The following is a 107,319-nucleotide window of genomic DNA, read 5'->3' on the forward strand; positions in this document are numbered from 1 at the left end:
TTGCCCAGCAGACACAGGCGCAGCTCGCCTTCGACCGGCAGCAGAACCTCTTCAGGACGCAGGTTGCGACCCGCGCCGCACTCGATCAGGCCCAGGAAACGCTGCTGACCGCTCAGGGCAGCGTGAAACTGGCGCAGGCGCAATTGGATACGGCGCAGGACGCCCTTTCCTACACGGAACTGCGCGCCGATGCCGACGGCGTCATCACCGCCAGAAACGCCGAAGTCGGCCAGGTCGCCCAGGCGGCGCAGCTCATCTTCACGCTTGCGCATGACGGGCCGCGTGACGCCGTCTTCAACGTCTTCGAGTCGCTTTATCTCGGCCGCAACCTCGAAAACACCGTCGCCGTCAGCCCACTTTCGGCGCCGTCCCGCAAGATAGAAGCTTCCGTGCGCGAAATCTCCCCGACGATCGATCCGTCGACCGGAACGATCAGGGTCAAGGTGGGTCTCCAAGCAACGCCGGACATGCAGCTCGGCGCTCCCGTCGTCGGCTCTTTCCGCTCCACGGCGCAGGACGCGATCGAGCTGCCGTGGTCGGCCATGGCCTCCAAGAGCGGCCAGCCGGCCGTCTGGATCGTCGACCCCGCCTCATCGAGCGTGTCCCTCCGTCAGGTCGATGTCTCCGATTATGAAACCGGCCGTTTTGCAGTGCGCGCGGGCGTCTCTCCCGGAGACATCGTCGTCGTCGACGGCACGAAGTTCCTGCGACCGGGCGAGGTCGTCACCTATGACAAGGAAGCCGCAGAATGAATATCCGTATCACAGCCGGCCTTGCGATCCTCGGATCATTGCTGCTGACCTCCTGCCAGAAGCAGGCGGAAGCCCATAACGAGCCGCCGCGTCCCGTCCTTTCCGTCGTCGTCAAATCGACCGCGGCCTCCGCGCTGACCCTGCCGGGCACGGTCGAGGCCAGGATCGAGACGCAGCTTGCCTTCCGCGTCCTCGGACGGGTCATCGCGCGCAAGGTCAGCGTCGGCGATGTCGTCAAGAAGGGCGATGTCGTTGCCGCCATCGATCCGCTGGCGCTGGAGCTTGCAGTCAAGAGTTCGCAGTCCGAGCTTTCGAACGCCCAGGCGCAGCTGACGAATGCCGCCTCCACCGAAGAACGTCAGCGATCCCTGCTCGAGAGCCGGTCGGGAACCGAAGCGGCCTACGAAGAGGCCGAGCTCGGGCGCAAGAGCGCCGTCGCCGCGGTCGCCAAGGCCCAGGCCAATCTCGACAAGGCCGAGGAGCAGCTCGGATATGCCCAGCTCCGGGCGGAATTCGACGGCGTCGTGACGGCAACCTCGGCCGAAGTGGGCCAGGTCGTGGCCGCCGGCCAGAACATCGTCACCATCGCCCGCCCCGAACAGAGCGATGCGGTGATCGACATACCCGTCGCAAGCTTCGACGGCCTCAAGGTGGGCTCGCCCTTCGAAATCGCCCTGCAGCTCGACCCGACCATCCGCACGAGCGGTACGGTCAGGGAAATCGCGCCCGAAGCCGAGGCGACGACCCGCACGCGGCGCACGAAGATAGCGCTCATCGATCCGCCTGCCGCCTTTCGCCTGGGCTCGGTCGTAACGGCAACCGCAACCGTCAACGCGCAGCCGACGATCCTGCTCCCCTCCTCCTCCATCCTGACGAAGGACGGAAAGCCCAATGTCTGGGTGGTCGACACCGCCGCCGCCAAGGTTTCCATCCGCCCGATCAGGATCGACGGAGAGATCGTCGAGGGAGGCTCCGTTCGCATCGCCGAGGGCGTCAGCCCGGGCGATCGGATCGTCGTTGCCGGCGTTCACAAACTCGTCGATGGCCAGGCCGTCAGAATAGACTGAGGAATAGTCTCCGTGAAAAAATTCAACCTGTCCGACTGGGCACTCGAACACCGTTCGCTCGTCTGGTACTTCATGATCGTCTTCATTCTGGCCGGCGCCTTTTCCTATATCAGCCTCGGCCGCGAGGAAGATCCGAACTTCACCATCAAGACCATGATCATCCAGGTGCAGTGGCCTGGTGCGTCGGCCGAGGAAGTGACGAAACAGGTCACCGACCGCGTCGAAAAGAAACTCGAAGAGCTTGAATCGCTCGATTACACGAAGAGCGAGACGGTTGCCGGGCAGACGACGATCTTCGTCGAACTGCTGCCGACGACCAAGGCCAAGGATGTCAACGCCATCTGGATGCGCGTGCGCAACATGATCGGCGACATCAAGGGCGATTTCCCGAGCGGCGTCGTCGGGCCGTTCTTCAACGATCGCTTCGGCGATGTCTTCGGCAATATCTACGCCTTCACCAGCGACGGGCTGACGCAGCGCCAGCTCCGCGATCTCGTCGAGGACGCGCGCGCCAAAGTGCTGACGGTTCCCAATGTCGGCAAGGTGGACATAATCGGCGCACAGGACGAAGCCATCTATCTTGAAATCTCGACGCGCAAGGTTGCCGCCCTCGGCCTCAACCAGCAATCCGTGATCGACACGCTGCAGGCGCAGAATGCCGTCACGCAGTCGGGCTTCGTCGATGCCGGTCCCGAGCGCATCGCCCTGCGCGTCAGCGGCCAGTTCACCTCCGAGGAGAGCCTGAAATCGATCAACCTTCGCGTCAACGACCGCTTCTTCCCGCTGACCGATGTCGCCACGATCAAGCGCGCCTATGTCGATCCGCCCTCCGCGCTGTTCCGCTATAACGGCCAGCCGGCGATCGGGCTCGCGATCGGCATGAAGACGGGCGCCAACCTGCTCGAATTCGGCGAAGCGCTCGACAAGGAGATCGAGCAGGTCACCGCAGACCTCCCCATCGGCGTCGACGTCGAGCGCGTCTCCGATCAGCCCGCCGTCGTGGATGAGGCCGTGTCGGGCTTCACGCGTGCGCTCTTCGAGGCGATCGTCATCGTGCTGGCGATCAGCTTCATCAGCCTCGGCGTGCGCGCAGGGCTCGTGGTTGCCATCTCCATTCCGCTGGTGCTGGCGATCACCTTCCTCGTCATGGCCTATACCGGCATTTCAATGCAGCGTATTTCGCTGGGCGCACTGATCATCGCCCTTGGCCTTCTGGTCGACGACGCGATGATTGCCGTGGAAATGATGGTGGCCCGCCTGGAGGTCGGCGACGATCTCCGGAAGGCCGCGACCTATGTCTACACCTCGACCGCCTTCCCGATGCTGACGGGTACGCTGGTGACGGTCGCGGGCTTCATCCCCGTCGGCCTCAACTCCAGCGCCGCCGGCGAGTTCACCTTCACCCTTTTCGTGGTCATTGCCGTCTCGCTACTGGTCTCATGGGTGGTGGCGGTGCTGTTCACGCCGCTGCTCGGCGTGACCATCCTTCCGAAGACCATGAAATCGCATCATGAGCAGAAGGGTCGCTTTGCACGGATCTTCGTGTGGCTGCTCGGCCTCGCCCTGCGCTGGCGCTGGATAACCATCGGCGCGACGGTGGCGGTGTTTGCCGTCTCGATCGGCGGCATGAGCCTTGTGCAGCAACAGTTCTTCCCCTCCTCCGACCGGCCGGAACTGATCGTCGACTGGAACCTGCCGCAGAACAGCTCGATTTCGGAAACGAACAAGCAGATGGCGAAGTTCGAAAGCGAGATGCTGGCGGGCAACAAGGATATCGACCACTGGACGAGCTATGTCGGCCAGGGCGCTCCCCGCTTCATCCTGTCCTTTGATGTGCAGACACCCGATGTCTCCTTTGGCCAGACCGTGATCGTCACCAAGGGGCTTGACGTCCGCGACAAGGTCAAGGAGGAGCTGCAGGCCTATCTGACGAAAACCTTCCCGGGCACCGACGCCTTCGTAAAGCTTCTCGACATCGGCCCGCCGGTCGGCAAGCCCGTGCAGTATCGCGTCAGCGGGCCTGACATTCAGAAGGTCCGTGATCTCTCCCACCAGCTTGCCGGTATCGTCGGCCAGCATCCGCTGCTCTCCAACATGACCTACGACTGGAACGAACCATCCCGCGTGGTCAAGGTCGATGTTCTCCAGGACAAGGCACGGCAGCTCGGCGTCTCCTCCCAGGATATCGCAACGGCGCTCAACAGCATCGTCGAGGGATCGGCGGCCACGCAGATCCGCGACGACATCTATCTCGTCGACGTGATCGGCCGGGCCGAGACCTCCGAGCGAGGCTCGATCGAGACGGTGCAGAACCTTCAGCTTGCCGGCTCCAACGGCAACTCGGTTCCTCTGTCGGCGGTTGCGAACTTCCACTACGAACTGGAGCAGCCGACGATCTGGCGGCGCACCCGCATACCGACCGTCACCCTCAAGGCGGCGGTGGTGGGACCGACACAGCCGGCGACGATCGTCACCGAACTGGCGCCGAAAGTCGACGAGTTCCGCAAGGGCCTACCCACCGGCTACAAGATCGTCGATGGCGGTTCGGTCGAGGAAAGCGCCAAGGCGCAGGGGCCGATCGTGGCAGTCGCACCGCTGATGCTGTTTACCATGGCGACGATCCTGATGATCCAGCTGCAGAGTTTCAGCAGGCTCTTCCTGGTCTTCGCCGTCGCCCCCACCGCGCTGATCGGCGTTGTCGCGGCGCTGCTCTTCAGCAATTCGCCCATGGGCTTCGTCGCGATCCTCGGCGTCCTGGCGCTGATCGGCATCCTGATCCGCAACTCGGTGATCCTCATCGTGCAGATCGAACACCTCCGAAGCGAGGGCATGCCACCGTGGCAGGCCGTCATCGAAGCGACGGAACACCGAATGCGCCCGATCATGCTGACGGCTGCGGCAGCGACACTCGCGCTGATCCCGATCTCCAGGGAAATCTTCTGGGGACCCATGGCCTACGCGATGATGGGCGGCATTGTCGTCGGCACGGTCCTGACGCTGCTCTTCCTGCCGGCTCTCTATGTTGCCTGGTTTCGAATACCCCGCGAGGCCTGACAACATCGGGCCCGCCCGGATCATTCCGGGCGGGCCGCGCCCCACTGACTGGAGCAATTCCAGTAGGACGGAATGCCCTAGCAGCCGACGGCAGCAGCGAGGCTTTCAAGTGCCTCGCGCACCCGCCCGCGCGCCTGCTCCGGAAGACCGAGCACCGGGCGCGGCGGCGCAAACCGGCCGAGGCCGATGAGATCGGCAATCGTGTACATGACGCGGAAACTGCCGAATTCCTTGAACAGCGCCCAGAGCGGCGCGAAGGCATCGTTGATGCGTCCCACCTCCTTGGTGTCACCCGCCTGCGCCGCCCTCGTCAGCTTCAACGCTTCGGCGGGCAGCAAGCCCGCAACCACGCTGTACCAGCCATCGGCACCTGCCGTGAGCGCATCCGCAGCACCCCAGTCGCCGCTGTAGCCGACAGCAAAACCGTCAGGCGTCACTGCCCGGAGACTTGCGATTTCCTCGGCGAAATCGCCATTGGAGGGCAACGGCATCTTCACCGCTTTCACCGTACCGAGCTTCGCAAGCCGGGCGATCAGCTCGACGCTGAAGGTGAATTTCGTCGTGCCCGGATTGTTGTAGATGCAGAGCGGCAACTGACCGGCATCAGCCACGGCGGCGAAATGCTCATAGACCTCGCCATCGGTGAGCGGCGTGTAGGAGACCGGCGCTAGAAGAAGACCGTCCGCCCCGAGTTCCCGCGCATCCCTGGCGAGCGCCTGCGCCTCATCCGTCCTGAGTGCGCCGACGCCGACGATGACGGGGATCTTGCCGCCGACAGCAGACATCGCCGCTTCCACCGCCCGGCGCCGCTCTCTGCGCGACAGGAAAGCGTAAGCGCCGGTGCTACCGAGCAGGCCGATGGAATCGGCGCCGGCGGCCTGGATGCGGGCAAGCACCCTGGCGAACGCACCGGTATCGACGTTGCCGGAGGCGTCGGCCGGCGTGATCGGAAAGGCGGAAAGGCCATGAAAAAGCGGCATCGGGAATTTCCTTCTATGCACGTGACAGCAGGAGCTTCATGCCGGCCGCCCCGAAGACGAGGGCCAGCGTGCCCTCGATCCAGCGCCGCGCATGGCGATACATGCGGATCATCGGCGCAGTGGAGAAGACCAAGGCATAACCGCAGAAGATGGTGATGCTCAGAATAGCGCAGCCCGCAAGGATGACGGCGACTGTCGCCGGCGTCGCGCCCGGACCGAGGCCGAGCGTCATGGTCGCGATCCAGCCGAGCAGCGCCTTCGGGTTCGTCAGATGCATGAGCAACCCGCGCCGATAGAGGCTGAAGCCCGAGGCCGGCCTGATGGCATCGATCGCCCTGCCCTGCTTCTCGTCGGAGGTCATGGCGGATTTGCCGGCCTTGTAGGCCAGGAACATGAGGTATAGACCGCCTGCTATCTTCAGAACGATGAGCGCCTGGGCATATTGCGCCAGAATGGCGGAAACGCCGGTCGCCGCCATCGAGCCCCAGAAGAGCGAGCCGCTGACGACACCGGCCGCAATCATCAGCGCCGACTGGCGACCCTGATGCATGGCGACGCCCATGATGCGCATATTGCTGGGACCGGGGCTGGCTGCAGCGATGATATAGGCGGTGAAGACGAGGGCAAGGTGATGCGGATCGAATGACATTCCGATTTCCCTAGAAGCGTGCGCAGACCTCACATGCCGTTCAGGAGCCTGAACGAGATCAGCCACATGACACAGGCGATGATCGTTTCGAGAATGCGCCAGGACGCCGGCCGTGAAAAGATGGGGCGGAGCCAGGCCGCACCATATCCCAATGAAAAAAAGAACAGGAAGGAACCGGTCGCAGCGCCTGCGGCAAACGCCGCCTGATGGCCGGCAAAACGCGTCGAGATCGTGCCGAGCAGGATGACCGTGTCGAGATAGACATGCGGGTTGAGCCAGGTGAGCGCCAGGCACATGGCCATCGTCTTGCCGAAGTTCGCCCCCGCCCCGTTGGCAACCTGCAGCGCGCCTGACGACCGCACCGCCGAATAGAGGCTCTTCGCCCCATACCAGATGAGGAATGCCGCCCCGCCATAGCGCATGACCGGATCGAGCCAAGGCATGAGGTTTACCACCTGCTGCAGGCTGGTGACGCCGACGACAATCAGGATCGCATCCGAGAGTGCGCAGGCCAGGCAGACGGCAAACACATATTCGTTGCGCAGCCCCTGGCGCAGGATGAAAGCATTCTGTGCACCGATCGCGACGATCAGGCTGAGCCCGGCGGCCAAGCCGGTGAAATAGGTCGTAAAGTCCATAATATCAGAGGCTTCCGTCGCGTTGTTGAAACGCTCCGTAGACGGATCGAGTGGATTAGACTAGTTAATCTTCCTAACGTCAATTAAGCATAACTTACCCATGATCGATTATCCCGCCCTCCGCGTGCTGCTTGCCGTGGTCCAGACCGGCAGCTTCGAAAAGGCCGCCGCCATCCTGAACGTCACGCCATCGGCCGTCTCGCAGCGCATCAAGCAGTTGGAAGAGCGCCTGGGCACCGCCCTCGTCGTGCGTGGCACGCCGTGCACGGCAACGGAAAAGGGCGACTGGCTCTGCCGGCACATGGAAAATGTCGGCATGCTGGAAAGCGAATTGCTGGAGCACCTGCCTGATCTCAGCGACCGCGACAGTCCCGAACAGCACGTCACGCTGCGGATCGCCACCAGCGCCGACAGCCTCGGCACCTGGTTTCTGGAGGCGATGGCGGATTTCTCGAAAACCTCCAACTATCTCCTGAACATTTCCGTCGACGATCAGGATCACACGGCCGAATGGCTGGAGCGCGGCCGCGTCATCGCCGCCGTCACCAGCATGGAAAAGCCGGTCGCCGGCTGCCGCCGCTACTCGCTCGGCGCGCTGCGTTACCACGCGACCGCAAGCCCCGAATTCGTCCGCCGCCATTTCCCTGACGGCGTCACGCCGGAAGCGCTCGCCCGCGCCCCATCCCTCACCTTCAACCAGAAGGACCGTCTGCAGGCAGACTGGATCCGCCGCACGTTCGCGACTGATGTCAACGCACCGACGCATTGGCTGCCGGCCACACAGGGCTTTCTCGATGCCGCCCTGCTCGGCATGGGCTGGGGCATGAACCCGATCCACCTGACCGACCACCACATCAAGGCCGGCCGCCTCGTCGAGCTGATCCCAGGCACGCCTCTCGATGTCGTCCTCTACTGGCAGATCAGCCGGCTTGCCGCCGACCGGCTGACGGGCCTGACGCAAAAGGTGATCGAGGTGGCGAGGCGGTCGCTGGTGTGAGGGTGATCTGGGTTCGAAGTCCCGAAAACGGACCCTCCTTCTGATGGCGCCCTCCTTCCATTGGAGCGCGACAAACCTTTGCAGTGACCGCTTCGCGGATTCCATTCCTGTTGAAGGCGGCACTCTCGTGAAGCGTCGCCACATGACCGTCTCAGTGGTATCATGAACCAGCACGGTCCGGTGTCGGGCGGATGAAGCATATCGCGTCAATCGCTGGGGTTTCATCCGGCGGATCTCCTGAGGGAGAGACAGCCATGGCAACTGCAAGAGCGGAGCGGCGGCTGGCCGCGATCCTGGCCGCCGATGTCGTCGGCTATTCCCGCCTCGTCGAACATGACGAGGCTGGGACTTTGTCGGCCCTGAAGGTTCTGCGCCGGGAGGTGATCGATCCGCTGCTGGCCGAGTATCAGGGCCGTATCGTCAAGCTGATGGGCGACGGTGCGCTCGTGGAGTTCGGCTCGGTCGTCGATGCCGTCGCGTGCGCGGTCGCCGTCCAGAAGGGCGTTGCCGAGCACCAGGCCGATATCCCGACGGAGCAACGCATCATCTTCCGGATCGGCGTCAATCTCGGCGATGTGATCCACGAGGTAGATGGGGATCTCTACGGCGATGGCGTCAATATCGCTGCCCGCCTCCAGACCCTGGCGGATCCAGGCGGCATCTGCATTTCCGGCACGGCATACGATCACCTCCAGGGCAAGCTTGACTGCGACTACGAGTACCTCGGCGAACGCGCGCTCAAGAACATGGAGCGGCCGGTGCGATTGTACCGCCTCCTTCTGGAAGGGACGACGGCCCGAACGGCATCGCCCAGGCCCGCACTTCCGGACCGACCATCCATTGCCGTGCTGCCGTTCAACGCCATGAGCGCCGACCCGGAGCAGGACTTCTTCAGCGATGGGCTCACCGAAGACATCACCACCGCGCTATCCAAGCTCAGGGGTTTCTTCGTGATCGCCCGCAACACGATGTTCACCTACAAGGGAAAGCCCGTGGATGTGCGCGCCATCGGGCGCGAACTCGGGATCCGCTATGTTCTCGAGGGCAGTGTCCGCAAGTCCGGCAACCGCGTGAGGGTGACCGCGCAGCTCATCGATGCGGCCTCCGAAGCCCATCTCTGGGCCGAGAGGTACGACGGAGACCTCGGCGACATCTTCGTCATTCAGGACGAAATCACCGCAAGCGTCGTCGGCCGCATCGGGCCGGAACTCCTGGCGGCAGAGCATGCCCGCGAAAGCCCCAAGCCGCATCATGGCCTTGATGCCTGGGAATGTGTCGTGCGGGCAGTGTTCCTGTGTTCCCAGTTATCTGAGGAGAGCAGCCGGAAGATGCTCCCCCTGCTTGATCGGGCAATCGGACTGGCTCCCGATTATGCCCAGGCGCTCGCCATGAAAGGTTGGATTATGATGTGGCGCGCGTTCCAGGGATGGGAGGACATGGGATACGCCGTGGCCCTTGCCAGGGATATCGTCCAAAAAGCCATTGCCGCGGACGATAAGGAACCGTGGGCTTACCTTGCGCAGGCGATGATAGCCTTTGCGACGCGTGACAATGTCCTGGCCATGGCAGCGATCAGCCAGGCTGTCGCGATCAACCCCAACTCCGCGTTCGCACACGGCCAGTTGGGACTTGCGCATGCCAACGCGGGCCGCGCGGCGGACGCCATTCCTTGCATCGACTACGCCCTCAGACTGAGCCCGCGCGAGGCCTTTCTCGGCGACTTTCAGTTCTACTACGCCATGGCCTACTTCCAGGGCGCGAATTATGAGCTTGGATTGAGTTATGCACGGGAGGCGCATCGCCTGCGGTCCGGCCATGCGCTTCCGCTGATCATCGGAACGGCCTGTGCCGGACTTCTGGACAACCGGGAGGCTGCCACGGACTTGCTCGGACGGCTCAAGTCCCTCGTTCCTGACATCTCACGGGGCGCGGTCGCAGCAACATCGTCTTTCGTCCGCGCCGAGGATCGGGAGCGCCTGATCGAGGGACTTGCCCGTGCCGGCCTGAATTGACGGGCTGGATTGACCTCGAGAACCGATCGCTTACTGGTGAGGAGCGTTCCTGGCAATATGTCGCGCCCATCTCGCGGCCACCGCAACAAAGCTACCAACACGAAGATCGCTTCAGCTATCGCCGAAACGTCCCGTGATTGGCTCATCGCGAGTAAGGGCGTCCAGACGCTGGAAGGCGTGGCTCAAGTCCGGTGGCGTTTGTTTTTGAGCCAATGGAGGTATTGCGGTCGCTCACAGGGCTATTATCATCTGCAGATGCGCGGACAGTAATCGGAGTTTTCGGCGTGTGCATTGCAAAGAAAAGTCTGCAACTCGCCATTTCCGGCGTTACGTCCGCCGATCTGCCCGATGACTATTGGGTCATCGATCTCGACAGTCCAGATGGGTACGAAGCACAAAACCGGCATGATGTCATTTTCCAGGTTTCCTTCGACGTTGGACCGGTAAGCTCACTCGGCCGTGACTTGTTTGAATGTGTAGTTTTAACGCCGAACCATCTGCATCGATTTGCACACCCACGCCATGGCCTAATCGTTCTTGAGGAATACACTTACGGTGCATTCAGAGACCGCCTGAAGGGTGTTATTAGAGCGTGCGAGGCTCCCTCTTGGTATGAATGCCTGAAAAACTTGCGGAGGCATTTTCGCTGGGAGTACGAAGGTATGTATTCCGAAGCAGAGTTGGAGGCATTGAACTCTTGAGGGGACGGCATGAGATCGGCCGTTGAAAGCCTTTGTGATATCAGGGAGAGCTGGAGAAGACTCTCTCGGTGAACGGTTGAATTCACATGGATCAGCCGAAACCTCGTGAATGCCCGGGCGAACTCCGGGGGAGCTTGCTTCCCGATCTACCGCTTGGCGCAGCGCATAAACAATGCCATACCGAAGGCCACAACGGAGCCATCGATGACCGGGAACGCTTCTCTGCACACATTCGCCATCGGCGATGTCCACGGGCGCGCCGACCTGCTGGAGGAGCTGCTGTCAGGCATTGACGGCAAGGCGCGTAACGAGACGATCGACTACCGGATCGTCTTCCTCGGCGACATCATGGACCGTGGGCCGGAGAGCAGGAAGGCGATGGATCTCGTCATTCGCACGCTGCGCGACAGACCGGGCTCGAAACTGATACGCGGCAACCATGACGCCATCCCTCTTCTGATCCTCGACGAGACGGAGCCTGCCGATCGGGCAGATCTTGTCAACCACTGGCGAGACCTCGGAGGCAGCGAGACGATGCTCTCCTACGGCCTGCCCCTTGAGGCAGCCATTACCGCAGACGAGATCCGCCGCAGGTTTGGAGACGAGCACCTGCAATGCCTGCGCGCTGCCGAGCGCTATGTCGAACTCGACCACCACATCCTCGTCCATGCTGGCCTGAAACCCGGCATTCCCCTGGCCGAGCAGGATGCGCAGGCGCTGATGTGGATTCGCGGCGAGTTCCTGAATTCCAGCGCCTCGTTCGGCAAGATCGTCGTCCATGGGCACACGATCACCGCCAGCGAACGCGTCGAGATCTTCCCGAACCGGATTGCCATCGATACCGGCGCCTTCGCGACGAATATCCTCTCGGCGCTTCACATCAGCCCGTCAGGCGATGTCGCGGTGCTGCAGGCAACGGCAGCCGGCCCCGGTCCGTGCCGTTTCCTGGAAGGCCGGCCCCTCAAACGGTCTCATGACGATGCGGCGATGCTATTCTAGGATTGGGGGTAAACCGCAGGTCGGTCTCGTCGACCATCGCCTCGGCCGGCCGCTGCAGCCGGCCATCAGCAGGCATCGTCAGATGGATCGGCTCGAGCGGCGCTGTCACGATCGGAAGCAAACAGCACCGCCCCTTGCCGGTTCAGTTGCCGGTCGGCATCGGGATGCTGAATCCCTCTTTGCTCAGCTCATCCCGCAGCCACTGGAACTGCTGATATCTCGAAATCTCGACCGGACCGGTGTAGGTCGCACTCTGAAGTTTGCGCGGCGGGTGCTGGATGTAGGTTTTCATCAATTCCTCTATAGAGGCGCTGATCGTCACCATCGTCCACGTGCGCTCGGTGTAGTTGTTCATGAAGATGTCGTAGCGCTCCTGCGGGTCCTGCCAAAGGTCAAAAACTTGAGGGACCGTTGCGACATACTTATTCGGACCCTTCCAGCCCAGATTGCTGTCGACCGCCAGGCCGCCGGTCGGCTGTCCATCGTCACCACGCAGATTGAACACAGCCTTGTAGTTGCCGACGCGTGCAGCGCCCGGAGAGAGTTCGTTCTCGGTGAAATAGAACCATGAGGTCCGCTCCGACTTGCCGGTTCCGAGAAGGATTGGCGACATGTCGAAGCTATCGAAGATGATCGGCTGTCCTTCGCGGTCCTTGTCGGGGAGCGCAACGCCTGCTACCGACGCAAATGTCGCCATCAGATCGAGGCCGCCAACGACATCATGACTCCTTGAGCCGGGTTTGATCTTGCCCGGCCAGACGGCGATGGCGGGAACGCGGTTGCCGCCCTCGCGGACCGTGCCCTTGGTGCCCCGAAATGGCGTATAGCCGGCGTCGGGATAGACATCCTGCCAGGCGCCATTGTCGGTCGTGTAGAAGACGAGCGTATTCCTGTCGAGGCCGGTCTCGCGAAGCTTGTCCATGATGCGGCCGATGCGGGTATCCAGCTCGACGATGCTGTCGGCATATTTCGACTTGGACATCGACTTATGCTCGAATTCCGGTGCCGGCATGTTCGGCTGGTGCACCTTCATGAAGTTGACATCGATGAAGAACGGCTTGTCGGATTTTGCCGCGTCATCAAGAAACTCCAGTGCCGCCTTTTCGACATAACTGTCAAAGAAGGGAATGCCGACGACCCCTGCCGTACCATTCACAGTGGGCGTATCGACGTACTGACCATTGATCTTGAAGTCCTCGACTGCCTTTTCGCCCGCCTTGCCCGACAGCGAGCCCTTTGTGACCTTCTGGAACATCGCCCGGAGCTTCGGGTCCATGTCCGGGAACCAGGTCGGATCGGCGTAGGTGTAGGCATTGAGGTGGTAGAGACCGCAATATTTCATCACGTCGAACCCGTGCGCATTCGGCAACGCATAGTCCGCTTCGCCAAGATGCCATTTTCCCGTGAAATAGGTTTGGTAACCACCGAGTTTCAAAACGGAAGCCAGCGTCCACTCGGCCGCGGGAAGACCGCCACCTTCGCCCTGGAATGCGACCGTCGTCATGCCGCTCCGATTGGGAATACGCCCCGTGATCATGGCGGCGCGCCCCGGCGTACAGCTTGGCTGGGCGTAGAAATCGTAGAACAGCATTCCCTGATCGGCCATTTTGTCGATATTGGGCGTCGGCATCCCCCGTCCTTCGCCGCCGCCATAGGGGCCGAGATCGCCATAGCCGGTGTCGTCGGACACGATGAGAAGGATATTCGGCTTTGCCGGCGTCTGCTGTGCACTTGCCGGGACTGCGAGCGCTGCGGCAAAGCTCAATGCCGCAAAGCACGACCCCAGAAGTTTCCTTGGAAAAGCCTTCGACACGGTGCGTGACGAATTTGATCGATCGGCATCCTCTGTCATTTTCAGGTTCCTTCCTGCGACGAGCCGTCGCGCAAAAGATTGATCTGAGAAGAAGCGCGCGCCTGCATTGAGAGCGGGCACGCAATGCCATGCCGGATTATTCGGCTGCCAAAAAAGGCAAAGTCCAAACAGGAGGTTGAAGCGTTAAGCCCTGCCAGCTGCACGGGAAACCTGCGCTGCGGCACAGGGCAAGGCAAGTACGTTACGGTAAATGCTCACCGTAAACGCGTTGCAAGATCGGTGACGCACCGACTGCTTTGGGCCGGCAGGGGCCGATTATGATCCTGTCTGCCCACCCGGAAAGGGTACGCCTATCGACAAGGCAAATCAGGCGGCGGATCGTCAAGAGAGCCGGGAAAAGCAGGTGGGCGAGGTCAATTCGGTTCTCGCCTGAACGGCACCAGATTGGACGCCGAACCCTTCGCATGATCAGGGCCATCATCGCCCGGCTCCGCACGCCAATCCGCCGTGATCTCCAGCCTGTGCGGGCTTGCCAGAATCTGGTCGCTGAAATAGCGCGTCGGCGTCGTTCCGAGCATGCGGCGGAACATGGCGATGAAGGCGCTGACGCTCTCATAGCCGAGATCGCCGGCAATGACGGTGACGAGCTGCCCCGCAGCCAGCCGCTGCAGCGCGACGCCGATATGCAGCTGCTGTCGCCAGCGCACGAAGGACATGCCCGTCTCCCGCTGGAACAGGCGGCTGAGCGTCCGGTTGCTCGCGCCGACCCGCGCACCCCATTCGTCTATCGTGAAGCGCAGGCCGGGTTCGGCGACCATCGCCTCGGTGAGCCGCTGCAGCCTGCGATCGGTGGGCATCGGCAGGTGGATCGGCTCGAGCGGTGCTGCGCTGAGCTCATCCAAGAGCACGCCGACGAGACGGTGAAGCCGTTCGGGCACCATGTCAGGACTGTCGTGACGCGGCTCCAGACGGAAGATCAGCTCGCGCAGGAAGGGCTGGACGAAGAGAATGCCGCATTCGTCCGTCAGGCCACCGGTCAGTTTCGCGTCGATATAGAGATTGCCGATCTTGATATGGCCGGCCACGCGACCGCTATGGGGAACACCGCCCGGAATCCACAGCGCGCAATTCGGCGGCACCGTCCAGACACCGCCGGCCGCCCTCATCGTCAGCACGCCGCTCATCACGTAAAGCAGCTGCGCCTTGCCATGGCGATGCGGTTCGGACTCGCCGATAAAACTCGTCTCGGTGATGAAACTGAAAGCCGGGCGCGACACCTCGTCGATCACGGAGGGGTCAAATCTATCCTGAATATTCATTGCCGATCCTCGCAGGCAAACTCAACCGACGGCGTATTGCTCTATCACAGAAGCCGGAGGTCAGAGTAACCACGCATCGTCCCTGCTGCCGATGAGGCTCCGCCCCTTTCGCTCCGCCTCCTCCTCATCTGCCGCAAATACGATCGCGAAGCCAAACGCCTTTCCGACCGCGACAGCCGCGAGCTTGGCCGCGGGCGACATCGGCCTGCCGCCGTCGATGACGATCATGCCCCGGCAATAGGCCCTCATCCGATCCCTGATCTTCTTGAAAAACAGCGCCCGCTCCTTGCGCTCCTCCTGCGTCTCGTCCCCGTGATCGTCAGGCGCGTGATCGGTGACCAGCACGAAGGGCCGCCGCTCCTCCAGCAGCGCCTCGATCTGGTCGTTGATGGAGGTCTCTTCATCGGCATCGGTGCGGATGAAGACGACGGGGAGATGGGAACGATCCAGAAGCATGGCAGCGGCCTTTCGAAATGGAAGCAAGCGGAGCGAGACTAGCATTCCGGGCGGAAGGCGGATTTCGCGAAGCTGCCAACAAATGCCGGGGATCGGCCAAGTTTTGCGGGTATTGCGGCTGGCGACGACATCGCTCATGAGACAGCAGCGGAGACTGCAACCTCCCTGGTCCAGCGGTCAGCACCACCACCTCTCTCACCAAGTCAGTTCATGTGGAAAGGGAGCGAGCACCCTGCCCGCCCCTTTTCCAGTTTCATTTGCCTGATACCGCGTCCCTGAACTCTGCCAGGTCGCCGTTGAAGCGCGGTGCTTCTTCCAGGAATGGCGCGTGCCCCGACTTCGCATAGATCTTCGTCTGAATTGCCGGATTGAGCGCCCGAGCGCGCGCAACGCTCGGCTCGACTTTCACCAGATCGTCCCTGCCGCCATAAAGAAGCAGAACCGGCACGCGCGCCCTGGGCAATCCCTGAACGGCGGAAACAGTCATCGACGGGACGGTCCGCGTCATGATCCACGAGGCCATTGCGGCATTGGACAGCAAGCGTTCGAAGGTTGCCGTGTCGGGCTTCCTCTCAAAACACAGAGCCAGGAAGGTTTTCACCGCGTCGAGGTGCGCCCGCAGGTCATCCGAGGCCATGCCCGCATAGACTTGGGGATGCGAGGTGATCAGCGCAGCATTGAGTTCGATGACGCCGTCGACATAGACGACGCCGCCAAGGCCGTCGTCTCCATAGGCTGCAAGATAGTTTGATAGAACGACGCCGCCGAGTGACCAGCCGACCAGAACGGGATTCTTCGCGCCTGTCGCCTTGAGGACCGCCGAGAGATCGTCGGCCCAGCGGCGCCCGTCATGATAGGCTTCGGCATCATCAGGCTTGCCGGACAGACCGTGGCCGCGCAGGTCATAGGTGATCAGCCGATAGTGATGCAGTTTTGGGCTGCTGACCTGCCTGTCCCAGTTCAGATGGCTGCCAAGCAGGCCATGGATGAAGACGATCGCCGGCCCGCCGGGATCACCCGATTCCTGCACCGCGATGTCGACGCCATCAGGCGCCTTCACCACATAGTTCTTCTCTGCGGCCATCGCCGTGAAAGACAGGCCCATCAGCAGGACCAACATCCAAATTCCACGCATTATTCTCATCACGCCAAGATCCTTATATTTAGTGATCACTACAAACTATCCGCTTGCCTTTTGCTGTCAAGCAGTCTTTAGTGATCGCTATGGATAAGGCTGTGAGAAGACGGCGCGGCGGCCCGCGCACATTTGACAGGGATCAGGCGGTGGATATCGCCATGCGGCTCTTCTGGAGGCATGGATATGAAGGCGTCTCGCTGAACGATCTGACGGCAGCGATCGGTGTTGCGCCCCCGAGCCTCTACGCGGCTTTCGGCAGCAAGGCTGGCCTGTACCGCGAGGCACTCGATCGCTATTTCGGCCTTCCCGGCGCATTGAAGGATCTCGGCTCGGCGGCGACCCTTCAGGAGACGATCGAGACCCTGCTTCACAAGGCCATCGATGCCGTGATCGATCCGCAGGGAGAACGCGGCTGCATGATTTCGAGCGGCATGATCCAATCGGGCGCAGATCATGCGGATCTCGCGCGCGAACTCGCCGAGCGCCGAAACGCGATACGCGAGATGATCGCGGAAACGCTGGGGCGGTGGCTCGATCCGGACCGCGCCGTGTCGCTCGCCCGCTATCTTGTCGCCGTCCTGCAGGGACTGTCCATCCAGGCGCGTGACGGCGCCTCGCGGCAGGAATTGCAGCAGGTTTCGGCCGAAGTCATTGCCGGCGTGAAGGCAAGAGACTTCGGCTAGGTCGGACAGCAGCGATTGCAGGTCGAACAGGTGCAGGACCGCCGAGCAGGCTCTTCTGCGGAAGAACAGGGCTGTCCGTCGATCCGGCCCCATGCGGGACGCCGCCGATGGCGATAGGCCACGTCGACTAGGCCAGATGCTGACCGAAGAACTCTGCGATCCGATCGAACGGAATGATGTCCACGCGGTCGTAGAGATCGACATGGCTGGCGCCGGGAATGATCATCAGTTCCTTCGGCTCCGCCGCGGCGGCGAAGGCGGTTTCGCTGAAGTAGCGCGAATGGGCTTTTTCGCCGTGGATGAACAGGACCGGACGCGGCGAGATCTCGGCGATGTAGGTCAGGATCGGCATGTTCATGAAAGACAGCGGTGTCGTCTGCGACCATGCGTTGCCGGAGTTGACCGCGCGCTTATGGTAGCCGCGCGGCGTCATGTAATAGTCGTGATAATCGACCAGGAACTGCGCTTCGCCACCCTTGAGTTCATTATAGGGCGGCTGGTAGGCGGGGCTTCCGTTTTCCGCATCCGTCCAGCGCTGGCGGCTCAGTTTTTCGAGCGTCTGCGCGCGCTGCTCGGGCGTCACGCTGTCGTTGTAGCCCTTGGACATGACGCGGGTCATATCGTACATGGTGCTGGCGACGACCGCCTTGACGCGCTTGTCGACGGCGACCGCATTCAGCGCCATGCCGCCCCAGCCGCAGATGCCGATGCCACCGATCCGCTCGCGGTCGACTTCGGGCCGCAGACCGATGAAATCCACAGCCGCACTGAAGTCTTCCGTGTTGATGTCAGGCGAAGCGATATTGCGCGGCTCACCGCCGCTTTCGCCCGTATAGGACGGATCGAAGGCCAGTGTCGCGAAGCCGCGCTCCGCCATCGTCTGCGCATAGAGGCCCGCAGACTGCTCCTTCACGGCGCCGAAGGGGCCGCTGACGACGAGAGCCGCCAATGGCTCGCCGCCGCGGTTTTTCGGCAGGTAGAGGTCGCCAATCAAGGTGATGCCATAGCGGTTCTTGAACGATACCGTTTGGTGATCGACCTTGTCGCTCCTGGGGAAGGTCTTGTCCCAGGTGGCGGTCTGCGCCAGCGCCGGGGTTGCGGCCGCAGCCGGCAGCATGCTGATTGCCGCCACGGCGGCGCCTGTCGCCTTCATCAGGCTCCGTCTGGTGGGGGTGAAGGTCTCGGCGGTATCGATTTGCTTGCTCATGGCAGGATCTCCTGTGTCATTGACGTTGTGATTCACTGGATGCGTTCGATGCGCAGCGGAAATTGCCCGGGAACATGAAGCGCCTCGTAGCCTTCGTCGAAGCGTCCGAGGCGCACGAGCCCCGGGTGCTTGTAGCCGGAATAAAACATCGCGAGGTTGCCCCAGGGCATGTAGTAACAGAGGTCGTAAGCCCGCTCGTTGCTGAACGGGCCGTGGCCTTCGACGGTGAGTTTGCGAGGCAGGTAGGCAATCTTCTCGTTGGACCCGTAGTCGTCGATCTCGATATCGAGCGGCAGCATTGACGCAAAGTCGCGGGCCGATGGATTGTCGTAGAGTGTCGCCGTCATCATGTGTCCGGCAAATGTCAGCTTGATCCGCATGTCGGTCTTCTCCTGATCGTTGGGGCCGCCCTGGCCGAAGCCGCGACCGGGGAGCATGAAGGCAGCCACCGCCGCCGTCAGCAGGCGACGTCTGCATGCATCCGGAAGCCCCGCGCTCATGACGGTCTCCGCGTCACACGCCATGCCGCAAAGGCTGCCAGTGAGGAGCCGCAGAGAAGCGTGGCGCTGAGCGTGAAGGTGGACCACCAGCCGAGAGCATCGAAAAGCAGTCCGCCGAGCGCGGCTCCCGCCGTGATGGCGAGCTGGATCACGGCGACCTGAAGTCCGCCGCCTGCCTCGGCCTCATCGGCAAGAACACGGCTGAGCCAGGTACCCCAGCCGACGGGCGCGGCCGTGCCGAGAAAGCCCCAGCCGACGAGAGCCGAAAAGACCGGACCTTCCATGTCCCCCAATGCGACCATGGAGAGAGCAAGGCAGGCCATGAGGAACGGGATCGCGATCAGAATGCTGAACAGGCGATGCTCCAGCAGCCGGCCGATGAACCAGGTCCCCACTGCCCCGGCGAGCCCCATGACAAGAAGGACGAAGGAAAGCGTGCCGATGCCGACATGGGTCACCTGCTCCAGGAACGGCCTGATATAGGTGAAGAGCGCGAACTGTCCCATGAAGAGCAGCAGGATCGCGGCCATGCCCATGGCGACCGGCGGACGCCCCAGCAGCCGGAAAACGTTCTGGGATTTCAGGCGGTTCCGCGATGGAAGCGCAGGCAGGCTGATCCACTGCCAGAGGAATGCGAGCAGTCCCACGGGAACGACGAGGAAGAAGGCGCCGCGCCACCCGATATAGGCGCCGAGCAGGCTTCCGAGCGGAGCCGAGACGGTGGCTGCGATCGCGTTTCCCGCATTCAGCAGCGCCAGCGCCTTCGGCACCTCATCGCGAGAGACCAGACGCATCACGATCGCTGTCGACATCGACCAGAATCCGCCGATGGAGATGCCGAGCAGCGCGCGCCCAAGCATCAGGATGGGATAGGAAGGCGCAAGGGTGACTGCGAGGCCCGAAACCATCAGAAGCATGGTCAGGCCGAGCACGACCACACGCCGATCCAGCCGGCGTGTGAGCGTGGTGATGAACAGGCTGGTCACAACAGCTGATATGCCCGAGATCGAAATTGCCTGCCCCGTATGTCCTTCGGAAACGCCGAGATCGGCGGCGATCGGCGTCAGCAGGCTCACGGGCATGAACTCCGAGGCGATCAGCGCGAAGACGCACAGGGTCATGGAGAAGACGGCGCCCCACGCCGCGCGGCTGCCGTCGATATCATCGTCGTAGGTCAGGGCCATGGGCGTCAATCCCGATCGGTGCTTCGGTTTCTGCTTGTTGCGACGGAAGATATTGCTAGGGGACTTTTCGGACAATCCATGCTAATCCGCATGGACTTATCTAAATTCAATATCAATAGAGGTGCTGACAATGCAGCGCGAAGACATGAAGGATCTGCTCTGGTTCCTGGAGGTGGCGAAGGAGCAAAGCTTCACCAAGGCGGCCGCGACGCTCGGCACCTCCCAGTCGACCCTGAGCTACACGATCAAGCAATTGGAGGCCCGGCTCGGTGTGCGGCTTCTGACAAGAACCACGCGCAGTGTCTCGACGACGGAGGCAGGCGAACGCCTGTTTCAATCCCTTGCACCGCGCTTTCAGGAGATCGAGGCGGATCTGGCAGATCTGGTCGCATTCCGCGACAAACCGTCCGGCACCGTGCGCCTGACACTATCCGACCACGCCCTGCGGACGACGGTATGGCCGAAGCTGAGCCCCGTCCTGTCCGACTATCCGGACATCCGCGTGGAACTCTACAGCGACAACGGCATGCGCAATATCGTCGAGGAGCGCTTCGATGCCGGGGTACGGCTGGGCGAGAGCGTCGACAAGGACATGATCGCGGTGCGGATCGGCCCGGATTGGCGTCTGCGTGCCGTCGCCTCGCCGGGTTACTTCTCGAAGCACGGCATTCCCCAGACGCCGCAGGATCTGGTTGGGCATGTCTGCATCAACATGCGCCAGGTGACATGGGGCGGGTTCTATGCCTGGGAATTCGAAAAGGACGGGCGGGAGCTGCGGGTCAGGGTGGACGGACAGCTCAGCTTCAACTCCTCGATTTCCCAGATCGACGCGGCCGTCCAGGGATACGGGATAGCCTATCTCCCGGAGGATCTTGTCGAGGAACACATCGCCGAGGGGCGGCTGCAGCCGGCCCTCGACGACTGGAGCGAACCCTTCGCCGGTTACCACCTCTACTACCCCAGCCGGCGCCAGATGTCTCCGGCGATGGCTGTTGTCGTCGACGCGCTGCGGCATCGCAGTTGATCCTGCGGAGTCGCCCCACCGCCGGCGGCATCATCCCTCTTCTGCATCCTTGTCGTCACCAGATAGATGATCGTTATGGCCGCGGCGAAGATGAGCAGGACATAGAGTGTATCCATATCTGCGATATAGCGCGCAGGAATGGATCGGACAGCTTCCGGCGTCGCCCCTATCAGGCCATTGCCAGCGCGCCGGCGGGTGCGGCGCGATAGGCTTCCCGGCCGCCGACCCAGGTGCGGCGGACGGCAGGTGCGGCACCTTCAGGCCAATCGACCAGCACGAGATCCGCCCGCTTGCCGATTTCGATCACGCCGCGATCGGCAAGACCCGAGGCGCGGGCCGGATTGCCTGACACGAGCGGCCAGAGCGCATGCAGCGGCGCCACGTCATCGGCCTTCAGCCTTGCAAGACCGAGCAGCATCGCCGGGTAATAATAGTCGGAGGCGAGGATGTCGCAGAGCCCTTCGCGGATCATGTCGGCCGCACCGATCGAGGCGAGATGGCTGCCGCCGCGCGTGGCGTTCGGTGCGCCGAAGACGATGAAGTCGCCGGCATCGCGGGCAGCCCGCGCCACCCGCCAGTTCATCGGGAATTCGCAGATCCGCGCGCCGCGCTGGCGGAAGAAATCGCGCGTTTCGATCTGGCTGTCGTCATGCGAGAGCATCGGCGCGCCCGCGGCCTTTCCGAGCGCTGCCACCTCTTCGATCGCATCGGGCACCTGCGGACGGCGCGCCCACATGCTGCGCACCAGCGCCACCATGTCCGCCACCGGAATTTTCGCCCGCTTGGCGCGTTCCGTCATCTTCTCGGCGAAGGCAGGCGTTTCGGGATCGACGACAGGGAAAGCCGGATCGAGGTCGAAGGGCCGCTCCTGCGGCGGCGTCGAGGGATGCAACATCGCCATCGACGTGTGGTCGTTGAAGGCAATCGACGGCAGGCGCGGACCGGCAAGCGCCTCGCGAATGAGGTCGACCGCCTCGAAGCAGAAGGTCTCCCAGCGCAACTGCACGCGATTGTCCACCGTCAGCCGGGGCGTGAGCGCATCGAGCGCCCGCACGATGGCGTAACCGGTTTCGACCGAGCGCAGCCCGGGCTCCCAGCTCAGCGTCAGCGCATGATAGGCCGTCGCGATGCCGTTGGCGGCAAGCTGGCGGTCGGTTTCGAGCAGCGCGGCAGCGACCGGCAGCATGGTGCCCGGCCGCGGCATGACCTGCCGCTCGAAGGCATCGCCATGAATATCCACGAAAGCGGGGCCGAGCAGATGGCCGCGCCCGTCAACAACCTCCGCCCCGTCGCGCTGACCGTCGATATCAGTGATCCGGCCGTCTTCCATACGCACGGAGGCGCGCTCCAGACGATCGCCGAATACAACGGTGGCGCCCTCGATGATGACTGCCGGATTGTTCTGCATGGGTCTCATTCCAGGAAAAAAGAAGGCGCGGCAGTCGAGTCACCCGACAAGGTGCGCGCCATCAGCAGCTTCTAGCCAGCGTATATGACAGATTTGCCAACGTCGTTCATAAAACACCTCAAAAAGATCAAACATTTGAATAGCAGACATCAACGGGACGCAATTGGTCGCGGGATCGGGCTCTGCTACCAAGAGCCGATGACCACACGCCCGAAAACCTCACTCCTGTTCATCCTGATCGCCAGCGGAACCGTTCTCGGTATTGCCGGGACCGATCTGGTGCTGCCGGCCGTCCCGAGCCTTCCGGGCCAGCTCGGAGGAAGCATCGAGGTCGCCCAGCTCGTGCTGGCGGCTTACGCGTTCGGCACGTTGGTCGGGCTGCTCACCTTCGGCGAACTGGGCGCGCGGTTCGATCCGCGCAAGCTGCTGATCTGGTCGCTTGCCCTGTTCGGGATTGCCTCGCTCGCATCAGCGGAATCTCCTTCGATCGAATGGCTGATTGCCCTGCGCTTCGCTCAAGGCGCATTCGGCTCCGGTCCCGCCGTCTTTGCGCCCGGTTTCATCCACGGCCTCTATCCGCACGACAAGGCGGCCGCCGCCATGGGACGGCTCGGTTCCGTCGAGTCCCTGGCGCCGGCGCTGGCCCCGATTGCCGGAGCCTGGCTCTTGGAATTCGGAGGCTGGGAGATTTCATTCGTGCTGTTGGCGGTGCTTTCGGCGCTGATATCGGCAGCCGTTTTCTGGCAGCGCGCCCATTTCCCACGCCGGCAGGAAAAGGAAGATCATCACAGCTACCTCGCCATTCTGAAGAATCTGGAATTTCTGAGCTACGCGTCGAGCCAGGCTCTGTCGCTCGGCGCGCTCCTGGTTTTCGTCTTTGGCCTGCCCGCCGTCCTGACCGGTCCGCTCGACAAGGGCATCGGGGATTTCGTCATCCTGCAGGTCTGCGGCATCGCCAACTTCATTCTGGCCGCGAATTCTTCCGCGTGGCTGGCGGCAAAATTCGGCACCCTAAGGACGATCCGCGTGGGTACGGCGATCATGCCCTGCGCCTTTCTGGCAATCCTCGCCTACACGCTCACAGGCGCAAGCAGCCTTTACGCTCTCGTCCCGCTCTGGGCGATCTTGAATTTCGGCTTCGGCATCCGCGGACCGATCGGCTTTCATCAGGCCATATCGGCTGCCCGCGGCGATCATTCGCGGGCCGCTGCCATCGTCATCGCAGCGATCCTCGGCATAGCGGCACTCGGAACGACCGCCGTCGCCCCCTACATCTCCGTCGGCCTCTGGCCGCTGGCGATCACCGGCGCCGTGATCTCGACCGTCGCGCTGCTGTCGCTGGTGCCGCTGCGAAGCTTCGATTGAAGCAGCCTGCCAGAGGCCAGAAGCGGATATAGGCTTTGTTTGGAGAAATGGCCGATTTGGGGCCGTGAGGGGACAGTCCGAATTCGAGCTTTGCGCTCGTCGTCTCACTCCCGCCCGGACAGCCGTTTCAAAGCGTCGATGCCAACCGGGGGAACAGCCTGGAACGGCAGAATATAGGCTCGTTTCGCCAATTTGCGTGTGATCCGGTCGATCTGCACCCGTTCTCCCGCAAAACGCGACTGCAGAAGCGGGTCATGCGTGCCACTCGCCGCCATGGTCCTGTTGACCACCCAACCGTAAGGCTCGATCTTTGCTCGCCGCAGGTCTTCCTGCAGCATCGCGGCTTCGGAGACCGGCGTCGTTTCGGGAAGGGAAACGAGGATGACGCGCGTATATTCCGGGTCCTGAAGGCGCATCAGTGGCGTGACGATCCGGCCAGGGCCGACCGTCTCCATCTGTCGCGTCATCTGGCGATGATAAGCGCCCGTCGCATCCAGCAGGAGAAGCGTGTGCCCCGTCGGAGCGGTGTCGATGACCACAAAGGCGTCGCGGGCCTCTGCCACAATCCGTGAGAAGGCGTGGAAGACAGCGACTTCCTCCGTGCAGGGAGATTCGAGGTCTTCCCGGAGAAGCGCCTTGTCGTCCTCGTCGAGATCGCGTCCGCGCGACGACATGATCTTCTCGATGTAGCGTTTGGTTTCGGCGGCGGGATCAATCCTGTCGACCGTCAGACCGCGCATATTTCCCTCGACGACAAACGACAGGTGAGCCGCCGGATCAGTAGTCGTCAAATGCACGGCATGGCCGCGTTCGACCAGGCCGACGGCAAGGGCAGCAGCGACCGTCGTCTTTCCGACGCCGCCCTTTCCCATCACCATCACCAGGCCCTTGCGGCCACCGGCGATCTCGTCAATCAATTTCGCAAGCGACGGCAGGGTGGTATGGGCGGCTGCCACTGGTTCCTGGACGGTCGACGCCTGCGACTGAGGTGCGAACAAGGCCCGAAGTGCATCAAGACCCACCATGTCGAAGGGAAGCATCGGAAACTCGTCGCTCGGCAGCCGGGACAGTTCAACCGGCATCGTCGAGAGCGCGGCTTCCTGTGATCGCTCAATCCCGACTGCAATCGGATCGTCGCGCTTAGTCGCACGAAACCGCCCATTGATCGCGAGCAGTTGGTTCTTTAGCCCGAGGGCCGCCAGTTCGCCCGACGTGCGTGAAGCCTCGCGAAGAGCACTCGAGTCCGGACGGACGACCAGGACGATCCGTGTGCGCTTCTCATCTCCCAGGCATGCAAGCGCCTTCTGGAACCGCCCCTCCTGCATCTTCAGGCCCGAGTGCGGACCCAGGCACGATGCGCCCCTGTCATTACCCTCAAGAAAACCGGTCCATGCCTTTGGAAGACTGAGAAGCCGCAATGTGTGACCCGTGGGTGCGGTGTCGAAAATGATATGGTCGAACGGCGACATGTCGTCTGCAAGGAGTCCGACAAAGGCATCGAACGCCGCAATCTCTGTCGTGCAGGCTCCGGAAAGCTGTTCCCGAACCGTGTTTCGTTCGCTCTCGGAAGCGTTGGCTGCCATCTGTGCCAATACACGTTCGCGATAGTCTTCGGCGGCCGCTTCCGGATTGATGTTCATGGCGTAGAGGCCGGGTACGGATGGAACTGGGGTGGGGGTATCCCGGAGCAGCGTCGCCAGCATTTCGTCCAGATTGGATGCGGGGTCAGTGCTGACCAGCAGCACCTGCTTTCCGCCGTCGCAAAGCGTGATCGCGCTTCCACAGCTTAGGGACGTCTTGCCGACCCCGCCCTTCCCCGTGAAGAACAGGTAGCGCGTCGGGTTGGTCAACATCTGCTGCGTAACGGCCATGACGATCTCACTTTCACAAAGGCTTAGATGATCGAGACCGAGCCATCCTTGATCGACCTCAATCAATATCGAATGAGGCGTAGCTTTTCTGCGCAGCATTCCGTACGCGAGGGAATGCGAGCGCGTTCGCAACATGCTTGACCGCTGATGGGGCACCGGCGACGCGGCGCCCCCACGGAGCTATGTCCGCTCTCTGGCCTGCGCGATGACGACGTTTCCGACCGACATGGAGGCGCGAAGCAGTCTTTCAGTGATCGAACCTTCTATGTCCGCTTCGGGCCGAAAGCAGCAAAGCTCTGCCACCGCGATCGAACCATATCCCGGCCCGCCTCCCCTCAGCCGGCCGCTCCGCATTTCGACAGGATATCGTCGACGACGGAGGCGAGCGGCCGGGTGGCGTCAATGCTCGTCGCATCCGTGGGAGTGTCTTCTTTCGTTGCATGCACCCGTAAGACCAGGTCTTGTTCGTCCGGTTTTCCGCCGAACTCGTCTTCAGCCCTGCCGGCAAGCCGCCTCTTCAGCGTCTCCGGATCGACGTCGAGAACGAAGACCCCGTCGAACAGATCGATGAAGCGATGGAAATTCCGCGAGCCGCCGCAGAAGAAGGAGATCGGGTGGCTCTTATCCGCCACGAGCGATTTGACCTTGTCGAGATGCCAAATGTGGTGCCTGTGCCGAAAATTTATATCCAGACTATTCTGGCCATGCTGAGAGCTGACAAGCGCCTCGCCCGTCCGGGGGTCGCCCTGATAAGCCAGTTCACGGTCGCCATGGACGACGTGGTAACCGCGCCGCTGCAGTTCGGTGGCGACCGACGTCTTGCCGGTCCCGGAAACGCCTTCGATCAGATAGTTCCTGATGCCCATTTCGCTCTCGTTCGATGAACCGCACGCTTTTCAATCATCAAGCTGGAGATATCAACTTGACGGCCCATCACCGCGGGTGAGCGCCATGATCGCATCCGTGGTGATGCCCTTCCCGGCATGTCCGCGAAGCTGCTCGAAGCGGCCCGCCGGCTTTTCCCTGTGGGCGCGCGTCAGCATCACGCTGCCATCTGCCGCCCTGTGAAAGTCGACCCTGCTTCCAGGCGTGATCCCCAGGAACTCGCGAACCGCTTTCGGGATCGTCGCCTGCACTTTTGCCGTCACCGACGTGCTCACGATCGCAATCCCGTAATACCGCCTCACAATCAGATATTACTTTTTGCCTTCGGTTCAAAGTTCGGCTCATCCGCGTGAAGCGGAGGATGATTATCAATGACAACCGATACGCCTGATTGTCTTATTCTCGCTATGATGGATATTTTCGCCTTCCTGAACGCGGCGCTCTCAATACCCGCCTGATGCTATCAGGCGATTGCCGGCCGGAATGGATAAGAGTTTAAAATATTGATTTTTATAAATTTCATAAACCAGCTCCAGGGTAACGATCAGCATACTCTCACTTCCAACCCGCCAAACATTGCTATTTGTCAAATTCAGCGAGTACGGTACGGGAACGCAGAAAAGCAACCCTTCATTGTGATTTCCTGATTCCATGCGGCGTTTTATCCTATCTATTTAAAGGGGCAGACATGAGCGGCAGCGTCGTCGACAGGAACGCAAAACTCTTTGCGGGCGCAAGTCTCGCGGCGCTGGCCCTGCAATGCTGTCTCTCCTTCCCCGCGTCGGCAGGTGATTACACGGCCGGCGACGCTACCGACTTCTTTAACGAGGTCACGGCCGCCAATGCCGACGGCGATGCCAGCGCGACGATCACGCTGACTGGCGACATCACGGGACCGATCACCACCCTGCCCGCTATCACGAAGCCGATCAGCATCAATACCAACGGCTTCACCTTGTCCAGCCTCACGACATCGACGACCAACGGCAAGACAGTGACCTTTTCCGGCACGCTGGTCGGTGTCGCCGGTAAACAGGGATTTTTCTTCAATAACGTCATCACCCCTTCTTCATTGATCAACAATGGCTCGATCACCGGCGGCCTCAACGGAGGCAGCAGCACGAGCGCAGGCATCCAATTCGCCGGACCGGGCTCATTCACCAACTACGGGACGGTGACCGGCGGAGCCAGTACGGGCGCGGCCACCGGCGGCCACGGAATCGCGGCGACCCGAGCGCTCGCCATCACCAATTATGGGCTGATCCAGGGAGGAAGCAGCGTCGCAGGTGCCGGCGGCGTGGGAGTCAATCTAGGCGGGTTTGCGACAGCGGCGAACCCGGCCTCCCTGATCAATAACGGCACGATCCGCGGCGGCAATGGTGTCACCACGACAGGCGAAGGCGTGCATATTGTGATCGGCGCCACACTTCTCGAAAATAACGGCTTGATCGCGGGCGGCAGCAACTCCCCGGCGATCGGTGTCCAGCTCCCGAACGCCCTGATCGTCAACAGCGGAACCATTCAAGCCGGCGGCGCCGACGCCATCCACATGAGCAACGCCGTATCCAATATGACCCTGGAACTTCACCAAGGCTCCAAGATCATCGGCAATGTCATCGGCAGCGCCACGCTGACGGATACGCTCCGGCTCGGCGGCACAGGCAGCGACAGCTTCGATGTCTCGTCGATCGGCGCTGCCGCGCAATACCAGAATTTCGACACGTTCGAGAAAACCGGCACCAGCACCTGGCTGCTAACGGGCGTCGGCACGGCAACGACCAACTGGACGATCTATGACGGCACGCTGCTGATCGGCGACCACAGCGCCGCTTCGAGCGTCATCGGCGACATCACCAATTTCGGCACGCTCGGCGGCAGCGGCACGATATCAGGCGACGTGACGAGTTCCGGCACCGTCGCCCCCGGCAATTCGATCGGCACGCTGACGATCGCGGGCAACTTTACCGGCAATGGCGGCACGCTCGATATCGAGACCGTGTTCGGCGGCGACGCCTCACCGACCGACCGTCTCGTCGTCACCGGCAATACCGCAGGCACGACCGATGTTCGCGTCACCAATCTCGGCGGTGGCGGGGCGCAGACCGTCGAGGGCATCAAGATCGTCGATGTCGGCGGCAGCTCGGCCGGCAGCTTCTCGCTGCTCGGCGACTATGTGTTTCAGGGGGATCAGGCCGTCATCGGCGGCGCCTACGCCTATCGGCTCTACCAGAACGGCATCTCGACCCCGAGCGACGGCGACTGGTATCTGCGCTCGACGCTCATCGATCCCTTCGGGGCGGTGATCGGCCCCATCTATCAGCCGGGGGTTCCGCTCTACGAAGCCTATCCGCAACTGTTGCTCGCCCTGAACGGATTGCCGACGTTGCAGCAGCGCCTCGGCGACCGCTACTGGCAGGAGGACGCCGCCACCGCAGCGGCCAAGGGGCTCGACAATGTCTGGCTGCGCACCGAGGGCATGCATGCAAGCATCGAGCCGGACAAAAGCACGACCCTCGACAGCTACGATTACAACCTGTTCAGGCTGGAGGGCGGTCTGGATGGCGAGCTCTATCAGGACAAGGGCGGCCGGCTGATCGGCGGCCTGACCGTCCATTACGGCACGGTCTCCGGCAATATCGACTCCCTCTACGGCAATGGCGATATCGACACGACCGGTTTCGGACTCGGCGCGACCCTCACATGGTATGGCGACAACGGCCTCTATGTCGACGCGCAGAGCCAGGTCACCTGGTATGACACCGACCTCAAATCCGATCTCGTCGACGGCGCCATGGAGAGCGGCAACAACGGCTTCGGTTATGCGCTGAGCTTCGAGGCCGGCAAGCGCTTTGCAGCCTCCGGGCCATGGTCGATCACGCCGCAGGCCCAGCTCGTCTATTCCTCCGTCGACTTCGACACGTTCAACGACCGCTTCGGCGCGCGGGTCTCGCTCGATGACGGCGACAGCCTGATCGGCCGGCTCGGCGTGGCGCTCGATCGCGAGGAAAGCGTCCAGCGGGCTGACGGCCAGACGGCACTGGCGAAGGTCTATGGCATCGCCAATCTCTACGGCGAGTTCCTGGATGGCGTGGCGGTCGATGTCTCCAGCACCGGTTTCGAAACCAGGAACGACCCCGTCTGGGCCGGCCTGACGCTAGGCGGCTCCTACACCTGGAACGAGGAACGCTACTCGCTCTATGGCGAAGTCGCCGCAAAATCCTCGTTGAAGGATTTCGGCGACAGTTACGCCATCAGCGGAACCGCTGGCCTACGCGTGAAGTGGTAAGTACGGAAGCGTGGACGTGTCGCAGCACGCCCCGTCGCCTCAAAGCGTCTTGCCGCAGCACTTCCGGCGGGGCTGCGGTCATTGCAACAGCGCGAGGGAAGACAAAGCGATGATGGAAAGCCCGCCGAGCGCGGCCACGACGCCGAGCGACGTGGCGATGCCCAGATTCTCCATCGCGAAGGCCAGCACGAAGGGCGCCAGGGCGGACAGGATCAGCCGCGCCGCCATCATCTTGCCCTGCAGCCTGCCGTAGCCCTCGCTGCCGAAAAGATTAAGCGGCAAGGTGCCGGTGACAATGCTGAGCAGGCCGTTGCCCATGCCGAAAATGATGGCGAAAACCATGGCGCCCGGCACGGACGGGGCCGAGAACAGCAGAACCAGCACGCCGCCCGGAATGAGCATCGCCGCGATGACGGCCAGATGGAGCGGCGGCAGGTTCTTGCCGAAGATCATGTTGATCAGCCGGCTGCCGACCTGCGACGGCCCGAACAGCGTGCCGACAAGCGCGGCCGTTGCGCCAAGCCCAAGCCCCGAGAGCAGCGGCACCAGATGCACCAGCATGGCAGAGCTCGACAGCGACATTAGCGAGAAACCCGTGACCATGATCGCAAAGCCGAGCCGGCGGCGTCGCGGCGGCAAACGCCCCGCCACCTGCGGGGCGGCGGCCGATGCGACGGCCCTGCGCGCGGTTCCGCTGCGGGACAGCCACGCGTGAACAGGCAGGCAGATGGCAAGGTTGAGGACGGCGAACACAAGATAGACGTTCTGCCAGCTGAGATGTGCATGCAGCGCCGTGGTGATCGGCCAGAAGATCGTCGAGGCGAAGCCGGCAATCAGCGTCAGATAGGTGATGCTGCGGGAAGCGACCTGCGGCCGGATCTGCACGAGCAGCGCAAAGGCAGCGCCATATTGAACGAGATTGGCGGAGACCTCGATGGCGATTAGCGCGGCAACATAGGCTGCCTTGTTAGGGGCAAGAGCGCAGGCGGTCAGCGCGACAGCCGCCGCAAGGGAGCCCGATGCCATCACCCTGCCCGCGCCGATCCTGTCGAACAGCACGCCCAGCCATGGCGCCGTGAGGCCGCCGACGAGAAGAGCGGCAGACAGCGCGCCGAAGACCCATTCGCTCGACCACGAAAACTGCGTGGCCATGTCGGGAGCGAGGATGCTGAAGCTGTAATAAAGCGTGCCGTAGCCGATGATCTGTGTGACGCCGAGCGCGGCGACGGCAGCAAGCGGAACGCGTTCACTCATATGGATTTCAGGCTCACGCGTTGCTCCAGTTTCTGAGCTTCTTCCTTCCGCTCGCTGTAGCGATCGGTGAGATAGCCGGACGCGTCGCGCGTCAGCCATGTGAACTTCACCAGCTCTTCGCAGACATCGACGACGCGATCGTAATAGGATGAGGGTTTCATGCGGCCGTCGGCGTCGAATTCCTGGAATGCCTTCGCCACTGACGACTGGTTCGGGATGGTGATCATCCGCATCCAGCGGCCGAGGATGCGCAACTGCCCAACCGCATTGAAAGACTGCGAACCGCCGGAGACCTGCATGACGGCGAGCGTCTTGCCCTGCGTCGGCCTGACGGAACCGACCGACAGCGGAATCCAGTCGATCTGCGCCTTCATGATGCCGGTCATTGCGCCGTGGCGCTCGGGGCTCACCCAGACCTGACCTTCGGACCATTGCGACAGGTCGCGCAACTCCTGCACCTTGGGATGCGACACGGGCGCATCGTCCGGCAGCGGCAAGCCTTTCGGATCGTATATGCGCACTTCACAGCCGAAATGTTCGAGCAGCCGCCCCGCCTCCTGCGCAAGCAAGCGGCTATAGGAGACGGCGCGAAGCGAGCCATAGAGGATCAGGATGCGCGGCTTGTGCGTCGAGAATGGAGGCCGCAGCGCCCCGAAATCGACCTGACGCAGATGTGTCGGCGAAGCGGCTGGCAGATCAGACAATGCGCTTGCCCTCGGCATCGAGCACCTTCTCGCCGTCTTCCTTGGCGAAAGCGCCCTTGTGGGTATCCGGCAGGATATCCAGAACCACCTCCGAAGGACGCGCGAGGCGCGTGCCGGAAGGCGTGATGACGAAGGGCCGGTTGATCAGGATAGGGTCTTTCAGCATGGCGTCGAGCAATTGCTCGTCCGTCAGGGATGGATTGTCGAGGCCGAGTTCCGCATAGGGCGTGCCCTTTTCGCGGATCGCCTGCCGCACAGTCAGGCCGGCATCGGCAATCATCTTCACCAGCTCTTCGCGGCTCGGCGGGTTTTTCAGATATTCGATCACGGTTGGCTCGATGCCGGCGTTCCGGATCATCGCCAGCGTGTTGCGCGACGTGCCGCAGTCGGGGTTGTGGTAGATCGTTACGTCTGTTGTCATGGGGTGGGTTCCGTCTCTGTGAGGGTGTCGGGATTGCGGGCGTCCATCAGCAGCCAGCCGGCGAACATCAGCGCCAGCAATGCGCCGACGACTTCCGCGACGATGAAGCCCGGCAGATCGATCGGGCGGATGCCGGAGAATGTGTGCGTCAGCGATCGGGCAATCGCGACGGCCGGATTGGCAAAGGACGTGGATGCCGTGAACCAGTAGGCGGCAGTGATATAAAGGCCGACCAGCCATGCCACGGCATCGACGCGGAAGCGGACGCCTGAGAGGATGACGAAGACGAGGCCAAAGGTCGCCGTCACCTCCGCCAGCCATTGCGCGCCGCCTGACCTTATCGTGCCCGAAGCCTGCAGCAAAGGCAGGGCGAACATGCCGTGCGCGAGCATCGTGCCGGCAATGCCGCCAAGGATCTGCGCAGCGATATAGGCAGGAACCGAAGCGGCCGGCAATTCGCGGCGCAGCGCAAAGACCAGCGAGACGACCGGATTGAAATGCGCGCCCGATATCGGACCGAAAACAGTAATCAGCACGACGAGGATCGCGCCCGTCGCCAGCGTATTGGCAAGCAGCGCCAGCGCCGTATCATCCGTCAGGCCGTCGGCCATGATGCCCGAGCCGACGACGGTCGCCACGAGAAGAGCCGTGCCGATGGCTTCGGCGGCCAATCGCCGTGACAGCGGAAATGTCTGCGCGCTCATGCCGGCAGGCTCCGGAGCATCAGGGCGGCGGATGCCGGACACAGGCTTGCAGCCTGCCGCGTCGTCAGGATGGCCGCAGGCGCGTCTTCGCGGGCGATGGAACGAAAACCGAGCGATTGAAAGAAGGAGGCGGCCGTTTCCGTCAGCAGATAGGCAGCGGTCGCGCCGTTCCTGTGGGCCTGATCGAGCAATCCGAGGGTGATTGCATGGCCGAAGCCGAAGCCCCGCTGATCGGGCAGCACGACAATGGAACGCAGGAGTGCGACCTCGCCATGGAGTTCCAGCCCGCCGAAGCCGACAGTCTCGCCGTCACGCGAAAACCGGTAGAAGCTTCGGCCGGCATCCGTCAGATCATCGACCGGAAGCCCGGCGCCCGAAAGTGCGGCGCGAAGGCCGCCGTCATGGCCTTCCAGGGCCTGCTGATTGAGATCGGAACCCATCAGCTTGCCTTGGGCTGCTTGATGCTGGCGCCTTCCATCGTGCCGATCTGGCGCAGGTGCGTTTCCAGCGCGAGCTTGTCGATCGACGCAAGCGGCAGGCTGACGAAGGCCATGATGCGGTTCTTCAGGAAGCGGGCCGCCTGGGCGAAGGCGCGGCCAATCTCCACTTCGCTGCCTTCCACGGCGGCCGGATCCTCCACGCCCCAGTGAGCAGTCATCGGATGACCGATCCAGACGGGGCAGGCCTCGCCGGCAGCGCTGTCGCAGACTGTGAAGATGAAATCCATCTCAGGCGCACCCGGTTCTGCAAATTCATCCCAGCTTTTCGAGCGAAAGCCCGTTGTCGGATAGCCCAGCGCCTCAAGCTCCTTCAGGGCATGCGGATTGACCTCGCCCTTCGGCTGGCTGCCGGCCGAATAGGCCTTGAAGCGGCCTTTGCCTTCCGTATTCAGGATGGATTCCGCCAGGATCGAACGGGCCGAATTGCCCGTGCAGAGAAAGAGCACATTGTAAACGCGGTCAGTGGTCATTGCAGTTTCTCCTCCATTTTAGGGGTGCAGCAGGCCGCGACCTCAGCGGCAGGCGCACAGATTTCCGGGTGACCGGAGCAGCAGTCTTCCATCAGGAAGCGAACAAGGCCTCCGAGCGCTTCATAGTTCGCCGTGTAGATGATCGAGCGGGATTCGCGCTGTTGCGCGATCAGGCCGGAGCGTTCGAGTTCCTTCAGATGAAAGGACACATTCGATGGCGAGACTTCGAGCTTCTCCGCAATCGCGCCGGCCGCCATGCCGTCAGGGCCGGTGACGACAAGCATGCGAATGATGTGCAGTCGCGTTTCCTGGGACAATGCGCCGAATGCGACGAGGGCTTGACGTTGATCCATATTTCAACAATCCTTGAATCATTGAATCATTGAATCATTGAAACGAGGATTAGCGCAAATGAACGCCATCGACAACAGCAAAATGCAGAAGGACGATATCTGCCTCGGCGACCTGATGGGCGTGCTTTCGGCAGCCAGGGATTGCCCGCTGATTTTCTATTACGACGGACGGCCGGTGAAGCCGGGCTATCACGTCACCGAGGTCAAGGCAGGCCAGTTCTCGGCGCTCGACTGCGGCGCCAACCCCGAGGCCTGGACGGAGATTTTCATTCAGCTCTGGGACATCGACGAGGATGACCGCACGCACATGCCTGCCGGCAAGTTCTACGCCATCATCCGCAAGGTTACCGAGCACGTCAAACTCGACGATACCGCCAGGCTGACCTTCGAAGTCAGCGACGGTGTGCAACCGATGCAGCTCTATTGCGCGGCGATGCCGACGCTCCGCGCCGGCGCAGTGCATGTGGAGCTCTCGCCACGACACGCAAGCTGCAAGCCTCGTGACCGGTGGCTCGCCGAGCAGGCGCAGTCCGCCGCCTGCCGCGGATCGGCGACCGCTGCCAAATGCTGCGTCCAGCCCTGACGACCGCTTCGGGCCGCCTCGAAGACATCGTGTATTCGGCTTGTCCGAGGCGGCATGCTCGCGCCGGAGAACTGCGGCTGATCTGGTTCGCACCCGAGGAGGTCTTTCGAAAATGCGACCGCACTCAATCTTACCCCGGCGTGTCGAGCTGCGCAGAGGCGGTCTGATCTCGCGTTGGGACGCGGGCTTAACCGATCAGCGCCATTGCTCGATATCCGTGTGTACGAAGTCGTCGCCCTTGAAGAGCAGAGGAGCCGACAGGCTCTTGGCGAGAGCGTAGGCGGCGCAGTCCGCAAGATTAAGCCGAGCTTTGGAGTGAATGCCCTTGCCGAACCGCCCGAAGGATTCGGAGGCTCTCCGCGCCTGATCCTCATCGAAAGGTGCGACGGTTATCTCATTGGCAGCAAGGAAAGCCCACAGCGTTACCTCACCCTCCGGGCCTCTGCGACTACGCAAGACAACGGCGGTTTCATGTGCGTTGACGGCCGAGATCACGAGACTATCTGCCTCGCGGATCGCGCGAGCGTAAAGGGTGGCGTCGCTTTCCTTTTCGAGGATTGCGAGGATTGCCGACGAGTCGACTACGATCATGGGTCGTTGAGATCGCCGGCGATCTCTTGTGGGGAACGCGGATCGAGCAGCGGTAGGGCCGTGATCTTTTCGCCGACAGCAAGCATTTGCTCCACGGTCATCCGGCGGCGCCTGGGCTGCGGCTCCTCGGAGACACCGAGCGCCTTGGCCTCGCGTTCGAGCGCAGCGCGGATCAGGTCTTCAGGCTTGCGGCCGACACGCGCTGCAAGCCTGCGGGCGAGCTGTTCCGTATCGTGGGTAAGGTGCAGCATGATCTTTCTCTAAAAACTCGACGTTGGATATCATATTCCGAGAGATGCAAACAAGCGACTGTATTGAGATCGGAGGGCCGACACGGCTGCGCGCAGCATGCACCGATGGGATTTCTTCGCGCAGCACTCGCGGAAGCCAGGGACGCGATATGATCACCGAGCCAGCGCGAGCCGCCGCCGGTTATCCTCCTAACTCGGCCCTACCCTCCAGCAAACTCTCCGCCCGCGAACACCTCCGCAAGCACCCGCGTCCCCCTATCCGCCTCCCCCTCCGAAAGCCCTGAGAACCCGAACAGCAACCGCGACCGATCCGTTGAGACGACGTTCATGCGCGACAGCGGCATCACCACCACGCCCTTATTCAGCGCCGCAGCGGAAACCGCGGTGTCGTCGTCCCAGCCGCCGGTGCTCCGAACCGTGAGATTGATGCCCTGATCCGGCAGCAGCACCGCCACATGCTCCGCCAACCGCTCCCCCAGAAACCCTGCCAGCATGTCGCGCGAGGCCCGCAGCCGCTCCCTGAGCCGCCGCAGATGGGCCGGAAAATAGCCCTCCTCCAGGAAATCGGCGATCACCCGCTGCTGGAAGCTTGGCGGGCAGCGGTCGACGGCGGGGCGCACGGCGCGGAAGGCGGGCACGAGATCGGCGGGGACGACGAGGTAGCCGATGCGCAGGCTCGGCAGCAGCGCCTTGCTGAAGGTGCCGGTGTAGAGAACGCGGTTTGCCTTGTCGAGGCCGTGCAGCGAGGCGATCGGGTGGCCCTGATAGCGGAATTCGCTGTCGTAATCGTCCTCGATGATCCAGCAATCGTTCTCCTCGGCATAGGAAAGCAGCCCGAGCCGGCGCGACAGCGACAGCACCGAGCCGACCGGATACTGGTTGGAGGGCGTGACGTAGAAAGCGGCGGGCGGCGGCAGCGTTCCGTCCAGCAGACGGGAGATATCGATGCCGTCAGCGTCGACCGGCAGTCCGACGACCTCGATGCCGTTCAGGACGAGGCATTGCCGCGCCGGCGGATAGCACGGATCTTCGACGACGGCTCTATCGCCCGGCGTCATCAGCACGCGAAAGGCAAGGTCGAGCGCCTGCTGCGTGCCCGCCGTTATGAAGATCTGCTCGCGCGCGCAGCGCACCCCGCGCGAGACGGCGAGATGCGCACTGATCGCCGCCCTGAGCCGCAAGTCGCCCTGGATGTCGCCATAGCCTTCGAAAGCATAGTTCATATGCCTGACGGCGATGCGGTTCAAAAGCCGCGCCGTACGCTCGTCATGAGCGATACGGCCGGTGACGAATGGCAGCGCCTGCTGCGGCTCCAGGCTCGGCCCGCGTGTCAGGATATTGGTGGCAGCGACTGAGACGCTGCGCCGGATCGGTTGCGCGCTGGCGGCATCCGCGGGATCGATCCGCGTCGCACCCTCGGGAATGGACGAGGCGATATAGGTGCCGGAGCCATGGCGCGCCACGGCAAACCCCTCTGCGATCAGGATCTCATAGGCCTCGGCGATGACGCCGCGCGAGATCGCCCACTCCGCCGAGGCAAGCCGCGTCGAGGGCAGCCGCTGCCCACCCGTCAGCCGCCCCTCGGCGACGGCGTTTCGCAGCGAGAGGTAGAGCTGCCGCGGCAGCGGCGCTGATGACGACGGATCGATACCAGGCCGGAAAGAAGCCGAAGGCGCTTCGCGTCTTCTCCTCAGCGTCATGAAGGCTCCCCAATATCAGGTTCAAGTGGCCCACGCGCGATAAGCGAAGTGGATCTTCAAAGTCACGTCAAAATGCATTTAGATCGAGCCACTTTCAAGCCGGATTCGCAATCGCAATGCCCAATGGAGACGACATGAACCAGCCAAAGCTCGCCGTGCCCTATTTCAGCCAGTGGGAGTCACCCGAAATGACCCTGCCCGTGCTGGCCGAAGGTGCGACAGCGCTTCACCGTGATCCGCTCTGGAAGAATTCCGGCGCCGAGACTGTGGAGGAATATGCGCGCTGGGCGGTGAATATCTGCGGCATGGCCTGCCTGAAGATGATCCTGGCCGCCCGCGGCGAGGCGCATCCGATCCTGTCCCTCGCAAGAGCCTGCACCACCTATGGCGGCTATGTCGTCAATGAGGCCGACGCCTCGATCAAGGGGCTGATCTACGTGCCCTTCGTCACCTTCGTGCGCGAGCGCTTCGGGCTTTCGGCGGATGTGAAGACACAGGTGCCGGCGGAAACCATTGCCGAAATCCTCTCCTCCCATCGCTTCTTCATCGCCTCGGTCAGCAGCGCGATCCGCTGGCCGGAGCGCGAGCCGCCGGGCAAGGGCGGCCATCTTGTTCTGGTGACGGCGGCCGATGAAGACAGCGTGCGCTTCCACAACCCGTCCGGCCACGAGCGCGCCACCCAGGCCGATGTCACCCTGCCGCTTGCCGCCTTCGACCGCTTCTTCGCCAACAGAGGCATTGCGGTCAGCTTCTGAAATTAGGAGAATTCCGATGAGCCCTTCCCAGACCAGGCTGCGCATCGCCGTGCTTTTCGGCGGCCGTTCCAGCGAACACGACGTCTCCATCATGTCGGCCACCAATGTGATGCGCGCGCTCGATCCGGAACGGTATGACGCCCTGCCCGTCTTCGTGAGCAAGGACGGCCGCTGGCTGCAAAGCCGCTTTGCCGATGGCGAACTCGAAAAGCCCTCCTCCGGCACCGAACTCTGCCTCGTGCCCGGCGGCCATGGCCGTCTGCTGGCGATCGGCCCCGATGGCAAGGCCACTGAGGCCGGCAGGATCGACATCGTCTTCCCGGTCCTGCATGGGTTGCATGGGGAGGACGGCGCCGTTCAGGGGCTCTGCCAGGTGGCGCGTGTGCCGCTTGCCGGCTGCGGCATCCTCGGCTCGGCAACGGCGCTCGACAAGGATATCGCCAAGCAGCTCCTGAAAGCGGCCGGCCTGCCGGTGGCCCGCTCGGTGACGCTCGATCAGGAAAGCCCGCCTGCGCTGGAAACGCTGGAAGGCGCGCTCGGCCTGCCGCTCTTCATCAAGCCCGCCCGCCAGGGCTCCTCCGTCGGCGTGCGAAAAGTCTCGGGCAGCCAGGAATTCGCCCCCGCCCTGGCGGAAGCCTTCAGCCATGACCGCAAGCTCATCGCCGAGGAATTCATTGCCGGGCGCGAGATCGAATGCAGCGTGCTCGAAGACACGAAGGGCGACCTCTTCGTCTCCCGCCCCGGCGAGATCGCGCCCGCCGAAAGCCATGGCTTCTACAGCTACACCGCCAAATATCTCGATGAGAATGGCGCCGCCCTGAAAGTGCCGGCCGAGCTTCCCGCCGAGGTCGAAAGCAAGCTCCGCGACATGGCCGCCCGCGCCTTCCGGGCGCTCGGCTGCGACGGCATGGCCCGCGTCGATTTCTTCCTGATGGAAGACATGCGCTTCGTCGTCAACGAGGTGAACACCATTCCGGGCTTCACCGATATCAGCATGTATTCCAAGGCGATGGCCGCCAGCGGCGTGGCCTATGCCGAGGTCATCAACCGGCTGGTGGAGCATGGGCTGGCGCGCGGGGCGTGAGCTCTGGCCTTGAGAAAAAGACCCCTCCCCACAGGTGGGGAGGGGTTGGGGCGCCCCACGATGCGATAGGTGTTGCCGCCAACGTCGAAGATAACCTTGTTGCCAGCGACGAAATCTGCTCGCCCCCTACTTCCACGCGGGCTCGGTTTTCTTCTCATAGTCGCCAAATGCCTTCTTCAGCCCGCCCAGCACCTCGGCTGCGGTCTCGAACATGGCTTTGAGCTGCGGCTCATCGACATCAACGATGTCCTCTCGCAAATGGTCCATCATCTCCTGAAGGCGCACCTGCATTTTCTGCGTATGGTGACGCGGATCGCGATCGGCTGCACTGACCATCGGTATTCTCCCATGGCTCGGGTTTCGATGAACCGCCAGTCGGTCTGGCGGCTGCAGGCCGAACGCCTGCCCTCCGGTCTGGTTCCCGATATCCCTCACGCAGCTACAAGGTCTCGACCCGGACGCTATATCCGATGCTGCACGCTTCAGCTCTTCCGCCATCGCCCAGCCTTATCCGTAGGAGGAATTGATATGGCTACTGTCAGCGTTCGTTATATCGTCGACGATGTCGATGCCGCGATTGCCTTCTATACGCAATCGCTCGGCTTTACGCTCACAATGCATCCGGCTCCAGGCTTCGCCATGCTCACCAGAGGCGATCTTCGCCTGCTCGTGAACGCAACGACCGGGCCAGGCGGCGCGTCTCAGCCCATGCCGGATGGACGCCGGCCCGAACCCGGCGGATGGAACCGCATTCAGCTGGAAGTCGACAATATCGAAGACGAGGTCGCACGCCTGCAGAGATCAGGCGCCAGGTTTCGCAACGAGATCGTGGCCGGAATGGGCGGCAAGCAGGTCCTCGTCGACGATCCCGCCGGCAATCCCGTCGAATTGTTCGAGCCACCCAGGAAGTAGCTGAAGCAATTCGGCTCAGGCGGCGCGGCTTGCCGTAACACCATCCCGTGCAGCCACGATCCGAAAGCGCGAAACGATCTCTTCCAGCGCCAGGACCTGCTCGTTGAGCCCCTTGCAGGCCGAATTGGTTTGCGCCGCCATGGCGGAATTGCGCTGGGTCACTTCGTCCATCGCGTGAACCGAGCTGTTGATGTCGCCGATCGCCGAGGACTGCTCCCTCAAGGAAGCGACCACCGCATCGATCAGCTGGCCGACATGCCGGACCCTGGTCTCGATGTGGGAGAGCGCTTCGCCCGTTCGGTTGACGAGCGTCACGCCCGAGCCGACCTGGTCCGAAGATGTCGAGACCAGAACCTTGATCTCCTTGGCGGCATTGGCCGAGCGGGAGGCAAGTTCGCGCACTTCCTGTGCCACGACGGCAAAACCCTTGCCGGCTTCGCCCGCGCGGGCCGCCTCGACACCGGCATTGAGCGCCAGAAGGTTGGTCTGGAAGGCGATGTCGTCGATGACGTTGATGATCGAGCCGATCTGGTCGGACGAACCCTCGATCCGCTGCATCGCCGCGATTGCCTCGCGCATCAGTTCGGTGCATTGCAGCGCGGCCTTGCTGGTCTCATCAGTCATCCGGCTTGCCTCGGCCGATTGAGACGAGGAATTGCCGACGGCCGACGTGATTTCGGCAAGCGCGGCCGATGTCTCTTCGATGGTCGCCGCCTGCTGCTCGGTCCGCTTCGACAGCGCCTCCATGGCGCCGGCAATATCATGCGAAGAATGACGCAGCGTGCTGGTCGCGCCGGAGACGGAATCGATCGAGCTGGACAGCGTATCGACACTGGAATTGAAGGCAGCGCGCAGTTCTTCGTAAGCGGCTGAGAACCTGGTATCGATGCGGAAGCCGAGATTGCCGCGCGACAGTTCATCGAGCGCCCGGGTGAGCGACTGGATCACCTCGTCACGCGCGGCTTCCTCGGAAGCGCGCTCCAGGGCCAACTGGCGTTCGCGGGTCACTTCGGCTTCCTTGGCCCCCGCCTCGCGCAGGTGCGCTTCGCGGCGCTCGAGCGAATTGTTGCGGAAGACGACGACAGCCTGCGCCATCTGGCCGATCTCGTCGCTGCGCTCGGCAAAGGGCACGTCCTGCGAGAAATCGCCATTGGCAAGGCCGCTCATATAGCGCTTCATGCCGTCGATCGGCACGATGGCGCGGCGACGGAAGAAATACAGCCCGGCGAGCAGCAGCAGGAAGGACGCGAGCGAAGCCGCTGCGGCGGCCGAGGTCCATGTCATGATCTCGTCGGCAGCATTCTTCTCCTGCCCCTTGAGATAGGTGTCGGAATTGACCACGAGCTTTTCGACCGCATCCTGATGGTCATGGAAGGCGGTCCTCAGCTTGACCATCGGCTCGGCCGCAGCACCGCCTTTCCCGGTCTTGAGTGCCGGAATGACGTCCTCATCCATCACCTTCCAGAAGATGTCGCCCTTGGCCAGCACTTGCCTGTTGAGCTCGTCCTTGAGCGGCTGCGGCAGGCCTGTCGTCTGCCAATAGGCGCGGCGATCCTCATAGGCTGCCTTCAGCGTCGCGATCTTGGCGAGGTTGGCATCGACAAGATCGGGAAAGTCGTTGGCCTCGTGCGACAGCATGTAGGATTCGACCACGAAGAGCGGCGGCGGAAGGATGTCGGCGATCAGGTCCTTGCCATAGACGATCTGCTCGTAGATCGGCCCGTTGACCTTCAGCCGTTCGAGCGCGGCCTGCTGCAGCCCGAAGGAAGCGAACATGCCGACGGAAACGGCAATGCCCACGACGGCGAGATTTCTGGCAATGGTGAGCTTCATGATCGATCCCCGAAGATGCGGCAAGCCGCCGCTTACGCGCTCGATCCACCTCCTGAGCGAGCACGCTCTCGGAACTTAATATTGCATGGTAAATAAACAGTATCGAATTCGCCTTTATCTTAGACAGAGACAAGGCCGGAAATATTATTTGTCAATTCCAGCGCCGATATCGCTAAAGAACCGGCTTTCTTTCTTCATCGACGGGATATCATACTTGATACCATCGCCACGCTCCTAAACGGTACGCTATCGCCTCACGCAGCAGCGAGTTGAGGCGCGCGCGGCAGCGTGGTTGCAAAGACGACCAGGCCAAGAAGCGTCAGGAGGAAGCCGGCCCAGACCGCCGAGAGAAGACCGAATCCGGCCGCGATCGCCGCTCCGCCGGCCCAGGCGCCGATGGCGTTGGCAACGTTGAGGGCTGCCAGGTTCATGGCGCCCATCAAAGTCGGTGCTTCCGGCGCAAAGCTTGTCAACCTGACTTGGATCGTAGGGATGGCAATCATCATCGTCGTGCCGACACCGAAGAGGCCGATCATCAGCAGCGCGACATTTCCTCCTGATGATGCGAGGACTGCCAGTACGATGAGTGCGCCGCCGAAGCCAACGACGAGCCCCCGCGAAGGGTGGCTGTCGGCGATCCGTCCGCCGATAAGGTTCCCCGCCGTCATGCCGATACCGAAGAGGGCCAGCGCCACCGGGATCCATGCCCTGTCGATGACTGCGACATCGGTCACGAACGGTCCGATGAACGTATAGACCGCGAAGATGCTCGCCACGCCGAGGGCGGCGACCAGCATCATGATCCAGACGGCGCCTCGGCGGAGCGAACTCAGTTCCTGTGCGATCGGCCCGCCGTCCAGCGCCTCGGTCCGCGGCACCCATGCCCAAAGAGCCAGCAGCGCCAGCACACCCGCGCCGGCAACGGCGAAATAGGTGTTCCGCCAGCCGAGGTTCTGGCCAAGAAAGGTAGCGAGCGGCGAACCTATGATGGTCGCAACCGTCAATCCCGTCATGACGAGGGCAAAGGCCTTGCCGCCATGTCCGGGCCCGACGATATAGGAGGCGACGACGGCGCCGGCACCGAAATAAGCGCCTTGGGGCATACCGCTGATGAAGCGGGCGAGCGCGAACATGCCGAGATTGGCGGCAAGCGCCGAGAGCACATTGCCGACGACGAAAAGGCCGAGCAATGCCAGAAGCAGGCTCTTCCGGTTAAATCGGGCGGCAGCGAGCGTGACGAGAGGGGCGCCGATCACCACCCCGAACGCATAGGCGGTGATCGCATTTGTCGCCACCGGTATGCTGATATCCAGGCTTTCGGCGAAGAGCTGCAGAACGCCCATACTGGCGAATTCGGACGTCCCGATGCAGAAGCTTCCAAGCGCCAGCGCAAACAGCGTCAAACCGCGACGCCGGTGTTGCGCCGCATCCGTGCAATGGATTGCCACCGCCCTGCATTGCGGTTCGAAGGCCTTTTGGAACATGTTCAAACTCCTGTGCTGCACAGTTCGGCGGCGGGGCGCAGTGACTTAAAGCGCGTCGCGCGATCTTTCAGATCCGCTTGCTGCGCTTTAAGGCTTTGATTTTACGCATGTCGCTGCCGCAAAAACCGCTGCACACTTTTGCGCGACATGCCTTAGTTCGTCGGCGCGGCCGCGCTGGTGATAAAGTCCGCCACGTCCTGCGGATGCGAAAGCATCACAGCATGGCTGGACTCGATCTCAACGACCTTGGCGCCGGCACGCGCTGCCATGGAACGCTGTTGGCTGGGCGGGATCATGTGGTCGTTATTCGTTACCATGAAGTAGGTGGGCTTTTCCTTCCACGCCGGCGCCGTGATTTTGGTCTGCACAGCGCCGAGCCCCCAGGGAACCTGGGACTCGGCCATGAACTTCGTCTTGGCGGGATCGACGTCAGCTGCGAAGGATGTCGGGAACTTCGCCATGTCTACCAACAGGAAACCGTCGCTCGGCGGAAGCAGCGGCGCCTTGTCTTCGCCCGGCGTCGGCGACGTGGCGATATCGTAGACCGACTCGCCAGCTTCAGGTGCGAATGCCGCGAGATAAACCAGGCTCTTGACCTTGGGCAGGCTGCCGGCCTCGGTGATCACGGCCCCGCCGTAAGAATGGCCGACCAGGACGACCGGTTTGCCGGCTCGGGCGATGACCTGTTTGGTGGCATCGACGTCACCCTGCAGGGTAATCGTGGGATTCTGGACGGCCAGCACCTCGTAGCCGTCGGCAGAAAGGATGTCGTGGACCTGCTGCCAGCCCGAGGCATCGACGAACGCGCCGTGCACCAGCACGATGGACACTGGTTTGTCGGCTGCATGGCCGACGACGGCGGAAGCGGTTGTGATCATGACAGCGAGCAATCCTGTTATCACGCTTTTCATCGCATTCCCTCCCCTGGGTTAATCGACCTCCACTGGGTCGAGAGTGATCGGTGTTCGCTCGGCGAGATCGCCGATCCGTGCGGCATAATTCTTGAAGTGCGGACTATCGCGATGGGCGGCGACGGCCGCGTCGTCGACATAAAGCTCATCGAGCACGAAGCGGTCGGAATTGGCCTTGTCTCGCCAGATATCCCACCGCAGATTGCCGGGCTCGGCCCGGCTGTGCACCCGCATTGCCGAGAGAAACGCTCCGAGTTCGGGGGCCTTGCCAGTGCGCGCGGTCAGGATACCCACAATCTTCATGCGAGTGGACATGGTTCATTCCTATCTGAGGCGCGAGCCGCGCAATGTCGGCTCCTGCCGGCAAGAGGGCCGGTCGCTACGACATGCCCCGGTGCAGAGACTTATGCCCGCTCCTTCAGAGCGGCGAGCAGCAGTTGTGCGAGCGGCCCCGCCGATGCGGGATTCTGGCCGGTGATGAGGCGGCCATCGACGACGACGTGAGGTTCCCAGTTGGACGCAGACGAGTACTCGGCGCCTTCCGCCCTCAATGCGTCCTCGAGTTCATAGGGCACGTCCTCCCGTGCATAGTCATATTCCTCTTTTTTCGAGAAGGAGGTGAGCTTCTTGCCGCGCACGAACGGCGTACCGTCACCGAGGTTCACGCCGAGCAATGAGCACGGGCCGTGACAAACAGCACTCACGAGCTTGTCCGTGCTCCAGGCGCGCACGACAGCCCTCTGGACGTCCGGGTTGCGTTGGATATCCACCATCGGCCCGAGGCCGCCTGGGATCAGTATGGCGTCGTAGTCAGCGGCGTCCACCTCGGCTAACTTGCGGCTGTGATTGAGGCGACGAAACGCCTTGCTCTCGATAAATCCCTTCTGCGCAGGGTCCTTCTCGTCATACGCGTCATGCGGCGTCCATCCGCCTGCGGGTGAGGCAAACTCGATTGCGATCCCGGCCTTGTCGAGCACATCGTAGGGATGAGCGACCTCGGCGAAAAAGAAGCCGGTCTTGCGACTGTGCGGGCCAATCACGGATGCATTGGTGACGATGAACAAGACGTGTTTTGTCATGGTTCCCCCCGTTTTAATGACGATGCTGCCATAGATTCCGGATAGGGGCGGCGCTCGCAGTCCCTATCGCAGTCCCACGAAAGCGACCTCGCCAGAGGTCTCTGCTTGCGTGGGCTCATGGTACCGCGACGAGTGACATGGCCTGGCGGCAATCAGGTCTCGATCCGCCGTCTCATCACCGCCGCTTGGCTCTGCAGGACACTTGGTCCGTGCCCCCTGATCGCGTTCAATGCTATATTGACAGCCGGCGGGAGCTTGGCATCTTAGACAAAGCCAAAGACATCCGTGCCGTCGGATTGTATCACTGACATTTTGAATAGTTGGCCGCCTGGGCGACCGCCGTGTTTCCACCGTGCAGTCAGGGCCACGCCCTTTACGCAAGACTATCAATGCTCGGGGCATCGGATTTATGCTTACGCAGCCAATCTACATGTGCATGCCATCTGCCGCCCGTTAATTTTGGTAAAATTTGGTCATGAGCTCTGCTGCTCCGACCTATGCCAGCTTCGACGATGCGGACGGCGAGACTTTTCTCTGATCTCGTGACCTTCATCGAAGGAAAAAGATTGTGACGAGCGACCTTGCCGAGCGGCCTTCCCGATCCTTCTCCTTTGGGCCTTTCGTGCTCATTCCCGAGCGCCAGCTGCTCTTGCAAGGCGATGCCCCGGTTCGGATTGGAGGCCGCGCGCTTGACATCCTGACGGTCATGGTCGAGCGCCCGGGCGAACTCGTGAACAAGAGCGAGTTGATGGCGCGCGTCTGGCCAGACGTTTTCGTCGATGATGGCAACCTCAAGGTCAACATGGCTGCCTTGAGACGAGCCCTCGGCGATGGCATTGGAGCGGCGCAGTACATTGCCACCGTTACGGGCCGGGGCTACCGGTTCATCGCGCCAGTCGCGGTCAATGGATTGTCTGGTTTCGCGCCATCTTCAACCGCCGCGGCAATTCGCAGACACAATTTGCCGATCGCGACCACGAGAGTCTTCGGGCGGGCTGATGCGATTGATGACGTCATACGCGATCTGGAGGCATCCCGGCTGGTCTCGGTCGTCGGTGCCGGCGGCATCGGAAAGACAACGGTTGCGCTGGCCGTCGCCGAGCAGAAGATCGGGTCGTTCGGAGACGGCGTTTGGCTGATCGATCTGGCGCCGTTGAAGGATCCCTCGCTTGTGCCCTTTGCCATTGCGAGTGCAATCGGTCTGGCAACGCATTCTGCGAACATGCTCGCTGCATTGGGCAGCTACCTCCGCGATTGCGAAATGCTCCTTGTGTTCGATAATTGCGAACACATCATCGAATCTGCTGCCTTCTGTGCGGATCGAATCCTGACCGAAGCTCCAGGCATAAGGATTCTCGCCACGAGCCGGGAGCCGCTCGGTGTGAGAGGCGAACGCGTCCGCAGGCTATCGGGCCTGGGCGCGCCGCCCGCTTCCTCCGACCTGAAAGCTGTGGAAGCGCTCAACTATCCCGCCATCCAACTCTTCGCAGATCGCGCGACCGACCGGCTTGAATCGTTCCAGCTCAGCGACACCAACGCGCCGACAGTCTCGGAAATTTGCCGGCGGCTCGATGGTCTTGCCTTGGCGATCGAGCTTGCGGCGACGCGTGTGGATTCCTTCGGCACGGACGGATTACTCGCGCATCTGGACGATCGATTTCGGCTGCTGAGCAGGCATCGCGCCAGTCCCGAGCGCCATGGCACGCTGACGGCGGTGATCGACTGGAGCTACGATATTCTCTCTGGGAGCGAATGCGTGGTCATTCGCCGGCTGTCGGTCTTTTCCGGTCCGTTCAGTCTCGATGCGGCCTGCGCCGTCGCCGGTGACGGCCTCGAACGGGTGCGGGTCATCGACGACGTCGCCAACCTGGTCGCAAAATCCTTGCTTTCAGTGGATGTCGTTGCCGACACGCTTGCCTACCGCCTGCTGGAGACGACGCGCGGATACTGTCTCGAACGGCTGCAGCTGAGCGGCGAGGAAGAGGCCGTCCGCCATCGGCACGCGGCCCATATTTGTGCGGTTCTGGAGCACGCGGCGAGCGAATGGGCCGAGATGCCGGCCCCGGATTGGGCACAGGCCTATGGAGGCACGCTCGACGACTTGCGCTCGGCGCTGGACTGGACCGGAGGGGCTGCCGCGGATAGGGCGCTGCACATCCGGCTCTGTGTCGCGGGATGCCTGCTCTGGAACCACTTCTCTCTGACCGAAGAATGCCGCATTCGCGTCGCCCGGGCGCTCGAGGAACTGGATGCAGTCGGACTTGTCGGAACGGCGGTCGAGATGCAGCTTCAGGTGTCGTTTGCAGGCGCGACGATGTTCATGCGCGGCGCTATACCCGAGGCAATGGACGCCATGCGACGGGCGCTGGAAATCGCCGTTCGGATCGGCGATGTCGACCACCAACTCCGTTGCCTGCGGATGATCGGTGCGTATCAGTTGTTCGGCGGCGAACACGATGCCGGGATCGCAACGCTTGAAACCTTCGGCACAGTCGCCGCCGCGGCGGATCCTTCCGCTTTGCCGGCCGGCGAGACGCATCTGGCCGTAGCCGACCTGTTCATAGGCCGGTTTGAAGGCGCCCGGCAACGGATTGAACGTTTCTACGGCAACGATTTGAAAGATTCCAACGACCCGCGGTTCGCGCGTTTCCTGTATGACAGAAATGTCGACGTCGGGAACATCCTGTCGCACATACAGTGGCTTACGGGTTTCACCGACACGGCCGTGCAGACGACGGAAGTGACGATCGCGCTCGCGCGAAAGACCGGGCATGAGCTTTCGCTGAGCAATGCGCTCGCATGGGCGAGCCTGACCTTCCTCATGAGCCGGCGTTACCAGGACTGCGGCCGTATTGCCGCGATGCTCGACGAGCAGATCGTGCGGCATGGCATCGTCATCTGGCGACCGGTTGCAATCTTCTGTCGCGGTGCCGTGGCATGCGCTCAGGACGATATGGCGGTCGAAGGGCTGGGCCTGCTCGAAGAAGCTGTCGGGGAGTTCCGTGCCATCCGGCATCTGGCGCGGTTCCCCTTCTATCTCGGCGGCTTTGCGGACGATTTGGCCAGGTGCGGCCGCCTGGCGGAGGCCGCCGCCGCCATCCAGGAAGCGCTCGATTGCGCCCATGCGCAGAACGAGCAGTGGTGCGTTCCCGAGCTCCTGCGCATCCGGGCTTCCATTCTCATGGCCGAGGTCCGGCCTGACGAGGCGGAGACGCTTCTCATCGAGTCGATCGCGCTGGCCCAGGAAATCGGCGCCTTGTCGTGGCGATTGCGATCGGCCTGCGATCTCGCAAGGCTCTGGCATGTCTCGTCGCGAGCGCATGATGCACGCAAGATACTGCAATCTGCTTATAACGAATTCACCGAGGGTTTCGAAACGTACGACCTTGCCGCCGCAGCCCACCTGCTCGCCTCATTCGCACGGCCTTAAAACTTTCCGCTGAAGGGCTGAAAGCGGTCAGCCTGCATTCACTACTTCCGGCGGCCGTCCGTAAGCGCTCAGGATGGCCGCGATCAGACCGGGGAATCGGGCGTCCACTTCCTGGCAGCGCGAATGGTTGCGCATCTCCACGCCATGACGCTCGCCCCGGATGAGGCCAGCCTCGCGCAGCACTTTCATATGCTGCGACAGCGATGATTTGGGGATGACGCGCCCGCCCAGATTGGCAAGCGCAGTACACGTGCCGCTGGAGCCGACGCCCGCGATCTGCGCAAAGATCGCCACACGCTCGGGATCGGAGAGCGCATACAGGATCGCCTCCGGCTTCAGGTCCTCGATGGCTGGATGAAAGAGCGGTCTCATGAATTTTATATAGGGTCACTTGAAATCGAGATCAACAGTTCCGAATTTCTGAACTACGGAACGAAGCCGCCACAACCGGCGGCACTCCGGGTCGAAAGGAACTGATATGTCTAAGCTTGCTGGAAAAGTCGCCGTCGTGACAGGTGCCTCCAAGGGAATCGGCGCTGCGATTGCCAGGGCGCTCGCCGCAGAGGGTGCAAAAGTGGTGGTGAACTACGCCTCGAGCAAGGCGGGTGCAGACGCCGTCGTCGAAGCGATCGCTGCCGCCGGCGGCAAGGCCATCGCGGTCCAGGGCGATGTTTCGAAGGCCGAGCAGGCACAGGGATTGATCGACGCTGCGATCAAGGAATTCGGCCGTCTCGACGTACTGGTCAACAATTCCGGCGTCTACGAATTCGCCGCGATCGACGAGATCACCGAGGAACACTATCACCGCCAGTTCAACGTCAACGTTCTCGGCCTCCTGCTGACCACCCAGGCCGCCGTCAAACACATTGGCGAGGGCGGCAGCGTGATCAACATCTCGTCCGTGGTAACGAGCCTCACTCCGCCCGCCTCCGCCGTCTATACCGGCACCAAGGGGGCCGTGGACGCCATCACCGGCGTGCTCGCAAAGGAGCTCGGCCCGCGCAAGATCCGCGTCAACGCCATCCTCCCCGGCATGGTCGAGACCGAAGGCACGCATAGTGCAGGCTTCGTCGGCTCCGATTTCGAGCACAACGCTGTGGCCCAGACCCCGCTTGGGCGCATCGGCCAGCCCGACGACATCGCCAGGGTCGCGACCTTCCTCGCGTCTGACGATGCAGACTGGCTGACCGGCGAGCGAGTGACTGCCGCCGGCGGTTTTCGCTGATCGTCTATTGATGCCGTGCGTGCTCTTTTAGGGGCACGCACCCTGCCCCGGTTCGCCGTGGCAGGCGACGGCTCCCGACTCGGGATCAGTCCGCAAACTCTTCCCAGACTTCGGCATAGGCCTTGAAACCGATGCGCTCGTAAGTGGCCTTGGCTTTCGGATGATCCCATGTGTCGGTGTGGAGCCACACGCGCTCAGGCAGATGAGCCCATATCTCCTTGAGCGACCAATCCAGGAGATAGGGTCCGAGACGACGGCCCTGATCCTCGGGCATCAAGCCAAAGTCCTCACGCCTTTCCCGCGCCGAGCGTGACGAGAAGCTCGTCCAGCTGCTCGAACTGCTCGGGCAGCATCCCGTCCTCCATGGCCTCAAGAGCTTCCTTCGAGGGATAGAGTTCGTGGAAGATCAGCAGCGTCTTGCCGTCTTTTTCCTCGAAGGTGACCGTGGTCACGGCGCCGTCCTCTTCTTCTTCATTGGTCCAGACGAGCCGCGCGTTCGGTATCACCTCGAGATACTTGCCGAAGAAGGCCCAGGAGTTCGAGGCATCCTGGCCGAACACGAGACGGTATGTGCCGCCGGTGCGAACATCCATTTCGCAGGACAGCAGCGGAACGCCCATCGACTTCGGCGCCCACCACCGCATGAACAGCTCGGGCGTGGTCCATGCCTTGAACACGATGCGCGCGGGAGCGTTGAAGGTTCGCGTAACGACCAGCTCACGCTCGGACTTGCGCTCCACCGTCGTGGGGTTCTTCGTCAGGCCAGGCTTACTCTCCATCGTCCTTCTCCTTCCGTTTCAATTCCTCGACAAGATTATCCAATGCATCGAAGCGCGCGTCCCAGAGCCGGCGGTAGCTCTCGATCCAGGCCGCCTCCTCCTCCAGCCGGCGCAGGCCGAGCCTACAGGTCCGCACGCGCCCGACCTTCTGAGTGGTGACGAACCCTGCCTGCTCCAGGATGCCGACATGCTTCTTCATGCCCGTAAGGGTCATGTGAAACTTTTCGGCAAGGTCCGTGATCGAAGCGTCCGCACGTCCGAGCTGCTCCAGAACGCCGCGCCGGGTGGCGTCCGAAAGCGCGGCGAACGAGGTATCAAGACGAGCTGACGAATACTGAACCATTTGGTTCAGTTTATAGCCCAGGAATGAGCGGCACGCAAGGGAACCGGCCGGCGTGCCCGGCTTATCATCTCAGCCGTCCGGCAACCTGGAGCGCCAGAAGAATGGACGAGACATGAAGGGCCTGCCCGATCAGGCCGGTCTGCAATCCGTCCAGCACCTCCGCAATGGGAAGGGCATGAACGGTCAGGCCCTCCTCGCCGGCATCGAGCCGTTGCTGAAATCGGGGCTCGGCACCGGTTGCGAGAAAGGTGTGAAGACGGTTCGTGTGTGAGGCCGGATTCGGGTAGAGCGTGCTGACCAATTGCCAGTTCTCGGCAATGTAGCCGGTTTCCTCCTCCAGTTCGCGGCGGGCTGCCTTTTCACTGTCGATATCCCGCTCGTCGAGCCCGCCCCCCGGTATTTCCAGGAAGAACCTGCCCGCCGCATGCCGGTACTGGCGAACGAGCAGGAGGCGATCGTCGGTGGTGATCGCAACGATATTGATCCAGTCGGGATAGGAAAGCACATAATAGGGAGAAATCCTCACGCCGCTTGACGTCAGGCAGTCGTCGGCGCGCAAATTCAGCCACCGATCCCGAAGGATCGTCGTGGATTTGATCACCGTCCAGCCGTCGTCCTCCATTCGAAAATCCTCCCGTTTCGAACTCGCCGATTTCCGAAGATTAGTCCGATGCGCGCCCGTCGGCCATGGTACCGCCTTGCGAAATTCATTGCAGTTTTCGCACGGTCTGTGGGAGTTTGCGTCACGGAAATCGGACGAGCGACACTCAGCGGCGATCAGGGGAGCCAGCCCAGGATGGTGCTGACCTTGCCCCAGATCGCGCTGTATTCCTCGACGTAATCCTCTGCGATTTGAGGATTGTGCAGAAGCGCGTAGCCTTATTGCTGCTGCTGCGCCGGCGGCGGGGTGCCGATCTTTTCCAGAACCTTCTTCGCGAGAGCCGGGTCGCTTTGTGCGGCTGTCAGGATCGACGAGTATTCCTCGACAGAGATGTCCTTGGAGGCCTCGACGGTGTCGACCATCTGCTTCTTGGCTTCTTCCTGCAGCTTCTGCTTCGCAGCCTCGTCCTTCGTCGCGCCGATTTTGGCCGAATATTCCTTCCTGACCTTGTCGACCTGCAGATAGGCGACGGCAAAGGCCTCGATTTTCTGATCGCTGACGGGGGCGGCTGCACCATTGTCGCCGCTCTGCATCGGCGTCTGCCCCTGCATCGGCGCCTGGCCCTGCGCCGGCGGCTGCTGTTGCGCCTGGGCCATATCCTCGGCGAATGCCGGGCTGAGAGCAAGCAGGCAGAAGACCGCAGCGCTCATCGTTGCGACGGGTGTGTAACGAGTGATCATGGTCATTCCTTTTCACGTGCATGATTTGATCGGCAGCAGGACCGCCTCGGTCGATCGCTTAGCCGCTTGAGGCTGGCGAGGTCGCAACGATGGACCTTTAAGAGGGCACGGTGCGGCGGTGGCGGGGCAATTTGCTGACGATTGAGCGGCGGCTTTGTGACCTGGATCGCGATCGACGGTGCTTTCGTCCGTCATGCCTGCATCCACCCTCTCATACCGTCTCATACTCCTTTTGGAGCAGAAATGGACGGAACGATAATTTTCCGTACGCGAAGATAAGGACAATTGCGTCCCATGGCTGTATTTAAATAGCCACGGTCAATTCCTGAATGAAGACGGAAGAGACCAGAATATTTCACCTGCCAGCGCCGCGAAGAGACGGAGCAATTCCAGGTGAAACGGCGTTAATTCAAGAAGAAACAGAGAATACGAGGAGGACGGCCATGAACTGTCCGGGAAACATCCGAGCGTGTTCTGCATAGGCTTCGGCCTATTGTGGAGCCTCTTCGCCACACAACCCGCAGCCGCTAAAAGAATTCTTATAACCGGCTGCACAGGCCTCCTCGATCTCTCAGCTGGGGGGGAGGATTGAGGCGCTCGATGGCAAGGCCATGTGTGACGAAGCGAGGGGTTGCGCGCAAGTTCAGGCGCTTGAGTCGATGCGTAGGAGCCTGATGCTCACGCGCAACCCCATTCTATCGAAACTGGAGAATTCTGATGCGAGCTGCCCTCTCATGGGCAAACGGAGGCTAAGATGATTACGACCGAAGACCAGAACCACATCGAATTGAGAGAGACTGCGAACTGCAGAAGGGACGTCGAAATCGCAATGATGGGAATGCTCACCAATCTGCAGAAACATGGATGGTCAGCAGCGGAATTGGCGCTCGCGCTTGCCGATGCCTCGGAAGAGCTCGTGATGCTGATCGCCAGCAAGACGGTGAGATCGAACTAAAGCATGTCGCGCAAAAGTGTGTCGCGGTTTTGCGGCAACGACATGCGTAAAAACTGACGAAAGCGGCGAGTTCGTCGTATCGCGCTGCGATACGACGCCGCTGTTTGAGCCTGGCAGACACTTCTATCGCGCTGCGAAATCAACCCTTCATTATGAGCGCGCGCCCGATCGGTTTGGGAGGCTCGCTGCGTAAAACGATCGCAGTGTTGACCGAACCGTAGCGGGCAATGGCATCGACGATGCTTTCAAGCTCCGCCGGCGAAGGCACGATGACTTTCAGGTGGAAGCAGTCTTCTCCCGTCAGCCTGAAAACCTCGATGACCTCAGGCATTTCCGAAAACTGCTTCAGGCAGGTCTTGATATATTCGTGCGTGGTGCGCAGGCGTATGATCGCCATCATTCCGAGCCCGACCGAAGCAGGATCGATGACAGCCCTGTAGCCGCTGATGATGCCGCGTTCTTCAAGCCGCTTCAGCCGTTCTGAGGCCGCCGGCTGAGAGAGGCCGACCCTTCTTCCAAGTTCGGAAACGCTGATGCGCCCGTCGCCCTGCAAGGTTTCGATCATGGCAATGTCGGTCGGATCGAGTTCGGCACGACTATCGAAAGTTTTTGCCATCGACTTTGAATCCATCGGTTTACGGTGAACTTTTCCGATGAATGCCAATTTATCCTCTCTGAGTAAACGGTCATGTTGACGCCATAACCACGAGAGGCGACACATGACCGAAATCATTCATCTGCCGGGCATCGGCAATTCCGGCGCGCTCCATTGGCAAAGCCGTTGGGAGAGCGCCGATCCCTCCATCCGCCGTTTCGACCCTGCGAGCTGGGACGAGCCGGATCTTTCCGACTGGATCGCGGCACTGGAGCAGGCCGTGCGTGCGGCGCAAACACCGCCCGTTCTGGTGGCCCACAGCCTCGCCTGCCTGCTCGTTGCCCATTGGCATGAGGTTTCCGATCTGCCGATCAAGGGGGCAATTCTGGTCGCCGTGCCGGATCCGGCGTCTCCGGCTTTTCCCGCGCAGGCGGCAAGCTTCGCAGAGGCACCCCGGACGCGCTTTCGATTTCCCTCTCTCATCGTGGCAAGTACCGATGATCCCTATGGTTCGCTGCCCTATGCCGAGATGCGGGCAGAGCAATGGGGAAGCGCGTTGACGGTGATCGGTGCGGCAGGCCACATCAACGGCCAAAGCGAACTTGGCGATTGGCCGGAAGGCCTGGCGCTCGTGAGAAACTTCGCGGGCCGCCTGTAGCCCGCGTCGCTCGATTGACAATTTTTGAAAATTTGCCCTTCTTGTCGTGTCTCAATCTCAAGTGAAAGAGACACCAATGCACAAATCCTTCTATGCTTCCCACAGCGTCTACTCGGAACCTGGCCGCTATCGCGAAACCTTGATGCGCGGTGGCGTCGAGCCTAAGTCAATTGCCCGGTGGATCAGCTCGTTCATGCAGCATCCTCGCGGCGCCGAGTCCGAAGAACGAGGCTTCAAACCTGAACAGGCCGCCGATCTGGAGCTTCGTTCGGTGGCGGAGCTTCTGGCTCTCGCCGTAAAACGCAATTTGCTTGACGGCGTTTCCGCACAGCACAAGGTCGGCGGCGTATGCCGGGATTTCGCGATACTGGCGGTTAGTCGATTTCGTGAGCGCGGCACCCCGGCTCGCCTCCGTGTCGGGTTTGCCGATTATCTGGCGCCTGGACATTGGGAAGATCATTGGCTTTGCGAATGGCATGACGGCGCGCGTTGGAAACGGCTCGATGTGGAGTTTGCAGCGATCGGGGGAGTTTCCTTCGATACGCTGGACGTGCCGCGCGAGCGGTTCCTGACGGCAAGCGAGGCATGGTTTCGGATCAAGGACGAGCCGGAGATCGCCTCCCGATTTGGCGTGTCGAGTCTCGGCCTTAGCGGAGAGTGGTTCGTCGCGGGAAGCCTGCTTCGAGAAATGGCCGCCTTGCGTAAGCTGGAACTGAAACCGTGGGATTACTGGGGTCCAACAAAGGACCTCTCCCCAGTTTCAACCGAGTTGTCGCATCAGGCGCGGATAACGTTCGACCAACTCGCTTCACGGCTCAGGACCGTCAGTGTCGATGGGGAGGACGAGCCGGAGGCTTTAGCGGACTGGCCTTTACCAGAGGAGGTTATCAGCTTTCCACAAGGCGAGGCTGTAGCTGTCGTATTGCGCAGTTTATAATACACGCTACGTTGCAGGTTTCGGGGGGTGCGACATCGGCAGCTATACGGGACGGAGCTGCCGTTGATTGCGGTTCTCTGAACGTCGTTCGTGCAATCACCAAAATACGGCAATTGGCTGCGGCAGGTCTTGCTTATCCTCATCACGGCAGCAGCAAGAGGCTCCCCGCCGACCGGCCCGTCTCCATCTCCTCATGCGCCTTCGCAACCTCCGCCAAGCCGTATTCGCCGGATATCTCGCAGACGATGCCCCTTTCCATGGCTGATATCGCAGCCTCCGCGGCCTCGCGGTAGCGGCCGGTATCGGCGCACCAGGCCATGATGCTCGGATGCGAGAGCGATTTGCCGGGCCGAAGCTCTTCGACGGCAACGGGCGGGATGGGGCCGGCGGCCTGGCCGATGGTGACGGCGGTGCCGAAGGGGCGCACGGCGCGGATGCTCTTCAAGAGCATGTCGCCGCCGATGCCGTCATAGGCGACATCGACGCCGTTTCCGCCCGTCAGCCGCTTCACTTCGGCGACGATATCGGCCCCTCTCCCGACGATCAGGTGATCGGCGCCATAGGATGTGGCAAGGGCCGCCTTCTGGGGCGAACTGACCGTGCCGATGACAGTGGCATCCAGCGACTTCGCCAGGCGCACGAGAATGCTGCCAAGCCCGCCGGCGGCCGCATGGATCAGCACGATGCTGCCGTCGGCGACCTCTGTGACCTTCTTCATGAGCATGTAGGCGGTCATGCCCTTGAGCAGCGAGCCTGCGGCCACTTTCACCGAGACCGCATCGGGAAGCGCAATCACCCTCTCGGCTGGCATGATCCTGGTGGAGGCATAGGCGCCGACCGGCGGGCCGGCATAGGCAACGCGGTCACCCGGCGAAAACGCCGTGACATCGGGGCCGACCTCTTCCACGACGCCCGCCGCCTCCACGCCGATGACGGCGGGATAGGAGGGCAGCGCGTAGAGCCCCTTGCGGTGATAGACATCGAGGAAATTGGTGCCGATGGCCTGATGACGGACCTTGATCTCGCCTGCAGCGGGGGATTGCGGCGGCTGATCCTGCAGCCGGAACTGGGTGACATCGCCGGGGGCATTCAGCAGGACGATCTGGTCGCTCATCGTTCAATTTCCTTTGTGGGGGCTCCGTTACAGGAAGACAAACTAGCCGGTGGCCTTATGTGTGAAAATTCCCTATTGTCGCGCAATGATTGGGAAGAAATTCACACACATAGACTGGGACGACATCAGGCATTTCCTGGCGCTGGCGCAGGCCGGAACCTTTCTCGGGGCGGCACGGCAGATCGGCGTTGAGCACGCGACGATCAGCCGGCGCGTCAGCGCGCTCGAGAAGAACCTCGGCCGCAAGCTCGTCGACCGCCGCGGGCGGCGCATCGTCCTGACCGCCGATGGCGAAGAGGTCGCGAGGCACGCGGCCCTCGTCGCGCAGCAGACGGCTGTTATCGAGCAGCTTGGCCGCACGAGCGCCACCGACATGCGCGGCCATGTGCGGATCAGCGCCCCGCCGGCGCTGTCGAGCGTACTTCTCGCAGAACCTGTCGTCTCCGTCAGGCGGCAGCATCCGGGCATCGAGATCACGCTCGTGGGCGAAAAACGGCTCGCCTCGCTGAACCGCCGGGAGGCGGATATCGCGGTGCGGCTGTCGCGGCCGGAAGATGGCGACTATGCCATCACCAAAGTCGGGCAGATGGCCTTCCATCTCTATGCATCGAAGGCCTATCTCGAAACCGTGCCGGAGGCGCAATGGACCTTCATCGGCTATGACGAGGGCATGAACGCCTCGCCGCAGCAACTGCGCCTCTTCGACCGCGCCGCCGGCCGGCCGATCGCCATCCGCTCCTCCGTCCTGGAGTTCCAGGCCGCCGCCGCAAGGCTCGGCGGCGGTGTCGTCATGCTGCCGGATTTCGCGGTGCCGGATGGGCTTGAGCGGATCGAGGACGAAGATCCGCTGACGCGGGACGTGTGGCTGGTGGTCCACGCCGAGATCAGGGATGTGCCGGCCATCAGGGTTGTCATGGAGGCGCTGAAGGGAGCGTTTTGAGATGTGAAGGTGCTTTAGCCGGCAGACTTCGCCGGGTCTTTGCCTGTCCAGTAATGGGTGGAAATGTTGCGGCCATTGTCGAGGAGACGCGCGGCGATCTCGGGATTCCCGCCCTCGAAAGTATCGGGATCGGCGCCGCATAACATCAGGAACAGTTTCTGATGCATCACGGCGGCAAAATAGTCATAGGCCGGCAGCATCTCCCGAGATCCGACAGCCTGCAGCTCTTCGCCGGCCCGGTTCCTGGCGTCCTCGATGGCCTTGCGCACCGTCGCAAACATGGCCTGTTCGGTTCGTCTCAGGATTTCGTTGACCTGCCGTTCGGCAGGGGTGAGGACGGGGCAGCTCTCATCCATGGGGCATATCTCTGCTTCGATCGGTTGATAGGCTTGCCCGGACACCAGTGTTGGGCGGTTTCCCGGCGGCGAAAACGCTTGCCCTATCTAATGTCCGACGAATGAGCCTTCCAGTCGTCCATGCTTCCTAGCAATCTACGCTGCAAGAAGCGCCGTGGAAGAGGCTGGACCGATGAAACCGCCTTTGCCTTGTTTTTGCCACCACCCTGACATGCATTCTTTACAAAGATCACCTACCATAGGTAAAGTCATGAAGGACAGCCGATGGGAGGACAGGCAATGAATGAGATGACCGCATCGGAGATGCTGAGGGATCCGCTGATCCGCCAAGTGCTGCGCGCCGACAGGATCAGCCTTGCCTCCTTCGCCACGCTGCTCGATACCGCCAGCCGGCGGCAGGCGCGTGGCCACGAAACCGCTGGTCCGCGGCCTGCAACTCCGGAGGCCCGGAGCGGCGAGGCTCTTTCCACCGTTTGACGTTCCCCTGCCCGACCAGGGCAACCTTCGGCTCGCCCTAGCCAGGCGGGTTTTTTTTGCGCCCTGCCCTCCAGAGCCAGCGACTGAGGCGGCATTGACCAGATGCACGACCGCGTTAAGGTGAATTCTCTCCCGGGGGCATCGATATGAAAAACGTCCGTGCTGGAACGCTGGATATTGCCTATTTCGACACAGGCCCGGCAGATGGGGTGCCAACCATATTGTTACACGGCTTCCCTTATGACGCACACGCCTACGACCAGACGGCGGAAATACTGGCAGCCTCCGGCCACCGCTGCATTGTGCCTTTTCTCCGAGGCTTTGGAGCCACAAGGTTCATCTCCGGAAAAACCCCGCGTTCCGGTGAACAGGCTGCCTTGGGCGCGGACCTGATGGCATTGCTGGAGGCGCTCTCGATAGAGACCGCTTTTCTTGGCGGCTATGACTGGGGCGGGCGTGCAACGTGCATCGTTGCGGCTCTCTGGCCAGCTCGGGTACGCGGTTTGGTCAGTTGCGGCGTGGGCTACAACATTCAGAACATCGCTCGAGCCGGAGACCCCGTGCCGCCGGAGGAAGAAGCCCGATACTGGTATCAGTATTATTTCCACTCCGAACGCGGTCGCAAGGCCTTGGAACAAAACCGCCGGGGCGTGTGCGAATTCATCTGGAAAATCTGGTCGCCGACATGGATGTTCGATGACGCAACCTTCGACCGCACTGCCTCGTCTTTCGACAATCCCGATTTCGTCGATGTCGTCATTCACTCCTACAGGCACCGCTTCGGCTACAGCCCCGGGGATCCCGGTGTTGCTGCCATAGAAGATCGATTGGCAAGGCAGCCCGATATCACGGTACCGACGATTGTTCTTCAAGGTAGAGACGATGGCGTCGATCCTCCGGCAACGATCGACCTCGATGAACGCCACTTCAAAGCGAGATACGAACGGCGGATCATACCCGGCGCCGGTCACAATTTACCGCAGGAGGCGCCTCACGCCTTCGCATCGGCTATCCTCGATCTATCAAAGGCGGCCCCGACGACTTCGCCATGACCGCCTGGCAGGGTCGGCTCCGCTTGCCTTGCGCGAAAACGATTTCCATCATCCTGCTGTCGGATTCCCGCCCGGCCGCTCGTCTTCCAGATGGCTAGATCAGGGAGAACGATCATGACGATCACCATTACCGCCTTCGAACGCTCGCCCGATCGCGGCAGGGGCCTGGCGCGCGACATGCGCGTTCGCTGGGCGCTCGAAGAAGTGGGGCAGCCCTATGAGGTCCGCCTCGTCTCGTTCAAGGCGATGAGAGAGCCTGCCCATCTGGCGCTTCAGCCTTTCGGGCAGATCCCGACCTATGAGGACGGCGCTCTCGCCCTCTTCGAATCCGGCGCGATCATCCTGCACATCGCCGAACACTATCCGGGCCTGCTGCCTGACGATGCCAACGCCCGCGCCCGCGCCATCGCCTGGATCTTCGCCGCCGTCTCGACGATGGAACCCGTCATCGTCGACCGCGAAACCGCCAGATTCCAGGAAGGCAAGGAGCCCTGGTACGAGGAGCGCCTGGCCTACGTCCACGAGCGCATCCGCAAACGGCTCGGCGAACTCTCAGCCCGGCTCGGCACTGCCGACTGGCTGGACGGCGATTTCAGCGCCGGCGACCTGCAGATGATCTCGGTGCTCTTGAGGCTGGAGGGATCGCCCCTGCTGGAGGAATACCCCAACCTCTGCGCCTATATCGCACGCGGGCAGTTGCGCCCTGCATATAAGCGTGCTTTCGAGGCGCAGAAGGCGGTGTTCCTGGCCATATCGGCTGGCGGGCAATAGGTCCTGCGGGGCCAGTGGGCGGCAAAAGGCATGGCCGTTTTGCGTTATGAGCCGCTCGCGTTGCGATATCCGCGAGCGCGGCGCCCTAAAAGAAGAATCGCCCCTCGGCTTCATAGCCTTCCGGTTTTGGATCAGGAATGGCATGAAGCTTTTCCTTCATGTCAGCTCGAAGATAGGTGTCGAATACATAGCGTCTTCCGCGCCCCATAAGGTACCTGCCCGTTTTCCGCTCGAGCCAGGCGCTGGCGGTCGCGCCGACGAATCTCCGGTATTGGACTCTGTTGGCTAACGGCTTGCTGAGACAGAATGTCTCGCGTTGGTTCCCTGAGGCTTCGGCTTGAGGGTGTTTCGAATGGTCGTAGTTCCACCAGACCGAAACACGCAACTCGCCGTAGCTGATGCTTTCCCAGAGCACCACGGACGGATATCCGGCAATACCGGCAAACAGGTAACCATCCTCGTCGGTTGGACCGTTACCGGCCGGGGCAGCAAGGGATATTCCGCCCTGCTTGATCGCCTCGTTCATTCCCAAGACCAGCAATTTCCGGTAGATGTCCATGAGCCTCTCTCCTGATTAACTGGCAATACCAGTGCATAATTTTGGTTGAGGTGGTGGCAAACGAACGGCCGATCTGGAGGCGCAGCCGTTCTGAAAGATCAAAAATATGCTGAATCTAAAATCGGGCGGCGCATCCGGCGGATCAACCGGCGTGGCTTTGAAGCAGCCAGCGTGAGCAAACCAAACCTGCCGCCTGCCATCTGCAGGGACAACACCTTCGTCCGCCAAGCGTAAGAACTACCCGAGTGGATCTGGGAGCAGCGAGCCGACAAATCGATATTTTCACTGGTCCGGTCAAAGCGCGTGTGTCAGTGTTTTGCAACCGACAAGGCGCGTCTGGCGGTAAAGGTGGCACATGTCGACAATCGAGGTCCCGGGACTGCTGTCGTTCACCATAGCGATCCTCGTGTTCTTCGCCGGCGCGAACCTCAATCGGCTCATCCCTGCCCTCGCCCGCTGGAGCATCCCGGAGGCGGTCACGGGCGGGCTGCTGGCAGCCTTCGTGACGCTTATCGCCTATGAGTTCTTCGACATCGAGATCAGCTTCACGCTTGGCGCACGCGACATGCTGCTGCTTTACTTTTTCACCGGCGTCGGCCTGAACGCGCGGGTCTCCGATCTCCTTGCCGGAGGCAAGCCGTTTCTCATCCTGCTGGCCCTCACGCTTGCGTTTCTCGTGATCCAGAACCTCATCTCCATGGGAGCGGGCGCGGCGCTCGGTCTTCCGCCGGGCATGGCGATCCTTCTCGGCTCGACCTCGCTGATCGGCGGACACGGCACGACGATTGCCTGGGCTCCGATCGTGTCGAGCCGTTTCGGTCTCACGAATGCTCTCGAAATCGGCATATCCAGCGCAACGTTCGGCCTGGTCATCGCCAGCCTCATCGGCGGGCCGATCGCACAATATCTGATTACCCGGAATGGCCTGAGCGGCCCCAAGGACGAGGAGTTGACGATCGGCGTGCCGCGGGATGCCGTTGCCGGCCAGGAAGACGATGTCAGTTACATCAGCCTGTTGCGCACATTGCTGGTCACCAATATTGCAATCATCATCGGCTACGCCCTGCACGAGATCATCCTGGAAGCCGGCATCAATCTGCCGCTCTTCGTCGTCTGTCTGCTGGTCGCCATCGCGATGACGAACAGCATTCCGATCCTGGCGCCGGGCCTGCCTTGGCCGACGCACACCCGCGGTCTGGCACTCATATCCGATCTCTCGCTGAACGTATTCCTGGCGATGTCCTTGATGAGCATGCAGTTGTGGGGCCTGAGCGGGCTCGGCCTTTCGCTGGCGATCGTGCTGGCGGTGCAGACGCTTGCGGCCGTCGTCTACATCATCTTCGTCGTGTTTCCGGCCATGGGGCGCAACTACAATGCGGCGGTCATTTCCGCCGGCTTTAGCGGAATTTCGCTCGGCGCTACTCCCACGGCAATAGCCAACATGACGGCGGTCACCAAAATCCACGGAGCAGCGACCGTCGCATTCATCATCCTGCCGCTCGTCTCCGCATTCTTCATCGATCTTGCAAACGCAGCCGTGCTTGGGTTCCTTGTCCGGTGATTGGTCCTGCGCCCGCTATGCCGTGATGTGAGGAGATCGCAACGGCGGGCTATGCGTGGAACAAAGCTCATCTTGAGCGGGGCCAGCGGTGTTGCCGCCGGCCCCTTATGATGGCCCGTTGATCAATGCGGATAGCGACTGGCTGGCAGGATCGACTCGGCACGAGACCGGTCGGCCGCCATCGACCAGATTTCCTCGGCAAGTACGTCGGGATCGATTGTCGTCAAGCGCGGATCATCGAGCGGCATGCCACTTGCCGCCGCGACTCGAAGGCCGGTGGAGTTGTCGATCATGGCACCGATGTGGAGCATCCCGGCGAACACGCCGCGCGCCTTGATCTCTTCATGGAGGCCGAGGATGTAATTGCGCGTGGCGGCAAAGGCCGGTCCTGGGCCGCTCAATCCGGGCATTGGCGTTACCGCCGAAAGACCGTCCGCGACGATGATCGCCCCATTGCCGCGAGCAAGCATACCCGGCAATACCGCACGGACGACTTCGACTGGAGCCAAGGTCAGGATATTGACGAGTTTCTTGAGCAAGGCGGTCGTCAGATCGACAGCCGGAAGCATACGAAAGCTGCCGACAGGCGCGAAAACGGCGGTGTGAATTGGACCCGACTTACCCTCGATCTTTTCCACCAGAGCCGCGATTGCGTCGATCTCATTGAGATCGCCGGGAAAGGCAGTTGCGTCTATGCCCTGCGCCGACAGCTCGGACACCCTCTGGTCCAGAGACTGGGCGTTGCGGGCGACGAGGGCGACGCGGAATCCGGCCTTTCCATAGCGTCTTGCGACGGAAGCACCCAACCCTGTGCCGGCACCAAAAATCGCGATTGTTTTCTGGTCAGTCATGACATCTCCTGTGGTAGTATGTTTCGCTGACTAGATATGTCTGCCAGACTGCATCGGCACAAGAACGCATAAATTTAGGGCCTGGTCACATGGATTTACCTACCCCGCCGCCGCAACCGGGAACGAGCATGGACTGTCGTTCAATCAGCCAGATGCTTGGCCGCATTGGTGACAAGTGGACGATCATGACGATCACGATGCTGCTCGATGGTCCGAGGAGATTTAACGAACTGCGCCGGCTTATCGGGGGCATCAGCCAGCAGATGCTGACACGCACCTTGCGTGCCCTTGAAAACGATGGTCTCGTTTCCAGAAAGGTCTATCCGACAATCCCGCCTCAGGTGGAATATAGTCTTACCACCCTCGGCAGGTCCCTTGCCGAGCCTTTAACGCAGCTGACGCGCTGGGTTCTGTCGAATATGAATGAAATTGAGCGCAATCGCCTGGAAGCGACCACAGATACCGCCAGATGAGAGCGCCGGGCAACCGGACCTTGCGCCATCGGTGCCTCAGCGCCCCCCGCCCAAAGGCGGCGGAGCCTCCACGAAACAATCGATCAGCATCTCCGTGAGGACGCGGATCTTCCGTGCGGGATGCGGCCCCGCCGGGCGGACGAGATAGATGCCCGCCGGCGGTGGCGGATAGCGGGTCATGACCGGCACCAGCGCGCCGGAAGCGATATACTCATGCGTTACGCCTTCGGGGATCCAGGCTATGCCGAGCCCCGCCAGGGCGGCGGCCGCAAGAGCGAGCGCGTTGTCCGCCTTGAAGCGTCCCCGCGGATGAACCGTGACGATCTCGTCTCCGTCGAGGAATTGCCAGGGTTCCGTTCCCTGCATGAGGGCCTCATGGCCGGCGAGATCCTCCGGCGTCTCGGGGGCGCCATGCCTCCTGATATAGTCCGGGCTTGCGACCAGCTTTCCGTAGAGCGGGCCGATGCGTCTTGCGACCAGGTTGGAATCCGGCAGATAGCCGACCCGGATCGCGCAATCGAAACCCTCGGCGATGAGATCGACGAAGCGATCGCTGTAGGAGGCATGAATGTGCAGTTCAGGATGGCGTTGCGCCATCTGCGCCAGCACGTGTGCGAAGTGGCTGGGGCCGAAGGACAGCGGCACGGCAACACGCAGCCGGCCGCGCAGGTCACCGGAAGGCAGGATCGTTTCCCTGGCCGCGTCGATCTCCGCACCGACCCTTGCCGCATGGTCCCGAAAGGTGATCCCCGCTTCCGTGAGCGCCGCGCCGCGTGTCGTCCGTGCCAGAAGCTGGACGCCGAGTTCGGCTTCGAGCCGGATGAGCCGCCGGCTGACCATCGACTTGGAGATGCCGAGCCGCCGCGCGGCGGGCGAAACACCCCCGGCATCGGCAACTTCGACGAATGTCCTGAGATCTTCGATTTCCAATTCAGCGTTCCCCATTCCGCGACACAGCTTGGCACTGTTGCAGGCTACCGTAACGGAAACAGGAATGACAGTCTCCACTTCGCAGGCGGCGCGGCTGTCAGCGCATGTCTGCCCTGGTTTCGAGACATCGATCCAAACCGAATTCACACACAAAACGGCAGCAGAGGATCTATTCATGACCTTTCGTAATGGCCTTGCCTCGCTTCTTCGTCCCGAAGATTCCGTCCTCGTTCTGATCGACCACCAGCCCTACCAGCTCGCAAACCTGAACAGCCACGATCCGCAAGCTGTGGTCAACAACACGACCGCGCTGGCGAAGCTGGCAAAAGCCTTCAATGTTCCGACCATTCTCACCAGCGTGATCGCGGCGCGCGGTGGATTTCTCTTCAAGCAGATCACCGACGTATTTCCGGACCAGGACGTCATCGATCGCACCTGGGTGAACACCTGGCAGGACGAGAATGTAGTAAACGTCGTCAAGGCGACCGGCCGCAAGCAGCTGATTATCGCCGGCCTGTGGACCGAGGTCTGCGTCGCAATGCCTGTCATCCAGGCCGCCGGCGAAGGCTGGGACGTGACCGTGATCACCGACGCGTCGGGCGGGGTTTCGAAGGAGTCTCACGACGTTGCCGTCCAGCGAATGATCGCGGCCGGCGCGAACCCGATGACCGTGATGGCGCTCGCTGGCGAATGGCAACGCGATTGGGCGCGCACCGAGCATGTCGAGGAGCTGACCGAGATTCTCATCCAGCACTTCGCCGGCAGCGGCATCGCCTATCTCTGGGAACAGCAGCTCCTCAATACGCCGGTGCCTGCTGCATAATTCCTTAAATCGGAATCGATTTAAGGACAAAATTATGCAGAAACTCAAAGTGTTACAGCGTCCTTTGCGCGACGCGCGGCGCTGTAATAACGCAGGCTGATGTGAGCGGGGATGACGGGAACCCGAATGAAGCGATACGAAAACGTTCGTCGCTTATCCGAGGCTCGTCATCCCCATCAGTTGGACGGGAGCGCTTCAATACGAAACTGCCGGGGTCCCAGACGCCGGCCATCCCCGGCAGCAAGCTGAAGCTTCTGCAAGGGCTGTCCGTTCAGGCTGTCCACGATTGCATAGTTCAGTTCACCCTCCGCAAAGCAATGCTCCTCCCCCCATTGCCAGAGAGCAACGAGGACCACACTCAGCTCGTAGCCTTTCGGCGTCAGAAGATAGAGATGGCTGAGTGCGGAGTCGGGGTCCGGCTCCACGGTAAATATCCCCTCCTCCACGAGCTTTCGCAGACGAACCGACAGGATGTTCTTTGCGAGCCCGAGGCTCTTCTGGAATTCGGAAAACCGTCGAAGCCCCTTGAAAGCCTCCCTGATGATGAGGAGCGACCACCAATCTCCGACGGCCTGCAGAGAACGCGCGATCCCGCACTGGGCGTTCCCCATGTCAGTTCGCTTGCCCTTCATTGTCTCGCCTTTCATCCGAATAATGGTTGCAAAGTTAAACCACTTGGAGATAGATGTCGATAGGTTTCAAAATTAAACCTTTATGATCATCACGAACAGGAGGGTCTTGGATTGACCGACCTATTGGATCTCGCAATCGAAGCGCATGGCGGCCTGCAACGCTGGCAGCAGATCGAGCAATTGCATGCGCATATCAAGGTTGGCGGCGCGGTCTGGCATGTGAAGGACTGGCCGGATGTCTATGCCGACATCCACACGTCGGTCTCCACCCGTCGTCCGCACACCGAATTCACCCCCTTCCTGCAGGAAGGACAACATTGCGTCTGGGAGCCGGAGCGGACGGCCATCGTTGCTGACAGCGGCGACGTCGTCGAGCAACGCGTCGCGCCGCGTTCCTTCTTCGAAGGGCATACGATCACCACGCCCTGGGACCGGCAGCATCTGATCTATTTCACCGGCTATGCCATGTGGACCTATCTGACGACGCCGTTCCTCTTCACGCTTCCCGGTTTCAGGACGGAGGAGATCGAGCCGTGGCAGGAAGAGGATGAAATCTGGCGCCGGCTGCAGGTAACCTTCCCGTCAACCATCCCCAGCCATTCCACCGTGCAGACCTTCTATTTCAATGCGGACGGTCTGCTGCGGCGCCATGACTACAGCGTCGACATCATGGGCGGCACCAGGAGCGCCAACTATGCAAGCGACGTCAGGAGTTTCACCGGTCTGATGATCCCGACGAAGCGCAGGGTTTACGCAACCGGTCCGGACAACCGGCCCATCCTCGATCGGGTCGCTGTCTCGATCGACCTGCTCGACGTCGGCATCGAGCCGTAGCGGCCGGCTGAGCTCAGGAATTCGCTGCGTTGAATGAAGAATCTGCGGAAATCTCGCAGACGACGCCATCCGCGTTATAGGAAATGACCGACTGGCCATTCAGTTCAGAGGCGAGCAGGCGCTCGATCAAAAGCGAACCGAAGCCCTTCCTGGCGGGAGGGCGCACCGTCGGTCCGCCTCTTTCCATCCAGCGGAACCTCAGCCCGGAGTCATCCTGCTCCCACGCGATCGAAACCCGTCCGTCCGGCACGGAAAGGGCGCCATACTTCGCGGCATTTGTCGCAAGCTCGTGAAGCGCCAGTGAAAAAGCCACGACTGCCTTGGCGGGCAGCAGGACGGAACCTCCCGTCACCTCGAATTTCTCGGACGCGAAGGGCGAAAGCGCCTGCTCGACCACCGAGCGTAAATCCGCTTGCTGCCACCCGCCGTGGGTCAGCAGATCATGGGCGCGGCCGAGAGATGCCAGGCGCGCGCCGAAGGTCTCGACGTCGGCCTGGTTCGCCTCGCTCCGCCCGAACGTCTGCCGCGCTATCGCACTTACGGTTGCGAGCACATTCTTGACCCTGTGGTTAAGCTCGCCGACGAGCATCGCCTGAAGGCGCTCCGCCTCCTTGCGAGCCGAAATGTCATGTGCCATTTTCGAGGCGCCGACGGCGCGTCCCGCACTGTCGAAAATGGGCGAAACGCTGAGGAGAACATCCACCAGCCCCCCGTCCTTTCGCACTCTGACCGTCTCATAGGGCTCGACGATCAGGCCGGCAGCGATCCGCCCGAGAATGGCAGGCTCCTCATGCTTGCGGTCATCGGGGACCAGCATAAGCACGGATTGCCCGATCGCCTCGGCTTCGTCATAGCCGTAGAGCTTCTTTGCTGCCGCATTCCAACTCGTGATCTTCATGTCGAGATCGATGCCCATGATCGCATCGTTCGAAGACGCGATCATCGATGCCAGATGGGCTTCCACCTCGCGCACCCGTCTGCGCTCGGTTATGTCGACGATGATCGCGGCAGCCTGCTTGATCCGGCCCGTTTCGTCCCGGATGGGAAAGACCGAGTTTGCCACCCAGAGGAGTTCGCCATCCTTCCGGACATAACGCTTTTCGATATCGAAGCTCTCGCCGGTCTCGACCATGTGCTGGTAGCGCCGCAGATTTTCGGCGCGGTCGTCCTCGAACGTGATGTCCTTTATTGTCATACCCACGAGCTCTTCGGCGGAATAACCGATAAGCTCGCATAAACGCTGGTTCACGCTGAGAATCCGCCCGCTTAGATCGGCCTGTGCGATGCCGGCAGCCGACTGGGTATAAATCGCTCGCAGGCGTTGCTCGCTCTCGCGCAACGCAGCTTCGCTGCGGACTCTGTCGGTCGTCTCGTTGACGATGCAGAGAACGCCTCGAATCTGCCCCTGCTCGTCACGGACCGGCGAATAGGAAATGTCGAAATAGACGGTTTCCGGAACGCCATATCGCTCCAGGTAGAAGGGGCGGTCCTTGGCGACGACAGTTTCTCCGCCATCGAGAACACGGCTCAGAAGAGGCTCGAGATCGTCCCAAAGCTCGCTCCAGTTTTCCCGCGCCGGCCGGCCGAAGGCCCGTGGATGCTTGTCGCCGATCGTCGGCGCATAGGCATCGTTATAGAGCGCCACGAAATCCCTGCCCCAGAACAGGACGATCTCGGCCTGCGCGGGAAGCATGATATCGACGGCAGATTTCAGGCAGTTCGGCCATTGGTCCATCGGACCGAGACTGGTCTGCGACCAGTCCGTCGCGGACAACAACCCAGCCATTTCTCCGCCCATCATCGATCCTTTGCCCCCCGGCATCTTGCCAGCGTGATTTCCTGAGCAATTCAGGGCCTACGCCAGCCCCATCAATCGGCCGAAGCAAAAACTTAGTGCACAACCAATGATGCGCAAGGGCGCATATACGACATGGGGTCTGGAGCCCGAAAAAAACCGCCCAGAAACGGAAAATGGCTAATGAGCGCTCGACGGTTGCCAGCACCGCAGAGTTTCAGAATAACCATGGCGGCGCAATGCCGACCTGTCGGAGCCTAGCGCATCGCATTCCGCGTCGGGATCAGTCTGCCGATGCAGCCCTGTGGATGACGATCTGCATGGGGATGGGGTGAATGTCGCCCCGCGGCTGGAGCATCCTAATGCGCGAACGGCCCCACGTCCTCCTGCTCTGCCACCGGCACGACGATGCCGGAATAGAGGATGGGCGATCCGCCGTGATCGCGAAAGGCCCGGCCGAAGGCGGCGACCATCCGGTACCGCCCGTCCCTGCCCTCTACGCGATAGGTGCTCTGTTGTGCGATATCGGCAACGAGCACTTCCGAGATCTTCTTTGCCAGTTGCGGCCGGTCATCGGGATGGACACGCGCAAGATAGTCCTCCAGCGGCAGGCCGCGCACCGTGGCGGCAGGGTCGAGGCCGAAAAGCTCGGCGAGCGCGCTGTCTGCGAAGACGAGGTTCCTGACAATGTCCCAAGTATAGATTCCCGCATCGCAGGCTGCTTCTTCGAATATCTCGAACGAATGAACGGATTTCCCAGTCATTGCCTGAATGTTCCCGCGATTATTATCGTATAAACTAAAGGTTTGCCGGATAACTTCAAGCTGGGATTGACCACAATGCGGCGCAGGTCGCCGGCGCATTCAGTCCGCGACCTCAAGATGATGCCGTGTTTTCGCGACCGACTTTTGTGACTTGCGACGAACGGCGGCCAGAATTGGCGTAGGCTCGTTTCTATTTCAGATTCGACGGTCGCAAATGATGGCGCAATCTGGCATTCTCCAGGTCACAATCATCAACCGGAGGGTACAGCAATGAGCGATTGCCAGGAACACAACCATTTTGATGGCCCTCAGATGCAGGGAGCGCATTACGAGCGCGCCGATATGTCAGGCGCCAATTTCGATGGCGTAAACCTCGCGGACGCACGGTTTTACGCTGTTTTGACCAAGGCAAGATTCACGGACACCAATTTAAGCGAAGCGGTTTTTGACGATATCACCCTTGCAGACGCGCGCTTCAATAACGTCAATCTGTCTGGAGCGGCCATCACGAATGCAAACCTGTCGCGACTGACCATAAGCGGCGTCACGTTGGCAGATTCGGACATCAAGGATGCCGATTTGACTGGAATGCGGATCAACGGCGTTCTCGTGACCGATCTGTTCATGGCCTATGAACAGGCGAAAGCCTGAAAGCCATTGACTCCCGCGCCAGGGAACGTGCGCGGTCAGTTTACCCCGGCCATCCGATCAGCCCAGCCCCTCCTCTGCCAATGCCCTGATCACGCAGGGCCGCGCCCGCATGTGCTCGAAGAACCTGCGCAGTGCCTCCGGCAGGTCGACGCCGCTCCTGGGTGCGGCCATCAGCACCCAGAACAGGTAGCAATCGGCAATCGTCATCTCGTCGCTGACGAGGAATTTCTTATCGCCCATCTGGTCGGCAAGGATTGCAAAGGCCTGCGCGAGCCTTTCGCGGGCACGCTCCTTCTCGGGCTCCGGGAAATTCCTGAAGAAGGGCTGGTAACGGGAATGGATCTCGGACGACATGAAGGCGAGCGCCTCGAGCGCCCGCCAGCGAACGATGCCGTCTTTGGGCAAGAGCTTGCCGCTCGTCTCGGCGATATAGGTCAGGATGACCTGGTTCTCCGTCAGGATCGTTCCGTCCTCCAGTTCGAGCGTCGGAATGTAGCCCTTGGGATTGATCGACAGGAAATCGCGGCCGTCCTCCGTCTTCTTGCCATGGTCGATGCTGATGAGACGATAGGAAAGCCCGGCCTCGATGAGCGCGATATGATCGGCAAGGCTGCAGGCGCCCGGATAGTAGATGAGGTTCATGTTGGTCTCCTGGTGGCAGACCCATCTCTTCGAAGACAAGGTCTGGAATGTTGACCACGGCCATTTATGGGACCTAAAATTATCCGTCAAAAGCATATCTTTGGGAGCTGGTCAGATGGATGTGACCGCCAGGCCGACAGCGGCAGACTGCAAGGGCGTCAGCGAGATCCTGAGCCGCGTCGGCGACAAGTGGACGATCCAGGTCGTCGTCGCACTTCGGCTGGGTGCGCTGCGCTTCAACGGCCTCAAGCGGCAGGTCGGCGGCATTTCGCAGCAGATGCTGACGCGGACGCTGAAGACGCTGGAGCGCGACGGCATGATCGCAAGAACCGTTCACCCCAGCACGCCGCCGCAGGTCGAATATACGCTGACCCCGCTCGGTCTCTCCCTGTCGGAAACCGTGCGCCACCTCGCCGACTGGGCGGCTGCGCATACGGAAAACATCAGGGATAACCGCCTGCGCTACGACACCGATCACGCATGAAACGATCTGCGTCGCCGACCCGTGCAGCGCCTGCCCGAAGTCATCCGCTCCATGACGTGCTAGAGTATCCTCAATTCCCGCTCCTCGGCGCAGATCGCGGCGAGGAAATCGATGAACTGCCGCACGCGGGAGGGCATGCGCCGTCCGGCAACGGTAACAGCGTTGATCGGAAAGGGCGGCGGCGCATGCTGGTCCAGAATTCGTATAACCTCGCCGGAGGCCAGCACATCCGTGAACAGCCAGCTCGCGTGGTGGGATATGCCGAGACCTGCGAGGACCGCGCCGCGGACATGCTCGGAATCGTTCGTGCGGAACGCTCCGCTGCCGTCGAGCGTGACCAGTCGGCCGTCTACCTGGAAGCCCCACCCGACGATGTCTCCCTGGTAGACATAGCCGATCCGCTGGTGGATTCGCAGTTCGTCCAGCGTCTGCGGGGTGCCGTGTTGGGCAAGATAGCCGGCAGAGGCCAGCGTTATCATCCGCATGTCGCCGATCCGCCGGGCGACGAGCGCTGAATCCGAAAGCCGACCGATGCGGATCGCGACGTCTATTCCCTCCTCGATAAGGTCAACGTGCCGCCCGGAGACTTCCATCTCGATCGCGACATCGGGGAAATGGTTCCTGAAATCCGCGAGCCGCGGGATGACGAACATCCGCCCGAATGCTGGTGGGAGCGTCACGCGGACCAGCCCCGAGGGAGCCGACTGCCCTTCAAGGAGCCTCTCTTCGATGAAGTCGAGATCCTGAAGGATACGGATGGTGGCCTCGTAATATTCCTGTCCTGCGGGCGTTACGGCAAGGGCGCGCGAACTTCTCGCGAGGAGTTGCGTCCCGAGTCGCGCTTCCAGCGCAGCGAGCTGTTTGCTGACCGTGGGTTGGCTGACGTTCAGGTCTCGCGCTGCCTGCGAAAAGCTTCCGCTTTCGACCACACGCACGAACATCCGCATCGCATCCAGCTTGTCCATCCCTCGAATCCCGACCCGGCAAGCAGCCATCACGATGAATTCCAATAGAGAATAGATGGCATTCGTCAAGTATGGATGCCATTCGCCAGCGGAATATGGGAATTGATGGCCGCCGCCCATTTACGGCCTGGAAGCGAAAGGAACAGTTATGACAATCAAGATCTATGGTGATGCGGGCTCGGGCAGTCTGCGTCGCGTGAACGCCGCTGCGAAGATCATGGGCATTGAGCTCGAACGCGTTACCGTTGACCTCTTCAAGGGCGAGAGCCAAACCGACGCGTTCAAATCGCGTCTCAATCCTCACGGTCTGACGCCGGTTCTCGAAGATGGAGACATCATCATCTATGAGGCCTCGGCAATCAATCTGTACCTGGCCGACAAGGTGAATTCGCCATTGGTGGGCACCACGCAGGAGGAGCGCTTCCAGGTTCTTCAGTGGATGTTCTGGTCGGGCGAGCAGTGGCGCACCTTCACCACCACGATTTTCGATGAGCGCGTGGGGAAGACGGTCATGGGTGTCGCGAAGAACGAATCCCTCATCACATTCGCCGAGGGTAAGATCCGCGCTGCAGCTGATGTACTCGACCGGCATCTTGAAGGCCGTAAATTCATGGTTGGCAATGCGTTGACCTTTGCCGATATCGATATCGCGGCTCCCTTCTCCCAGATCGATCGTGCAAGGTTTCCGTTCAAGGAATATCCAAACCTGATCGCCTGGCACGACAATCTTCTCCAGTCGTTCCCAGCGTGGGCGGAGACGAAGGCTGAGGTAGACAACCGTATGGAAAGCTTCCTGGCGAGCGTCGGCGTGAAGCTATAATTTCCGGCCCTCCGTCCTGGCCAGCGCGCGTATGATGATGGTGTGCCTTCCGCCGCTGAAATAGCGCCCGGACGGCGGCCTGCCCTTTCCGATATCAGGGAAACGGACAGGCCGCTCACCACCCGATCCCTGCCTCACGGATTGACGACCCTTACGAGGTCACGGCCGCTTCGCTCATCGGGCGACGGCTTCTGAGCAAAAGCAGGACGAGGATGGCGCTGCAGGAGCAAAGCAGGCACAGCATCAGTACCGCCCTGCTGCCGAGACTGGTCATCAGGGAGATCAGGACCGGGGGAGAGATCGCCGAGATCCAGTTCAATGGCAGGGCGATCCGCGAGAGCGCCTTTGCGAACTCTCCCTTGTCATAGAAGACAAGCGGAATGGTTGACCTTGCGACGGCAAGCGCCCCGCTGCTGACGCCATAGAGAACCAGGAAGATGGCGATGGCCGTCGCCGAGCCCTGGGCGACCTGGAGAATGATCAGCGATAGGCACAGGATTGCCGATGAGGCGACACCGATCGTCACGCCGTCCCACCGTTTTTCTCCGACGATATTCAGCCCCCGGGCGAAGATCTGCACGATGCCGAGCGCGGAGCCGTAAGCGAGCGCCTGCGCCGGGTTCAGGCCCTCGGCCTTCAGGAGCTCGATCAGAATGGAGCTGAAGCCGAATGTGATGAACGCGTTGAGCGCGATGGCCGCGACGATGAGATAAAAGGTCCGGTCATGGGCTTTTGCCGAACGCCGATATGTCGCCGCCGTGATCTCCACCGCGGCCTTGTTCCTGCGCGGCAGGCCGAAGACGTAGAGCGGCAGGCAGACCACGATCATGACCGCCGCATAGGCTTGGCACGTGCCGCGCCAGCCGATGTCCTGCGACAGGAAGGACGTCAGAGGCCAGAATACCGTGCCGAACAGGCCCGAAACCAATGCCAGCCCCCCCAATCGCGCGTGCGGCTTTCCGCCCGGCGATCTCGTTGAGAAGGATATGCGCCGGCGTGGTGAGGCTGGCGCTTCCTGCAGCACCCAGAACCAGCCAGCCCAGGAAATAGCTGATGGGCGAATGCGACAGTGACACAAGCGTCAGGCCGAAGGCCGACATGATCGTTCCGGCGATCATCACAGGGCGCGCCCCGATGCTGGTAAAAAGCCGCGAGAGGAACGGCGCGCAGGCACCCATCGTAACGTAGAAAACGGTGGTCCCCACAAAGACCGTCGATATATCGATTCTGAGATCCGCCGCCATGTCCCGGCTGACGACCGCCGGGAAACTGACCGCGCCCCACCCGATCAGCTGGGCGATCGAGAGGACGATCAGGGGCAGCAAGATCACCCTTTCCGATCCGGACTTGTTCATAAATGCGTTCCTGATTTGCAATTGCAAATCACTAGCAATTAAACTCCTTCAGTTTTATGACAGCGAGTCCTGCATTAGAGCAAAACCAGCCGATTTCGCGGCTCGGGCCGATTCCTGGCACCCGCGCTCCATCCGGCTTTCCTGACCGCACGCCTTCACCTACAATCCCCTCTGGACACAGGGGGATTCCACCATGAGCGAAGACGCTTTCAACATGTCGATCCGCAAGTTCCTGAAGGAAGTCGGCGTGACCTCGCAGCGCAAGATCGAGGAGACGGTGCGCGACGGACAGATCGGCGGCAAAAGGCTGAAGGTTCGCATGACGCTGACGGCGGAAGGCGCTGCCCTTCACCACGTGGTGGAGGGCGAAATCGAACTTCCGTAAGGCGCGACGAGCCAAGGCGATGGGGTGGCTCCAGCGACTCCATACGGGCCATCAATAGTAAGGCGAGACGCACGCCCGTCGTGGACCATGATAGGGCTGGAACGTGTCGTCGTAAGCCCTGTAGGACCGGTAACGCGCATAGCACCAGCGCGTATGTGCGTCGCCGCCGTAGTAGGCTCGGCCGTAATAGCGTGGCGCGTAGTAGCGTGGCGCGTAATATCGCGTCGAGCCGTAGTAGTACGGACCGTAATAGGTCGAGCCGTAATAGCCCCGATCGTAATAGCCGGAGCCATAATATCCGGGCTGCGCCAGCATTCCGCCGATGATCGCGCCTGCGGCGAGGCCCCCGAGCGCCCAACCCCAGCCGTTACCGCCATTGTGGTGATGGTATCCACCGCGATAGCCGCCGTGATAGCCGCCACGGTAACGCACCGGCTGCACCTGCAGCGCCTCGACATCAGGGGCGACAATGGTGGGAAACGCCACGACCGGCGGAGCGCTTGTCAGCGCCGTCGCCAGGGACAGGGCAATGATTGCGAGCCTCTTCATTGGCTTCACCTCCGTCCATATTGCAGCCGAACATTATACCGCGGAAAGGGTGGCGTGGCACTCAATTTTCAGGCCGGCGACGCTGTTCCGGCCGCTGAAACGGCACCTGCTGCAGCGGCCGGAAGACCGCTGCGGGATTGCAGTCACAGCGACGCGGCGGTCAGGGCGCCATGAAACCCTGAACCTCTTCCGGCGTGACCTTGCCGTCCTTGTTAGCATCGACGATATCGAAAATCCGCTTGTGGACGGACATCACTTCATCGAAGGAAAGGCCGCCGTCACCGTTCGTGTCGGCAACGGCGAACATGACCTTCATCATCCGCCCGCGCATGGCCATCGGCATGCCGCCCATGTAGCCGGCGCAGACGCCCCGGCCCATCATCTGCTGTCCCATCATGTCCGAGTCCTGCCCCATCATGCCGGGCCACATCATGCCGGGTCCGCCACCCTGGCCCATCATGTGTCCCATCATGCCCGGCCACATCGTGCCCCACTGGCCCGGCTGCCCCTGTGAGCCCTCGCCTCCGGCAGGCGGCGTCGTTTGCGCGGCGGCGCCGGCAGTCGTGGCGATCGTAACAAGAGCGGCGAGCGCGGCCGGACGCAGAAATGAAGTCATCGTCATGGAATGCTCCTCCCGTCAGGGTTTCGGGGCGCCCTTCGAACCTGCCGAGGGCTGCCCGCTGATCCAGGCATGGTAGAGCAAGCACCGTGCGAAGGATTTGAGCAGGATCAATGATCGACGCATTCGAGCCGTCACCTAACCCGAATGCAGCATTGACTGGCTGCCGCTCCCGCATAGATTCCTGAGCGGGTCGATGTCTCGGGCTGGGGCGGGCGCATCTTGAGGAGGGTGCCATGCAGAAATCCGACAAGCAGAAATCCGATATGAACCAACCTGACATGCAGAAAGTCGATGCACTCGTCGGTCGCCTGGTCGGCGATCTCGGCGCCGGCGTATCGGGCGTTCTCGTCGTGCTCGGGGATCATCTCGGCCTGTTCAGGGCGATGATGGACGGGCGGCCGCGCTCATCGATGGAGCTGGCGGAAACGACCAGCCTTGCGGAACGCAACGTGCGCGAATGGCTCGCCGCCATGGCGGCTGCCGATTATATCACCTACCACGAAGCCTCGAACAAGTTCGCCATGACGCCCGAACAGGCGCTGGTTTTCGCCAATGAAGACAGCCCCGCCTTCTTCGGCGGCGCCTTCGAAATCGTGCAGTCCATGTGGATGGACGAGCCGAAGGTGGAAGAGGCCTTCCGTAGCGGCAAGGGCCTTGGCTGGCATGAACACAGCACCTGCCTCTTCCGCGGCACGGAGCGCTTCTTCCGGCCCGGCTATAACAGCCATCTCGTCGAGGAATGGATTCCCTCGCTGAAGGGCGTCAAGGAAAAGCTGGAGCGCGGCGCGGAAGTCGCCGATGTCGGCTGCGGCCACGGCGCCTCGACCATTCTCATGGCCAAGGCCTTCCCGAAATCGCATTTCCACGGCTTCGACTATCACGGCCCCTCGATCGAGCGCGCCAAACGGGCCGCAAAGGAGGCAGGCGTCGACGATCGGGTGACCTTCGACAAGGCCACAGCCAAGGAATTCCCGGCCGGCAACTACGATCTCGTCGCCATGTTCGACTGCCTGCACGACATGGGCGACCCTGTCGGCGCCGGCCGGCATATCCGCGAGACCATGGCCAAGGACGGCACCTGGATGATCGTCGAGCCCTTCGCCCATGATGGGCTGAAGGACAATCTCAACCCCGTCGGCCGCGTCTATTACGGCGCCTCGGCGATGATCTGCACACCCGCCTCCATGGCCCAGGAAGTCGGCCTCGGGCTCGGCGCGCAGGCGGGCGAGATGAAGCTGCGCAAGGTGGCGCTGGATGCCGGTTACCACCACTTCCGCCGCGCGAGCGAGACGCCGTTCAACATGATCTTCGAGGTCAGGAACTGAACGCATCTGGGTGAGGTGTGGATGGCGCTGATTGGTGCGTTAAGACCCCTCCCCAACCCCTCCCTCTTTGGGGGAGGCCGAAGGACGGGTCGAGACCCATGGCTCGACCCGGGTCACATTTGAGGCGAGGCTTTCGCCTTTGTCATAGTCGAGCAAGGTCGCCCCTTCGGCACCTCCGAAACGAAGCAGACTCCGTCGGCAGCGCCTATGCCTCAAGGATGCGAGCCGCCACCAGCGTTTACTGCCATTGCGAGAAACCGCCCGGACGCGAAGGGCTCGCCGAGAAGGCTGGCCGGCGGCGTTAGCTCGCGCAACTCCGGAGATCTCCTCACCCAAATTCACGCCGTCTTACGACAATTAACTCGTCCTGGAGCTTCTTGAGGCGTAGCAAGCAAGCTGCCCGAGATGGCGTCTCTGATCCACGATTTCCTCGATCGGAAGCTCCGCCGAAACTAGATCGAGGTCCAGCCACCACGCACGCCTCCCTGCGTGGTGGCACTCTCTTTGACGAGACTGTCAACACTGATGGAGCCGGAAATGAACAAGCACGATTATGCACTGTCACGACGTGGTTTCTGCCTCTGCTGCCTCGGTGGGGCAACGTTTGCCGCCTCTGGGGGATGGCTGACGCCGGCAGAGGTATTCGCCGCAGCGAAGAGTGTCGTCATCCAGTTCCGCGAGGCGGCGGCCGCAGCGGAGATCAAGACCACCACGCTTCGCGGCGGGATCAGCGCGCTTTCCGGTTCTGGAGGCAACATCGGCGTCCTTATCGGCGACGACGGGAAGCTGCTCGTCGACGCGGGGCTCACAGCTTCCCGTCCCAGGATCGAGAAAGCTCTGGCCGACCTCGGTCAACAGCCGATCAAGCACCTCATCAATTCGCACTGGCATTTCGACCACACCGATGGAAACGAGTGGCTCAATTCGGAGGGCGCCATGATCACTGCCCACCCGAACTCGCTCAAGCACCTGGCTGTCGCGACCCGCGTCGAGGACTGGAACTTCGACTTCCCTCCGTTACCGAAGGGGGCGCTGCCGACAATGGTTATGAAGTCAGACGAGGAGACACTGAAGCACAATGGCCAGACGATCACGCTGAAATACTATGGCCCCGCGCATACTGACAGCGACATCTCCGTCTTTTTCCAGGAAGCCAACATCGTCCAGATGGGCGACACCTTCTGGAACGGCGTCTATCCCTTCATCGACTATTCAACGGGTGGCAGCATCGACGGGCAGATCCAGGCCGCCGAGGCGAACGTCAAGATGGTGGATGATGAGACGATCGTCATCCCTGGGCATGGAGAGATCGCAGGCAAGAAGGATCTCGTCGCGTGGCGGGACATGCTCGTCGGAGCCAGGGAAAACGTCGCCAAGCTGAAGAAGGACGGTCGCAGCGCCGACGACACAGTCGCCGCCAAGCCCACGGCGGAATGGGATCCCATCTTCGGGAACTGGGCGATCTCGCCGGCGCTCTTCACCCGCCTTGTCTACGAAGGTGTTTGAACGGTCACCCTCCGCGGCGGTGCATGGCATCCGAAACCCTCGCGCCGACACACTATGACTTGTCGACCATGTCGCCGGTCGATACTGTCCAGCATGTAGCCGGTCCGGACCTGAAAAGACCCTGACAGTGAGCATGTTGAGGCCTCGGCAGATCGATCATTTGCAGTCTTGGCAAATCGGGATAGGTTTCGCGTGACAAATTTGTCCCGAGAAACCGATGACCCTGTTCTGGATTGCATCCCTCCCCTTCATCGCGGTCTTCATCGCAGCTCTGGCCATCGGGCGCAGCAAAAGCTTCTGGCTACCCATTGCTGTAGCAGTTTTTTCATTGGCCACAGACGCGCTATGTCTTCATACGATTGTAGTCGCACCCACCTGCGTGACTGGTGAAAGCGAATGCCTGGGCGTGACGGCGATCGCTTATCTGATCGCTGCCTTCTGGTGTGCTCCGAGTATTGGATTTGGGTTGCGACGTTACAGCCACGTGCGTTTCGGCTTCAGGCGCCGGTAAGTTACCCGTTCCCGAGACCAGGAAATCATTCGCAAGCCGCAAGTATTCACCCAACAACGTGCTGCGGAGTGGGAACTATAACCGGTCACGCCGGTTATGTTTCCAGAAAAGGATAAGGCCATGACCAAAATCCTGAATTCACGCACGATCATTATTACGGCAGATCGTCTTGACGATTGCAAGGACTACCTCGAAACCGACTTTCACCAGCTGATCGACCATGCTCTGAGCGTCGGCTGGTCCATTGACGAGGTGGTCGTCGCCCTCAGCGGCCTCGCAGAAGAAGAGATCGCCGTGCCGGAGCGAGCAGTTACGTTCCATTGATACCCGCAAAGGGCCGCCATCGTTTAAAAGGCCGGGGCTTTGAAACCCCGGCCTTTCCGTGACCGCTTTGGAAATGTGGCCTGCACGACGATCGCTGCCCCCCACGAGCCGGGCATATCAGCTACCTGCTCCCCCGAGCGGGGGTGCCTCACGGCACAACGCAATAAGGCGACGCCCCAAGGAGCACCGCCTCAAAATATCAATCATGTCAAAACCAAATCAAGGCGAGGCCCCAAAAGGCCCCTACCCCTTCTTCGCCCTGGTCTTCTTTGCCGGCGCCTCGGGCGCCGGCTGGGCGAGCCTCAGCGCGCGCAGCTTTTCCGTCTTCTTCTGCCGGGCGGCAGCTTCGCTTTCGAGGATGCCCTTGGCGACAGACGTCGTCTGCTCGGCCTTCGCCTGCGGCGAGAGCTTTTCGGGCTTGAAGAACGTGTCTTTCGTCTCGGTCATGGCTTCCTCCTTGGCGATGGAACGGGAGACCGGGAAAAGATCAGCGGGCGCCGCGGGCCGGCATCACCTTCTTCTTCGGTGCCGGCAGCAGGCCTTCGCGCTGCGCCTGCTTGCGGGCGAGCTTGCGGGCGCGGCGGATGGCTTCGCCCTTTTCGCGGGCGCGCTTTTCCGACGGCTTTTCATAGGCGCTGCGTTCCTTCATTTCGCGGAACACACCTTCGCGCTGCAGCTTCTTTTTCAGCACGCGGAGGGCTTGGTCGACATTGTTGTCTCGGACGAGTACCTGCAAGTTTTCTCCTTAATCAGCGTTGCTGCTGTTATTTCCTGATGCGGATCGAATTCGAATTGATCCAGCTCGATTTCGGACTCTCGGTAGCCGCCCGCGCTTCGGAAGGCAAGGGCGACGAGGGCGATGCGAGCACGTCTATATCATCCTGACGGATGCTGCGCTCGAAATTTTCATTCTGGAACCGCACGCGGTAATGAACGAAGCCCTGCGCGGCCGGCAGGACGGATAGAACGTTGCCGGAACCCGAGGGCTGCGTGTTGCCGAGAACGCCATGCTTGAGCATGATGGTATCACCCGGCCGATAACGACGATAGGCCATGTCGTTCTACCCTCATGAAACAAAAAATTAAAGGCCGGGACTGCTCCCGACCTTCCCTGGCCAGTGCCTGGCCTCAGTCATCGTCTCCGCGCGCCAGTACATCCGTGGTCGCGCGAAGTCGTGACAAGTTCTTAGGCAGTCCGGAGGTTGTCGGCAGAGCTCTTGCCCGAGCGGCGGTCCTGCACGATGTCGTAGTTGACCTTCTGTCCGTCTGCCAGCGCGCGCAGGCCTGCGCGTTCAACTGCAGAAATATGGACGAAAACGTCGGCGCCGCCGTTATCCGGCTGGATAAAACCGAAACCCTTGGTGGCATTGAACCACTTGACTGTACCTGTATTCATAACGATCTCCTTTCAAAGCAACCGTTGAAATTCCCGCGATACCCTGCGGGCTTGGGTCGATTATTTGGAAGGAAATCTGGCGAGAGCACGCTGGCTCTTCAACGACGTCACAAGCAATGGTCGATGAGCGTAATATACGGTCAATTTTAAATTTGGCAACAGAGATAGGCGGAAAAACTTCGAATCACCTGAAAGTTTTTTCGGCAAGCGGCTGATTTGGCGATAGAATTTTAATTCGGCCGGGTGCTGGCGGGCGATCTCCCGAGCGGCCGGAAGCTCTGACATGCGGCTATCGCGCTGTGGCGCCCCCTTGGATAACACTGCCGGCCAGCCCCAAGCTTCGCCACCCACGCCGGATATGGCCTTGCAACCAGCCGCGATGTCGTCAGGATCGCTGATCGAAAGCCCATTGGAATCACACCTATGCCGACGAAGCCGGTCGAACATGCAGTCCAGATCCGCCCCGCCACATCAGGCGACATGGAAACCCTCGGCGGCTTCGGCGCCCTGCTGGTCGCGATGCATCACGAACTGGATGCCAGGCGCTTCATCGAAGCGGCCAAAAGCACGCCGTTGCGATACGGGCAGTTCCTCAAGAGCCAGTTCACCCGGCCCGAAGTCGTCGTCATCGTCGCCGAGGACGACGGCGCGCTGCTCGGCTATGCCTACGCGGAGCTGCAGGGCTTCGACTACATGTCGCTGCGCGGGCCGGCGGGCGTCATCCACGATCTCTTCGTCGATTCGGCACGCCGCCGCGAAGGCGTCGGGAGGATGCTGCTGGAAGCGGCGATGGCCGGATTGAAATCCCTCGGCGCCGAACGCTTCGTGCTCTCGACCGCCTACCGCAACGAGACCGCCCGCAGCCTCTTTGCCGCCATGGGCTTCCGACCGACGATGATCGAGATGACGCGCGAAGCCGATCAGACGGATAGCTAGAGCGGCTTGCACCGGCCTAACCCTCCAACCGGTATCCAGCTACCGGTTTTCGGTATCCGGATCCTTTCCCTATATGCGCCATCGCGAATAAAATTGTGCAGCGCCGCCATCCCATCTTGCCCTTGCCTCCGGTTGGCGGTCTTTGGGAACTTCCGGCTGCAGGGAGAATTCATAGCATGACGCACCCCTCGCCCTTCCACGGACGGCAGGAGTGGACCATGGCAAAGGTAACTGAGTTCAAGACAACAAGGGCGCTCGCCGTAGCACTTTGCGCCGCCCTGCTTTTCAGCGGCGCTGCCAAGTGGCCGGCCCTGCCGAACTCGGGCTTTTTGACCGGCCGGGCCGCAGCCCCCGAGGATGTCGATAACGGAACCGCGATCTTTGCCACCGGGCAGGATGACCAGAGCGACGGCAAGCCGATCGACATCGAAATCCCGCAATACGGCTATTTCCGCCAGGAAGACAAATACGTCATCATCCTTCAGGCCGAGAAATACGATGGGCAAAGCATCATCGGCGCCGAGACATTCGATGGCAAGAAGGTGGTGGGATTGATCGACGAGTTCGACCTGCTGGGCGTCCACGCCCGATAGTTTTCCGTGCGCAGGCAGAGCCATGCCCCAAGCGCTCAAAAAAAAGAGGCTCGTCGGGAGAGACGGCCTCGAAATTGCGTCAATTTGGCCCAGCTCCACAAGGCCGACTTCAGCCTAGCCATCGTCAGGGGAATCGCCACCCCCAATCGGGTGATATCCGGCGGGATTATGACGATTTTTTTGAGAAAGGTGGAGGGATTCAAGGGTGGATTCCGTCGCGTGAGCCGGGGCCTTTGGTGATGCCGCCTCGTGGGGCACCCCTCTTCCGTCATCTCTATATGTGCAGCGACGGCACCTTGATCCTCGTTCTCGCCTTCTTTCCCCGTCATCAGCTACGAGTCACGGGCCATGACTCAGGAGATGCCATGCTTCGCACCCTATTCGCCTTTTCCCTGCTTCTTGCCGGCGCGATTGCTGCGAGCGCCGATGTGCCCGATGCAGACGGCACGCCGACGCCTGCAGATCCCTGCGCACGCCAAAATTTCGAAGGCGCCACCTATATCGTCTGCGATGTCGATCCCGCCAATGCGGACCTGCGCCTGTTCTGGAAGGATGCAGGCGGCAAGCCCTATCGCAGGTTTTCGGGCGTCGCCGACGCTGTCACCGATGAAGGACATCGGCTCCTCTTTGCCATGAATGCCGGCATGTACCGCGAGGATTTCACGCCGATGGGGCTTTATGTCGAGGATGGCAAGGGGCTGATACCGGTCAACGTGGAGGCGCCGCCCAAGGTTTCCGGCCCGGTGCCGAACTTCTTCAAGCGGCCGAACGGCATCTTCTATCTCGACGAGGCCGGCGCCCACATCGTCTCAACCGAAGACTTCCTGAAGCAGAAACCGAACGTGCAGCTCGCCACGCAATCCGGCCCGATGCTGGTCATGTCAGGCAAGATCAACCCGATTTTCATACCGGGTTCGAGCGACCGCACGCGGCGCAACGGCGTCGGCCTCTCAGCCGACGGCACGCTGCGCTTCGTCATCAGCGAAGGCGACGTGAACTTCCACGATTTCGCACGCCTCTTCCGCGATGAACTGAAATGCCCCGACGCACTCTTCCTCGACGGCGGAAACGGCACTGGTCTCTACAATCCGGCGCTCGGCCGCAACGACACATCCTGGCACGGCGGCTACGGACCGATCATCGCTTTGGTGGGGGACTAGGCGATTCCAGCAGAGGTCTAGAGTGGTTCTGCGTTCGGAATACCGATCTGTCCTGTGTCGTCCTCAGCGACAGGGTCGGCTATCTACCGGAGCGCATGGCGAGCGCACGCCGCTTCCACAAACCGGTGCGCGAGATCACCGTGCGCATCCAGACCGGCAAGGTCATCCGGCTTGTCACCAACGACCTCGATGCCCCAGCCCAGGAAATCGCCGACCTCTACAAGCAGCGCTGGCAGATCGAACTGTTCTTCAAATGGATCAAGCGCAACCTCAAGATCCGGCATTTCATAAGAAATTCGGAGAACGCCGTACGTATCCAGACCTTCGTGGCGCCCCGCTCAGAAGCAACAAGATCGAAACACGACGCATCGCTTGTTCCTTCCAGGTTTAAACCAGTCGTGGGGATCTTGAGCCCCTGCCCGGCCGTTGGAGGATCAATATCTCAAAGGCACAGCACGCTTTTACATCCGGCAATCAGGAAGGAGCCGCCAGCTTCTCGAACCAGTTCAGACATAGTTCCCTCCGTTATCCGCCGCATATCGAAATAGAGCCGGTCTGAACCACGTTCAGAAGCGAATGCTATTTTAGTTTTGTTTCGGCGCTCTACTATCGAAAATGCCTGTAGGGCGGACTCCGGCTAGACCGCCGTACCTACGATCGCGCCTATCCCCGCCGTCAACGCCATGGCGAAGGCGCCCCAGAAAGTCACGCGGGCGCTGGCTTTCAGAACACTGGCACCGCCTGCCCTCGCCCCTATGGCACCGAGAAGCGCCAGGGAGATCAGCGATGCGATGGCGACCGAGTAGATCAGTATCCGTGCAGGCGAAAGGATGACCATAAGCAGGGGCAAGGCGGCCCCCACGCCGAAAGTTGCCGCCGAGGTCAGGGCCGCTTGGATTGGACGCGCCTCCAAATGTTCGACAATTCCGAGTTCGTCTCGGGCATGGGCGTCTACGACGTTGTTGGCTGACAATTGAACGGCGACCTGCCGTGCCAGATCGTGAGTGAGGCCCCGCGCGACATATATCTGGGTCAGTTCGTCGAGCTCCGCCTCGGGCTGCGTCTGAAGCTCCACGCGTTCGCGAGCGAGGTCGGCCTTCTCCGTGTCCGCCTGCGTGCTGACCGAGACGTATTCGCCCGCAGCCATGGACATCGCGCCCGCGACGAGGCCCGCCACGCCCGCCACCAGTACCTCCGATGTCCCTGGCGATGCGGAGGCGACGCCCATGATAAGACTGGCGGTCGAGACGATACCATCGTTTGCGCCAAGAATAGCGGCCCGCAGCCAGCCAATGCGAGCGATAAGATGGCTTTCGACATGCAGTCTGACCATATTCATCTCCCATCACCGCGAGTTCCGGTGGGTGCCGATTATGGCGATGTCACGTTGTTTGATCAACGTCGGAACAAGGCGTTTGTCTGAGACGTCAAACAGCTGAACCGGTCACGGAGGCAAGGCCGTCTGAGGCGTCGATAAGGGACCCCTACTGCGATGCGATCAAAACGAGATCGGCGGCGAACGCGCCGGCACCGTTCTATATCTCCCATCCTATCCAGGTATCTCCCATCCTATCCCGGCGTCGTGAATGGCTCTAACGGCGTGACACTCAATTAGCCGTCGTCTGGCAATAAGAGTGCCGTTCCTTTGGTGGCAACGGGTCTTGAAATCGGAGAGTGGCTGCTGGATTTGCTGTTGTTGCCTTTTCGCGTCGAGCAGGCCGGCTCTCACAGTTGCACTCCCCGCGGGAATCTCCGCCCGCCTGATTTCTGCAGCAGGAGTTGCACTGCGACAGCTGGCATAAAGAACATGCGATTCATCGACTTCGTCCTCTCCGGTTATCTGGCACGGGCATTCCGTCGACGTCACGAGATATAGTTGCGCTGAAGATTCAACAGGCCAAAGACGGCCCTTTCCAGAGCAATCTGCCAGAAGCGTGCGCCGGATCTGCGTTCAGAATCGCGTAAGAACAATGAGATATAGCATTTTCGTGATCCGAAATGCTCTAAACCTTACCCAAGGTCAAGCAGACTGCATCGCCGTCAGCTGCCGCGTCTCGACGATCTCGGCGAAATCGGATGCCAGATGCGCCATCGTCACGTCGAAGATCTCACGCGCCGAAAGATCGGCATCCGGCAGGTCGAAACCGAGCACGGCGTCCTTGACGACGCTCATCTTGAAGCCGAGGTCGGAGCCGGCGCGCACGGTGGTATTGACGCAGAAACCGGCGACCGCCCCAACCACCACCAGATCCGTGATCCCGACCTCGTGCAGATAGCCTTCGAGCTCGGTGGAGGCAAAGGCCGACGACGTGGATTTGACGAAGACCGGCTCGTTCTCCCATGCCACGGCGCAAGGCATCGGCCGGTATCCCGGCGCATGTTCGTTGAGCGACGAGTTCTCGTCGGCCTCGCGATGGCGGATATGGATGACCGGCTTGCGGGCGGCGCGGAATGCGGCGGCAAGGGCCGCGATATTCTGTCCCGCCTCGCCGTTCACATGCGCGCGCCCGGCATCGAGCCGCTCCTGCATGACCATCTGCATATCGATGATGAGGAGTGCGCTCGTCATGGTTCCCTGGTCCTTTTCCGCGCTTCGAGGGCTCTGGAAGAGCTTTAGCATCTGCTGCCGGTCAAGTCGCTTGCAAAACAGGACAACGGGCTCGACAGGTCATCACTTCTGCGCCAGCAGACATTATTTCTGCCCACATTGCATGGGCTGGATGGTTGGCCGAGCTGCGGCGCCGATGCGGCGCCACGCCTCTCGTTGGAACTTCCCGAACAATGACAGGAGCCAATCACCCATGTCGCAGATCGAAAGCCAGCTACAACGGTTTGGACTAGGCCGTGGACTCGTTATGACGGAGTGTGATGCGAATGCAAGCAAGCTTCGTCATTGCGAGAAAAGTGATTCCCAGCTTGTCGTATCGGGTTGCGACCCTTCTGTAGCATTTGAGCTTGTTGAAGAAGCGCTCGATGAGATTACGCTTTTTGTAGAGCCAAGGGCTGAAGACGACCGGTTCTTTTCGATTAGACTTTGGCGGAATGTTTGCCCATGACCGTTCCGCTCTCAACTTTCCGCGTAGCCAATTGGCATCATAGGCTTTGTCCGCAAGAAGCATCGCACCCGACGGAAGATTATCGAGAAGTTCGCTCGCTGCCGTCAGGTCATGGGCATGGCCAGGTGTGATGGAAATCTTGATTGGCAGCCCTTTTCCATCGGTTAAAGCATGGATTTTGGTTGTGAGACCGCCTCGACTTCTTCCAAGGCAGCGATCCGGATGATCCGCCCTCAACGTTGCGGCTGAATGATGTACTCGAACTGAAGTGCCATCGATCATCGTGATCCCATCATTTGATGCGCTGGTGATGGCATCCATCAAACTGTCCCATATGCCAGCTTTCATCCAGCGTCGGAAGCGATTGTAGCAGGTGGTATAGGGGCCATAGCGCTGGGGCACATCACGCCAAGGAGCACCTGAGCGCAGAACCCAGAAAATGCCATTCAGCACGCGGCGGTCATCGACGCGCGGCACGCCTCGTGGCTTGTTGGGCAACAGCGGTTCAATCACGCCCCACTCGGGGTCGGTTAGATCGTATCGGCTCATGCCAATACTGAATCCGATGTTGACGGGTCAGGGAAGATGTATAGCGTTGCCACATGAAAGACGACCCTGAGATTCTGCTCCCGGACACGCTGAGATCTGCTGCTTGCCGCAGCGGCAATGAATGGGGTTGGCAACCTGAAACAATACCTTTGGTGATCGACGAAGCCGAGAAACTGGGCCTTCTCAACCTTGGCGGACAACTGCAATTCCTGATGCCGGAAGGCACCTGCGAATGTTATTGGATAGAGGTGAGTGCGTTGATGGGCGAGCCAGGCGGCTTAACCTGGGCCCAGCGCGTCGCACTCTCCGCAACAGCCGCACGACAGCAGATGGTTGATATCAGCCGTCGCTACGACTTTATCGAAGAAGGGCGAAAAGCATTTCCCGAGCCTTTCGCAGCTTATGAAGCTGCCGGTGGCGACGTCCGCGACTGTATGTGCTTTATTTGGTATTTACAGGCTGACCGCCCATAGTCGCCTTGCCGCCCGTTTATGGGTTCACGACCTAGAACTTCCGGCGCCGATCGTCCTTCCGCCTGATGTGAAACTCTCCTTCCCCTGGGTCCGCATTTCAGGGTCGAAGGCCTATATTTCCGGACACGGGCCGCTCAATACAGACGGGTCGATTGCCAGACCGCTCGGAAAGGTTGGGAAAGATCTGTCGCTGGAAGAAGGCTACGATGCCGCACGCCTGACCGCACTGGCCATGTTGGCCAGCCTGAAAGTTGCGTTGGGCGACCTGGACCGGGTGGACAGCTGGCTTCGCGTCTTCGGCATGGTGAATACAGATCCCTCCTTCAACCCATATCCACGCGTCATCAATGGCTTCAGCGACCTTATCGCAGAGGTTTACGGCGGCGAACGCGGATCCCACGCCCGCTCCGCTATCGGCGTGGCAGGCCTGCCATTTGATATTCCCGTCGAGATTGAAGCTGAGGTTCTTATACGGCCTTAGCGACGACCTGGACGTCAGCCTGGTCAAGATCAGCAAGCGACTTCCGATCAGGAAACTCCCCTGGCCTTTGGCCGCCGTCAGCGCGCCGAGCTGCGCGATAACGGCCGGGCGACAGGCCGTGGTGGCGATGGAACAACTTCGAGAACGCGGCGACGGTTTCGTAGCCAACAAGGCCAAGACCACGGAGGTGGCTGGCAGCCATGCCTCCCTCGTCGTCCATGCGGCGGAAGTCGCTGCGGTCATTGAAAAGGCCGCGATCACGAAGTGACGATCCTGCTCCCGGTGCCACCGTGCCGGGAGTACTCCTCCTCCGCTGAAAACGCGCAGGGGCAAGGCGCCCCACCGCCAGGCAGCGCCTCGTGACAACCAAAGGCTGAATTTCCGCAAGAATGCATTATGCCGTTTCGTGAAATCCGGCTATGATCCCGCCATCACAGCCGGGGGGTGGTGAAATGATTTCGTCGCTTCAAAGCCTGCTTGCGGGGCGTGTCGACGTGTGCGTCGTCGGCTCCGGGCCTGTCGGTCTGGCGCTGGGCATCACGCTTGCCCGGTCGGGGCTTTCGGTCGCGCTGCTGGAATCCGGCGGCATGACCATTTCCGAGAAGACCAACCGGCTGGCGGCGGCCGCCTCCATCAGCACCGCCCACCATGCCGAAGCGAGCCTGACGATCCGCCGGGCGGTGGGCGGCACTTCGAAAGCCTGGGGCGGCCGATGCGTGGAGTTCGACGACAGCGATTTCGATGGCAGGCCGGCGCGCGGCGATGCCCGCTGGCCGATCGAGCACAGCGCCTTCAGGGCCTATTATGACGATGCCCGCACCTTTCTCGGCGCCGAGCTGCCAAACGTCGAGATACCAGGCGTCGAGATGCCTGACATGGACGGCGATTTCGAACCCTCGATCGAGAGCTGGGCGCGCGAGCCGGATATGGCAAAAGCGCACGGAGCGCTGATCGAGAGCCTGCCGAACCTGCACCTCGTCACCCAGGCGACCGTGATCGGCCTCGATCTCGACCGCGAAGGCGCCCGCATGAAACGGGCGCTCGTGTGGCATCGCGGCAAGCTGCACTCGCTGGGCGCGACGATCTTCGTGCTGGCCTGCGGCGGGCGGGAAAATGCCCGGCTGCTGCTGGCGGCGCAGGAGATCGCGCCGCGGCTCTTCGGCGGCGTCGATGGCCCGCTCGGGCGCTATTACATGGGGCATCTGGCCGGCGAACTCGCCCGCATCCGCTTTGCCGACCGCTCCTTCATGGAAAAGCTCTTCTTCCGGCGCAACGGCACCGGCGCCTGGTTCCGCTCGCGGCTGATCCCGAGCATTGCCCTGCAGAACGAGCGCGATCTCTTAAACAGCGTCTTCTGGCTGCGCAGCCCGCCGCTGGAGGAAGTCTATTCGACGGCGGGCGCCCGCGCGACGCTGAACATGATCAGGGCGATATCAGGCAGGCGCCGGATGCGCCGCATGTCCTTCAAGGCGAAGGCGCCCGACACCGCCTCGCTGTCCGATCTGGTCGCAAACCCCGTGGAGAGCTTCAACGCCGCCCTGCAGCTGACGACGGCGGCGCTGAAATCCGAGCGCCAGCCGAATTTCTTCGTGAAGAACGACGAGCATCTCTATTGGCTCGCCTATCACAGCGAACAACTGCCGGTCGCCGCAAACCGCGTGCGGCTAAGCTCCGAGGTCGACGAAACCGGCCTGAAACGGCTTGCCGTCAGCTTCGATTTCGCCGAGGAGGATCTCGCCTCGCTGATCAGGAGCCACCATGCGCTGGCCGAATGGATCACCAGGCGGCGGATCGGCACCGTCGAATGGCTCTACCCCGAGGAAACGCTCTCCGCCGCCGTCCGCGGCCAGGCGCTCGACGGCTACCACCAGATCGGCCTGACGAGAATGGGCGCCTCGCGGCGCACGAGCGTCGTGGACGGCAACTGCCGCTGCCACGACCTGACCAACCTCTATGTCGCCGGCAGCTCGGTGTTCCCGGTGTCAGGACAAGCGAACCCGACGCTCCCGGCCGTGGCGCTGGCGCTGCGGCTCGCGGATCATTTGAAGGGGAGTTACGGGGATAGTGGTGGGGGAGATCCGAAGACGCAGGCGTAATCAGATCGAGCGGCCGGCTTACACGCTCGGCTTTGCGCCTGTCGTAGAGCCACAGATGGTCTCCAGCAATTCGATCGTCATTGCCTGAGCCTTGGGCGGAATCTCCGAAAAGCTCTCGCGATACAAGAGCCTCGTCATAATGGTCTCCGCGAATTGCGGATTCATCCGGTACGCAACATTCAGGGCCTTTTCGCATTCATCTTTGAACGGCAATAGTGCCGCAATGACGTACTCGAAGCCGACAGCCTTCATGACGCATGCGATATCGAACATGTCGCGTGGCTGCATTGATGCGCCGCGGTAAAATATCTTCTTCGCGATGATTTCCGCAGGCGTCTCCAGCAGAACGTCTCTGCCGCGCACTTGTGCATTCACTATGGGGTCGCCGCTCAGGCTCGGAGCGCAGATGAAGTCGATCTCGCCGACATCAGAAAAGACGATCTTCAACGCCCTCGATCCATCGGACTGATAAGCGTCCGGCCTCACGTCGAGTGCATAACCCTGCGTCTGCGGATTGAGATAAGGCAGAAGCTGCGGATCATCGACGAAGATGTCGACGTCGAAGCTTTCACGATGATTGATCTGCAGCATCAACGCGGTGCCGCCTCCAAAACTCCAACTGTCGATCACCGTGAATTTGGAATTGGCCTGATCGATGATACTGACGGCCTGGTCGAACAACTCGCCCCATCTGCCGGCCGGACGTTCGATCAACTATGCCGCCCGCGCGAGAGGAAGCGTATAACCGGCAAGTACGGAGAACTTCCGCGCCATGCCGGAAGCGATCGCCGGATCGATGTGCATTTCGTCGAGGAACGAATTCTGCAGGCCTTCCTCTACCTCCGAAAAGAAGGAGAATGCCGAGGGATCGAACTGATCGGCGCTGGCAGGATCGGAAATCTTGGATGCCAGCTGCTCAGCCGAAAGGGTCGTCCCGTAGGGGGCGTTGACAGTAGCCAGAACCTTGACTGAAATTTCGGACATCTTTCCGCACCGCAGAACTCATTGAGCCAACTATATAACGCGACGATGCCTGGGAAACAAGGATTGCAGCCGCGTGAAGGGTGCCGCCCTTCTCTGCGGTTTACTTCGCCCCACAGTCGCGCGGTGGCTGGATTCCTGTGACATCCCCGCGCTGGCGCGAGGACACCGGGATGAGAGAGGACACAGGAATGGCGGAGGCAACGAAGAATGCGCCACCTCACCCAACCTCCCACAGAGCAGAACCGGCATATACCCTGACGGGATTCACAAGGTTGCACAATTAAAGATAGCACAACATCTGTTAGAACATTTTCCGGACACCAATGTTCTTTCATACCATAATCAGCAATGGCTAATTGTTGTTATCGGCACCTGGAGTGCATCATTTCTCCGGCAGTTTGGAGAGACGCAATCGAAGATCATCGACATCCAGGTGGAGGACGGAAACATGAAGCGCATCGTAGCTTTGGCAGTGATCCTTGTTTTCGGCGCATTTCCCGCAATCGCCGCGACCGCGATGACGGGCAAGGAACTGACGGCCCTTTTGTCGAATGGCAAGGAACTCACCTTGGGTGGGCCGAAGGAAGGGTATAGCGGCACCCTGTCCATATCGAAGGACGGGACCGCCAAAGGTCAGGTCAAGCTTGAGAGCGGCGAGGTGATCCCGATCGAAGGCAAATGGCACATCGCCGGCGGCAAGTTCTGCCGAACCTGGAAGGCCGGCCGGGATGCCGGAAAGGAAATCTGCGAGACCTGGAACAAGACCGGACCGAACTCGGTGCGCGTCATGAGCGGCAGTCGCGATCTCGGCGTCAATTCGTGGTGATCGCCCGACCGGCTATCGCTCCTGTTCGTCGGTCACATCAGTCGCGGGCTTGCTGCCGAACAGGCTCTTGAGCGCGTTGGTCTTGGATTTCTGCGCCTTGCTCAGCTTCAGCGCCCGATTGGCGGCCTTGGCCTGTTCCAGCATCATTTCGATCTGGATCTGCTGGATCTCGGTCAGCCGTTCCCACTGCCGGTTCAAGAGGTGATCGACCTTTTCGTGCAGGTGGCGGATTTCCAGTTCGGCCTTGAGATTGACCTTGTAGTCGTTGAGCGCCCGCAGCCGATCCTTTGCTTCCTGGCGGCGCTGGCTCATCATGATGATCGGCGCCTGCAGGGCGGCGATGGTCGAGAGGATCAGGTTCAGCAGGATGAAAGGATAGACGTCGAAGGCGCTCTTTTCGCCAAGCACCAGGTTGATGCCCATCCAGACGGCGAGGAAGAAGCAGAAGGAGATGATGAAGGTCCAGCTTCCGCCGAAGGTCGCGACGACATCGGCGACGCGATCGCCGAGCGAACGGCGCTCCTCGTAATCCTCTTCGATGTTTTCGGCGAGCGTGTCGTGGCTCTTCAGGCTCTCGACGACCTCGTCCTCGAGGTTGGAGAGCTCGCCGCGTTCGTCGCGCAGCAATTCGGCAATGTACTGGCCGCGGTAGTCATCGATCGTCTTGCGGCTGATATAGTCGTCCGAACGGATGCCGGGGTGCTTCTGCCGCACGAAATCGGCAAGCGCCGGGCGCAGATCGTCAAAATGGAAGGCGTCCTTCTTCTTCAGTGTGTGGCCTGTGATCGCGTCCACCAGCTTGACGGACTTCGCCTTGGCCTGCGCCAGGCTCTTGGAATAGTCGTCCATCTCGACGGTGGCGGCCTCTCCGTGCCCGGCATCGAAGTCGACGATTTCACCTGTGAGATCAAGGGGCTTCTCTTCTGCCATCTGCCGATCCTCGTTGCCGATTTTTCGCCCGTCTAGCCGTCAATTCGAACAGGATTGTGGCATGGATTTCGCCGTAAATTGAGAGGGCTGCCAGAGGCGCGATCTGTGTCGCACAGCTGCCTCCGCCCTGCACGGCAGACCTCGGCGTCGGGCGAAGGAAGAGCGGTCATTCGGCCTGAGTACTGCCATCCGATCCTGATATCCTGTATTGTGGCCAGACGTCGAAATCGGGGATCAACTCATATGGACGAGGAGCGCTTGGCTGAGATCTCGGCCCGGTATGTTCACTTCGCCGATACGGAAGCCCACGGCCGTTCGCCGCTCTATGAGGCGTTGGCGCGTGCGGTTGCCGGGGACCGGGAGACACTCGGCTTCCTGGCGACCCTCCCCGACATGAAAAGGCAGCCGAACCTTCTGCTTGCGGCGGTGCGTCACCTGTTCGGCACGCCGACGGACTGGACCGAGTTCCGCCAGGCGCTGCTCGCCCATCCCGACGCTGTCCGTTCGCTGATGCTCGAGCGTTCGACGCAGACTAACGAACCGGGACGGTGCGCCTCGCTGCTCCCCGTCCTGACGCGATTGCCGCAGCCGCTGGCGCTCCTCGAGGTCGGGACTTCCGCAGGGCTCTGCCTCATGCCCGACCTCTATGGCTACGACTACGGCCACAAGGCGATCCGCGCACCCGTGATGGGCTCAGAGCCGCCTGTCCTGCGTTGCTCCGCCAGTAAGACGACCCCATTGCCGACGGCAGCACCGCACGTCGTCTGGCGAGCGGGGCTGGACCTCGCTCCAATCGATGCTTCGGATCCTGCGCAGGTCGCATGGCTTGAGACACTGGTCTGGCCGGAGCAGACGGAACGGCTTGCCAATCTGCAGGCGGCCGTCAGGATCGCCGCCACGGTCAAGCCACGGATCATCAAGGGCGACCTGCGCGGGAGCGAGTTCGCCCGGCTCTGCAGGCAAGCGCCCAAGGATGCCACCCTTGTCGTCTTTCACACGGCTGTCCTCGACTACGTCTCCGACCCCGCAGACAGGGAGGCTTTCGCCGAGCAGGCGATGCGTCTCGCGCCCTATTGGGTATCGAACGAGTTCCCCCGCGCATTCCCGTCCATCGCCGAGCGCGCAGGAACGAGCTGGCCACCCGGGCGCTTCCTCCTGTCCGTGAACCGCTCTCCCCTCGCCTGGACCGACCCGCATGGCGCTTCGCTCGAATGGATCGCGGACGAGGCTTGAGGCCGTATTTATGAATTTCGTTCGTAAATCCTGCGAATAGCGGATGGCTACCGCTGCGGCTCTGCTTTCTCCATCTTCGGATCCAGCAGGAACGAACCTGTTCTACTCAGTCAAGATGGAAGGATAAGACGATGGCTCTCAAGGATATTTTGCCTGGCAAGCTCGGCTTCGGTGCCGCCCCTCTCGGAAACATGTTCCGCGATATTCCCGAGCAGGAGGCGCGTGCCACTGTCGAGGCAGCCTGGAATGACGGCATCAGATATTACGACAATGCGCCCTTTTACGGCGCTGGTCTTGCGGAGATCCGGATGGGCGAGGCGCTCGCAGACAAGCCTCGTGACCAGTATGTGATCAGCACCAAGGTCGGCCGGGTGATCCTCGACGAGATCGAGGATGTGAGTGCCCGCGACCTCGGCGAAAAAGGCGATGTCTTCAAATACGGTCGCCCCAACAAGATCGTCAACGATTACACCGAGGATGCGACCTACCGATCGATCGAGGACAGCCTCAAGCGCCTCAAGACCGATCATATCGATATCGCCTGGGTTCATGATATCGCCCAGGATTTCTACGGCGACGAATGGCTTGGCAGGTTCGAGGAGGCGCGAAAGGGTGCGTTTCGTGCCCTTGACCGGATGCGCGACGAAGGTGTGATCAAGGCCTGGGGACTTGGCGTCAACAAGGTCGAACCCATCGAACTGCTGCTGGCACTGGACGAGCCCCGGCCGGACGGTTTCCTGCTTGCCGGGCGTTACTCCCTGCTCGACCATGAGCGTGCGCTGCAGCGCGTGATGCCTGATGTGGCCGAGCAAGGTCTCGGCATCGTCGTCGGCGGGCCTTACAGCTCCGGCGCACTGGTCGGCGGACCGAATTTCGAATATACGCCGGCCACCCCGGCAATCCTTGCCAAGGTTGCCGCGATCAAGGCGATTGCCGATCGCCACGGCATTTCGATGAAGGCCGCGGGCCTGCAGTTCGCCCTCGCCAATCCCGCCGTTGCTGCGGTCATACCGGGAGCCAGCCATCCTTCCCGCATTGCCGAGGACAGCGCCGCGCTGGGCGAAACCATCCCGACGGGCTTCTGGCGTGAACTGCGCGAATCTGGGCTCGTCCATCCGGCGGCGCCGCTGCCGATTGCAGACTGAACCATGCTCTCGTCACTCATACCGGCCGGGTCGCCATCGCGCCCCGGCCGGTTCAGGCATTCAACGCGGCTGCAGATATGTCTGCATTCGAGGTATCGCAAAATCCAGGAAGGCGCGGACGCGGGCAGGCAGGAATTGGGAGCCGCGGTAAAGCGCGTGGACTTCATCCACAATGCCGATATCGCTGTCTGCCAGGATCTCGACAAGCTCGCCGCGCTCGATCGGCCCGCGCAGGTGGTAGTCGGCAAGCCGGATGATGCCGACACCGGCGATCGCCATCCGGCGTAGGGTGTCGCCATTGTTGACCAGCAGCGACCCGCTCAACATGCGTTCGACGATCCGCCCGCCGTCACGCATCGGCCAGACAGGCATTGCCCGGCGGAAATTGAAGCCGAGGCAATTGTGGTTGACGAGTTCGTCCGGCGTCGTCGGCGTGCCGTGGCGCTCCAGATAGGCAGGCGATGCCACAATGCAGCGTTTCGTCTCGCCGATCTTTCGCGCCATCAGGTTCGAGTCTGCCAGTTTCCCGACACGGATCGCAATATCCGTGCGGTCGAGATAGAGATCGACCACCTCGTCCGAAAGCGAAAGATCGACGACGACCTTGGGATAGGCCTCGAAGAACGGCACCAAGATAGGCTCTACCGCCGCAGTGCCGAAACTGACTGAAGAGGTGATGCGGATCACGCCTTCGGCCTCGGTTCCGCCATGCGCGATCTGCTGCTCCGTCTCGTCGAGCTGGGCAAGCAGAGCCTGGCTTCGCTCGTAATAAAACTGTCCTTCGCGGGTCAGCGCCAGCCGGCGGGTCGAGCGTTCGATCAGCCGAACGCCGAGACGGGCCTCGATACGGGCGACCAGCTTGGACACCGTCGAGGGCGTCATCAGCATCAGTCGCGCCGCCTCCGAAAAGCTCCCCGCTTCCACGACCCGAACGAAGACAAGCATTTCGCCTGCGCGGTTATCCATCTCGAACCCGTAATCTGCTCATAAAGGCCCAAACTTTCTACCAGCAAAAGCGCTCCTGTGAAACGCCTTCTCAAATGCTGGGAACGGCCGCTGTCTACTGATCGCGCATCGGATGTGAGATCTGATTGTCGGAGCAGCAAGCCGGACCCGAGTTCCGCAGGAAGACTGTTCTCCACGCAGTTTCAGAAAGGAACTATTATGGAAATCGTTTCGCAAACCACGACCTATACCCAGGCACCGGCCGATGGTGCCCGCTCCCGGAACCTGACCTTGCTGGCCCTGGCGCTCGGCAGTTTTTCGATCGGAACGTCGGAATTCGCCAGCATGGGGATCATCCAGCTGTTCTCCGAGAGCCTCGGCGTCAGCATTCCCCAGGCGACCAGTGCGATCGCCGCCTATGCCTTCGGCGTCGTCATCGGCGCTCCGCTCGTGACGCTTGTCGCGGCACGGCTCAATCGCCGCACGCTGCTTCTGTTTCTCATTGGCCTGTTCATCCTTGGCAACGTGCTGTCTGCCATGGCGTCAAACCTCGGCTTCCTGATGGCGGCGCGCTTTATCAGCGGCCTGCCGCAAGGCGCCTATTTCGGCGCAGGGGCCGTTGTCGCCTCCTATATCGTCGGGCCGGGACAGGCCGGGAAGGCCTTTGCCATTGTCATGACGGGGCTCACCGTCGCGACGATCTTCGGTTCGCCGCTGGCGACCTTCCTGGGACAGACGATCGGCTGGCGTGAGACCTATCTTGCCGTCGCCGCTTTCTCGCTTCTCGCCTTCGGCGCCATCTTCCAGTGGGTGCCGCGCACCAGGGCGCTGGACGGCGTGCCGGTCATTCAGGAAGTCTCTGCCCTTCGCAAGCCGCAGGTTTGGGGCGTCATGATTGTCGCGGCCCTCGGTATCGCCAGCATCTTCGCCGTCTACACCTTCATTGCGCCGCTGGTGACTGACGTTGTCAAACTGTCGCCCGAGATGATCCCCGTCGCGCTCGCCTTGTTCGGCATCGGCATGACGGCCGGCAACATCTATGGCGGCAAGCTTGCCGATCTCCACCCTGCCCGCGGTATCGTCCTCGGTTTCGGCGCCGCGCTTCTCATCCTTGCGGCGCTGGCAATCGGCGGCGAAAACCCCGGGATCTTCTTCCCCGCCATGTTCGGCGTCGGTGCGGCCATGATGGCAGCGATCCCGACCATCCAGGTGCGGCTGACCCGCTTTGCTCCTGAAGCCCCCAGCCTGATGGGCGCAATGAACCTTGCCTCGCTGAATGTCGCCAATGCCATTGGCGCCTGGGCAGGCAGTGTCGCGGTCGGGGCCGGCTATGGCCTCCTGTCGGCGGCCTGGGCCGGCTTTGCCGTCACCCTGCTGGGCCTGCTCGTATTCGGCCTGACCCTGTTGCAGCGGCAGGTTCGCGCAAAGCAGCGGTGAAACAGACCAACAGCGAGCCGCCTACCGAAAAGAAGGATGGCGGCTCGATGGAGGTGGAGATCGCCTGGACTTGCCTCCTACCATTGGTTGACTCACTGACGGTTGAACAATAATTTGCTAATTTGGTCGTTGGGCTTGTCCTCACATGACAGATCAATCTCTTCAGCGTCGCCTTGCCGCCATCGTCGTTGCCGATGTGGTGGGATATTCGCGCCTGATGGAGGCAGACGAAGTCGCAACGCTGGAAAACCTTAGGGAACTTCGTTCCGGCATTATCGAGCCGGCCGTGATGCGTCACAAAGGCCGCATCTTCAAGGTCATGGGCGACGGATTCCTGATCGAATTCGGCAGCGCGGTGGAAGCGGTCGCAGCAGCGTTGGAAATGCAGCGGGCCACCGCTCAAGTCGAGGCTTCCGCGGACCGACGCCTGCTTCTGCGTATAGGCGTCAATCTCGGAGATGTCATTGACGAGGGTTCGGACGTCCTCGGCGACGGGGTCAATGTCGCGGCGCGCCTCGAGAGACAGGCCGCGCCGGGAGGCATCTGCATTTCAGGCGGCGTACACGGCGAGATCCTCGACAAGATCGACGACCGGTTCTTCGATGCAGGCGAACGCTACCTGAAGAACCTCACCCGCCCGGTCCACCTGTGGCATTGGCCGGATGCGCTGCCGAGCATATTGCCGCTGCCGGAATATCCCTCGATCGCCGTCTTGCCGTTCACGAATATGAGCGGGGATGCAGCGGACGAGCCTTTCGTCGACGGCTTGACCGAAGACCTGATCACCGACCTTTCCCGCACGCCTGGCCTGTTCGTCATCGCCCGCAACTCCGTCTACGGCTACAAGGGCAAGCCGGTCGATGTACGCCTCGTCGCCCAGGAACTCGGCGTCCGCTACGTCCTCGAAGGCAGCGCCAGACGCGCAATGGGCCGTGTCCGCATCAATGCCCAATTGGTCGACGCGCTTGGCGGCGGGCACTTGTGGGCCGAGAGGTTCGACAGGACGGTGGAAGATGTTTTCGAACTGCAGGACGAGGTCAACGCCAAGATCGTCGAAGCCCTCGTCGGCCGGCTGACCACCCCGCCGCCCCGCAATCGGCCGAAGAACTTTGAGGCCTACGACCTGTGTGTGCGCGCCCGCCTGCTGACGGAAGAGTCGCCGCAAACCGAGCGTGAGGCCTATATGCTGCTCCAGCGCGCGGTCAAGCTCGAGCCATCCTATGCCGAGGCGCTCGGTCTGCTCGCCTATAACCGCTGGCTGGCCTGGACACATTTCGGCGAGCCCGAAGATCCCAACCGTCAGATGGCGGTGACGTCAGCGCAGAAGGCGGTCGACCTCGATCCCAACGATGCCGGCTGCCGTTATGTTCTCGGCACTATTCTGGCTTATGAGCGGCGATGGGAGGAATCGGAGGCCGCCTTCGCCAAGGCCCTGGAGCTGGACCCCAACCACGCCGACACCTGGGCCGCCATGTCGGACATTTCCGTGCTGGACGGCAGGGTTGCCGACGGACTGGCGCAGATCAAGAAAGCCCTGCGGCTCAATCCCCGTCCAGCCTGCTGGTATCTCTGTCATCTCGGGCAGGCGCAATACGCCGCGCGTGACTATGAGGCGGCAGCCGCGACACTGCGCAGGGAAGAGACGTATCGTACCAACTCCCGCAAATTCCTGGCTGCCACGCTTGCGCAACTGGGCCACCAGGAGGAGGCGCGGCGAGAAGCAGAACTGTTCCTGATCGCCCACCCTCATTTCACGATCGCCCATTGGCTCAGCTCCCAGCCGCTGCGCGATGCATCGGTACGCGACCACTTTGTCGACGGCTTCCGAAAGGCCGGCCTGCCGGAAATGTGAGAGAGGGTGGGGACAAGCCCGAGGCGGCGGCATTTGGCGGACAACGACGACGGTCCTGGCTGGCGCCAATTGCAGTTGTTGGCTCCGTATCAGGGGCAAAACTCATTGATATTTTATCGGTGGCCACAGTCTTGGTAAGTTGGTTATGCTGCTGCCGTTGTCGGAACGAGGGCCGGACGAGGTGACGGGGAACGGACTGAACGATCTCGACCGATCGGGACCAAACCGAGAAGAATCCCGTCCTTCGCGCGGAAGCTATACGGTCGCCGTTCTATGCCTGACCCTGATATTGTCGTTCATTGATCGCTTCGTTATCAACCTGGTCGTAGACCCCATACGCTCTGAGCTGGGGCTTAGTGATGTGGAAATCAGTTTGCTTCAGGGCGCTGGCTTCGCGCTTATATTTGCGCTGGCGGCCCTTCCGGCCGGCAGGCTGGCAGACAGGGTGAATCGACCGAGGTTGATCGCTGCGGGCGTGGTTGTCTGGTCCCTCGCCACGATAGCATGCGGACTTGCGACCGGTTTCTGGAGCTTTTTCGCCGCGCGAGTCGTCCTGGGATTTGGGGAAGCAGCCCTCATACCAGCCGCCTCCTCGCTGCTCATCGACAGCTTTTCGGCAGCGCGCCGCGGTACCGCTCTCGGAATATTCTCGCTTGGCTCGACAAGCGGGAGCGGCATTGCGTTGATCGTCGGCGGTGCGGTGCTCAGTTATCTTGGGACGGACACCTCGGCCGGCTTGCCGATCATCGCTTCGCTGACGCCCTGGCGACAGCTGATGATCGTTATGGGTCTCCCCGGCTTCTTCTTTGTCGCACTGCTGTTGTTCATTCCAGAACCGGCCCACGGCAACAGGCCTCCCCTGCCTCCTCTGCAACTCTTGTTGCGCAATCTGTCGGCAGAGCGCGGCCTGGTGCTGCGGCTCTGCTTTGCGAAGGGGATGATGAGCCTGGCTGACTTCGGTATGGCGGCATGGCTCCCCACCCTCCTCATGCGGCGTTACGCTGCGACGCCTATCGCGGCCGGCGCCACTGTCGGGATTGCTACCGCGCTGGCTGGCATTATCGGTTCGATCGGCGGCGGGATGCTGTCCGATTGGAGCGCTCCGCGCGGCAGTATCTCGACACGTGTAAAGCTTATCGCGGGGAGTTATCTGGTTGCTCTGTGTGCCGCCATCTCGATTGGCCTCAGTTCTTCAAGTCTTCAAATCGGCATCGCATTTTCCTTTTGGGTCGCGGGGTCGGTGAGCGGTTCCGTTGTCGGCCGCATTACCATGCAGGAGCGGGTCCCCAGCAATATGCGGGCAACCACGGTCGCGCTTTCGATCACGATTTCGGCGATCATCGGGATAGCAGCGGGGCCAACTCTCGTGCCGGTCATCGCCGGACGAATGCATGGAACGGAAAGCGCACTCCAATTCGCAATCGTCGTCGTCGGCGTTATTTCCGTGGTGTCGGCTCTGGTCCTGATCGTCCGGTCGGGATCGACGGTATCGGTGGCATCAGCGGCAGAAGGTTGAAGATTCCGGTGGTTGGATCGTTCATGCCGTTCGAGCATGAGCTCGCGCCAACACAGCATGCGCGGCGGCAATATCCGTGCTGCCGCTGCTGTCGCAGCGATCGCTGATGTCCTTCAGCTGTGCCAGGGGCTGCGCAGGGTCGCCGATCTCCGTCGCAAGCTTGACACGGCTCGTTGCTGCGCGCAGCGCAAAAGCGAGAGCGCCGCTCTCACGACCCAGGTCTATCGCATCCTGAAGGCGCCGCATCGCGGAAACGGTATCTCCATCCCGCCAGCACACCAGGCCTTGAAGATGCAGAAATTCGGCGTCGCACCACCGGTCTCCGCGCTCTCGACAATAGTGCACGCCCTCATCGATGCTCTGGCGAGCAACCTCGATCTGATCGTGCGCAAGTGCCGCATGAGAGAGCATCACATACCGCAGGGGTAGATGCACAAGGAAATTGCACTCACGAATGGCGTCGATTGCGTGCCTCAAACGCTCGACCGCCTCCCGCTCTCCACGTGCGGCATCGATCGCTGCCTGATGAAAGCGGGCAAACGGCGGCCAGGTATCGATCTGGCGGGACTTCAGGCGCTCGATCAGCATCGTCGCTCGCTCCTGCGCCAAATCGACCCGTCCGCATAATAGGGCGATCGGCGTGGCAGCGAGTGCGAGCGAATGCGCGCAGGACAGGTCGTGGTCCAGGGTCAGCGCGGCATTCAGTGCTTCCTTGGCAACCTCGAGCGCACGCCGATGCTTTCCAACCACCCAGGTGGACAATGAAAGATGATTCCGGAAATTGACGAACCTGTCGATCTGGAACCTCGAGGTCTGACCACGATTGCCGAAAGTCGCGTGCTCGCGAGCCAGACGCTCAAGACCCGCATGCCCGGATTTGATGTTCCCTTGATAGAATTCGCACGTAAACAATTCCCGATCGGCATTGGGAGCCGCGGAATAATCGTCTACGGACGCCATGAAGCGGCGGAGATCGGCAATCGTCTCAAACACCCTTTGATGAAAGCCCATGGCGGTCTGGACCATTGCCAGGCCGATCTTGGTTCGAAGACAATGTTCCACGCTTCCAGCTTCCAAAGCGAGCTCGAAACCCCTCTTCCAAGTTGCCTCGAGTTCGTCACCGAAAGGATAGCGATAACAAAGATTCCAGCCATGGGCTGCGACCAGCTTCATGCGGAGCACAAGATGATCACCGGGCAGGCCGTCCAGCACGGACAGCGCCTTTTCGACGCGTGCCCCGCTTTCCGCCATCGTCGAGAATTCTACCCAGAACGGCAAAGCAGCAACGGTCAGCCGTACCCCGAGCTCGGCCTGCCCATCCGAACCATAGGCCCAATCGATCATACGGCGGAGATCCGTGCTCCAGCCGCCGTAGAGCGCCACCCAGTCTTCACGCGGCCGCCACGTCCATTCCTCTTCCGCCCTTTCGAACAGCGCAAGAATGAAGCGGCCATACGCGATCATGGCGGCCTGTTGCTCGCCCTGCGCAACGAGCCGTTTGTTGGCGAAGGTTCGGGTACTGTCGAGCAGCCGGTATCGGCGACGCCTCCCCGTGTAATTGACCGACACCATGGATTTGGCCGCGAGGGCTTCCAGCCACGCGGTAAGGTCTTGCTCATGCGCCAGATGCCCGAAGGCGTCGATGACATCGTCAAGCGCAAAGGTGCCGCCGAAAACGGAAAGGTGACGGAGAAGCCGGGCCTCGTCTTCTGAAAGCAGCCGATAACTCCAGTTCAGCGTCGCCGTCAGCGTCTTGTGACGATCCATGCCATCTCCGCGTGATGCCAGCGCTTCGAAGTCACGTTCAAGCATTTGCAGCAGCCCCGCGGGACCGGATTCCTTGAGTTGCGGGGCCGCCAGTTCGATCGCCAGCGCAATGCCGTCGAGACGCCGGCTCAAACTCGTAATCGAAGGGACATCCGCATCCTCCAATCGATAGCCATGTGCCTCCGCGCGCCGAACCAGCAATTCGACCGCCGAAAAGCCCATTGCCGACCCGGCATCGAGAACCGCATCTGCGGGCGGATACTGAAGCGGCGGAAGCCGATGGACAGTTTCGAACCTGCATCTTAACGGCTCGCGGCTTGTCGCGATGATATTCAATCCGTGCAATGCATGGTTCAGTTGATCTGCTATGCCGGCGACGGCCGCCAGGACGTGCTCGCAATTGTCGAGAACGAGAAGCTGGTTGCGGCCGCGCAGCGCGCCGACGAGACCGTCCACCTCGTCGATCGGGTGGCTTTCGATGCCGAGCGCACGACTGATGGCCAAGGCGACGAACTGTCCTTTCTCGATCGCGGCCAGATCAACGAAGCACACGGCTTGGTGCCCGCCGTTGGCGATCGCTCTTGCGGCTGCGACAGCGATGCTGGTCTTGCCGACGCCGGCAGGTCCGACCACCGTGAGCAATCGGGTCTGCTGCAACGCCTCGACAATCGCCGCCAACGCATCGGCGCGCCCGACCAGCGGCTTTGATGGCGGCAGCGCCCCGTCAATCTCCTTGATCGACGCGGGAAAGGCCACCTCCCTCGGCCTCACCACCGTCAGCGGTGCAACGAAGCGATATCCGCGGCCCGGGACTGTCGCAATGCAGGGAACGTCGATGCCGCTTGTCTCCAGCGCACGGCGCAGAGCGGCGATGTTGACCTTGAGATTGCTTTCGTCGACGAACAGGTTGGGCCACGCCGCTTTAAGAAGTTCGCTTTTGTCGACGACCTGTCCAGGCTGGCGCACGAGCGCATGAAGCAGATCCATTGCGCGTGATCCAAGACGTATCGGGATATCGCCGCAGAGCAGCGACTGGCGAGCGGGCGTGAAACGGCAGTTGCCGAAGCAATATGTCGTGGCATCGATCATATCGGCCTCTTCCATTTCTCCCCCTTTCGAGGCTGCACTTCGAGAGCGCGGTGCCTCGCGGATGCGCGCCCGGACGACGGGGGCCATCGAATGGATTTCAGGGTTGGTCCTGTCCCGATAGCCTTATACCAGCAGATTTACCTCTTTTAACCAGCTATGCCGGTGCCGCAGTGATATCAAGGTAGCGCGGCGACCGGGTGATGGAGATCCCAAGCGCTCGCGCAGGTTTGCCTTATTCAAGAGGTTCGAGCTTCAGGTGGTCGTTGTTGGCCATGGCTGCTCGCGCCCCGAACCCGGAGTGATCCCCGGAGTGACCCCTGAGTGATCGAGGAGGCCGCCATGCCCCGCGCCCTGAGCACACTGACATTGTCGGACGCCAAGCGGATGATAAACGCGGCAGAAGCAAAGGCGGCCGATCTCGACATTCCCTACAACATCGCCGTGGTCGACGTCGGCGGCGCGTTGATTGCGTTCGCGCGTCAGGATGGCGCGCTCGAAGGAAGCATCGATCTCGCCATCGGCAAGGCGAAGACCGCGCGGATGTTCAACAAGACGACCGAATATCTCGCTGAACTGGCGCAGCCCGGAGCGCCGCTGTTCGGGATCGAGCAGAGCAATGCCGGCCATGTCGTGATTTTTGGCGGCGGTCTGCCCGTCACCATCGACGGCCAGATCGTCGGTGCCGTCGGCACCAGCGCCGGTTCGGTCGAACAGGACATTGCGGTCGCCGAGGCGGCGGCCGCCGTGATGGCAACAAATCCAAAAACCTGAAGGAGACCAGTGATGAGAGCTGCGCGCATTCTTGAATACAGGAAGCCCCTCGTCCTCGAGGACATCAAGGTTCCGGACATTCAGCCCGACGAGATTCTCGTGAAAGTCGCCGCCTGCGGCATGTGCCGCTCGGACGTGCTGCTGATCGATGGCTTCTTCCAGGGCTATGGCGATATTCCGCCGCCCGTCATTCCCGGTCACGAGATAACGGGCACGGTCGAGAAGGTCGGCGGTGTCGTGGCCAAGGCTGCGGGATTGCAGGAAGGTGACCATGTCGTGGTGTCGCCCGGCTGGGGTGATGGCGTCTGCAGGCATTGCCAGGTCGGCAACACGCATATCTGCCCCAATGTCCGCTGGCCGGGCTTTGGTACTTATGGTGGCTTTGCCGAATATATTCCGGTGCCGGCCCGCTATGCGATCAAGGTCGCCAAACATCTGAAATTCGAGCAGCTTGCACCGCTCACCGACGCCGGTCTCACCCCTTATCGCGGGCTGAAGAAGATCCGCGATGCCGGCGGGCTCGGCCCGGACCGGGTGATCGGCGTCTTCGGCATCGGCGGCCTTGGCGCCTACGCCGTCCAATATGCCAAGCTGCTGGGCGCAGGCGGTCCCGTCGTCGCTGTCGCCAGAAACGAGCAGAAACTCCAGGTCGCGAAAAAATACGGCGCCGACCACATCATTGCGATCGAAGGCAAGTCCTCCGAGGAGGTCGGAAAGGAGCTTAAAAAGGCGACCGGCCAGGACAAGTTCGACGCGATCATCGACTGCGCCGGTGCGACCGAGATGATGCAGCTCGCCTTCTCGCGTCTGGCGATCGGCGGGCACTATGTCGATGTCGGTTTCATCGGCGACCGGATCAACATTCCTCTGTTCCCACGCGTCCACGGCGAGCAGACTTTTCACGGCTCGTTCTGGGGAAACAACGCCGATCTCATTGAGGTCATGGCGCTCGCTGCTGAGGGAAAGATCCAGCACACGATCAAGACGATCTCGTTCAACGATATCAATGAATATATCGATCTCTTGCGGGACAATAAAATCGTCGGGCGTGCGGTCGTCACCTTCTGACGGCATCGAACGCGAGACAACCATGACGCGGCATGTCCTGTTTATCGTCACGAACGCCGTCGCAATGCCAAAACTATCTCGCCGGAGTTCCGGCGTTGGCGGAGCGCTCGGCGCTCGTTCTCGAAGCTGTCGCGCTTGAAGAATAGGGCTGTACGGTACGGAGGATTTCCCATGCTTGAGGTGGTGCAAGCCTATGATCGCGAACATATCGCTGACTTGCCGACCGACGATGCGGCTGCTCTCGAACGCAAGCTGACCGTCGCCCGCAAACGTTTCGAAGACCGGGGCGGCTGGCTGAAGCCGCACCAGCGGATAGCCGTGCTGCATCGGCTTGCGGATCTCCTCGCTCAGCAACGCGAGGTCTTCGCGATGCGCATCGCACGTGAAGGCGGAAAGCCCTATACCGATGCGCTGGTTGAAACCGACCGCGCAACCGACGGGATACGCAACGCAGCCGATCTGCTTCGCACCCGCGGCGGTGCCGAAATCCCGATGGGGCTGACCCCAGCCAGCGAAGGGCGGCGCGCCTGGACGATCCTGGAGCCCATCGGCGTGGTCGCTGCGATCTCGGCGTTCAACCATCCCCTGAACCTCATCGTGCATCAGGTCGCGCCGGCGATCGCCACGGGCTGCCCTGTTATCGTCAAGCCCGCGGCGGCGACACCGCTTTCCTGCCTGGAACTCTTAAAGCTCGTCCATGAAGCCGGAATGCCGGAGGGCTGGGTTCAGAGCCTGCTCCCCGAGAGCCGCGATCTGTCGGGCGCCTTTGCGAGCGATCCGAGAGTGGCCTTCCTGAGCTTCATCGGCTCGGCCGCGGTCGGTTGGCGTCTGCGCGCCAACCTGGCGCCGGGAACACGCTGCGCCCTCGAGCATGGCGGCGTGGCGCCGGTGATCGTCGACCGCACCGCCGATATCGACGCGATCATCGAGCCGCTCGCGAAAGGCGGCTACTATCATGCGGGTCAGGTCTGTGTCTCGGTCCAGCGGATCTACGTGCATGAAGCGCTGAAGGATGCCTTCGTCGAACGGTTCGCCGAGCGCGTCGGGCGTCTGCGCGTCGGCGACCCCCGCCTTGCCGAGACCGAGGTCGGTCCCCTCATCCAAC

At 61.5% G+C, this 107,319-nt stretch carries 116 protein-coding genes and 3 pseudogenes (2 of these 119 only partly in view); 53 read left to right on the forward strand and 66 right to left on the reverse strand.

Annotated features, from left to right (window positions below; all coding sequences use genetic code 11):
• The 3 genes in view from ACK9YZ_RS10530 to ACK9YZ_RS10540 are tightly spaced (at most 12 nt apart) and all read left to right on the forward strand, a layout consistent with a single transcriptional unit that may run on beyond the window.
• A protein-coding gene (locus ACK9YZ_RS10530) for an efflux RND transporter periplasmic adaptor subunit (protein ID WP_416066538.1) crosses the window boundary here: on the forward strand, positions 1-752 show its 3' portion. Its footprint begins 325 nt before the window's first position; 752 of the gene's 1,077 nt are visible here — the last part of the coding sequence; the start codon falls outside the window, past its left edge; its stop codon occupies positions 750-752.
• Positions 749-1,819, forward strand: coding sequence for an efflux RND transporter periplasmic adaptor subunit (locus ACK9YZ_RS10535; protein ID WP_416066539.1), 1,071 nt, complete (start codon positions 749-751; stop codon positions 1,817-1,819). Before ACK9YZ_RS10530 ends, ACK9YZ_RS10535 begins: the two co-directional genes overlap by 4 nt.
• A 12-nt stretch (positions 1,820-1,831) precedes the next feature.
• The gene (locus tag ACK9YZ_RS10540) at positions 1,832-4,873 is read left to right on the forward strand and encodes an efflux RND transporter permease subunit (protein WP_416066540.1); all 3,042 of its coding nucleotides are present in this window, start codon (positions 1,832-1,834) and stop codon (positions 4,871-4,873) included.
• Between the two features lie 77 nt (positions 4,874-4,950).
• Here the strand turns inward: ACK9YZ_RS10540 and ACK9YZ_RS10545 are convergent, their stop codons facing one another.
• Genes ACK9YZ_RS10545 through ACK9YZ_RS10555 form a run of 3 tightly spaced genes read right to left on the reverse strand, consistent with a single transcriptional unit; the run spans position 4,951 to position 7,140 of the window.
• Positions 4,951-5,853, reverse strand: coding sequence for a dihydrodipicolinate synthase family protein (locus tag ACK9YZ_RS10545; RefSeq protein WP_416066541.1), 903 nt, complete (start codon positions 5,851-5,853; stop codon positions 4,951-4,953).
• Between the two features lie 13 nt (positions 5,854-5,866).
• Positions 5,867-6,502 carry a LysE family translocator gene (locus ACK9YZ_RS10550; RefSeq protein ID WP_416066542.1) on the reverse strand — a complete coding sequence of 212 codons (636 nt, stop codon included), beginning with the start codon at positions 6,500-6,502 and terminating at the stop codon, positions 5,867-5,869.
• A 29-nt stretch (positions 6,503-6,531) separates the two neighbouring features.
• Positions 6,532-7,140, reverse strand: a complete 609-nt coding sequence (locus ACK9YZ_RS10555; protein ID WP_416066543.1) for a LysE/ArgO family amino acid transporter — start codon at positions 7,138-7,140, stop codon at positions 6,532-6,534.
• A 100-nt stretch (positions 7,141-7,240) separates the two neighbouring features.
• Here ACK9YZ_RS10555 and ACK9YZ_RS10560 point away from each other — a divergent pair, with 100 nt between their 5' ends.
• From ACK9YZ_RS10560 to ACK9YZ_RS10575, 4 genes are all read left to right on the forward strand, one after another.
• The gene (locus ACK9YZ_RS10560; protein ID WP_416066544.1) at positions 7,241-8,137 is read left to right on the forward strand and encodes a LysR family transcriptional regulator ArgP; all 897 of its coding nucleotides are present in this window, start codon (positions 7,241-7,243) and stop codon (positions 8,135-8,137) included.
• Positions 8,138-8,391: 254 nt separating this feature from the next.
• Positions 8,392-10,149 (forward strand): adenylate/guanylate cyclase domain-containing protein, encoded by a 1,758-nt coding sequence (locus tag ACK9YZ_RS10565; protein WP_416066545.1) that lies wholly within the window; start codon positions 8,392-8,394, stop codon positions 10,147-10,149.
• A gap of 284 nt (positions 10,150-10,433) precedes the next feature.
• Entirely contained in the window at positions 10,434-10,850 is a 417-nt protein-coding gene (locus ACK9YZ_RS10570; protein WP_216758534.1) for an Imm8 family immunity protein, read from the forward strand.
• A gap of 204 nt (positions 10,851-11,054) precedes the next feature.
• The gene (locus ACK9YZ_RS10575; RefSeq protein ID WP_416066546.1) at positions 11,055-11,849 is read left to right on the forward strand and encodes a metallophosphoesterase; all 795 of its coding nucleotides are present in this window, start codon (positions 11,055-11,057) and stop codon (positions 11,847-11,849) included.
• 142 nt (positions 11,850-11,991) lie between these two features.
• On the opposite strand, the gene ACK9YZ_RS10580 is transcribed toward ACK9YZ_RS10575, so the two are convergent.
• The 4 genes from ACK9YZ_RS10580 to ACK9YZ_RS10595 form a co-directional block, all read right to left on the reverse strand.
• Complete coding sequence (locus ACK9YZ_RS10580) at positions 11,992-13,701, reverse strand: arylsulfatase (protein ID WP_416066547.1); 1,710 nt, start codon at positions 13,699-13,701, stop codon at positions 11,992-11,994.
• Between the two features lie 374 nt (positions 13,702-14,075).
• Entirely contained in the window at positions 14,076-14,981 is a 906-nt protein-coding gene (locus ACK9YZ_RS10585; RefSeq protein WP_416066548.1) for an AraC family transcriptional regulator, read from the reverse strand.
• A 60-nt stretch (positions 14,982-15,041) separates the two neighbouring features.
• A complete protein-coding gene (locus ACK9YZ_RS10590; RefSeq protein WP_416066549.1) occupies positions 15,042-15,437 on the reverse strand; it encodes a hypothetical protein in 396 nt (131 codons plus the stop codon).
• Positions 15,438-15,690: 253 nt separating this feature from the next.
• Entirely contained in the window at positions 15,691-16,557 is an 867-nt protein-coding gene (locus tag ACK9YZ_RS10595; RefSeq protein ID WP_416066550.1) for an alpha/beta fold hydrolase, read from the reverse strand.
• A 104-nt stretch (positions 16,558-16,661) separates the two neighbouring features.
• Here ACK9YZ_RS10595 and ACK9YZ_RS10600 point away from each other — a divergent pair, with 104 nt between their 5' ends.
• Positions 16,662-17,258: a TetR/AcrR family transcriptional regulator gene (locus tag ACK9YZ_RS10600; protein WP_416066723.1), complete on the forward strand. Its 597-nt coding sequence runs from the start codon at positions 16,662-16,664 to the stop codon at positions 17,256-17,258.
• Positions 17,259-17,385: 127 nt separating this feature from the next.
• Here the strand turns inward: ACK9YZ_RS10600 and ACK9YZ_RS10605 are convergent, their stop codons facing one another.
• Genes ACK9YZ_RS10605 through ACK9YZ_RS10615 form a run of 3 tightly spaced genes read right to left on the reverse strand, consistent with a single transcriptional unit; the run spans position 17,386 to position 20,149 of the window.
• A complete protein-coding gene (locus ACK9YZ_RS10605; protein WP_416066551.1) occupies positions 17,386-18,465 on the reverse strand; it encodes an alpha/beta hydrolase in 1,080 nt (359 codons plus the stop codon).
• 32 nt (positions 18,466-18,497) lie between these two features.
• Positions 18,498-18,965, reverse strand: a complete 468-nt coding sequence (locus tag ACK9YZ_RS10610) for a cyclophilin-like fold protein (RefSeq protein ID WP_416066552.1) — start codon at positions 18,963-18,965, stop codon at positions 18,498-18,500.
• A complete protein-coding gene (locus ACK9YZ_RS10615) occupies positions 18,962-20,149 on the reverse strand; it encodes an MFS transporter (RefSeq protein ID WP_416066553.1) in 1,188 nt (395 codons plus the stop codon). The genes ACK9YZ_RS10610 and ACK9YZ_RS10615 overlap by 4 nt, the downstream gene beginning before the upstream one ends.
• Positions 20,150-20,279: 130 nt before the next feature.
• On the opposite strand from ACK9YZ_RS10615, the gene ACK9YZ_RS10620 reads away from it, so the two are divergent.
• Positions 20,280-21,173: a LysR family transcriptional regulator gene (locus ACK9YZ_RS10620; RefSeq protein ID WP_416066554.1), complete on the forward strand. Its 894-nt coding sequence runs from the start codon at positions 20,280-20,282 to the stop codon at positions 21,171-21,173.
• A 169-nt stretch (positions 21,174-21,342) separates the two neighbouring features.
• Here the strand turns inward: ACK9YZ_RS10620 and ACK9YZ_RS10625 are convergent, their stop codons facing one another.
• Positions 21,343-22,581, reverse strand: a complete 1,239-nt coding sequence (locus tag ACK9YZ_RS10625) for an alpha-D-ribose 1-methylphosphonate 5-triphosphate diphosphatase (protein ID WP_416066555.1) — start codon at positions 22,579-22,581, stop codon at positions 21,343-21,345.
• A gap of 198 nt (positions 22,582-22,779) precedes the next feature.
• On the opposite strand from ACK9YZ_RS10625, the gene ACK9YZ_RS10630 reads away from it, so the two are divergent.
• Positions 22,780-23,946 (forward strand): MFS transporter, encoded by a 1,167-nt coding sequence (locus ACK9YZ_RS10630; RefSeq protein ID WP_416066556.1) that lies wholly within the window; start codon positions 22,780-22,782, stop codon positions 23,944-23,946.
• 104 nt (positions 23,947-24,050) lie between these two features.
• On the opposite strand, the gene arsA is transcribed toward ACK9YZ_RS10630, so the two are convergent.
• From arsA to ACK9YZ_RS10650, 4 genes are all read right to left on the reverse strand, one after another.
• Positions 24,051-25,817, reverse strand: a complete 1,767-nt coding sequence (arsA, locus tag ACK9YZ_RS10635; RefSeq protein WP_416066557.1) for an arsenical pump-driving ATPase — start codon at positions 25,815-25,817, stop codon at positions 24,051-24,053.
• A gap of 335 nt (positions 25,818-26,152) precedes the next feature.
• Positions 26,153-26,683, reverse strand: a complete 531-nt coding sequence (locus tag ACK9YZ_RS10640) for an AAA family ATPase (protein WP_416066558.1) — start codon at positions 26,681-26,683, stop codon at positions 26,153-26,155.
• Between the two features lie 51 nt (positions 26,684-26,734).
• On the reverse strand, positions 26,735-26,977 hold the full coding sequence (locus tag ACK9YZ_RS10645; RefSeq protein WP_416066559.1) for an AbrB/MazE/SpoVT family DNA-binding domain-containing protein: 243 nt from the start codon (positions 26,975-26,977) through the stop codon (positions 26,735-26,737).
• A 168-nt stretch (positions 26,978-27,145) separates the two neighbouring features.
• Positions 27,146-27,355, reverse strand: coding sequence for a hypothetical protein (locus ACK9YZ_RS10650; RefSeq protein WP_416066560.1), 210 nt, complete (start codon positions 27,353-27,355; stop codon positions 27,146-27,148).
• Positions 27,356-27,390: 35 nt separating this feature from the next.
• On the opposite strand from ACK9YZ_RS10650, the gene ACK9YZ_RS10655 reads away from it, so the two are divergent.
• A complete protein-coding gene (locus ACK9YZ_RS10655; protein ID WP_416066561.1) occupies positions 27,391-29,988 on the forward strand; it encodes an autotransporter outer membrane beta-barrel domain-containing protein in 2,598 nt (865 codons plus the stop codon).
• A 78-nt stretch (positions 29,989-30,066) separates the two neighbouring features.
• Here the strand turns inward: ACK9YZ_RS10655 and arsK are convergent, their stop codons facing one another.
• From arsK to ACK9YZ_RS10690, 7 genes are read right to left on the reverse strand one after another with little or no spacing between them, the layout of a single operon-like run.
• Complete coding sequence (arsK, locus tag ACK9YZ_RS10660) at positions 30,067-31,242, reverse strand: arsenite efflux MFS transporter ArsK (protein ID WP_416066562.1); 1,176 nt, start codon at positions 31,240-31,242, stop codon at positions 30,067-30,069.
• On the reverse strand, positions 31,239-31,964 hold the full coding sequence (arsH, locus tag ACK9YZ_RS10665; RefSeq protein ID WP_416066563.1) for an arsenical resistance protein ArsH: 726 nt from the start codon (positions 31,962-31,964) through the stop codon (positions 31,239-31,241). The genes arsK and arsH overlap by 4 nt, the downstream gene beginning before the upstream one ends.
• Entirely contained in the window at positions 31,939-32,367 is a 429-nt protein-coding gene (arsC, locus tag ACK9YZ_RS10670; RefSeq protein ID WP_216758550.1) for an arsenate reductase (glutaredoxin), read from the reverse strand. Before arsC ends, arsH begins: the two co-directional genes overlap by 26 nt.
• Positions 32,364-33,071 carry an aquaporin gene (locus ACK9YZ_RS10675; protein WP_416066564.1) on the reverse strand — a complete coding sequence of 236 codons (708 nt, stop codon included), beginning with the start codon at positions 33,069-33,071 and terminating at the stop codon, positions 32,364-32,366. Before ACK9YZ_RS10675 ends, arsC begins: the two co-directional genes overlap by 4 nt.
• Complete coding sequence (gene arsN2 / locus ACK9YZ_RS10680) at positions 33,068-33,511, reverse strand: arsenic resistance N-acetyltransferase ArsN2 (RefSeq protein ID WP_416066565.1); 444 nt, start codon at positions 33,509-33,511, stop codon at positions 33,068-33,070. Before arsN2 ends, ACK9YZ_RS10675 begins: the two co-directional genes overlap by 4 nt.
• Positions 33,511-34,041, reverse strand: coding sequence for an arsenate reductase ArsC (locus ACK9YZ_RS10685; protein WP_416066566.1), 531 nt, complete (start codon positions 34,039-34,041; stop codon positions 33,511-33,513). The genes arsN2 and ACK9YZ_RS10685 overlap by 1 nt, the downstream gene beginning before the upstream one ends.
• Positions 34,038-34,394: an ArsR/SmtB family transcription factor gene (locus ACK9YZ_RS10690; protein ID WP_416066567.1), complete on the reverse strand. Its 357-nt coding sequence runs from the start codon at positions 34,392-34,394 to the stop codon at positions 34,038-34,040. Before ACK9YZ_RS10690 ends, ACK9YZ_RS10685 begins: the two co-directional genes overlap by 4 nt.
• A gap of 58 nt (positions 34,395-34,452) precedes the next feature.
• Here ACK9YZ_RS10690 and ACK9YZ_RS10695 point away from each other — a divergent pair, with 58 nt between their 5' ends.
• Complete coding sequence (locus ACK9YZ_RS10695) at positions 34,453-34,977, forward strand: DUF6428 family protein (protein ID WP_416066568.1); 525 nt, start codon at positions 34,453-34,455, stop codon at positions 34,975-34,977.
• Positions 34,978-35,172: 195 nt separating this feature from the next.
• On the opposite strand, the gene ACK9YZ_RS10700 is transcribed toward ACK9YZ_RS10695, so the two are convergent.
• The 3 genes from ACK9YZ_RS10700 to ACK9YZ_RS10710 all read right to left on the reverse strand — a co-directional run bounded on the left by ACK9YZ_RS10700 (position 35,173) and on the right by ACK9YZ_RS10710 (position 37,519).
• Positions 35,173-35,568, reverse strand: coding sequence for a type II toxin-antitoxin system VapC family toxin (locus tag ACK9YZ_RS10700; protein WP_416066569.1), 396 nt, complete (start codon positions 35,566-35,568; stop codon positions 35,173-35,175).
• Positions 35,565-35,819, reverse strand: coding sequence for a type II toxin-antitoxin system VapB family antitoxin (locus ACK9YZ_RS10705; protein WP_416066570.1), 255 nt, complete (start codon positions 35,817-35,819; stop codon positions 35,565-35,567). Before ACK9YZ_RS10705 ends, ACK9YZ_RS10700 begins: the two co-directional genes overlap by 4 nt.
• A 200-nt stretch (positions 35,820-36,019) precedes the next feature.
• Entirely contained in the window at positions 36,020-37,519 is a 1,500-nt protein-coding gene (locus ACK9YZ_RS10710; protein WP_416066571.1) for a PLP-dependent aminotransferase family protein, read from the reverse strand.
• Positions 37,520-37,653: 134 nt separating this feature from the next.
• On the opposite strand from ACK9YZ_RS10710, the gene ACK9YZ_RS10715 reads away from it, so the two are divergent.
• Together ACK9YZ_RS10715 and ACK9YZ_RS10720 are read left to right on the forward strand one after the other, a co-directional pair.
• A complete protein-coding gene (locus tag ACK9YZ_RS10715; RefSeq protein ID WP_416066572.1) occupies positions 37,654-38,274 on the forward strand; it encodes a C39 family peptidase in 621 nt (206 codons plus the stop codon).
• 16 nt (positions 38,275-38,290) lie between these two features.
• Entirely contained in the window at positions 38,291-39,358 is a 1,068-nt protein-coding gene (locus ACK9YZ_RS10720) for a D-alanine--D-alanine ligase family protein (RefSeq protein ID WP_416066573.1), read from the forward strand.
• Between the two features lie 126 nt (positions 39,359-39,484).
• Here the strand turns inward: ACK9YZ_RS10720 and ACK9YZ_RS10725 are convergent, their stop codons facing one another.
• On the reverse strand, positions 39,485-39,694 hold the full coding sequence (locus ACK9YZ_RS10725; RefSeq protein WP_416066574.1) for a hypothetical protein: 210 nt from the start codon (positions 39,692-39,694) through the stop codon (positions 39,485-39,487).
• A gap of 192 nt (positions 39,695-39,886) precedes the next feature.
• Between ACK9YZ_RS10725 and ACK9YZ_RS10730 the strand changes: the two genes are divergently transcribed.
• Positions 39,887-40,270, forward strand: coding sequence for a VOC family protein (locus ACK9YZ_RS10730; RefSeq protein ID WP_416066575.1), 384 nt, complete (start codon positions 39,887-39,889; stop codon positions 40,268-40,270).
• Between the two features lie 15 nt (positions 40,271-40,285).
• On the opposite strand, the gene ACK9YZ_RS10735 is transcribed toward ACK9YZ_RS10730, so the two are convergent.
• The 5 genes from ACK9YZ_RS10735 to ACK9YZ_RS10755 form a co-directional block, all read right to left on the reverse strand.
• A complete protein-coding gene (locus ACK9YZ_RS10735; RefSeq protein WP_416066576.1) occupies positions 40,286-42,103 on the reverse strand; it encodes a methyl-accepting chemotaxis protein in 1,818 nt (605 codons plus the stop codon).
• A 254-nt stretch (positions 42,104-42,357) separates the two neighbouring features.
• A complete protein-coding gene (locus tag ACK9YZ_RS10740; protein ID WP_416066577.1) occupies positions 42,358-43,587 on the reverse strand; it encodes an MFS transporter in 1,230 nt (409 codons plus the stop codon).
• 152 nt (positions 43,588-43,739) lie between these two features.
• Complete coding sequence (locus ACK9YZ_RS10745; protein WP_416066578.1) at positions 43,740-44,465, reverse strand: alpha/beta hydrolase; 726 nt, start codon at positions 44,463-44,465, stop codon at positions 43,740-43,742.
• Positions 44,466-44,516: 51 nt separating this feature from the next.
• Positions 44,517-44,813: a putative quinol monooxygenase gene (locus ACK9YZ_RS10750; protein WP_416066579.1), complete on the reverse strand. Its 297-nt coding sequence runs from the start codon at positions 44,811-44,813 to the stop codon at positions 44,517-44,519.
• A gap of 89 nt (positions 44,814-44,902) precedes the next feature.
• Positions 44,903-45,577 carry a type 1 glutamine amidotransferase domain-containing protein gene (locus ACK9YZ_RS10755; protein WP_416066580.1) on the reverse strand — a complete coding sequence of 225 codons (675 nt, stop codon included), beginning with the start codon at positions 45,575-45,577 and terminating at the stop codon, positions 44,903-44,905.
• A gap of 568 nt (positions 45,578-46,145) precedes the next feature.
• On the opposite strand from ACK9YZ_RS10755, the gene ACK9YZ_RS10760 reads away from it, so the two are divergent.
• A complete protein-coding gene (locus ACK9YZ_RS10760; RefSeq protein ID WP_416066581.1) occupies positions 46,146-49,007 on the forward strand; it encodes an ATP-binding protein in 2,862 nt (953 codons plus the stop codon).
• A 27-nt stretch (positions 49,008-49,034) separates the two neighbouring features.
• Here the strand turns inward: ACK9YZ_RS10760 and ACK9YZ_RS10765 are convergent, their stop codons facing one another.
• Positions 49,035-49,379, reverse strand: coding sequence for a helix-turn-helix domain-containing protein (locus ACK9YZ_RS10765; RefSeq protein ID WP_416066582.1), 345 nt, complete (start codon positions 49,377-49,379; stop codon positions 49,035-49,037).
• A gap of 106 nt (positions 49,380-49,485) precedes the next feature.
• On the opposite strand from ACK9YZ_RS10765, the gene ACK9YZ_RS10770 reads away from it, so the two are divergent.
• The gene (locus ACK9YZ_RS10770) at positions 49,486-50,232 is read left to right on the forward strand and encodes a glucose 1-dehydrogenase (RefSeq protein ID WP_416066583.1); all 747 of its coding nucleotides are present in this window, start codon (positions 49,486-49,488) and stop codon (positions 50,230-50,232) included.
• An 85-nt stretch (positions 50,233-50,317) separates the two neighbouring features.
• On the opposite strand, the gene ACK9YZ_RS10775 is transcribed toward ACK9YZ_RS10770, so the two are convergent.
• The 5 genes from ACK9YZ_RS10775 to ACK9YZ_RS10795 all read right to left on the reverse strand — a co-directional run bounded on the left by ACK9YZ_RS10775 (position 50,318) and on the right by ACK9YZ_RS10795 (position 52,695).
• Positions 50,318-50,506, reverse strand: a complete 189-nt coding sequence (locus ACK9YZ_RS10775) for a GNAT family N-acetyltransferase (protein WP_416066584.1) — start codon at positions 50,504-50,506, stop codon at positions 50,318-50,320.
• A 13-nt stretch (positions 50,507-50,519) separates the two neighbouring features.
• Positions 50,520-51,011, reverse strand: coding sequence for an SRPBCC family protein (locus ACK9YZ_RS10780; RefSeq protein WP_416066585.1), 492 nt, complete (start codon positions 51,009-51,011; stop codon positions 50,520-50,522).
• Positions 51,001-51,354: an ArsR/SmtB family transcription factor gene (locus tag ACK9YZ_RS10785; RefSeq protein WP_416066586.1), complete on the reverse strand. Its 354-nt coding sequence runs from the start codon at positions 51,352-51,354 to the stop codon at positions 51,001-51,003. The genes ACK9YZ_RS10780 and ACK9YZ_RS10785 overlap by 11 nt, the downstream gene beginning before the upstream one ends.
• A gap of 64 nt (positions 51,355-51,418) precedes the next feature.
• Entirely contained in the window at positions 51,419-51,976 is a 558-nt protein-coding gene (locus ACK9YZ_RS10790; RefSeq protein ID WP_416066587.1) for an NUDIX hydrolase, read from the reverse strand.
• Between the two features lie 257 nt (positions 51,977-52,233).
• On the reverse strand, positions 52,234-52,695 hold the full coding sequence (locus ACK9YZ_RS10795) for a DUF4168 domain-containing protein (RefSeq protein WP_416066588.1): 462 nt from the start codon (positions 52,693-52,695) through the stop codon (positions 52,234-52,236).
• Positions 52,696-53,449: 754 nt separating this feature from the next.
• Here ACK9YZ_RS10795 and ACK9YZ_RS10800 point away from each other — a divergent pair.
• Positions 53,450-53,650, forward strand: a complete 201-nt coding sequence (locus tag ACK9YZ_RS10800; protein ID WP_216758576.1) for a hypothetical protein — start codon at positions 53,450-53,452, stop codon at positions 53,648-53,650.
• A gap of 139 nt (positions 53,651-53,789) precedes the next feature.
• Here ACK9YZ_RS10800 and ACK9YZ_RS10805 read toward each other — a convergent pair whose 3' ends face one another.
• On the reverse strand, positions 53,790-54,266 hold the full coding sequence (locus ACK9YZ_RS10805; RefSeq protein ID WP_216758577.1) for an Lrp/AsnC family transcriptional regulator: 477 nt from the start codon (positions 54,264-54,266) through the stop codon (positions 53,790-53,792).
• Between the two features lie 103 nt (positions 54,267-54,369).
• Between ACK9YZ_RS10805 and ACK9YZ_RS10810 the strand changes: the two genes are divergently transcribed.
• Both ACK9YZ_RS10810 and ACK9YZ_RS10815 read left to right on the forward strand, forming a co-directional pair.
• Entirely contained in the window at positions 54,370-54,903 is a 534-nt protein-coding gene (locus ACK9YZ_RS10810) for an RBBP9/YdeN family alpha/beta hydrolase (protein ID WP_416066589.1), read from the forward strand.
• 76 nt (positions 54,904-54,979) lie between these two features.
• Complete coding sequence (locus ACK9YZ_RS10815) at positions 54,980-55,840, forward strand: transglutaminase-like domain-containing protein (RefSeq protein ID WP_416066590.1); 861 nt, start codon at positions 54,980-54,982, stop codon at positions 55,838-55,840.
• Between the two features lie 142 nt (positions 55,841-55,982).
• Here the strand turns inward: ACK9YZ_RS10815 and ACK9YZ_RS10820 are convergent, their stop codons facing one another.
• On the reverse strand, positions 55,983-56,954 hold the full coding sequence (locus tag ACK9YZ_RS10820) for a quinone oxidoreductase family protein (protein WP_416066591.1): 972 nt from the start codon (positions 56,952-56,954) through the stop codon (positions 55,983-55,985).
• Positions 56,955-57,039: 85 nt separating this feature from the next.
• Between ACK9YZ_RS10820 and ACK9YZ_RS10825 the strand changes: the two genes are divergently transcribed.
• Positions 57,040-57,894: a LysR family transcriptional regulator gene (locus tag ACK9YZ_RS10825; RefSeq protein ID WP_416066592.1), complete on the forward strand. Its 855-nt coding sequence runs from the start codon at positions 57,040-57,042 to the stop codon at positions 57,892-57,894.
• A 14-nt stretch (positions 57,895-57,908) separates the two neighbouring features.
• On the opposite strand, the gene ACK9YZ_RS10830 is transcribed toward ACK9YZ_RS10825, so the two are convergent.
• The gene (locus ACK9YZ_RS10830) at positions 57,909-58,250 is read right to left on the reverse strand and encodes a hypothetical protein (RefSeq protein ID WP_216758583.1); all 342 of its coding nucleotides are present in this window, start codon (positions 58,248-58,250) and stop codon (positions 57,909-57,911) included.
• 279 nt (positions 58,251-58,529) lie between these two features.
• Here ACK9YZ_RS10830 and ACK9YZ_RS10835 point away from each other — a divergent pair, with 279 nt between their 5' ends.
• The 3 genes from ACK9YZ_RS10835 to ACK9YZ_RS10845 all read left to right on the forward strand — a co-directional run bounded on the left by ACK9YZ_RS10835 (position 58,530) and on the right by ACK9YZ_RS10845 (position 60,550).
• The gene (locus tag ACK9YZ_RS10835) at positions 58,530-58,727 is read left to right on the forward strand and encodes a hypothetical protein (RefSeq protein WP_416066593.1); all 198 of its coding nucleotides are present in this window, start codon (positions 58,530-58,532) and stop codon (positions 58,725-58,727) included.
• A 146-nt stretch (positions 58,728-58,873) separates the two neighbouring features.
• The gene (locus ACK9YZ_RS10840; protein WP_416066594.1) at positions 58,874-59,779 is read left to right on the forward strand and encodes an alpha/beta fold hydrolase; all 906 of its coding nucleotides are present in this window, start codon (positions 58,874-58,876) and stop codon (positions 59,777-59,779) included.
• A gap of 114 nt (positions 59,780-59,893) precedes the next feature.
• The gene (locus ACK9YZ_RS10845; protein WP_416066595.1) at positions 59,894-60,550 is read left to right on the forward strand and encodes a glutathione S-transferase family protein; all 657 of its coding nucleotides are present in this window, start codon (positions 59,894-59,896) and stop codon (positions 60,548-60,550) included.
• A gap of 85 nt (positions 60,551-60,635) precedes the next feature.
• Here ACK9YZ_RS10845 and ACK9YZ_RS10850 read toward each other — a convergent pair whose 3' ends face one another.
• Entirely contained in the window at positions 60,636-61,109 is a 474-nt protein-coding gene (locus ACK9YZ_RS10850) for a hypothetical protein (protein WP_416066596.1), read from the reverse strand.
• Positions 61,110-61,464: 355 nt separating this feature from the next.
• Here ACK9YZ_RS10850 and gltS point away from each other — a divergent pair, with 355 nt between their 5' ends.
• Positions 61,465-62,670, forward strand: a complete 1,206-nt coding sequence (gltS, locus tag ACK9YZ_RS10855; protein ID WP_416066597.1) for a sodium/glutamate symporter — start codon at positions 61,465-61,467, stop codon at positions 62,668-62,670.
• 122 nt (positions 62,671-62,792) lie between these two features.
• Here the strand turns inward: gltS and ACK9YZ_RS10860 are convergent, their stop codons facing one another.
• Positions 62,793-63,521: an SDR family NAD(P)-dependent oxidoreductase gene (locus tag ACK9YZ_RS10860; RefSeq protein ID WP_416066598.1), complete on the reverse strand. Its 729-nt coding sequence runs from the start codon at positions 63,519-63,521 to the stop codon at positions 62,793-62,795.
• A 128-nt stretch (positions 63,522-63,649) separates the two neighbouring features.
• Between ACK9YZ_RS10860 and ACK9YZ_RS10865 the strand changes: the two genes are divergently transcribed.
• Positions 63,650-63,994 carry a winged helix-turn-helix transcriptional regulator gene (locus ACK9YZ_RS10865; RefSeq protein ID WP_416066599.1) on the forward strand — a complete coding sequence of 115 codons (345 nt, stop codon included), beginning with the start codon at positions 63,650-63,652 and terminating at the stop codon, positions 63,992-63,994.
• A gap of 36 nt (positions 63,995-64,030) precedes the next feature.
• On the opposite strand, the gene ACK9YZ_RS10870 is transcribed toward ACK9YZ_RS10865, so the two are convergent.
• Positions 64,031-64,924: a LysR family transcriptional regulator gene (locus ACK9YZ_RS10870; protein WP_416066600.1), complete on the reverse strand. Its 894-nt coding sequence runs from the start codon at positions 64,922-64,924 to the stop codon at positions 64,031-64,033.
• A gap of 175 nt (positions 64,925-65,099) precedes the next feature.
• Here ACK9YZ_RS10870 and ACK9YZ_RS10875 point away from each other — a divergent pair, with 175 nt between their 5' ends.
• Positions 65,100-65,747, forward strand: a complete 648-nt coding sequence (locus ACK9YZ_RS10875) for a hydrolase (protein ID WP_416066601.1) — start codon at positions 65,100-65,102, stop codon at positions 65,745-65,747.
• Between the two features lie 176 nt (positions 65,748-65,923).
• Here ACK9YZ_RS10875 and ACK9YZ_RS10880 read toward each other — a convergent pair whose 3' ends face one another.
• Complete coding sequence (locus tag ACK9YZ_RS10880) at positions 65,924-66,379, reverse strand: winged helix-turn-helix transcriptional regulator (RefSeq protein WP_416066602.1); 456 nt, start codon at positions 66,377-66,379, stop codon at positions 65,924-65,926.
• Between the two features lie 111 nt (positions 66,380-66,490).
• Here ACK9YZ_RS10880 and ACK9YZ_RS10885 point away from each other — a divergent pair, with 111 nt between their 5' ends.
• Positions 66,491-67,213, forward strand: a complete 723-nt coding sequence (locus ACK9YZ_RS10885; protein WP_416066603.1) for a hypothetical protein — start codon at positions 66,491-66,493, stop codon at positions 67,211-67,213.
• 13 nt (positions 67,214-67,226) lie between these two features.
• On the opposite strand, the gene ACK9YZ_RS10890 is transcribed toward ACK9YZ_RS10885, so the two are convergent.
• Complete coding sequence (locus ACK9YZ_RS10890) at positions 67,227-68,999, reverse strand: PAS domain S-box protein (protein ID WP_216758595.1); 1,773 nt, start codon at positions 68,997-68,999, stop codon at positions 67,227-67,229.
• A gap of 368 nt (positions 69,000-69,367) precedes the next feature.
• Positions 69,368-69,772: a PAS domain-containing protein gene (locus ACK9YZ_RS10895; protein ID WP_216758596.1), complete on the reverse strand. Its 405-nt coding sequence runs from the start codon at positions 69,770-69,772 to the stop codon at positions 69,368-69,370.
• A 270-nt stretch (positions 69,773-70,042) separates the two neighbouring features.
• Here ACK9YZ_RS10895 and ACK9YZ_RS10900 point away from each other — a divergent pair, with 270 nt between their 5' ends.
• Positions 70,043-70,423 carry a pentapeptide repeat-containing protein gene (locus tag ACK9YZ_RS10900; protein ID WP_216758597.1) on the forward strand — a complete coding sequence of 127 codons (381 nt, stop codon included), beginning with the start codon at positions 70,043-70,045 and terminating at the stop codon, positions 70,421-70,423.
• A 57-nt stretch (positions 70,424-70,480) separates the two neighbouring features.
• On the opposite strand, the gene ACK9YZ_RS10905 is transcribed toward ACK9YZ_RS10900, so the two are convergent.
• Positions 70,481-71,065, reverse strand: a complete 585-nt coding sequence (locus ACK9YZ_RS10905) for a glutathione binding-like protein (protein WP_416066604.1) — start codon at positions 71,063-71,065, stop codon at positions 70,481-70,483.
• A gap of 115 nt (positions 71,066-71,180) precedes the next feature.
• Between ACK9YZ_RS10905 and ACK9YZ_RS10910 the strand changes: the two genes are divergently transcribed.
• The gene (locus ACK9YZ_RS10910; RefSeq protein WP_416066605.1) at positions 71,181-71,549 is read left to right on the forward strand and encodes a winged helix-turn-helix transcriptional regulator; all 369 of its coding nucleotides are present in this window, start codon (positions 71,181-71,183) and stop codon (positions 71,547-71,549) included.
• A 59-nt stretch (positions 71,550-71,608) separates the two neighbouring features.
• Here the strand turns inward: ACK9YZ_RS10910 and ACK9YZ_RS10915 are convergent, their stop codons facing one another.
• The gene (locus ACK9YZ_RS10915) at positions 71,609-72,514 is read right to left on the reverse strand and encodes a LysR substrate-binding domain-containing protein (RefSeq protein WP_416066606.1); all 906 of its coding nucleotides are present in this window, start codon (positions 72,512-72,514) and stop codon (positions 71,609-71,611) included.
• A 148-nt stretch (positions 72,515-72,662) separates the two neighbouring features.
• Between ACK9YZ_RS10915 and ACK9YZ_RS10920 the strand changes: the two genes are divergently transcribed.
• Positions 72,663-73,334, forward strand: coding sequence for a glutathione S-transferase family protein (locus tag ACK9YZ_RS10920; protein ID WP_416066607.1), 672 nt, complete (start codon positions 72,663-72,665; stop codon positions 73,332-73,334).
• Positions 73,335-73,485: 151 nt separating this feature from the next.
• Here ACK9YZ_RS10920 and ACK9YZ_RS10925 read toward each other — a convergent pair whose 3' ends face one another.
• Together ACK9YZ_RS10925 and ACK9YZ_RS10930 are read right to left on the reverse strand one after the other, a co-directional pair.
• Entirely contained in the window at positions 73,486-74,163 is a 678-nt protein-coding gene (locus ACK9YZ_RS10925; protein WP_416066608.1) for a hypothetical protein, read from the reverse strand.
• Positions 74,057-74,689: an MFS transporter gene (locus ACK9YZ_RS10930; protein WP_416066609.1), complete on the reverse strand. Its 633-nt coding sequence runs from the start codon at positions 74,687-74,689 to the stop codon at positions 74,057-74,059. The genes ACK9YZ_RS10925 and ACK9YZ_RS10930 overlap by 107 nt, the downstream gene beginning before the upstream one ends.
• Before the next feature lie 193 nt (positions 74,690-74,882).
• Here ACK9YZ_RS10930 and ACK9YZ_RS10935 point away from each other — a divergent pair, with 193 nt between their 5' ends.
• On the forward strand, positions 74,883-75,074 hold the full coding sequence (locus ACK9YZ_RS10935; RefSeq protein WP_183824247.1) for a DUF6494 family protein: 192 nt from the start codon (positions 74,883-74,885) through the stop codon (positions 75,072-75,074).
• Between the two features lie 51 nt (positions 75,075-75,125).
• Here ACK9YZ_RS10935 and ACK9YZ_RS10940 read toward each other — a convergent pair whose 3' ends face one another.
• Both ACK9YZ_RS10940 and ACK9YZ_RS10945 read right to left on the reverse strand, forming a co-directional pair.
• Positions 75,126-75,623 carry a BA14K family protein gene (locus ACK9YZ_RS10940; protein WP_416066610.1) on the reverse strand — a complete coding sequence of 166 codons (498 nt, stop codon included), beginning with the start codon at positions 75,621-75,623 and terminating at the stop codon, positions 75,126-75,128.
• A 160-nt stretch (positions 75,624-75,783) separates the two neighbouring features.
• Entirely contained in the window at positions 75,784-76,245 is a 462-nt protein-coding gene (locus ACK9YZ_RS10945; RefSeq protein ID WP_416066611.1) for an EF-hand domain-containing protein, read from the reverse strand.
• Between the two features lie 263 nt (positions 76,246-76,508).
• On the opposite strand from ACK9YZ_RS10945, the gene ACK9YZ_RS10950 reads away from it, so the two are divergent.
• From ACK9YZ_RS10950 to ACK9YZ_RS10965, 4 genes are all read left to right on the forward strand, one after another.
• Complete coding sequence (locus ACK9YZ_RS10950; RefSeq protein WP_416066724.1) at positions 76,509-77,570, forward strand: class I SAM-dependent methyltransferase; 1,062 nt, start codon at positions 76,509-76,511, stop codon at positions 77,568-77,570.
• 537 nt (positions 77,571-78,107) lie between these two features.
• Positions 78,108-79,076: an MBL fold metallo-hydrolase gene (locus ACK9YZ_RS10955; RefSeq protein WP_416066612.1), complete on the forward strand. Its 969-nt coding sequence runs from the start codon at positions 78,108-78,110 to the stop codon at positions 79,074-79,076.
• Between the two features lie 217 nt (positions 79,077-79,293).
• Positions 79,294-79,587 carry a hypothetical protein gene (locus tag ACK9YZ_RS10960; protein WP_416066613.1) on the forward strand — a complete coding sequence of 98 codons (294 nt, stop codon included), beginning with the start codon at positions 79,294-79,296 and terminating at the stop codon, positions 79,585-79,587.
• Positions 79,588-79,707: 120 nt separating this feature from the next.
• The gene (locus ACK9YZ_RS10965; RefSeq protein ID WP_216758606.1) at positions 79,708-79,911 is read left to right on the forward strand and encodes a hypothetical protein; all 204 of its coding nucleotides are present in this window, start codon (positions 79,708-79,710) and stop codon (positions 79,909-79,911) included.
• Positions 79,912-80,154: 243 nt separating this feature from the next.
• Here ACK9YZ_RS10965 and ACK9YZ_RS10970 read toward each other — a convergent pair whose 3' ends face one another.
• From ACK9YZ_RS10970 to ACK9YZ_RS10990, 5 genes are all read right to left on the reverse strand, one after another.
• On the reverse strand, positions 80,155-80,358 hold the full coding sequence (locus ACK9YZ_RS10970; RefSeq protein ID WP_216758607.1) for a hypothetical protein: 204 nt from the start codon (positions 80,356-80,358) through the stop codon (positions 80,155-80,157).
• 40 nt (positions 80,359-80,398) lie between these two features.
• The gene (gene rpsU, locus ACK9YZ_RS10975; protein ID WP_216758608.1) at positions 80,399-80,647 is read right to left on the reverse strand and encodes a 30S ribosomal protein S21; all 249 of its coding nucleotides are present in this window, start codon (positions 80,645-80,647) and stop codon (positions 80,399-80,401) included.
• A 28-nt stretch (positions 80,648-80,675) separates the two neighbouring features.
• Positions 80,676-80,966 carry a cold-shock protein gene (locus tag ACK9YZ_RS10980; RefSeq protein WP_416066614.1) on the reverse strand — a complete coding sequence of 97 codons (291 nt, stop codon included), beginning with the start codon at positions 80,964-80,966 and terminating at the stop codon, positions 80,676-80,678.
• 131 nt (positions 80,967-81,097) lie between these two features.
• A complete protein-coding gene (locus ACK9YZ_RS10985; protein WP_216758610.1) occupies positions 81,098-81,307 on the reverse strand; it encodes a cold-shock protein in 210 nt (69 codons plus the stop codon).
• A 60-nt stretch (positions 81,308-81,367) separates the two neighbouring features.
• Positions 81,368-81,754 (reverse strand): hypothetical protein, encoded by a 387-nt coding sequence (locus ACK9YZ_RS10990; RefSeq protein ID WP_416066615.1) that lies wholly within the window; start codon positions 81,752-81,754, stop codon positions 81,368-81,370.
• On the opposite strand from ACK9YZ_RS10990, the gene ACK9YZ_RS10995 reads away from it, so the two are divergent.
• From ACK9YZ_RS10995 to ACK9YZ_RS11010, 4 genes and pseudogenes are all read left to right on the forward strand, one after another.
• Complete coding sequence (locus ACK9YZ_RS10995; protein WP_216758611.1) at positions 81,731-82,243, forward strand: GNAT family N-acetyltransferase; 513 nt, start codon at positions 81,731-81,733, stop codon at positions 82,241-82,243. The genes ACK9YZ_RS10990 and ACK9YZ_RS10995 overlap by 24 nt on opposite strands.
• Before the next feature lie 218 nt (positions 82,244-82,461).
• Positions 82,462-82,836 (forward strand): hypothetical protein, encoded by a 375-nt coding sequence (locus tag ACK9YZ_RS11000; RefSeq protein ID WP_216758612.1) that lies wholly within the window; start codon positions 82,462-82,464, stop codon positions 82,834-82,836.
• A gap of 365 nt (positions 82,837-83,201) precedes the next feature.
• The gene (locus ACK9YZ_RS11005; protein ID WP_416066616.1) at positions 83,202-83,996 is read left to right on the forward strand and encodes a phosphodiester glycosidase family protein; all 795 of its coding nucleotides are present in this window, start codon (positions 83,202-83,204) and stop codon (positions 83,994-83,996) included.
• Positions 83,951-84,328 (forward strand): annotated as a pseudogene (locus tag ACK9YZ_RS11010) (transposase); the annotation flags it as partial. The gene ACK9YZ_RS11005 and the pseudogene ACK9YZ_RS11010, both read left to right, overlap by 46 nt.
• A gap of 305 nt (positions 84,329-84,633) precedes the next feature.
• Here ACK9YZ_RS11010 and ACK9YZ_RS11015 read toward each other — a convergent pair.
• The 3 genes from ACK9YZ_RS11015 to ACK9YZ_RS11025 all read right to left on the reverse strand — a co-directional run bounded on the left by ACK9YZ_RS11015 (position 84,634) and on the right by ACK9YZ_RS11025 (position 87,601).
• Positions 84,634-85,329, reverse strand: coding sequence for a VIT family protein (locus ACK9YZ_RS11015; protein ID WP_416066617.1), 696 nt, complete (start codon positions 85,327-85,329; stop codon positions 84,634-84,636).
• A gap of 687 nt (positions 85,330-86,016) precedes the next feature.
• Positions 86,017-86,565 (reverse strand): isochorismatase family protein, encoded by a 549-nt coding sequence (locus tag ACK9YZ_RS11020; RefSeq protein ID WP_416066618.1) that lies wholly within the window; start codon positions 86,563-86,565, stop codon positions 86,017-86,019.
• A 268-nt stretch (positions 86,566-86,833) separates the two neighbouring features.
• Entirely contained in the window at positions 86,834-87,601 is a 768-nt protein-coding gene (locus ACK9YZ_RS11025; protein ID WP_416066619.1) for an IS5 family transposase, read from the reverse strand.
• 53 nt (positions 87,602-87,654) lie between these two features.
• Between ACK9YZ_RS11025 and ACK9YZ_RS11030 the strand changes: the two genes are divergently transcribed.
• On the forward strand, positions 87,655-88,074 hold the full coding sequence (locus tag ACK9YZ_RS11030; RefSeq protein ID WP_416066620.1) for a hypothetical protein: 420 nt from the start codon (positions 87,655-87,657) through the stop codon (positions 88,072-88,074).
• Entirely contained in the window at positions 88,061-88,555 is a 495-nt protein-coding gene (locus tag ACK9YZ_RS11035) for a RidA family protein (RefSeq protein ID WP_416066725.1), read from the forward strand. The genes ACK9YZ_RS11030 and ACK9YZ_RS11035 overlap by 14 nt, the downstream gene beginning before the upstream one ends.
• Here ACK9YZ_RS11035 and ACK9YZ_RS11040 read toward each other — a convergent pair.
• Positions 88,542-88,724 (reverse strand): annotated as a pseudogene (locus tag ACK9YZ_RS11040) (hypothetical protein); the annotation flags it as partial. The gene ACK9YZ_RS11035 and the pseudogene ACK9YZ_RS11040 sit on opposite strands and share 14 nt — an antisense overlap.
• Here ACK9YZ_RS11040 and ACK9YZ_RS11045 point away from each other — a divergent pair.
• Positions 88,725-88,823 (forward strand): annotated as a pseudogene (locus ACK9YZ_RS11045) (alpha/beta hydrolase); the annotation flags it as partial.
• A gap of 184 nt (positions 88,824-89,007) precedes the next feature.
• Positions 89,008-90,651, forward strand: coding sequence for a GMC oxidoreductase (locus tag ACK9YZ_RS11050; RefSeq protein ID WP_416066621.1), 1,644 nt, complete (start codon positions 89,008-89,010; stop codon positions 90,649-90,651).
• A gap of 18 nt (positions 90,652-90,669) precedes the next feature.
• On the opposite strand, the gene ACK9YZ_RS11055 is transcribed toward ACK9YZ_RS11050, so the two are convergent.
• Complete coding sequence (locus tag ACK9YZ_RS11055; protein WP_416066726.1) at positions 90,670-91,281, reverse strand: nucleotidyl transferase AbiEii/AbiGii toxin family protein; 612 nt, start codon at positions 91,279-91,281, stop codon at positions 90,670-90,672.
• Between the two features lie 84 nt (positions 91,282-91,365).
• A complete protein-coding gene (locus ACK9YZ_RS11060; protein WP_416066622.1) occupies positions 91,366-91,635 on the reverse strand; it encodes a hypothetical protein in 270 nt (89 codons plus the stop codon).
• Positions 91,636-91,708: 73 nt separating this feature from the next.
• Between ACK9YZ_RS11060 and ACK9YZ_RS11065 the strand changes: the two genes are divergently transcribed.
• Positions 91,709-92,461, forward strand: coding sequence for a hypothetical protein (locus ACK9YZ_RS11065; protein ID WP_416066623.1), 753 nt, complete (start codon positions 91,709-91,711; stop codon positions 92,459-92,461).
• Between the two features lie 12 nt (positions 92,462-92,473).
• Here the strand turns inward: ACK9YZ_RS11065 and ACK9YZ_RS11070 are convergent, their stop codons facing one another.
• On the reverse strand, positions 92,474-93,391 hold the full coding sequence (locus ACK9YZ_RS11070; RefSeq protein ID WP_416066624.1) for a DUF1003 domain-containing protein: 918 nt from the start codon (positions 93,389-93,391) through the stop codon (positions 92,474-92,476).
• A gap of 258 nt (positions 93,392-93,649) precedes the next feature.
• Here ACK9YZ_RS11070 and ACK9YZ_RS11075 point away from each other — a divergent pair, with 258 nt between their 5' ends.
• Both ACK9YZ_RS11075 and ACK9YZ_RS11080 read left to right on the forward strand, forming a co-directional pair.
• The gene (locus tag ACK9YZ_RS11075; RefSeq protein WP_416066625.1) at positions 93,650-94,624 is read left to right on the forward strand and encodes a DUF2332 domain-containing protein; all 975 of its coding nucleotides are present in this window, start codon (positions 93,650-93,652) and stop codon (positions 94,622-94,624) included.
• Between the two features lie 131 nt (positions 94,625-94,755).
• Entirely contained in the window at positions 94,756-95,769 is a 1,014-nt protein-coding gene (locus ACK9YZ_RS11080; RefSeq protein ID WP_416066626.1) for an aldo/keto reductase, read from the forward strand.
• Between the two features lie 60 nt (positions 95,770-95,829).
• Here the strand turns inward: ACK9YZ_RS11080 and ACK9YZ_RS11085 are convergent, their stop codons facing one another.
• Positions 95,830-96,735, reverse strand: a complete 906-nt coding sequence (locus tag ACK9YZ_RS11085) for a LysR family transcriptional regulator (RefSeq protein ID WP_416066627.1) — start codon at positions 96,733-96,735, stop codon at positions 95,830-95,832.
• Positions 96,736-96,933: 198 nt separating this feature from the next.
• Between ACK9YZ_RS11085 and ACK9YZ_RS11090 the strand changes: the two genes are divergently transcribed.
• The 3 genes from ACK9YZ_RS11090 (at position 96,934) to ACK9YZ_RS11100 (ending at position 101,519) form a co-directional block, all read left to right on the forward strand.
• Positions 96,934-98,151, forward strand: coding sequence for an MFS transporter (locus ACK9YZ_RS11090; RefSeq protein WP_416066628.1), 1,218 nt, complete (start codon positions 96,934-96,936; stop codon positions 98,149-98,151).
• Positions 98,152-98,296: 145 nt separating this feature from the next.
• Positions 98,297-100,003 (forward strand): adenylate/guanylate cyclase domain-containing protein, encoded by a 1,707-nt coding sequence (locus ACK9YZ_RS11095; protein ID WP_416066629.1) that lies wholly within the window; start codon positions 98,297-98,299, stop codon positions 100,001-100,003.
• Positions 100,004-100,148: 145 nt separating this feature from the next.
• Entirely contained in the window at positions 100,149-101,519 is a 1,371-nt protein-coding gene (locus ACK9YZ_RS11100) for an MFS transporter (RefSeq protein WP_416066630.1), read from the forward strand.
• 21 nt (positions 101,520-101,540) lie between these two features.
• Here the strand turns inward: ACK9YZ_RS11100 and ACK9YZ_RS11105 are convergent, their stop codons facing one another.
• Positions 101,541-104,390, reverse strand: coding sequence for an ATP-binding protein (locus ACK9YZ_RS11105; RefSeq protein ID WP_416066631.1), 2,850 nt, complete (start codon positions 104,388-104,390; stop codon positions 101,541-101,543).
• A gap of 324 nt (positions 104,391-104,714) precedes the next feature.
• On the opposite strand from ACK9YZ_RS11105, the gene ACK9YZ_RS11110 reads away from it, so the two are divergent.
• From ACK9YZ_RS11110 to ACK9YZ_RS11120, 3 genes are all read left to right on the forward strand, one after another.
• Positions 104,715-105,146 (forward strand): GlcG/HbpS family heme-binding protein, encoded by a 432-nt coding sequence (locus ACK9YZ_RS11110; RefSeq protein ID WP_416066727.1) that lies wholly within the window; start codon positions 104,715-104,717, stop codon positions 105,144-105,146.
• A gap of 12 nt (positions 105,147-105,158) precedes the next feature.
• Entirely contained in the window at positions 105,159-106,214 is a 1,056-nt protein-coding gene (locus ACK9YZ_RS11115) for an NAD(P)-dependent alcohol dehydrogenase (RefSeq protein WP_216758630.1), read from the forward strand.
• A gap of 171 nt (positions 106,215-106,385) precedes the next feature.
• Positions 106,386-107,319 carry the 5' portion of an aldehyde dehydrogenase family protein gene (locus ACK9YZ_RS11120; RefSeq protein WP_416066632.1) on the forward strand. 443 nt of this gene lie beyond the right edge of the window, so the window shows 934 of its 1,377 coding nt (coding positions 1-934); the start codon lies at positions 106,386-106,388; its stop codon lies off the right edge, out of view.

Origin of the sequence: Rhizobium sp. ZK1 (assembly GCF_047782645.1) — a bacterium.
GTDB lineage: Bacteria > Pseudomonadota > Alphaproteobacteria > Rhizobiales > Rhizobiaceae > Rhizobium.

Excerpts from the sequence above, each read along its gene's own strand:
- ACK9YZ_RS10535 (WP_416066539.1), top strand. The coding sequence starts at position 749 with ATGAATATCCGTATCACAGCCGGCCTTGCGATCCTCGGATCATTGCTG.
- ACK9YZ_RS10545 (WP_416066541.1), bottom strand. The coding sequence starts at position 5,853 with ATGCCGCTTTTTCATGGCCTTTCCGCCTTTCCGATCACGCCGGCCGAC.
- ACK9YZ_RS10550 (WP_416066542.1), bottom strand. The coding sequence starts at position 6,502 with ATGTCATTCGATCCGCATCACCTTGCCCTCGTCTTCACCGCCTATATC.
- ACK9YZ_RS10555 (WP_416066543.1), bottom strand. The coding sequence starts at position 7,140 with ATGGACTTTACGACCTATTTCACCGGCTTGGCCGCCGGGCTCAGCCTG.
- ACK9YZ_RS10560 (WP_416066544.1), top strand. The coding sequence starts at position 7,241 with ATGATCGATTATCCCGCCCTCCGCGTGCTGCTTGCCGTGGTCCAGACC.
- ACK9YZ_RS10565 (WP_416066545.1), top strand. The coding sequence starts at position 8,392 with ATGGCAACTGCAAGAGCGGAGCGGCGGCTGGCCGCGATCCTGGCCGCC.
- ACK9YZ_RS10575 (WP_416066546.1), top strand. The coding sequence starts at position 11,055 with ATGACCGGGAACGCTTCTCTGCACACATTCGCCATCGGCGATGTCCAC.
- ACK9YZ_RS10580 (WP_416066547.1), bottom strand. The coding sequence starts at position 13,701 with ATGACAGAGGATGCCGATCGATCAAATTCGTCACGCACCGTGTCGAAG.
- ACK9YZ_RS10585 (WP_416066548.1), bottom strand. The coding sequence starts at position 14,981 with ATGAATATTCAGGATAGATTTGACCCCTCCGTGATCGACGAGGTGTCG.
- ACK9YZ_RS10590 (WP_416066549.1), bottom strand. The coding sequence starts at position 15,437 with ATGCTTCTGGATCGTTCCCATCTCCCCGTCGTCTTCATCCGCACCGAT.
- ACK9YZ_RS10595 (WP_416066550.1), bottom strand. The coding sequence starts at position 16,557 with ATGTTGGTCCTGCTGATGGGCCTGTCTTTCACGGCGATGGCCGCAGAG.
- ACK9YZ_RS10600 (WP_416066723.1), top strand. The coding sequence starts at position 16,662 with ATGGATAAGGCTGTGAGAAGACGGCGCGGCGGCCCGCGCACATTTGAC.
- ACK9YZ_RS10605 (WP_416066551.1), bottom strand. The coding sequence starts at position 18,465 with ATGAGCAAGCAAATCGATACCGCCGAGACCTTCACCCCCACCAGACGG.
- ACK9YZ_RS10610 (WP_416066552.1), bottom strand. The coding sequence starts at position 18,965 with ATGAGCGCGGGGCTTCCGGATGCATGCAGACGTCGCCTGCTGACGGCG.
- ACK9YZ_RS10615 (WP_416066553.1), bottom strand. The coding sequence starts at position 20,149 with ATGGCCCTGACCTACGACGATGATATCGACGGCAGCCGCGCGGCGTGG.
- ACK9YZ_RS10620 (WP_416066554.1), top strand. The coding sequence starts at position 20,280 with ATGCAGCGCGAAGACATGAAGGATCTGCTCTGGTTCCTGGAGGTGGCG.
- ACK9YZ_RS10625 (WP_416066555.1), bottom strand. The coding sequence starts at position 22,581 with ATGCAGAACAATCCGGCAGTCATCATCGAGGGCGCCACCGTTGTATTC.
- ACK9YZ_RS10630 (WP_416066556.1), top strand. The coding sequence starts at position 22,780 with ATGACCACACGCCCGAAAACCTCACTCCTGTTCATCCTGATCGCCAGC.
- arsA (WP_416066557.1), bottom strand. The coding sequence starts at position 25,817 with ATGGCCGTTACGCAGCAGATGTTGACCAACCCGACGCGCTACCTGTTC.
- ACK9YZ_RS10640 (WP_416066558.1), bottom strand. The coding sequence starts at position 26,683 with ATGGGCATCAGGAACTATCTGATCGAAGGCGTTTCCGGGACCGGCAAG.
- ACK9YZ_RS10650 (WP_416066560.1), bottom strand. The coding sequence starts at position 27,355 with ATGGAATCAGGAAATCACAATGAAGGGTTGCTTTTCTGCGTTCCCGTA.
- ACK9YZ_RS10655 (WP_416066561.1), top strand. The coding sequence starts at position 27,391 with ATGAGCGGCAGCGTCGTCGACAGGAACGCAAAACTCTTTGCGGGCGCA.
- arsK (WP_416066562.1), bottom strand. The coding sequence starts at position 31,242 with ATGAGTGAACGCGTTCCGCTTGCTGCCGTCGCCGCGCTCGGCGTCACA.
- arsH (WP_416066563.1), bottom strand. The coding sequence starts at position 31,964 with ATGCCGAGGGCAAGCGCATTGTCTGATCTGCCAGCCGCTTCGCCGACA.
- arsC (WP_216758550.1), bottom strand. The coding sequence starts at position 32,367 with ATGACAACAGACGTAACGATCTACCACAACCCCGACTGCGGCACGTCG.
- ACK9YZ_RS10675 (WP_416066564.1), bottom strand. The coding sequence starts at position 33,071 with ATGAGCGCGCAGACATTTCCGCTGTCACGGCGATTGGCCGCCGAAGCC.
- arsN2 (WP_416066565.1), bottom strand. The coding sequence starts at position 33,511 with ATGGGTTCCGATCTCAATCAGCAGGCCCTGGAAGGCCATGACGGCGGC.
- ACK9YZ_RS10685 (WP_416066566.1), bottom strand. The coding sequence starts at position 34,041 with ATGACCACTGACCGCGTTTACAATGTGCTCTTTCTCTGCACGGGCAAT.
- ACK9YZ_RS10690 (WP_416066567.1), bottom strand. The coding sequence starts at position 34,394 with ATGGATCAACGTCAAGCCCTCGTCGCATTCGGCGCATTGTCCCAGGAA.
- ACK9YZ_RS10695 (WP_416066568.1), top strand. The coding sequence starts at position 34,453 with ATGAACGCCATCGACAACAGCAAAATGCAGAAGGACGATATCTGCCTC.
- ACK9YZ_RS10700 (WP_416066569.1), bottom strand. The coding sequence starts at position 35,568 with ATGATCGTAGTCGACTCGTCGGCAATCCTCGCAATCCTCGAAAAGGAA.
- ACK9YZ_RS10705 (WP_416066570.1), bottom strand. The coding sequence starts at position 35,819 with ATGCTGCACCTTACCCACGATACGGAACAGCTCGCCCGCAGGCTTGCA.
- ACK9YZ_RS10710 (WP_416066571.1), bottom strand. The coding sequence starts at position 37,519 with ATGACGCTGAGGAGAAGACGCGAAGCGCCTTCGGCTTCTTTCCGGCCT.
- ACK9YZ_RS10715 (WP_416066572.1), top strand. The coding sequence starts at position 37,654 with ATGAACCAGCCAAAGCTCGCCGTGCCCTATTTCAGCCAGTGGGAGTCA.
- ACK9YZ_RS10720 (WP_416066573.1), top strand. The coding sequence starts at position 38,291 with ATGAGCCCTTCCCAGACCAGGCTGCGCATCGCCGTGCTTTTCGGCGGC.
- ACK9YZ_RS10725 (WP_416066574.1), bottom strand. The coding sequence starts at position 39,694 with ATGGTCAGTGCAGCCGATCGCGATCCGCGTCACCATACGCAGAAAATG.
- ACK9YZ_RS10730 (WP_416066575.1), top strand. The coding sequence starts at position 39,887 with ATGGCTACTGTCAGCGTTCGTTATATCGTCGACGATGTCGATGCCGCG.
- ACK9YZ_RS10735 (WP_416066576.1), bottom strand. The coding sequence starts at position 42,103 with ATGAAGCTCACCATTGCCAGAAATCTCGCCGTCGTGGGCATTGCCGTT.
- ACK9YZ_RS10740 (WP_416066577.1), bottom strand. The coding sequence starts at position 43,587 with ATGTTCCAAAAGGCCTTCGAACCGCAATGCAGGGCGGTGGCAATCCAT.
- ACK9YZ_RS10745 (WP_416066578.1), bottom strand. The coding sequence starts at position 44,465 with ATGATCACAACCGCTTCCGCCGTCGTCGGCCATGCAGCCGACAAACCA.
- ACK9YZ_RS10750 (WP_416066579.1), bottom strand. The coding sequence starts at position 44,813 with ATGTCCACTCGCATGAAGATTGTGGGTATCCTGACCGCGCGCACTGGC.
- ACK9YZ_RS10755 (WP_416066580.1), bottom strand. The coding sequence starts at position 45,577 with ATGACAAAACACGTCTTGTTCATCGTCACCAATGCATCCGTGATTGGC.
- ACK9YZ_RS10765 (WP_416066582.1), bottom strand. The coding sequence starts at position 49,379 with ATGAGACCGCTCTTTCATCCAGCCATCGAGGACCTGAAGCCGGAGGCG.
- ACK9YZ_RS10770 (WP_416066583.1), top strand. The coding sequence starts at position 49,486 with ATGTCTAAGCTTGCTGGAAAAGTCGCCGTCGTGACAGGTGCCTCCAAG.
- ACK9YZ_RS10775 (WP_416066584.1), bottom strand. The coding sequence starts at position 50,506 with ATGCCCGAGGATCAGGGCCGTCGTCTCGGACCCTATCTCCTGGATTGG.
- ACK9YZ_RS10780 (WP_416066585.1), bottom strand. The coding sequence starts at position 51,011 with ATGGAGAGTAAGCCTGGCCTGACGAAGAACCCCACGACGGTGGAGCGC.
- ACK9YZ_RS10785 (WP_416066586.1), bottom strand. The coding sequence starts at position 51,354 with ATGGTTCAGTATTCGTCAGCTCGTCTTGATACCTCGTTCGCCGCGCTT.
- ACK9YZ_RS10790 (WP_416066587.1), bottom strand. The coding sequence starts at position 51,976 with ATGGAGGACGACGGCTGGACGGTGATCAAATCCACGACGATCCTTCGG.
- ACK9YZ_RS10795 (WP_416066588.1), bottom strand. The coding sequence starts at position 52,695 with ATGATCACTCGTTACACACCCGTCGCAACGATGAGCGCTGCGGTCTTC.
- ACK9YZ_RS10800 (WP_216758576.1), top strand. The coding sequence starts at position 53,450 with ATGATTACGACCGAAGACCAGAACCACATCGAATTGAGAGAGACTGCG.
- ACK9YZ_RS10805 (WP_216758577.1), bottom strand. The coding sequence starts at position 54,266 with ATGGCAAAAACTTTCGATAGTCGTGCCGAACTCGATCCGACCGACATT.
- ACK9YZ_RS10810 (WP_416066589.1), top strand. The coding sequence starts at position 54,370 with ATGACCGAAATCATTCATCTGCCGGGCATCGGCAATTCCGGCGCGCTC.
- ACK9YZ_RS10815 (WP_416066590.1), top strand. The coding sequence starts at position 54,980 with ATGCACAAATCCTTCTATGCTTCCCACAGCGTCTACTCGGAACCTGGC.
- ACK9YZ_RS10820 (WP_416066591.1), bottom strand. The coding sequence starts at position 56,954 with ATGAGCGACCAGATCGTCCTGCTGAATGCCCCCGGCGATGTCACCCAG.
- ACK9YZ_RS10825 (WP_416066592.1), top strand. The coding sequence starts at position 57,040 with ATGATTGGGAAGAAATTCACACACATAGACTGGGACGACATCAGGCAT.
- ACK9YZ_RS10830 (WP_216758583.1), bottom strand. The coding sequence starts at position 58,250 with ATGGATGAGAGCTGCCCCGTCCTCACCCCTGCCGAACGGCAGGTCAAC.
- ACK9YZ_RS10835 (WP_416066593.1), top strand. The coding sequence starts at position 58,530 with ATGAATGAGATGACCGCATCGGAGATGCTGAGGGATCCGCTGATCCGC.
- ACK9YZ_RS10840 (WP_416066594.1), top strand. The coding sequence starts at position 58,874 with ATGAAAAACGTCCGTGCTGGAACGCTGGATATTGCCTATTTCGACACA.
- ACK9YZ_RS10845 (WP_416066595.1), top strand. The coding sequence starts at position 59,894 with ATGACGATCACCATTACCGCCTTCGAACGCTCGCCCGATCGCGGCAGG.
- ACK9YZ_RS10850 (WP_416066596.1), bottom strand. The coding sequence starts at position 61,109 with ATGGACATCTACCGGAAATTGCTGGTCTTGGGAATGAACGAGGCGATC.
- gltS (WP_416066597.1), top strand. The coding sequence starts at position 61,465 with ATGTCGACAATCGAGGTCCCGGGACTGCTGTCGTTCACCATAGCGATC.
- ACK9YZ_RS10860 (WP_416066598.1), bottom strand. The coding sequence starts at position 63,521 with ATGACTGACCAGAAAACAATCGCGATTTTTGGTGCCGGCACAGGGTTG.
- ACK9YZ_RS10865 (WP_416066599.1), top strand. The coding sequence starts at position 63,650 with ATGGACTGTCGTTCAATCAGCCAGATGCTTGGCCGCATTGGTGACAAG.
- ACK9YZ_RS10875 (WP_416066601.1), top strand. The coding sequence starts at position 65,100 with ATGACCTTTCGTAATGGCCTTGCCTCGCTTCTTCGTCCCGAAGATTCC.
- ACK9YZ_RS10880 (WP_416066602.1), bottom strand. The coding sequence starts at position 66,379 with ATGAAGGGCAAGCGAACTGACATGGGGAACGCCCAGTGCGGGATCGCG.
- ACK9YZ_RS10890 (WP_216758595.1), bottom strand. The coding sequence starts at position 68,999 with ATGGCTGGGTTGTTGTCCGCGACGGACTGGTCGCAGACCAGTCTCGGT.
- ACK9YZ_RS10895 (WP_216758596.1), bottom strand. The coding sequence starts at position 69,772 with ATGACTGGGAAATCCGTTCATTCGTTCGAGATATTCGAAGAAGCAGCC.
- ACK9YZ_RS10900 (WP_216758597.1), top strand. The coding sequence starts at position 70,043 with ATGAGCGATTGCCAGGAACACAACCATTTTGATGGCCCTCAGATGCAG.
- ACK9YZ_RS10905 (WP_416066604.1), bottom strand. The coding sequence starts at position 71,065 with ATGAACCTCATCTACTATCCGGGCGCCTGCAGCCTTGCCGATCATATC.
- ACK9YZ_RS10910 (WP_416066605.1), top strand. The coding sequence starts at position 71,181 with ATGGATGTGACCGCCAGGCCGACAGCGGCAGACTGCAAGGGCGTCAGC.
- ACK9YZ_RS10915 (WP_416066606.1), bottom strand. The coding sequence starts at position 72,514 with ATGGACAAGCTGGATGCGATGCGGATGTTCGTGCGTGTGGTCGAAAGC.
- ACK9YZ_RS10920 (WP_416066607.1), top strand. The coding sequence starts at position 72,663 with ATGACAATCAAGATCTATGGTGATGCGGGCTCGGGCAGTCTGCGTCGC.
- ACK9YZ_RS10925 (WP_416066608.1), bottom strand. The coding sequence starts at position 74,163 with ATGATCGTGGTCTGCCTGCCGCTCTACGTCTTCGGCCTGCCGCGCAGG.
- ACK9YZ_RS10930 (WP_416066609.1), bottom strand. The coding sequence starts at position 74,689 with ATGAACAAGTCCGGATCGGAAAGGGTGATCTTGCTGCCCCTGATCGTC.
- ACK9YZ_RS10935 (WP_183824247.1), top strand. The coding sequence starts at position 74,883 with ATGAGCGAAGACGCTTTCAACATGTCGATCCGCAAGTTCCTGAAGGAA.
- ACK9YZ_RS10940 (WP_416066610.1), bottom strand. The coding sequence starts at position 75,623 with ATGAAGAGGCTCGCAATCATTGCCCTGTCCCTGGCGACGGCGCTGACA.
- ACK9YZ_RS10945 (WP_416066611.1), bottom strand. The coding sequence starts at position 76,245 with ATGACGATGACTTCATTTCTGCGTCCGGCCGCGCTCGCCGCTCTTGTT.
- ACK9YZ_RS10950 (WP_416066724.1), top strand. The coding sequence starts at position 76,509 with ATGAACCAACCTGACATGCAGAAAGTCGATGCACTCGTCGGTCGCCTG.
- ACK9YZ_RS10955 (WP_416066612.1), top strand. The coding sequence starts at position 78,108 with ATGAACAAGCACGATTATGCACTGTCACGACGTGGTTTCTGCCTCTGC.
- ACK9YZ_RS10960 (WP_416066613.1), top strand. The coding sequence starts at position 79,294 with ATGACCCTGTTCTGGATTGCATCCCTCCCCTTCATCGCGGTCTTCATC.
- ACK9YZ_RS10965 (WP_216758606.1), top strand. The coding sequence starts at position 79,708 with ATGACCAAAATCCTGAATTCACGCACGATCATTATTACGGCAGATCGT.
- ACK9YZ_RS10970 (WP_216758607.1), bottom strand. The coding sequence starts at position 80,358 with ATGACCGAGACGAAAGACACGTTCTTCAAGCCCGAAAAGCTCTCGCCG.
- ACK9YZ_RS10980 (WP_416066614.1), bottom strand. The coding sequence starts at position 80,966 with ATGGCCTATCGTCGTTATCGGCCGGGTGATACCATCATGCTCAAGCAT.
- ACK9YZ_RS10985 (WP_216758610.1), bottom strand. The coding sequence starts at position 81,307 with ATGAATACAGGTACAGTCAAGTGGTTCAATGCCACCAAGGGTTTCGGT.
- ACK9YZ_RS10995 (WP_216758611.1), top strand. The coding sequence starts at position 81,731 with ATGCCGACGAAGCCGGTCGAACATGCAGTCCAGATCCGCCCCGCCACA.
- ACK9YZ_RS10990 (WP_416066615.1), bottom strand. The coding sequence starts at position 81,754 with ATGTTCGACCGGCTTCGTCGGCATAGGTGTGATTCCAATGGGCTTTCG.
- ACK9YZ_RS11000 (WP_216758612.1), top strand. The coding sequence starts at position 82,462 with ATGGCAAAGGTAACTGAGTTCAAGACAACAAGGGCGCTCGCCGTAGCA.
- ACK9YZ_RS11005 (WP_416066616.1), top strand. The coding sequence starts at position 83,202 with ATGCTTCGCACCCTATTCGCCTTTTCCCTGCTTCTTGCCGGCGCGATT.
- ACK9YZ_RS11015 (WP_416066617.1), bottom strand. The coding sequence starts at position 85,329 with ATGGTCAGACTGCATGTCGAAAGCCATCTTATCGCTCGCATTGGCTGG.
- ACK9YZ_RS11020 (WP_416066618.1), bottom strand. The coding sequence starts at position 86,565 with ATGACGAGCGCACTCCTCATCATCGATATGCAGATGGTCATGCAGGAG.
- ACK9YZ_RS11025 (WP_416066619.1), bottom strand. The coding sequence starts at position 87,601 with ATGAGCCGATACGATCTAACCGACCCCGAGTGGGGCGTGATTGAACCG.
- ACK9YZ_RS11030 (WP_416066620.1), top strand. The coding sequence starts at position 87,655 with ATGAAAGACGACCCTGAGATTCTGCTCCCGGACACGCTGAGATCTGCT.
- ACK9YZ_RS11050 (WP_416066621.1), top strand. The coding sequence starts at position 89,008 with ATGATTTCGTCGCTTCAAAGCCTGCTTGCGGGGCGTGTCGACGTGTGC.
- ACK9YZ_RS11060 (WP_416066622.1), bottom strand. The coding sequence starts at position 91,635 with ATGTCCGAAATTTCAGTCAAGGTTCTGGCTACTGTCAACGCCCCCTAC.
- ACK9YZ_RS11070 (WP_416066624.1), bottom strand. The coding sequence starts at position 93,391 with ATGGCAGAAGAGAAGCCCCTTGATCTCACAGGTGAAATCGTCGACTTC.
- ACK9YZ_RS11080 (WP_416066626.1), top strand. The coding sequence starts at position 94,756 with ATGGCTCTCAAGGATATTTTGCCTGGCAAGCTCGGCTTCGGTGCCGCC.
- ACK9YZ_RS11085 (WP_416066627.1), bottom strand. The coding sequence starts at position 96,735 with ATGGATAACCGCGCAGGCGAAATGCTTGTCTTCGTTCGGGTCGTGGAA.
- ACK9YZ_RS11090 (WP_416066628.1), top strand. The coding sequence starts at position 96,934 with ATGGAAATCGTTTCGCAAACCACGACCTATACCCAGGCACCGGCCGAT.
- ACK9YZ_RS11095 (WP_416066629.1), top strand. The coding sequence starts at position 98,297 with ATGACAGATCAATCTCTTCAGCGTCGCCTTGCCGCCATCGTCGTTGCC.
- ACK9YZ_RS11100 (WP_416066630.1), top strand. The coding sequence starts at position 100,149 with ATGCTGCTGCCGTTGTCGGAACGAGGGCCGGACGAGGTGACGGGGAAC.
- ACK9YZ_RS11105 (WP_416066631.1), bottom strand. The coding sequence starts at position 104,390 with ATGGAAGAGGCCGATATGATCGATGCCACGACATATTGCTTCGGCAAC.
- ACK9YZ_RS11110 (WP_416066727.1), top strand. The coding sequence starts at position 104,715 with ATGCCCCGCGCCCTGAGCACACTGACATTGTCGGACGCCAAGCGGATG.
- ACK9YZ_RS11115 (WP_216758630.1), top strand. The coding sequence starts at position 105,159 with ATGAGAGCTGCGCGCATTCTTGAATACAGGAAGCCCCTCGTCCTCGAG.